The organism is Sphingobium sp. SG1 (assembly GCF_057063145.1).
The window spans coordinates 165,516-263,538 of sequence record NZ_JBVVOJ010000007.1; the positions used below are offsets into that span (position 1 = coordinate 165,516).

98 protein-coding genes, 4 tRNA genes, 2 pseudogenes and 1 riboswitch (1 of these 105 running past the window's edge) are annotated in these 98,023 nt (G+C 65.3%); of the genes and pseudogenes, 58 read left to right on the top strand and 46 right to left on the bottom strand.

All coding sequences use genetic code 11. The features are described 5' to 3' along the window. The 15 genes from AC0KVN_RS16685 to AC0KVN_RS16755 form a co-directional block, all read left to right on the top strand. Positions 1-1,163 carry the end of a TonB-dependent receptor gene (locus tag AC0KVN_RS16685; protein WP_278983572.1) on the top strand. 1,273 nt of this gene lie to the left of the window's left edge, so 1,163 of the gene's 2,436 nt are visible here — the last part of the coding sequence; its start codon lies off the left edge, out of view; its stop codon occupies positions 1,161-1,163. A gap of 22 nt (positions 1,164-1,185) precedes the next feature. Next, positions 1,186-2,595 carry an MFS transporter gene (locus AC0KVN_RS16690; protein ID WP_483656214.1) on the top strand — a complete coding sequence of 470 codons (1,410 nt, stop codon included), beginning with the start codon at positions 1,186-1,188 and terminating at the stop codon, positions 2,593-2,595. A 31-nt stretch (positions 2,596-2,626) separates the two neighbouring features. Continuing rightward, positions 2,627-3,565, top strand: coding sequence for a TauD/TfdA dioxygenase family protein (locus tag AC0KVN_RS16695; protein WP_010336953.1), 939 nt, complete (start codon positions 2,627-2,629; stop codon positions 3,563-3,565). Between the two features lie 92 nt (positions 3,566-3,657). Next, the gene (locus AC0KVN_RS16700) at positions 3,658-5,292 is read left to right on the top strand and encodes an arylsulfatase (RefSeq protein WP_483656215.1); all 1,635 of its coding nucleotides are present in this window, start codon (positions 3,658-3,660) and stop codon (positions 5,290-5,292) included. Positions 5,293-5,444: 152 nt separating this feature from the next. Further along, on the top strand, positions 5,445-6,230 hold the full coding sequence (gene lptB / locus AC0KVN_RS16705; protein WP_010336951.1) for an LPS export ABC transporter ATP-binding protein: 786 nt from the start codon (positions 5,445-5,447) through the stop codon (positions 6,228-6,230). A gap of 45 nt (positions 6,231-6,275) precedes the next feature. Further along, positions 6,276-7,793 carry an RNA polymerase factor sigma-54 gene (gene rpoN, locus AC0KVN_RS16710; protein WP_017501512.1) on the top strand — a complete coding sequence of 506 codons (1,518 nt, stop codon included), beginning with the start codon at positions 6,276-6,278 and terminating at the stop codon, positions 7,791-7,793. A gap of 207 nt (positions 7,794-8,000) precedes the next feature. Continuing rightward, on the top strand, positions 8,001-8,852 hold the full coding sequence (locus AC0KVN_RS16715; protein WP_435567644.1) for a D-amino-acid transaminase: 852 nt from the start codon (positions 8,001-8,003) through the stop codon (positions 8,850-8,852). A 220-nt stretch (positions 8,853-9,072) separates the two neighbouring features. Next, the gene (locus tag AC0KVN_RS16720) at positions 9,073-10,062 is read left to right on the top strand and encodes a MarR family transcriptional regulator (RefSeq protein WP_435567677.1); all 990 of its coding nucleotides are present in this window, start codon (positions 9,073-9,075) and stop codon (positions 10,060-10,062) included. A 68-nt stretch (positions 10,063-10,130) separates the two neighbouring features. Then, positions 10,131-10,206: transfer RNA gene (locus AC0KVN_RS16725), tRNA-Val, on the top strand. Positions 10,207-10,356: 150 nt separating this feature from the next. Beyond that, positions 10,357-10,536, top strand: coding sequence for a hypothetical protein (locus AC0KVN_RS16730; RefSeq protein ID WP_374549897.1), 180 nt, complete (start codon positions 10,357-10,359; stop codon positions 10,534-10,536). Positions 10,537-10,590: 54 nt separating this feature from the next. Beyond that, the gene (locus AC0KVN_RS16735) at positions 10,591-10,818 is read left to right on the top strand and encodes a zinc-finger domain-containing protein (RefSeq protein WP_007709509.1); all 228 of its coding nucleotides are present in this window, start codon (positions 10,591-10,593) and stop codon (positions 10,816-10,818) included. 54 nt (positions 10,819-10,872) lie between these two features. Beyond that, the gene (tldD, locus tag AC0KVN_RS16740; protein WP_435567643.1) at positions 10,873-12,315 is read left to right on the top strand and encodes a metalloprotease TldD; all 1,443 of its coding nucleotides are present in this window, start codon (positions 10,873-10,875) and stop codon (positions 12,313-12,315) included. Between the two features lie 87 nt (positions 12,316-12,402). After that, complete coding sequence (locus tag AC0KVN_RS16745; protein WP_435567642.1) at positions 12,403-12,978, top strand: DUF924 family protein; 576 nt, start codon at positions 12,403-12,405, stop codon at positions 12,976-12,978. 156 nt (positions 12,979-13,134) lie between these two features. Continuing rightward, positions 13,135-13,473 carry a P-II family nitrogen regulator gene (locus tag AC0KVN_RS16750; protein ID WP_004209785.1) on the top strand — a complete coding sequence of 113 codons (339 nt, stop codon included), beginning with the start codon at positions 13,135-13,137 and terminating at the stop codon, positions 13,471-13,473. Between the two features lie 13 nt (positions 13,474-13,486). Then, positions 13,487-14,833 (top strand): ammonium transporter, encoded by a 1,347-nt coding sequence (locus AC0KVN_RS16755; RefSeq protein WP_483656221.1) that lies wholly within the window; start codon positions 13,487-13,489, stop codon positions 14,831-14,833. 300 nt (positions 14,834-15,133) lie between these two features. Here the strand turns inward: AC0KVN_RS16755 and AC0KVN_RS16760 are convergent, their stop codons facing one another. Genes AC0KVN_RS16760 through crtY form a run of 4 tightly spaced genes read right to left on the bottom strand, consistent with a single transcriptional unit; the run spans position 15,134 to position 19,420 of the window. Beyond that, complete coding sequence (locus AC0KVN_RS16760) at positions 15,134-16,123, bottom strand: phytoene/squalene synthase family protein (RefSeq protein ID WP_435567641.1); 990 nt, start codon at positions 16,121-16,123, stop codon at positions 15,134-15,136. 54 nt (positions 16,124-16,177) lie between these two features. Continuing rightward, the gene (locus AC0KVN_RS16765) at positions 16,178-16,759 is read right to left on the bottom strand and encodes an LOG family protein (RefSeq protein ID WP_037507379.1); all 582 of its coding nucleotides are present in this window, start codon (positions 16,757-16,759) and stop codon (positions 16,178-16,180) included. A gap of 31 nt (positions 16,760-16,790) precedes the next feature. Next, positions 16,791-18,272: a phytoene desaturase gene (locus AC0KVN_RS16770; protein WP_010335595.1), complete on the bottom strand. Its 1,482-nt coding sequence runs from the start codon at positions 18,270-18,272 to the stop codon at positions 16,791-16,793. Further along, entirely contained in the window at positions 18,272-19,420 is a 1,149-nt protein-coding gene (gene crtY, locus AC0KVN_RS16775; protein ID WP_483656216.1) for a lycopene beta-cyclase CrtY, read from the bottom strand. The genes AC0KVN_RS16770 and crtY overlap by 1 nt, the downstream gene beginning before the upstream one ends. 622 nt (positions 19,421-20,042) lie before the next feature. Here crtY and AC0KVN_RS16780 point away from each other — a divergent pair. Both AC0KVN_RS16780 and dmeF read left to right on the top strand, forming a co-directional pair. Beyond that, a complete protein-coding gene (locus AC0KVN_RS16780; RefSeq protein ID WP_004209772.1) occupies positions 20,043-20,315 on the top strand; it encodes a metal/formaldehyde-sensitive transcriptional repressor in 273 nt (90 codons plus the stop codon). After that, positions 20,312-21,340, top strand: coding sequence for a CDF family Co(II)/Ni(II) efflux transporter DmeF (gene dmeF, locus AC0KVN_RS16785; RefSeq protein WP_435567639.1), 1,029 nt, complete (start codon positions 20,312-20,314; stop codon positions 21,338-21,340). The genes AC0KVN_RS16780 and dmeF overlap by 4 nt, the downstream gene beginning before the upstream one ends. Before the next feature lie 194 nt (positions 21,341-21,534). Here dmeF and AC0KVN_RS16790 read toward each other — a convergent pair whose 3' ends face one another. The 3 genes from AC0KVN_RS16790 to AC0KVN_RS16800 form a co-directional block, all read right to left on the bottom strand. Then, positions 21,535-21,963: a protein tyrosine phosphatase family protein gene (locus AC0KVN_RS16790; protein WP_010335591.1), complete on the bottom strand. Its 429-nt coding sequence runs from the start codon at positions 21,961-21,963 to the stop codon at positions 21,535-21,537. 133 nt (positions 21,964-22,096) lie between these two features. After that, a complete protein-coding gene (gene recQ / locus AC0KVN_RS16795; protein ID WP_037521909.1) occupies positions 22,097-23,869 on the bottom strand; it encodes a DNA helicase RecQ in 1,773 nt (590 codons plus the stop codon). Between the two features lie 198 nt (positions 23,870-24,067). Next, positions 24,068-24,388 (bottom strand): hypothetical protein, encoded by a 321-nt coding sequence (locus AC0KVN_RS16800; RefSeq protein WP_017502516.1) that lies wholly within the window; start codon positions 24,386-24,388, stop codon positions 24,068-24,070. Between the two features lie 38 nt (positions 24,389-24,426). Here AC0KVN_RS16800 and AC0KVN_RS16805 point away from each other — a divergent pair, with 38 nt between their 5' ends. After that, positions 24,427-25,551: a serine hydrolase domain-containing protein gene (locus AC0KVN_RS16805; protein WP_435567638.1), complete on the top strand. Its 1,125-nt coding sequence runs from the start codon at positions 24,427-24,429 to the stop codon at positions 25,549-25,551. Here the strand turns inward: AC0KVN_RS16805 and AC0KVN_RS16810 are convergent. The 6 genes from AC0KVN_RS16810 to AC0KVN_RS16835 form a co-directional block, all read right to left on the bottom strand. Beyond that, entirely contained in the window at positions 25,548-26,333 is a 786-nt protein-coding gene (locus AC0KVN_RS16810; RefSeq protein WP_435567637.1) for a PhzF family phenazine biosynthesis protein, read from the bottom strand. The genes AC0KVN_RS16805 and AC0KVN_RS16810 overlap by 4 nt on opposite strands. Before the next feature lie 79 nt (positions 26,334-26,412). After that, complete coding sequence (locus AC0KVN_RS16815) at positions 26,413-28,194, bottom strand: sodium:proton antiporter (protein ID WP_435567636.1); 1,782 nt, start codon at positions 28,192-28,194, stop codon at positions 26,413-26,415. Positions 28,195-28,456: 262 nt separating this feature from the next. Further along, complete coding sequence (gene aroC, locus AC0KVN_RS16820; RefSeq protein WP_435567635.1) at positions 28,457-29,530, bottom strand: chorismate synthase; 1,074 nt, start codon at positions 29,528-29,530, stop codon at positions 28,457-28,459. Positions 29,531-29,557: 27 nt separating this feature from the next. Next, complete coding sequence (fabI, locus tag AC0KVN_RS16825; RefSeq protein ID WP_435567634.1) at positions 29,558-30,364, bottom strand: enoyl-ACP reductase FabI; 807 nt, start codon at positions 30,362-30,364, stop codon at positions 29,558-29,560. After that, positions 30,361-31,284, bottom strand: a complete 924-nt coding sequence (locus AC0KVN_RS16830; RefSeq protein ID WP_004209756.1) for a YihY/virulence factor BrkB family protein — start codon at positions 31,282-31,284, stop codon at positions 30,361-30,363. Before AC0KVN_RS16830 ends, fabI begins: the two co-directional genes overlap by 4 nt. Before the next feature lie 56 nt (positions 31,285-31,340). Beyond that, positions 31,341-32,264 carry a DnaJ C-terminal domain-containing protein gene (locus tag AC0KVN_RS16835; protein WP_435567633.1) on the bottom strand — a complete coding sequence of 308 codons (924 nt, stop codon included), beginning with the start codon at positions 32,262-32,264 and terminating at the stop codon, positions 31,341-31,343. A 136-nt stretch (positions 32,265-32,400) separates the two neighbouring features. Between AC0KVN_RS16835 and pdxH the strand changes: the two genes are divergently transcribed. Next, positions 32,401-32,976, top strand: coding sequence for a pyridoxamine 5'-phosphate oxidase (gene pdxH, locus AC0KVN_RS16840; RefSeq protein ID WP_037521916.1), 576 nt, complete (start codon positions 32,401-32,403; stop codon positions 32,974-32,976). Positions 32,977-33,155: 179 nt separating this feature from the next. Continuing rightward, entirely contained in the window at positions 33,156-34,487 is a 1,332-nt protein-coding gene (locus tag AC0KVN_RS16845; protein ID WP_004209753.1) for a dicarboxylate/amino acid:cation symporter, read from the top strand. A gap of 65 nt (positions 34,488-34,552) precedes the next feature. On the opposite strand, the gene AC0KVN_RS16850 is transcribed toward AC0KVN_RS16845, so the two are convergent. Continuing rightward, positions 34,553-35,437 (bottom strand): bestrophin family protein, encoded by an 885-nt coding sequence (locus AC0KVN_RS16850; RefSeq protein ID WP_435567632.1) that lies wholly within the window; start codon positions 35,435-35,437, stop codon positions 34,553-34,555. A 137-nt stretch (positions 35,438-35,574) separates the two neighbouring features. Between AC0KVN_RS16850 and AC0KVN_RS16855 the strand changes: the two genes are divergently transcribed. Continuing rightward, entirely contained in the window at positions 35,575-36,903 is a 1,329-nt protein-coding gene (locus AC0KVN_RS16855) for a dicarboxylate/amino acid:cation symporter (protein WP_435567631.1), read from the top strand. On the opposite strand, the gene AC0KVN_RS16860 is transcribed toward AC0KVN_RS16855, so the two are convergent. Further along, a complete protein-coding gene (locus AC0KVN_RS16860) occupies positions 36,866-37,435 on the bottom strand; it encodes an NADPH-dependent FMN reductase (RefSeq protein ID WP_435567630.1) in 570 nt (189 codons plus the stop codon). The genes AC0KVN_RS16855 and AC0KVN_RS16860 overlap by 38 nt on opposite strands. Before the next feature lie 155 nt (positions 37,436-37,590). Between AC0KVN_RS16860 and AC0KVN_RS16865 the strand changes: the two genes are divergently transcribed. After that, positions 37,591-38,580: a family 43 glycosylhydrolase gene (locus AC0KVN_RS16865; protein ID WP_435567629.1), complete on the top strand. Its 990-nt coding sequence runs from the start codon at positions 37,591-37,593 to the stop codon at positions 38,578-38,580. Here AC0KVN_RS16865 and AC0KVN_RS16870 read toward each other — a convergent pair. Together AC0KVN_RS16870 and AC0KVN_RS16875 are read right to left on the bottom strand one after the other, a co-directional pair. Next, positions 38,557-38,739: a hypothetical protein gene (locus tag AC0KVN_RS16870; protein ID WP_004209747.1), complete on the bottom strand. Its 183-nt coding sequence runs from the start codon at positions 38,737-38,739 to the stop codon at positions 38,557-38,559. The genes AC0KVN_RS16865 and AC0KVN_RS16870 overlap by 24 nt on opposite strands. Before the next feature lie 5 nt (positions 38,740-38,744). Beyond that, a complete protein-coding gene (locus tag AC0KVN_RS16875) occupies positions 38,745-40,034 on the bottom strand; it encodes an adenylosuccinate synthase (protein WP_048936184.1) in 1,290 nt (429 codons plus the stop codon). Between the two features lie 229 nt (positions 40,035-40,263). Between AC0KVN_RS16875 and AC0KVN_RS16880 the strand changes: the two genes are divergently transcribed. Next, positions 40,264-41,124 carry an alpha/beta fold hydrolase gene (locus AC0KVN_RS16880; protein WP_435567628.1) on the top strand — a complete coding sequence of 287 codons (861 nt, stop codon included), beginning with the start codon at positions 40,264-40,266 and terminating at the stop codon, positions 41,122-41,124. Here AC0KVN_RS16880 and AC0KVN_RS16885 read toward each other — a convergent pair. The 3 genes from AC0KVN_RS16885 to AC0KVN_RS16895 all read right to left on the bottom strand — a co-directional run bounded on the left by AC0KVN_RS16885 (position 41,118) and on the right by AC0KVN_RS16895 (position 45,305). Next, complete coding sequence (locus AC0KVN_RS16885; protein WP_435567627.1) at positions 41,118-42,248, bottom strand: ATP phosphoribosyltransferase regulatory subunit; 1,131 nt, start codon at positions 42,246-42,248, stop codon at positions 41,118-41,120. The genes AC0KVN_RS16880 and AC0KVN_RS16885 overlap by 7 nt on opposite strands. A 177-nt stretch (positions 42,249-42,425) precedes the next feature. Further along, on the bottom strand, positions 42,426-44,006 hold the full coding sequence (gene serA / locus AC0KVN_RS16890; protein WP_010335574.1) for a phosphoglycerate dehydrogenase: 1,581 nt from the start codon (positions 44,004-44,006) through the stop codon (positions 42,426-42,428). Between the two features lie 138 nt (positions 44,007-44,144). After that, on the bottom strand, positions 44,145-45,305 hold the full coding sequence (locus AC0KVN_RS16895; protein ID WP_279729470.1) for a phosphoserine transaminase: 1,161 nt from the start codon (positions 45,303-45,305) through the stop codon (positions 44,145-44,147). A gap of 160 nt (positions 45,306-45,465) precedes the next feature. Between AC0KVN_RS16895 and AC0KVN_RS16900 the strand changes: the two genes are divergently transcribed. The 4 genes from AC0KVN_RS16900 to dapD all read left to right on the top strand — a co-directional run bounded on the left by AC0KVN_RS16900 (position 45,466) and on the right by dapD (position 48,726). After that, positions 45,466-46,164: an extensin family protein gene (locus tag AC0KVN_RS16900; protein ID WP_048936180.1), complete on the top strand. Its 699-nt coding sequence runs from the start codon at positions 45,466-45,468 to the stop codon at positions 46,162-46,164. Positions 46,165-46,275: 111 nt separating this feature from the next. Further along, positions 46,276-47,154 (top strand): LOG family protein, encoded by an 879-nt coding sequence (locus AC0KVN_RS16905; protein ID WP_010335571.1) that lies wholly within the window; start codon positions 46,276-46,278, stop codon positions 47,152-47,154. A 64-nt stretch (positions 47,155-47,218) separates the two neighbouring features. Continuing rightward, a complete protein-coding gene (locus AC0KVN_RS16910) occupies positions 47,219-47,890 on the top strand; it encodes a pyrimidine 5'-nucleotidase (RefSeq protein ID WP_313394739.1) in 672 nt (223 codons plus the stop codon). Further along, positions 47,887-48,726 carry a 2,3,4,5-tetrahydropyridine-2,6-dicarboxylate N-succinyltransferase gene (dapD, locus tag AC0KVN_RS16915; RefSeq protein ID WP_017502548.1) on the top strand — a complete coding sequence of 280 codons (840 nt, stop codon included), beginning with the start codon at positions 47,887-47,889 and terminating at the stop codon, positions 48,724-48,726. The genes AC0KVN_RS16910 and dapD overlap by 4 nt, the downstream gene beginning before the upstream one ends. 28 nt (positions 48,727-48,754) lie before the next feature. Here the strand turns inward: dapD and cobU are convergent, their stop codons facing one another. Genes cobU through AC0KVN_RS16955 form a run of 8 tightly spaced genes read right to left on the bottom strand, consistent with a single transcriptional unit; the run spans position 48,755 to position 55,838 of the window. Then, the gene (cobU, locus tag AC0KVN_RS16920) at positions 48,755-49,261 is read right to left on the bottom strand and encodes a bifunctional adenosylcobinamide kinase/adenosylcobinamide-phosphate guanylyltransferase (RefSeq protein ID WP_435567626.1); all 507 of its coding nucleotides are present in this window, start codon (positions 49,259-49,261) and stop codon (positions 48,755-48,757) included. Then, a complete protein-coding gene (gene cbiB / locus AC0KVN_RS16925; protein ID WP_313394742.1) occupies positions 49,258-50,211 on the bottom strand; it encodes an adenosylcobinamide-phosphate synthase CbiB in 954 nt (317 codons plus the stop codon). Before cbiB ends, cobU begins: the two co-directional genes overlap by 4 nt. Continuing rightward, complete coding sequence (gene cobD / locus AC0KVN_RS16930) at positions 50,204-51,187, bottom strand: threonine-phosphate decarboxylase CobD (protein WP_313394743.1); 984 nt, start codon at positions 51,185-51,187, stop codon at positions 50,204-50,206. The genes cbiB and cobD overlap by 8 nt, the downstream gene beginning before the upstream one ends. Then, on the bottom strand, positions 51,184-51,903 hold the full coding sequence (locus tag AC0KVN_RS16935; protein ID WP_435567625.1) for an adenosylcobinamide-GDP ribazoletransferase: 720 nt from the start codon (positions 51,901-51,903) through the stop codon (positions 51,184-51,186). Before AC0KVN_RS16935 ends, cobD begins: the two co-directional genes overlap by 4 nt. Next, positions 51,900-52,469 (bottom strand): histidine phosphatase family protein, encoded by a 570-nt coding sequence (locus tag AC0KVN_RS16940; RefSeq protein ID WP_435567624.1) that lies wholly within the window; start codon positions 52,467-52,469, stop codon positions 51,900-51,902. The genes AC0KVN_RS16935 and AC0KVN_RS16940 overlap by 4 nt, the downstream gene beginning before the upstream one ends. Then, positions 52,466-53,479, bottom strand: a complete 1,014-nt coding sequence (gene cobT / locus AC0KVN_RS16945) for a nicotinate-nucleotide--dimethylbenzimidazole phosphoribosyltransferase (protein ID WP_435567623.1) — start codon at positions 53,477-53,479, stop codon at positions 52,466-52,468. Before cobT ends, AC0KVN_RS16940 begins: the two co-directional genes overlap by 4 nt. Continuing rightward, the gene (locus AC0KVN_RS16950) at positions 53,476-53,883 is read right to left on the bottom strand and encodes a DUF1636 domain-containing protein (RefSeq protein WP_314715639.1); all 408 of its coding nucleotides are present in this window, start codon (positions 53,881-53,883) and stop codon (positions 53,476-53,478) included. The genes cobT and AC0KVN_RS16950 overlap by 4 nt, the downstream gene beginning before the upstream one ends. Continuing rightward, the gene (locus AC0KVN_RS16955; protein WP_435567622.1) at positions 53,883-55,838 is read right to left on the bottom strand and encodes a TonB-dependent receptor plug domain-containing protein; all 1,956 of its coding nucleotides are present in this window, start codon (positions 55,836-55,838) and stop codon (positions 53,883-53,885) included. The genes AC0KVN_RS16950 and AC0KVN_RS16955 overlap by 1 nt, the downstream gene beginning before the upstream one ends. 136 nt (positions 55,839-55,974) lie before the next feature. Further along, positions 55,975-56,167, bottom strand: a riboswitch (cobalamin riboswitch). A 66-nt stretch (positions 56,168-56,233) separates the two neighbouring features. Here AC0KVN_RS16955 and AC0KVN_RS16960 point away from each other — a divergent pair. Further along, a complete protein-coding gene (locus AC0KVN_RS16960; protein WP_435567621.1) occupies positions 56,234-57,094 on the top strand; it encodes an ABC transporter substrate-binding protein in 861 nt (286 codons plus the stop codon). A 13-nt stretch (positions 57,095-57,107) separates the two neighbouring features. Here AC0KVN_RS16960 and AC0KVN_RS16965 read toward each other — a convergent pair whose 3' ends face one another. Both AC0KVN_RS16965 and AC0KVN_RS16970 read right to left on the bottom strand, forming a co-directional pair. Continuing rightward, positions 57,108-57,506 (bottom strand): acyl-CoA thioesterase, encoded by a 399-nt coding sequence (locus AC0KVN_RS16965; RefSeq protein WP_004209723.1) that lies wholly within the window; start codon positions 57,504-57,506, stop codon positions 57,108-57,110. Beyond that, positions 57,506-59,578, bottom strand: a complete 2,073-nt coding sequence (locus AC0KVN_RS16970) for a S9 family peptidase (protein WP_435567620.1) — start codon at positions 59,576-59,578, stop codon at positions 57,506-57,508. The genes AC0KVN_RS16965 and AC0KVN_RS16970 overlap by 1 nt, the downstream gene beginning before the upstream one ends. Before the next feature lie 110 nt (positions 59,579-59,688). Between AC0KVN_RS16970 and AC0KVN_RS16975 the strand changes: the two genes are divergently transcribed. Next, positions 59,689-61,470 carry an aminopeptidase P family protein gene (locus AC0KVN_RS16975; protein ID WP_435567619.1) on the top strand — a complete coding sequence of 594 codons (1,782 nt, stop codon included), beginning with the start codon at positions 59,689-59,691 and terminating at the stop codon, positions 61,468-61,470. A 6-nt stretch (positions 61,471-61,476) separates the two neighbouring features. Here the strand turns inward: AC0KVN_RS16975 and AC0KVN_RS16980 are convergent, their stop codons facing one another. Then, a complete protein-coding gene (locus AC0KVN_RS16980) occupies positions 61,477-61,617 on the bottom strand; it encodes a hypothetical protein (protein WP_164522487.1) in 141 nt (46 codons plus the stop codon). Between the two features lie 115 nt (positions 61,618-61,732). Here AC0KVN_RS16980 and AC0KVN_RS16985 point away from each other — a divergent pair. Then, positions 61,733-61,807: transfer RNA gene (locus tag AC0KVN_RS16985), tRNA-Thr, on the top strand. Between the two features lie 24 nt (positions 61,808-61,831). On the opposite strand, the gene AC0KVN_RS16990 is transcribed toward AC0KVN_RS16985, so the two are convergent. Genes AC0KVN_RS16990 through AC0KVN_RS17000 form a run of 3 tightly spaced genes read right to left on the bottom strand, consistent with a single transcriptional unit; the run spans position 61,832 to position 64,418 of the window. After that, positions 61,832-62,056: a DUF1294 domain-containing protein gene (locus AC0KVN_RS16990; protein ID WP_435567618.1), complete on the bottom strand. Its 225-nt coding sequence runs from the start codon at positions 62,054-62,056 to the stop codon at positions 61,832-61,834. Between the two features lie 55 nt (positions 62,057-62,111). After that, complete coding sequence (locus AC0KVN_RS16995) at positions 62,112-64,148, bottom strand: TonB-dependent receptor (protein WP_435567617.1); 2,037 nt, start codon at positions 64,146-64,148, stop codon at positions 62,112-62,114. A gap of 36 nt (positions 64,149-64,184) precedes the next feature. Continuing rightward, complete coding sequence (locus AC0KVN_RS17000; RefSeq protein ID WP_139149968.1) at positions 64,185-64,418, bottom strand: hypothetical protein; 234 nt, start codon at positions 64,416-64,418, stop codon at positions 64,185-64,187. Positions 64,419-64,498: 80 nt separating this feature from the next. Between AC0KVN_RS17000 and AC0KVN_RS17005 the strand changes: the two genes are divergently transcribed. After that, positions 64,499-64,573 (top strand) — tRNA-Gly (locus tag AC0KVN_RS17005). 378 nt (positions 64,574-64,951) lie between these two features. Beyond that, positions 64,952-65,380 (top strand): sigma factor, encoded by a 429-nt coding sequence (locus AC0KVN_RS17010; protein WP_483656217.1) that lies wholly within the window; start codon positions 64,952-64,954, stop codon positions 65,378-65,380. Positions 65,381-65,383: 3 nt separating this feature from the next. Here the strand turns inward: AC0KVN_RS17010 and AC0KVN_RS17015 are convergent, their stop codons facing one another. The 3 genes from AC0KVN_RS17015 to AC0KVN_RS17025 all read right to left on the bottom strand — a co-directional run bounded on the left by AC0KVN_RS17015 (position 65,384) and on the right by AC0KVN_RS17025 (position 68,485). Next, the gene (locus AC0KVN_RS17015; protein WP_483656218.1) at positions 65,384-66,655 is read right to left on the bottom strand and encodes a tyrosine-type recombinase/integrase; all 1,272 of its coding nucleotides are present in this window, start codon (positions 66,653-66,655) and stop codon (positions 65,384-65,386) included. A 263-nt stretch (positions 66,656-66,918) separates the two neighbouring features. Next, positions 66,919-67,941: a nucleoside hydrolase gene (locus AC0KVN_RS17020; RefSeq protein ID WP_435566932.1), complete on the bottom strand. Its 1,023-nt coding sequence runs from the start codon at positions 67,939-67,941 to the stop codon at positions 66,919-66,921. Between the two features lie 94 nt (positions 67,942-68,035). Further along, positions 68,036-68,485, bottom strand: a complete 450-nt coding sequence (locus AC0KVN_RS17025; protein ID WP_435566931.1) for a DUF1003 domain-containing protein — start codon at positions 68,483-68,485, stop codon at positions 68,036-68,038. An 837-nt stretch (positions 68,486-69,322) separates the two neighbouring features. On the opposite strand from AC0KVN_RS17025, the gene AC0KVN_RS17030 reads away from it, so the two are divergent. Both AC0KVN_RS17030 and AC0KVN_RS17035 read left to right on the top strand, forming a co-directional pair. Continuing rightward, positions 69,323-69,862 carry a glycoside hydrolase family 108 protein gene (locus AC0KVN_RS17030; protein ID WP_435566930.1) on the top strand — a complete coding sequence of 180 codons (540 nt, stop codon included), beginning with the start codon at positions 69,323-69,325 and terminating at the stop codon, positions 69,860-69,862. 14 nt (positions 69,863-69,876) lie between these two features. Further along, complete coding sequence (locus tag AC0KVN_RS17035) at positions 69,877-70,158, top strand: 3TM-type holin (protein ID WP_017499646.1); 282 nt, start codon at positions 69,877-69,879, stop codon at positions 70,156-70,158. A 36-nt stretch (positions 70,159-70,194) separates the two neighbouring features. Here the strand turns inward: AC0KVN_RS17035 and AC0KVN_RS17040 are convergent, their stop codons facing one another. After that, the gene (locus tag AC0KVN_RS17040) at positions 70,195-70,644 is read right to left on the bottom strand and encodes a hypothetical protein (protein WP_483656222.1); all 450 of its coding nucleotides are present in this window, start codon (positions 70,642-70,644) and stop codon (positions 70,195-70,197) included. Between the two features lie 136 nt (positions 70,645-70,780). On the opposite strand from AC0KVN_RS17040, the gene AC0KVN_RS17045 reads away from it, so the two are divergent. Continuing rightward, positions 70,781-71,455, top strand: coding sequence for a spermine/spermidine synthase domain-containing protein (locus AC0KVN_RS17045; protein ID WP_037510794.1), 675 nt, complete (start codon positions 70,781-70,783; stop codon positions 71,453-71,455). Between the two features lie 554 nt (positions 71,456-72,009). Here AC0KVN_RS17045 and AC0KVN_RS17050 read toward each other — a convergent pair. Next, positions 72,010-72,561, bottom strand: coding sequence for a hypothetical protein (locus AC0KVN_RS17050; RefSeq protein ID WP_435566929.1), 552 nt, complete (start codon positions 72,559-72,561; stop codon positions 72,010-72,012). 347 nt (positions 72,562-72,908) lie between these two features. Between AC0KVN_RS17050 and rpsM the strand changes: the two genes are divergently transcribed. From rpsM to AC0KVN_RS17085, 7 genes are all read left to right on the top strand, one after another. After that, a complete protein-coding gene (gene rpsM, locus AC0KVN_RS17055; protein WP_004208751.1) occupies positions 72,909-73,277 on the top strand; it encodes a 30S ribosomal protein S13 in 369 nt (122 codons plus the stop codon). Between the two features lie 77 nt (positions 73,278-73,354). After that, positions 73,355-73,744 (top strand): 30S ribosomal protein S11, encoded by a 390-nt coding sequence (gene rpsK / locus AC0KVN_RS17060; protein WP_004208752.1) that lies wholly within the window; start codon positions 73,355-73,357, stop codon positions 73,742-73,744. Positions 73,745-73,869: 125 nt separating this feature from the next. Further along, positions 73,870-74,931: a DNA-directed RNA polymerase subunit alpha gene (locus AC0KVN_RS17065; protein ID WP_004208753.1), complete on the top strand. Its 1,062-nt coding sequence runs from the start codon at positions 73,870-73,872 to the stop codon at positions 74,929-74,931. Positions 74,932-75,137: 206 nt separating this feature from the next. Beyond that, on the top strand, positions 75,138-75,563 hold the full coding sequence (gene rplQ / locus AC0KVN_RS17070; RefSeq protein WP_004208754.1) for a 50S ribosomal protein L17: 426 nt from the start codon (positions 75,138-75,140) through the stop codon (positions 75,561-75,563). 101 nt (positions 75,564-75,664) lie between these two features. Beyond that, a complete protein-coding gene (locus tag AC0KVN_RS17075; protein WP_435566928.1) occupies positions 75,665-77,875 on the top strand; it encodes a prolyl oligopeptidase family serine peptidase in 2,211 nt (736 codons plus the stop codon). An 87-nt stretch (positions 77,876-77,962) separates the two neighbouring features. Then, the gene (locus tag AC0KVN_RS17080; RefSeq protein WP_483656219.1) at positions 77,963-78,559 is read left to right on the top strand and encodes a hypothetical protein; all 597 of its coding nucleotides are present in this window, start codon (positions 77,963-77,965) and stop codon (positions 78,557-78,559) included. Positions 78,560-78,678: 119 nt separating this feature from the next. Continuing rightward, a complete protein-coding gene (locus AC0KVN_RS17085; protein WP_435566926.1) occupies positions 78,679-79,272 on the top strand; it encodes an outer membrane protein in 594 nt (197 codons plus the stop codon). A gap of 71 nt (positions 79,273-79,343) precedes the next feature. On the opposite strand, the gene AC0KVN_RS17090 is transcribed toward AC0KVN_RS17085, so the two are convergent. Beyond that, positions 79,344-79,736, bottom strand: a complete 393-nt coding sequence (locus AC0KVN_RS17090; RefSeq protein WP_435566925.1) for a gamma-glutamylcyclotransferase family protein — start codon at positions 79,734-79,736, stop codon at positions 79,344-79,346. 346 nt (positions 79,737-80,082) lie between these two features. On the opposite strand from AC0KVN_RS17090, the gene AC0KVN_RS17095 reads away from it, so the two are divergent. After that, a complete protein-coding gene (locus AC0KVN_RS17095; protein ID WP_004208760.1) occupies positions 80,083-80,268 on the top strand; it encodes a PspC domain-containing protein in 186 nt (61 codons plus the stop codon). Between the two features lie 317 nt (positions 80,269-80,585). On the opposite strand, the gene AC0KVN_RS17100 is transcribed toward AC0KVN_RS17095, so the two are convergent. Then, on the bottom strand, positions 80,586-81,335 hold the full coding sequence (locus AC0KVN_RS17100) for a DUF72 domain-containing protein (RefSeq protein ID WP_435566924.1): 750 nt from the start codon (positions 81,333-81,335) through the stop codon (positions 80,586-80,588). A gap of 120 nt (positions 81,336-81,455) precedes the next feature. On the opposite strand from AC0KVN_RS17100, the gene AC0KVN_RS17105 reads away from it, so the two are divergent. Next, positions 81,456-81,692 carry a DUF2061 domain-containing protein gene (locus AC0KVN_RS17105; protein ID WP_017499658.1) on the top strand — a complete coding sequence of 79 codons (237 nt, stop codon included), beginning with the start codon at positions 81,456-81,458 and terminating at the stop codon, positions 81,690-81,692. 4 nt (positions 81,693-81,696) lie between these two features. On the opposite strand, the gene AC0KVN_RS17110 is transcribed toward AC0KVN_RS17105, so the two are convergent. After that, complete coding sequence (locus tag AC0KVN_RS17110; protein WP_435567103.1) at positions 81,697-82,371, bottom strand: peptidylprolyl isomerase; 675 nt, start codon at positions 82,369-82,371, stop codon at positions 81,697-81,699. Positions 82,372-82,643: 272 nt separating this feature from the next. On the opposite strand from AC0KVN_RS17110, the gene AC0KVN_RS17115 reads away from it, so the two are divergent. From AC0KVN_RS17115 to AC0KVN_RS17180, 14 genes and pseudogenes are all read left to right on the top strand, one after another. Next, on the top strand, positions 82,644-83,768 hold the full coding sequence (locus AC0KVN_RS17115; RefSeq protein WP_017499660.1) for an 8-amino-7-oxononanoate synthase: 1,125 nt from the start codon (positions 82,644-82,646) through the stop codon (positions 83,766-83,768). Next, positions 83,765-84,397 (top strand): dethiobiotin synthase, encoded by a 633-nt coding sequence (gene bioD, locus AC0KVN_RS17120; RefSeq protein ID WP_435566923.1) that lies wholly within the window; start codon positions 83,765-83,767, stop codon positions 84,395-84,397. The genes AC0KVN_RS17115 and bioD overlap by 4 nt, the downstream gene beginning before the upstream one ends. 107 nt (positions 84,398-84,504) lie before the next feature. Further along, a complete protein-coding gene (locus tag AC0KVN_RS17125; RefSeq protein WP_435566922.1) occupies positions 84,505-86,547 on the top strand; it encodes a M13 family metallopeptidase in 2,043 nt (680 codons plus the stop codon). A 205-nt stretch (positions 86,548-86,752) separates the two neighbouring features. Next, the gene (locus tag AC0KVN_RS17130) at positions 86,753-87,163 is read left to right on the top strand and encodes a DUF4168 domain-containing protein (protein WP_004208769.1); all 411 of its coding nucleotides are present in this window, start codon (positions 86,753-86,755) and stop codon (positions 87,161-87,163) included. 113 nt (positions 87,164-87,276) lie between these two features. Beyond that, complete coding sequence (locus tag AC0KVN_RS17135; RefSeq protein WP_483656220.1) at positions 87,277-89,109, top strand: cation:proton antiporter; 1,833 nt, start codon at positions 87,277-87,279, stop codon at positions 89,107-89,109. Beyond that, positions 89,106-89,729: an OmpA family protein gene (locus AC0KVN_RS17140; RefSeq protein ID WP_435566920.1), complete on the top strand. Its 624-nt coding sequence runs from the start codon at positions 89,106-89,108 to the stop codon at positions 89,727-89,729. Before AC0KVN_RS17135 ends, AC0KVN_RS17140 begins: the two co-directional genes overlap by 4 nt. Before the next feature lie 32 nt (positions 89,730-89,761). Continuing rightward, positions 89,762-91,051: an adenosylmethionine--8-amino-7-oxononanoate transaminase gene (locus tag AC0KVN_RS17145; protein ID WP_435566919.1), complete on the top strand. Its 1,290-nt coding sequence runs from the start codon at positions 89,762-89,764 to the stop codon at positions 91,049-91,051. Positions 91,052-91,108: 57 nt separating this feature from the next. After that, positions 91,109-91,327, top strand: coding sequence for a translation initiation factor IF-1 (gene infA / locus AC0KVN_RS17150; RefSeq protein WP_003049127.1), 219 nt, complete (start codon positions 91,109-91,111; stop codon positions 91,325-91,327). A 12-nt stretch (positions 91,328-91,339) separates the two neighbouring features. Beyond that, a complete protein-coding gene (locus AC0KVN_RS17155) occupies positions 91,340-91,927 on the top strand; it encodes a Maf family protein (RefSeq protein WP_435566918.1) in 588 nt (195 codons plus the stop codon). Between the two features lie 49 nt (positions 91,928-91,976). Then, a complete protein-coding gene (locus tag AC0KVN_RS17160; protein ID WP_435566917.1) occupies positions 91,977-92,966 on the top strand; it encodes a ribonuclease in 990 nt (329 codons plus the stop codon). Continuing rightward, positions 92,956-93,150: a DNA gyrase inhibitor YacG gene (locus tag AC0KVN_RS17165; protein ID WP_435566916.1), complete on the top strand. Its 195-nt coding sequence runs from the start codon at positions 92,956-92,958 to the stop codon at positions 93,148-93,150. The genes AC0KVN_RS17160 and AC0KVN_RS17165 overlap by 11 nt, the downstream gene beginning before the upstream one ends. 49 nt (positions 93,151-93,199) lie before the next feature. Continuing rightward, positions 93,200-93,275, top strand: a tRNA-Phe gene (locus AC0KVN_RS17170). Positions 93,276-93,441: 166 nt separating this feature from the next. Then, positions 93,442-93,807 carry an Arm DNA-binding domain-containing protein gene (locus AC0KVN_RS17175; RefSeq protein WP_435566915.1) on the top strand — a complete coding sequence of 122 codons (366 nt, stop codon included), beginning with the start codon at positions 93,442-93,444 and terminating at the stop codon, positions 93,805-93,807. 92 nt (positions 93,808-93,899) lie between these two features. After that, positions 93,900-94,100 (top strand): annotated as a pseudogene (locus tag AC0KVN_RS17180) (tyrosine-type recombinase/integrase); the annotation flags it as partial. Positions 94,101-94,236: 136 nt separating this feature from the next. Here AC0KVN_RS17180 and cydB read toward each other — a convergent pair. The 4 genes and pseudogenes from cydB to AC0KVN_RS17200 form a co-directional block, all read right to left on the bottom strand. Further along, a complete protein-coding gene (gene cydB / locus AC0KVN_RS17185) occupies positions 94,237-95,235 on the bottom strand; it encodes a cytochrome d ubiquinol oxidase subunit II (RefSeq protein WP_435566914.1) in 999 nt (332 codons plus the stop codon). Beyond that, a complete protein-coding gene (locus AC0KVN_RS17190) occupies positions 95,232-96,626 on the bottom strand; it encodes a cytochrome ubiquinol oxidase subunit I (protein WP_010336778.1) in 1,395 nt (464 codons plus the stop codon). The genes cydB and AC0KVN_RS17190 overlap by 4 nt, the downstream gene beginning before the upstream one ends. Positions 96,627-96,638: 12 nt before the next feature. Next, positions 96,639-97,424 (bottom strand): sulfite exporter TauE/SafE family protein, encoded by a 786-nt coding sequence (locus AC0KVN_RS17195; protein ID WP_010336779.1) that lies wholly within the window; start codon positions 97,422-97,424, stop codon positions 96,639-96,641. Positions 97,425-97,427: 3 nt separating this feature from the next. Next, a pseudogene (locus AC0KVN_RS17200) lies at positions 97,428-97,946 on the bottom strand (NAD(FAD)-dependent dehydrogenase); the annotation flags it as partial. Positions 97,947-98,023 lie beyond the last annotated feature (77 nt).

The window sequence follows — 98,023 nt, forward strand, 5'->3', positions numbered from 1 at the left end:
TTGACGCGCCGCTCTGGCTCTTCCCCAATGCCGATCCGGTGGTCAGCAATGCGGCGGTCAACGGCTTCGTCGCCCGCTCCAGCTCCAATCCGGAAACCAAGAGCGCCGCGCTGTTCGGCCAGGCCAGCTACGCCATCATCCCCGACAGCCTCTCGCTGACGCTCGGCCTGCGCTACACGCATGAAAAGAAGCAGGGCAGCTACAGCCAATGGTGGGCGGAGGGGAATGATCTTTCCAGCCTGACCGCGGCCCAGCGCACCGCCGCGATCGCGCTGCGCAACAGCCTCAACCCCGTCACCAGCTACTCGACCGGCTTCACCGACAACAGCCTCTCGGGCCTGGCCACCCTGTCCTACAAGGTGACGCCGGACGTGCTGGTCTATGCCACCTATTCGCGCGGCAACAAGTCGGGCGGCCTCAACCTCACCAACATCCCGGCCGGGGTCAGCCCCGATGTCGGCGGCGAGAAGGTCGACAATTACGAAGCCGGCGTGAAGAGCCAGTTCTGGGGCGGCAAGGCGACGCTCAACGCCGCCGCCTTCTGGACCAACATCTTCGACTATCAGACCGCGATCACCGAACAGATTGTCGGCACCAACAGCACCCGCAATTATATCACCAACATTCCCGAGGCGCGCGCCCGCGGCTTCGAGCTGGACGGTGCGCTGGCGCTCAGCCGCTATGTCAACCTCAACGCCTCGCTCGCTTATACCGACGCCTATTATGTCGACTTCAAGAACGGCCCGACCCCGGTCGAGGCGCTGAACCCGACCACCGGCGGCTCGGCCGTGACCGACCTGAGCGGCAAGCCGCTGTCGGGCGTCCCCGAATGGTCGTGGAGCGCGGGCGGCGACTTCGCCATTCCGCTCGGCACCACCAAATGGGGCGACGCGCAATTCTATGGCCGCGCCGACTATAGCTGGCGCTCCTCCTACTACACCGCCGTGTCGGACAGCCGCTACTCGCTGGTGCCCAGCTACGGCGTCGCCAATGCGCGTATCGGCGTGCGGCTGGACGATGGCCTGATCGACCTGTCGCTCTGGGCCAAGAACCTGTTCGACAAGGATTATGTCGACACGCTCTCGGTCGCGAACACCGGTCTCGTCACCGCCACCGTCGGCGACCCCCGCACCATCGGCGTCACCCTGCGCAGCAAATTCTGACCCCCAATACGGAGGCAAGATCATGGCTACCCTTCCCTACGCAGACTATCTGGATGACCGGAGCATCACCCGGCCGGAACCCGCCCGCGTCGGGGAGGGGGAGCCATCGCGCCTGCGCCTCACCGGCTTCGCCTCGATCGCGGTGCCGATCGCCGGCGCCGGCCTGCCGCTCGCCCTGTTCGTGCCCCAGCTTTACGCCACCCAGTTCGGCCTCTCGCTCGCGACCATCGGCTTCATCTTCCTGCTGGGCCGCATCTGGGATGTCAGCGCCGATCCGCTGGTCGGCGCACTCAGCGACCGCACCCGCAGCCGCTTCGGCCGGCGCCGCCCTTGGATCGCGGCCGGCGGCCTGTTGTTCGGCCTGTCCTCCGCCCTGCTCTTCTTCCCGCCCGCCGCGCTGGTGACGCCCGCCTATCTCGGCGCCGCCCTCTTCTTCTTCTATCTCGGCTGGTCGATGATCGAGATCCCGGCCTCCGCCTGGGCCGGCGAGTTGTCGCGCCATTATCATGGCCGCACCCGCGTCGTCAGCTATCAGGCACTGCTGCGCGCCATCGGCCTGCTCGCCGTGCTGGTGCTGCCGACCATCCTCGACCAGGTCGAGCCGGGCAATGGCACGCTGAAGCTGCAATTGGTCGGCGGCTTCATCATCGCCACCCTCATCCCCAGCCTCGCCCTCACCCTCCTTTCCGTGCCCGAACCGCCGGTGCCCGCCACCCCGCCGGTCCGCCAGAGCTTCTGGCGCGCCACCAGCGTCATCTTTTCCGATCGGCTGCTGCTGCGCGTCCTCGCCTCCGACGCGGTGGTCACCGCCGGCCAGTCGATCCGCGCCAGCCTGATCGTCTTCTTCGCCGTCTGGTATATGGGCCTGCCCGCCTGGGCGAGCGGCCTCTATCTGCTCCAGTTCATCTTCGGCGTCGCCGCCGCGCCGATCTGGCTGCGTATCGGCACCCGCATCGGCAAGCGCCAGGCGGCGATCAGCGGCGAAATCGCCCAGGCAGCGATCAATATCGGCCTGCTCTTCGTCTTCCCCGGCGGCCTGCCGCTGCTGCTGGCCCTCACCATCGCCCAGGGGCTGACCCAGGGCTCGGGCAATCTCATGCTGCGCGCCATGGTCGCCGATGTGGCCGATGCCCACCGGCTGCGCACCGGCCATGACCGCACCGGCCTCTTCTTCTCGGTCTTCGCCTTCTCGGCCAAGCTCGGCCCGGCGATCGGCATCGGCATCGCCCTGCCGCTCATCGCCTGGCTCGGCTTTGCCGCCGGCCCGCACAATGATCCCACCGCGCTCGAAGGATTGAAGACCGTCTTCGCCCTTGGCCCGGCCCTGGCCCACATCATCGCCACCCTCATCATCTGGCGCTTCCCGCTCGACGAAGCCGCCCATGCCGAAATCCGCCGCGCCCTCGACCAGCGCGACGCGATCCCCGCCTGACCGTCCACGCATAAATTCAAGGAGACCTGCCATGACCATCCTGACCCAGAGCTTCCTCAACGCCGCCGATGCCGACGGTCCGCTCGATGTCGTTCCCGTCGCCGGCCGTATCGGCGCGGAGATTCGCGGCGTCGCGCTGGGCGGCGACCTTGACGACGCCACCATCGCCGCGATCCGCGCCGCGCTCGTCCGCCACAAGGTGATCTTCTTCCGCGCCCAGCATCATCTCGACGATGCCGGCCAGGAAGCCTTTGCCGAACGGTTCGGCAAGCCCGTCGCCCACCCGACCGTCCCGGTCGTGCCCGGCTCCAAATATCTGCTGGAACTGGATTCGAAGGAAGGCCGCGCCGCATCGAGCTGGCACACCGACGTCACCTTCGTCCCTGCCTATCCCGAATCCTCGATCCTGCGCGCCATCGTCATCCCGCAGGCCGGCGGCGACACGCTCTGGGCCAATACGGCGGCCGCCTATGAGGAACTGCCCGAACCGCTGCGCCAGCTCGCCAACAGCCTGTGGGCGGTCCATTCCAACCTCTATGACTATGCCTCGGTCGTCACCAATGCGAATGAGGAAGCGGTGAAGCGCTATCGCGAAGTCTTCGCCTCGACCGTCTATGAAACCGAACATCCGCTGGTCCACGTCCATCCCGAAAGCGGCGAGCGCTCGCTGATCCTGGGCCATTTCTTCAAGCAGTTCGTCGGCCTCAGCCAGGCCGACAGCCAGCGCCTGTTCGCCACCTTCCAGGATGCCGTGACCCGGCCGGAAAACACCGTGCGCTGGCGCTGGCAGCCGGGCGACGTCGCCATCTGGGACAATCGCGCCACCCAGCATCGCGCCATCGCCGATTTCGGCACCCAGCATCGCCAGCTGCGTCGCGCCACCATCGCCGGCACCGTCCCCGTCTCGATCGACGGCCGCAACAGCCGCATCATCAAGAAGGAAGATGGCAAGATTGCCGAAGCCGCCTGAGCAGGGCTTGCTCACCCCCCCACCCTGTCCCTGACCTTCGGCACACTGGGCCGCGTTCCTTCCGGACGCGGCCCCTTTTCACGGAAGACCCCATGAAGCTCCGCACTGTCCTTGCCAGCCTGGCGCTGGCCACCGCCCTCACCACGCCCGCGGCGGCGCAGGAAAAGCGTCCCAATTTCCTGGTGATCGTCGCCGACGACCTGGGCTATTCCGATCTCGGCGCCTTTGGCAGCGAGATCTCCACACCCAATCTCGACAGGCTCGCTTTGTCGGGCGTGCGCCTGACCGGCTTCCACACCGCGCCGACCTGCTCGCCGACCCGGTCGATGCTGCTGTCGGGCACCGACAATCATCGCGCCGGCCTTGGCACCATGGCGGAAATGCAGGCCCCCAATCAGGTCGGTAAGCCCGGCCATGAAGGCTATCTGCGCACCGACATCGCCGCCCTGCCCGAAGTCCTGACCGCCGGCGGCTATCGCACCCTCTTTTCGGGCAAATGGCATCTGGGCCTCACGCCGCAGCAGGATCCCCATGCCCGCGGTTTCCAGCACAGCTTCGCGCTGCTGCAGGGGGCGGGCAATCATTATGGCACCGACATTTCGGCCACGCCCAAGCCCGGCTTCACCACATATCGCGAGGATGGCCGCACGCTCGAAAGCCTGCCCAGCGACTATTATTCCTCCGACGCCTTCGCCACCAAGCTGATCGACCAGATCAAGGCGACCAAGGACGACAAGCCCTTCTTCGCCTATCTCGCCTTCACCGCGCCGCACTGGCCGCTACAGGCCCCGGCCGAAACCATCGCCAAATATAAGGGCCGCTATGACGCGGGCTATGAAGCGCTGCGCGCCGAACGGCTCAAGAAGCAAATCGCCCTCGGCCTAGTCCCGGCCAGTGCCGCCCAGCACCCCCTTGAAAACAGCAAGCCCTGGGCACAGCTGACCCCGGACGAGAAGAAGACCGCGTCACGGACGATGGAAATCTATGCCGCGATGGTCGACCGGCTCGACCAGAATGTCGGCCGGGTGATCGATGCGCTCAAAGCCAGTGGCGAATATGATAATACCGTCATTCTCTTCCTTGCCGACAATGGCGCCGAGGGGATGGACCTGGTCCATGCCAGGAATGCCCGCTTCCGCGCCCGCGCCGAGGCCGCCGACAACAGCTATGACAATCTCGGCAAGGACAGCAGCTATATCAGCTATGGCCCCGGCTGGGCGCAGGCGGCAACCACCCCCTCCTGGCTCTACAAGGCGTTCGCGACCGAGGGTGGCACCCGCACCACCGCCTTCCTCTCCGGCCCAGCGGTCAAGAAGCCCGGCAGCATCGCCCATGACTATCTCAATGTGATGGACGTCGCCCCCACGCTGATCGACCTCGCCGGCATCGCCCCGCCCAAGGGGACGTTCCAGGGCCGCACCGTCCAGCCGATCCGCGGCACCAGCTGGGCGCCCTGGCTCGCCGGCACGGCGCCGACGGTGCATCCCGCCAGCGAGGCGATCGGCACCGAATTGTTCGGCTCGCGCGCATTGCGTCAGGGCGACTGGAAGATCACCGATGCCGGCGATGGCCAATGGCATCTGTTCAACATCGCCGCTGATCCGGGCGAAACCACGGACCTGTCCGCCCGCGAACCGACGCGCCGGGCGGCGCTGGAAAAGGCGTGGGACGCCTATGCCAGCGATGTCGGTGTCGTCCTGCCCAACCCGCGCATCATGGTGGAATGACCCGCGTATCAGGGGGATGGCACGCCCATCCCCCTCTTCTCCATCGCATTTTCCCCTTGCCCCGGCGGCGATCCCATGCACAAAGCTTGCCAATTGCCGCAGGCGGACCCATGTCCGCCGCACCCCGATTTGGCGGCACAAGGATTGAAGTGATGGACGATGTGACGATCCAGGACAGGGCCGCTTCGGCGCGACCGCTCGCTCCGCAGGAAGTGGGCGAGGGCCTGTCCGTCATCTCGATCGCGAAAAGCTATGACAAGCGCGTCGTCCTGTCCGACGTGTCGCTAACCGTGGGCAAGGGCGAGGTCGTCGGCCTGCTCGGCCCCAATGGCGCGGGCAAGACGACCTGCTTCTATTCGGTCATGGGCCTCGTCCGTCCCGATCAGGGCCGCATCATCCTCGACGGCCAGGATATTACCGGCCTGCCCATGTATCGCCGCGCGATCCTGGGCCTGGGCTATCTGCCGCAGGAAACCTCGATCTTCCGGGGCCTGACGGTCGAACAGAATATCGGCGCCGTGCTGGAAATGGCCGAACCCAACAAGGCCGCCCGTGCCGAGAAGCTGGAACAGCTGCTCGACGAATTCGGCCTGACCCGTTTGCGCGATTCCGCCGCCATGGCGCTGTCGGGCGGTGAACGGCGTCGCTGCGAAATCGCCCGTGCGCTGGCCGCCGATCCCTCGATCGTGCTGCTCGACGAACCCTTCGCCGGCATCGATCCGCTGTCGATCGCGGACATTCGCGACCTGGTGAAGCAGCTCAAGACGCGCGGCATCGGCGTCCTCATCACCGACCATAATGTGCGCGAGACGCTGGAAATCGTCGACCGCGCCTGCATCATCTACAGCGGCCAGGTGCTGTTCGCCGGCAGCCCGACCGAACTGGTCGCCCATCCCGATGTTCGCCGCCTCTATCTGGGCGAGAATTTCCAGCTCTGACATGATCGGCCGGCGCCCCCTCGCTGATGCAGGACGGCCCGGCTGATGGCGCTCGGGCCACGCCTCGACATCCGCCAGAGCCAGTCTCTGGTGATGACGCCGCAGCTCCAGCAGGCGATCAAGCTGCTGGCGCTGTCCAATCTGGAGATCGAGGCGTTCGTCGCGGGCGAACTGGAAAAGAACCCGCTGCTCGAACAGGGGGCCGCCGATGACGGCGGCCGGGAAGGCAGCGGCGTCGACCGTGAGGTGGAGGCGCCGACCCTGGCCGCCGAAACCGGTGCCAGCGACGATCTGATCGCCCAGGGGCTGGGCGGCGCCGACAGCCCGCTCGATGTGGATCATGGCGCGGAAACCTTCATCGACGATGGCCCGGCCGACCGCATGGCCGCGGGCAGCGGCTCAGGCTCGCTCGACATGCTCGGCGGCGGTAGCGGTTCGGGCGAAGCGGTCGATTTCGACAGTTTCGCCAATGCCGCGCCCAGCCTGCAGGAACATCTGATGGACCAGGCCCGCAGCACGCTGTCGGGCATGGACCTGCTGATCGCCACCCAGTTGATCGGCCAGATCAGCGAAGCGGGCTATCTGGAGGCCAATCTGCTCCAGACCGCCCATGGCCTGGGCGTGCCGCTCTTCACGGTCGAGGCGGTGCTCGAAGTTATCCACAGCTTCGATCCCACCGGCGTGGGTGCCCGCTCGCTCGCCGAATGCCTCGCCCTTCAGGCGAAGGAGGCGAACCGCTACGATCCCTGCATCCAGCGGCTGCTCGCCAATCTCGACCTGCTGGCCAAGGGCGCCCTGCCCCAGCTGCGCCGCATCTGCGGCGTGGATGAGGAGGATCTGGCCGACATGATCCGCGAACTGCGCGGCTATGATCCCAAGCCCGGCCTGCGCTTCGCCAGCGACAGCGCCACGCCGGTCACACCCGACCTGTTCGTCAGCCGCACCCGCGAGGGCTGGGGCATAGAGGTCAACAGCGCCACGCTGCCGCGCGTGCTGGTCAACCGCACCTATTATGTCGAACTGGCCGGCGGCCCGCAGGACAAGGCGAGCAAGGCCTGGCTGGCCGACTGCCTCGCCAGCGCCAACTGGCTGGTGAAGGCGCTCGACCAGCGGCAGAAGACGATCATCAAGGTCGCGAGCGAGATCGTCCGCCAGCAGGAGGATTTCTTCCGCAACGGCGTCGCTTATCTCAAGCCGCTGACGCTGCGCGCGGTCGCCGACGCGATCGAGATGCATGAATCGACCGTCAGCCGCGTCACTTCGAACAAATATCTCTCCTGCCCGCGCGGCCTCTACGAACTCAAATATTTCTTCACCAGCGGCGTCGCGGCGGCGGATGGCGACGGCGCCGTCTCGGCCGAGGCGGTCAAGAGCCATATCAAGGCGCTGATCGGCGCGGAGGAGGCCCATGCCATCCTCTCCGACGACACGCTGGTCGACCTGCTGCGCGCCAAGGGCATGGACATCGCCCGCCGCACCGTCGCCAAATATCGCGAATCCATGGGCATCGGCTCCTCGGTCCAGCGCCGCCGGCAAAAGGCGCTCAAGGGCAAGGCCGCCTGAGCCTGTCCTACAGCGACCCTTTCCCCTATCATCGGCGCTGCCATCCCCTGACTTTCCGATAGGATCAAGGCAGCGCAAGATAATGTCACAATGTGCGGGAAATATGCGAAGTTAAGCGAAGCAAATCCTATTTCGCTGCCTTGACCGCGGCCGCCGCGGCGGCAAAAGCGGCGGCGTAAATCACCAGATCAAGGATCGCCCGCCGCCATGTCCGTCGCCTATCTCAACGGCCAGTTTCTGCCGCTCGAAGACGTCCGCATCTCCCCGCTCGATCGCGGCTTCCTGTTCGCCGACGGCATTTATGAAGTGGCGGCCGTGATCGATGGCCGGCTGGTCGACAGCGCCAGCCATCTCGCCCGGCTGGAACGATCCTGCACCGAAATCGGCATCGCCCTGCCGCTGACCCTGGACGAGATCGAGGCGGCGCAGAAGGCGCTGGTCGCCCATAATGGCCTTGGCGAGGGCCTGGTCTATCTCCAGATCACCCGCGGCGCCGATGTCACCCGCGACTTCATCCCGCCGGCCGGCCTGCAGCCGACCCTGTTCATGTTCGTCCAGAACAAGACCTTCCTCGATGTGCCCGCCGCCAGGACCGGCGTCGCGGTCGCCACCATGGCCGACCTGCGTTGGGCGCGGCGTGACATCAAGAGCGTCGGCCTGCTCGCCCAGGCGATGGCCAAGATGGCGGCCAAGGAAGCCGGCGCGCAGGAAGCCTGGATGATCGAGGATGGCTTCATCACCGAAGGCGCCTCCTCCACCGCCTTCATCGTCACCGACGAAGGCATCGTCACCCGCCCCTACAGCCAGTCGGTGCTGGCCGGCTGCACCGGCGCGGCGCTCACCGCCCTTGCGGAAGAAAGCGGCATCGCCGTCATCCGCCGCCCCTTCACCCTCGCCGAAGCGCTCGCCGCGAAGGAAGCCTTCATGACCAGCGCCTCGACCTTCTGCCTTTCGATCGTCAAAATCGACGGCCAGCCGGTCGGTCACGGCACCCCCGGCCCGGTCGCGACCCGGCTGCGCGAACTCTATATCGACTTCGCCCGCCGCACCGCGGTCTGACCTGCGACGAAATGAGTCCATTTCGGATCGAATAGGCAGAACAGGGCGCCCGCATCAGCCGGCGCCCTTTTCGTTTCTGCATTCCCCCCGATATCGCGGGTGCGTGACGGCCATCACGACAGCCCCGTGCATTTGCGCCATTATGGAGTCAGCGCCGGCTGCGCCCGGTGGGCAAGCGGCTAAGCTGCGGAACATAACAGGCACGGGAGATTGCGTGGTGATGGCCGATCCCTTCTCGACCGATCATGATAGCCCCTATGCCGCGCCGGATGACCGGCGCGGGCTGCTGATCGTCGCTGATGGCGACTGGATCGACGATGCCGCCATGCTGGCCCATGCCGCCGGTCTCCGCCTGCTTGGCACCGTCCCGCTCGATCAGGCCGCCGCCCGACTCGACATGCAGGTCGGGTGCGACGTCGTCCTGCTGCTCTGCCGCCAGCCCGATCCGCTGCTCGAACGGCTGATCGTCCAGGTCGAGACGATCGCGATCCAGAACCGCATGGCAGTCGTCCTGCTCGCCGGGATCGAGACGCTCGACATGGCCTATGCCTGCATACGCAGCCCGCAGACACAGTTGCTGTGCAATCCCGACAATGGCGACATCGCCGCCGCCCTGCTCGCCGCCGCGCACAGCGACGCACTGCCGCATAATTTGCATGACGCCACTCATGAAAGCGACGGCAACCGGCTGCAGCGGCTGAGCGACGAAGTCAGCCGCCTCGCCCGCACGATCGAGGCCCTGACCGATCGGCCGCGCCCGGCGCTCAGCGCGTTCGACATGCCCGCGCGCATCGCCGACCGCCAGGGCGGCTATACCGCCATGCCGGCCATGGCCACGATCGGGGCGGCCACCAGGCCGGAAACCGACTCCGTCACCGCCGCGCAGGTCCGCGACATGCTCCGCGCCCGCCGGCTGCGCGCCGATTTCCTGCCGGGCGACCTGTTCGCCGATCCGGCCTGGGACATGATGCTCGATCTGCTCGCCGCCCGGCTGGAACAGGCCCATGTCTCGGTCTCCAGCCTCTGCATCGCCTCCGCCGTGCCGCCGACCACGGCGCTGCGCTGGATTCGGACATTGACGGACAAGGCCCTGGTCGAGCGCCGCGCCGATCCGCATGACGGCCGCCGCATCTTCATCGCGCTCGCCGACGACGCGGCTGACCAGTTGATCCGCTGGTTCGGCGCCAGCCATCGCTATCGCGCGCACTGATCTGCCCCATCGGATAAAGGCCGCTTGACCCGCGCCCAAAAAAATCTAGAAGCGCCCGCACCCCATGGGGGCGATTAGCTCAGTTGGTAGAGCGTCTCGTTTACACCGAGAATGTCGGCGGTTCGAGCCCGTCATCGCCCACCAGGTTCGCCGAATGAGAAGCCGTCCGGGGGACGGCTTCCGGCGAAACTCCCGAGCGACAGCGAAGGGCTTAGCCATCCAGGCAAAACCAGCCCCGATCCGCCCCCGTAACATTCATCCTGCAGCAAGCATGGTTCCGGCATCTTCCCGCCCATGCCGATCAGCTTCTTCCTTGGCGGCTCCGTCGCGCCGATATTGCTGATGCTGTCGCCCTTCGCGGTGATGGCGGTCGGCAATTGCGCCGACTGGCAAGCCAAGGCTCCAAGCGCAAGGATCGCGGCAAAGCCCCCCGCCGACGCCGGTTGCACCCGGCCCCGCTATCCGCTGATGTAATCGCGCGCTGCCAGATATTGCGGCGCCGCGTTACCGCTGCTAATTCCGCCTCCCATGATCCAGCCGCCCGAAATCATCCGAGTCACCAAGTCCCGCGTCTCCTGCGACGGTTCGGGTGACATTCCCGCCGCCCTTGGCCATCCGCGCGTCTTCCTGGAAATCGACGAGCATGGCTATGTCGATTGCGGCTATTGCGATCGCCGCTTCGTGCTGGCCGGCGGCGTCGCCGACAATGGGGAAATCGGCAGCAAGCCGGACATCGCTTCGGGCGCCAGCCTCTAAGGCTCTCTAAAATTTCCATTGGGCATCTGTCATGCCGCGCCTATATCGGGCGGCATGACCGATCTCGCTTCGCAATTCACTGATGCCCGCGGCCTGCTCTATCGTCCGGGCCTGCTCGATCCCGATGGCGCGCGCCGCCTGACCGCGCAGGCGCTTTCGGCCTGCGACGATGGCGAGCTGTACCTCCAATATCGCGCCAGCGAGAGCTTCGGCTTCGACGACGGCCGCCTCAAGACCGCCGATTATTCGACCGACGCCGGCTTCGGCCTGCGCGGCGTGTCGGGCGAGATGACCGGCTTTGCCCATGCCAACGACCTCAGCGAAGCGGCGATCGCCAAGGCGGCGCAGACGCTGACCCTGCTCGATCCGGCCAAGGGCCAGCCCGCCCCGCCGCCCCAGCGCACCAATCGCCACCTCTATACCGACGCCAATCCGCTGGAGCTGGTGCCCTTCGCCGAGAAGGTGACCCTGTGCGCCGCGATCGACGCTGCCGCCCGTGCCCGCGACCCGCGCGTCGCCCAGGTTTCGGTCAGCCTCGCCGGCAGTTGGTCGGTGATCGAGATTGTTCGCGCCGACGGTTTCACCGCCAGCGACATCCGCCCGCTCGTCCGCCTCAACGTCTCGGTCATCCTGGAAGAAAATGGACGGCGCGAAACCGGCGTGTTCGGCATTGGCGGCCGCTATCTCTACGATCAGGTGATTGACCCCAAGATTTGGAACCGCGCCATTGACGAGGCGCTGGCCCAGGCGCAGGTCAATCTCCGCTCGGTCGCCGCCCCCGCCGGCGAAATGACCGTGCTGCTCGGCCCCGGCTGGCCGGGCGTGCTGGTCCATGAAGCGATCGGCCATGGCCTGGAAGGCGACTTCAACCGCAAGGGCACCAGCGCCTTTTCCGGTCGCATCGGCCAGCGCGTCGCCGCGCCGGGCGTCACCGTGGTCGACGATGGCAGCATCCTCGATCGCCGCGGCTCGCTCTCGATCGATGATGAAGGCACCCCGACCCAGGAAAATATCCTGATCGAGGACGGCATCCTCAAGGGCTATATGCAGGATCGCCTCAACGCCCGGCTGATGGGCGTCGCGCCGACCGGCAATGGCCGCCGCGAATCCTATGCCCATGCGCCGATGCCGCGCATGACCAACACCTTCATCAAGGGTGGTCAGGACGATCCGGAAGAGCTGCTGTCGCGCGTCAAGTCGGGGATCTTCGCCAAGAGCTTCGGCGGCGGCCAGGTCGACATCGTCTCGGGCAAGTTCGTCTTTTCCTGCACCGAGGCCTATAAGGTCGAAAATGGCAAGATCGGCGATCCGATCAAGGGCGCGACCCTGATCGGCGACGGCCCGACCGCACTGACCAAGGTGATCGGCATCGGCAATGACTGGGCGCTCGACGAAGGCATCGGCATGTGCGGCAAGGGTGGGCAGAGCGTGCCGGCCGGCGTCGGCCAGCCGACCCTGCTGATGGATGGCCTGACCGTCGGCGGCACCGCCGCCTGACCCCATTCCTGCCATGGCGGCGCGGTCACCCGACCCGCCGCCGCCATGGGCCGAGGAACCGGGCGGCGATCAACACGTATTTTGCGTATGAACATGCTGACCGACAGCCATGACGCCGTGACCGCCGACTGGGCGGCGGCCTTGCTCGACTTCTGGTTCAACCAGGTGGGCGAGGAAGGCTGGTACAGCCATGATCCGGCACTGGACCAGCATTGCATCGATCGCTTCGCCGTCCTGTGGAGCGAGAAGCGGACGCTTCCGGCCGAAAGCTTCCTCGACCGCGCCGACGATGCGCTGGCCGCCGTGCTGCTGTTCGACCAGCTGCCCCGCAACATGTTCCGCGGCCAGGCCCAGGCCTTTGCTACCGACCCGATCGCCCGCGAGGTGGCGCGCGGCGCCATTGCACTGGGCTATGACATCCAGATCGGCGGGGCGGGCCGGCTCTTCTTCTACATGCCGTTCCAGCATAGCGAGGATCTGGCTGATCAGGAGCTGTCGCTCTCCCTGTTCGAAGGGGCCGGCGACACCCGGTCGCTCGATTTCGCCCGCCAGCATCATGCAACCATCGCGCGCTTCGGCCGTTTCCCCCATCGCAACGCTGCCCTGGGCCGCACCACCCTGCCCGTCGAAGCGGCAGCGGTCGCCGAAGGATCGCAGTGGTAGGCGGGAACATGCCTATTTTTTAGGCATGGCTGTGCATCTGCACATTTTTTCGGCGGCGCAACAATCTCCCCTAGTGGAAATCCCGCGTTAATGCGTCATTAGCAAATTGGCACGCCTCTTGCTGGTATGTCGCCGCACACCAAATAAGGGGGCGACATGAAACTTGTCATGGCTATCATCAAGCCGTTCAAGCTTGACGATGTCCGCGAGGCTCTTTCCTCGCTTGGCATCGCCGGTATGACGGTCAGCGAAGTGAAGGGCTTTGGTCGCCAGAAAGGCCAGACCGAAATCTATCGCGGCGCCGAATATTCCACCAACATGGTTCCCAAGATCAAGATCGAGGTGGTCTGCGACGACGACCTCGCGCCGCGCGTGGTGGAAGCGACGCAGGCCGCCGCCAATTCGGGCGCGATCGGCGATGGCAAGATCTTCGTCCTCGATGTCGGCCAGGCCGTGCGGATCCGCACCGGCGAGACCGGCGAAACCGCGCTGTAAGAAGGGGGGAATGATGACCTTTTCGAAGAAGATTTGCGGCGCGCTGGGGGCCACCGGCCTCTCGCTGTTCGCCGCGCTGCCCGCCTGGGCACAGGACGCGGCCGCGCCGGCCGCGACCGTGGAAAAGGGCGATACCGCCTGGATGATGACCTCCACCATCCTCGTCTTCCTGATGATCCTGCCCGGCCTCGCCCTGTTCTATGGCGGTCTTGCCCGCAGCAAGAACATGCTGTCGGTGATGACGCAGATCGGTGCCGCCGCCTGCCTCGCCATGCTGATCTGGGTCATGTACGGCTATTCGATGGCCTTCGGTCCCGATTACACCAGCGGCCTCTCCAACTTCGTCTCGACCTTCGACAAGGCGTTCCTGAAGGGCATCACGCCCGCTTCGCAGGCTGCGACCTTCACCGCCGGCGTCGAGATTCCGGAATATGTCTTCGTCTGCTTCCAGATGACCTTCGCCGCGATCACCGTAGCGCTGGTGCTGGGTTCGGTGGTCGAACGCATCAAATTCTCGGCCGTGATGGTGTTTGCCGCCATCTGGCTGACGATCGTCTATTTCCCGATCGCGCACATGGTCTGGGCTGCTTCGGGCTATTTCTTCAAGGCCGGCGCGCTCGATTTCGCGGGCGGCACCGTGGTCCACATCAACGCCGGCGTCTCGGCGCTGGTGGCCTGCCTCATCCTGGGCAAGCGCATCGGCTTCCCCAAGGAACCGATGGCCCCGCACAGCCTGACGCTGACCGTCGTCGGCACCGGCCTGCTGTGGGTCGGCTGGTTCGGCTTCAACGCCGGCTCGGCGCTCGAAGCCAATGGTTCGGCCGCCCTCGCGATGATCAACACCTTCGTCGCCACCGCATCGGGCGCTCTGTTCTGGATGCTGGCTGAGCGCGTCAACGGCCACAAGGCGTCGGCCCTGGGCTTCTGCTCGGGCGTCATCGCCGGTCTCGTCGCGGTCACCCCGGCCGCCGGCAACTCGGGCCCGTTCGGTGCGATCGTGCTGGGCGCCGTTGCCTCGATCATCTGCTTCTATGCCGTCACCGTGCTCAAGCCCAAGCTTGGCTATGACGACAGCCTGGACGCCTTCGGCATCCACGGCATCGGCGGCATGATCGGCGCCATCGGCACCGCCATCGTCTACTCGCCGGCCCTCGGCGGCCCTGGCGCGGCGGACTATGAAATCGGCGCCAAGCTGCTCGTCCAGATCGAAGCGGTCGTCGTGACCATCATCTGGGCCTCGATCGGCACCGCCATCGCCATCTTCATCGCCAAGGCCATCACCGGCCTGCGGGTCAGCCAGGAGGTCGAATATGAAGGCCTCGACCTCGGCGAGCATGGCGAGCGCGCCTACAATTACTGAGATTGGCAGGGCGGCCCATCCCACGGGCCAGGGCCGCCCGCCTCACCTTGTTCCTCCTGCGAACATGCCTTGGGGTCGGTGTGAAAACACCGGCCCTATTTTTATCCACAGGGCAGGCAGTCGGAATTGGGGGGCTGGCAGCGACCAGAAGCGGACATGTTCCCCCTCCCGCAGGCGGGAGGGGGTTAGGGGGTGGGCTGGGCATCGCGAAAGCCCACCCCGCTGCGACTAACGCGCTGCGCGCGCAAGTCTCGCTACCCCTCCCGCGTGCGGGAGGGGAATAGCGGAACCCACCCAAATTCAGGCAGTCGGCCGCGTCCACAACCCCACAGCCCGCGCTGCCCCTGCCGGCCAGCGCCGCCCCCGTCCTGGCACCTGCCGTCCCGCGCGGATCACCCAGCCCAGTTTCTCGCGCCCCGGCGTCACCACGCGATGGTCCCAGGCATGCTCGCCCCGCCGCGCCACTTCGCGCGCAATGTCGCCATAGATGCCCGCCGCCGCCAGCACTGCCCAGGCCGCCCGCGCCGGCAGCGCGCCGGTGCCATGGCGCGCGCTGTCCTCATAGGCCGCCGCCATGTCGGCCAGCCGCTGGCCCAATATCGCCAGCTTCGGCCGCAGCCAGGGTTTCATATGCTCGCCAGGCGGCATGTCCATTTCCACCAGCCATTCGACCGGCAGGTAGCAGCGATCGGCCAGTTCATCCTCGCTGATGTCGCGGGCGATATTGGCGAGCTGGAAGGCAATGCCCAGGTCACAGGCGCGGTCCAACGTCGCCTCATCCTCCGGGTCGACGCCCATCAGCACCGCCATCATGCAGCCCACGGCGCCCGCGACATGATAGCAATAGCGCAGCATGTCCGCCTCGCTGCGCGGCCGCCAGTCGCGCGCATCGAGCGCAAACCCCTCCAGCAGATCATGGGCATAGCGGTGCGGGATCGCGCATTCGCGCATGACGACGCCAAAGCCGTCAAAGGCCGGGTCGCCGGTCGGCTCGCCGCGCAGCGCTGCATCGGTCAGCACCCGCAGCGTCGACAGCCGCGCCTGCCCGTCGGCGACGCCCCGCATCGTCCCGCCATGGTCCTGCCCATCGGCGATATCGTCGCATTTGCGGCACCAGGCATAGAGCAGCCAGGCCCGCTCGCGCGTCACCCGGTCGAACAGCTTCGACGCCATGGCAAAGCTCTTCGAGCCCCGCGCAATGCTGTCGCGGGCATGGGTGACCAGGGCGGGGCGATTCCATTCTCCCGTCCCGCCTGCGGGAGGGGCCGAGAGAGGGCCTGTTAAGTCCATGAAGCGGACATGCCCTCCCCTAACCCCTCCCGCAAGCGGGAGGGGAATATTATTTCAGAGCCGTGCGGCCTTCATCGCGAAGATCGTCTCATGCGGCTGATAGGCGGCCATCTGGTCAAGCAGCCCTTCGATACTGTCATCATGGATCATGATGCCGGCATGCTGCGGCCGGATGAAGCCGGCTTCCACCATCTGCCGGTTGAAGCCGATCAGCTGGTCATAGAAGCCCGCGACATTGAGCAGGCCGACCGGCTTGTTGTGATAGCCCAGCTGCGCCCAGCTGATCGCTTCCCACAGCTCGTCCATCGTGCCGACGCCACCCGGAATCGTGACGAAGCCGTCCGACAGGTCGGTGAAGAGCTGCTTGCGCTGGTGCATGGTCTCCACCACGTGCAATTCGGTGCAGCCGCGATGCGCGACTTCGGCGCCGACCAGCGCCTCGGGGATCACACCGATCACCTCGCCGCCCGCTTCCAGCGCCGCATCCGCCACCGCGCCCATCAGGCCCAGCCGCCCGCCGCCATAGACGACGCCGATTCCGCGCTGTGCCAAAGTGCGGCCGACATGGCGTGCCGCGTCGATATAGGTGAGGTCGGCCGGCGTCGCCGAACCACAATAAACAGCCAGTCTTTTCATCATCTTCCAGTCCCGGAGCGCCGCGCGCTCCTCAAGCCATGTCCTGCAGCATCAGCGCCGCGGTCGCCTTGGCGCTGCCCACCACGCCGGGGATGCCCGCGCCGGGATGGGTGCCGGCCCCTACCAGATAAAGGTTGGGAATGACATCGTCGCGATTATGGGCGCGGAACCAGGCGCTCTGGGTCAACAGCGGCTCCAGGCTGAAGCCGCTGCCCAGATGGGCATTGAGGTCGCGGCCAAAGTCGCTCGGCGCATAATGGAACTGGGTCACGATGCGCGATCGTATGTCGGGGATCAGCCGATGCTGGATCTCGTCCAGGATGCGCTCGGCATAGGCCGGCGCGAAGCGATCCCAGTCGATCGGCAGCTTGCCCATGTGCGGCACCGGGGCGAGCGCATAGAAGGTCGAATAGCCCTCCGGCGCCATCGACGGATCGGTGACGGTCGGGTGATGCAGATAGAGCGAGAAATCCGCCGGCAGCACGCCATGGCTGTAGATATCGGTCAGCAGCCCCTCATAGCGCGGGCCGAACAGGATCATATGGTGGGGAATGCCCGGCCAGCTGCCCTTGATCCCGAAATGCAGCACGAACAGGCTGGGCGACCATTTCTTGTGCTGCAGCTTTTCCGCCTGCTTCTGCCCGCGCGGATGATGGCCCAGCAGGTCGCGATAGCTGTGCATCAGGTCGCCATTGCTGGCAATCGCATCCGCCTCCCCGCGCCAGCCCGACGCGGTGCGCACCGCCACCGCCCGGTCGCCATGGGTCTCGATCTCGACCACCGCGTCGCCCAGCCGCAGCACGCCGCCCAGCCGCTCGAAATGGGTCGCCATGCCCTGCACCAGCCGGTTGGTGCCGCCCTTGGCGAACCACACGCCGCCATCCTTCTCCAGCTTGTGGATCAGGGCATAGATGCCGCTGGTCGTCATCGGATTGCCGCCGACCAGCAGGCTGTGGAAGGACAGTGCCTGACGCAGCTTCTCGTCCTTCACATGGCTCGACACGATCGAATAGACCGATCGCCAGGCCTGATATTTGGCAAGGCTCGGCCCCGCCCGCACCATCGAGGCGAAGTCGAGGAAGGCGACCGAGCCGAGCTTGCGATAGCCCTCCTCATAGACGCCATCGGCATAATCCAGGAACCGCTCATAGCCCGCGACATCTTCCGGATTGAGCTTGGCGATCTGCGCGCGCAGCGCCACCTCGTCGTTGGAATAGTCGAAATTGGTGCCGTCGCGCCAGTTGAGCCGGTAGAAGGGCGACACCGGCACCAGGCTGACATCCTGTGCCATGTCGTTCCCCGACAGGCGCCACAATTCGGCGAGGCAGGCCGGATCGGTGATGACCGTCGGCCCGGCGTCGAAGGTGAAGCCGTCCTTCTCCCACATATAGGCGCGGCCACCGGGGCGGTCGCGCGCCTCGATCAGGGTGGTTGCCACCCCGGCCGACTGCAGACGGATGGCCAGCGCCAGGCCGCCAAAGCCCGCGCCAATGACAATCGCTTTCCGCTCCATCAGGCGGGTGGGTTCAGCAATGCGTGCATGGCATCCCTTATGCGCACCGGGGGACGCCCGCACAAGATGCGGATGCGATCGGCGATGGTCGATCGCCCGGCATAGAAGCGCTGGATCAGCCCCGGCCGCAACCGATAGAAGCGGGCAAAGATGCGCCAGCGCTGGTCCGGCGCCGCAGCGCCGAAGAGCATCCGGCCAAGCAGCCGATAATAAAGTCCCTTCTTCCAGTGCGCCGCAGCATAGGTCCGCGTCGCCGCCGGCAGGCCCTTCAGCGGCTGCTCCACCAGCCAGGTCGCGAATCGCACCGCATCGGGCAGCGAATAGCCGGTCATCGGCTGGAACAGGCCGGCCTTCACCCCGGCCCGCGCGACCGGGTCATCGGCCGGCCAGTAACGGTCGAAATCGCCGCCATGCACCACCGGCAGCACGCCGCTCTCGCTGTGGATAACTTCCTCCACCTGCCACCCCTGCGCCTGCGCATAGGCGGCGATCCGCTCCGCGATCCCTGCCGCGTCCAGCGCCGGCCCGTCGCTATAATAGGTATCCTCGACAAAGATCGTCCGGGCGTCGCGCGGCAGCAGATAGACGAAGCGATAGCCGTCGATCTGCGCCACCGTCGCATCCATGATCACCGGCTGCGCGATCCCGTGCGGCTGCGCCAGTCGCAGCGTCTGCCCGACGAATTTCTGCCAGCCACAGCGCAGCGCCGACAGGTCGCCTGCCCCCCCAGCATCGATCATCGCAGGCGCGCTGATCCGCCGCCCGTCCTCCAGCACCAGAAATTGCCGGCCGATCGTCGCCACCTGCGCGCCGGTCAGCAGGCGTTCGCCCAGCGCCGCCCACACATGCGCATCGAAACGGGGGGAGGCGATGCTGTTATAAGGCGTGCCGAGTTGCCGCCGATAGCCGGGAAAGCGCACTTCATGCCCCTGCGACCAGCGGCTGCTGACCAGCGGATCGACCAGCCAGCGGTCGCGCGCATCGACATCCCCGTCGAAGAAGGACCAGATATGATTGCCGCCGACATGATCGGCCTGCTCGATCAACAGGATGCGCGTACCCGGCCGCCGCTCGGCAAAGGCAAGCGCGATCAGCCCCCCGGCAAGGCCCCCGCCGATAATCGCAAGATCGCATTCCAGATCAGCCACTCCCCCCTGTTAGCTGCGCCGACGCCAAAGGCAAAGCGGGATGGGCAGGCTGGTGGTCCGGGATGGGTGGGAATAAGACATAGCCCCTCCCTTCCGGGAGGGGTTGGGGTGGGTTGCGAGCGTAGCGAGCTTCTGCCCTATCGACCGTAGACCGCCGCTACGCGGCGCCCCCACCCCCTTAACCCTCTCCCGTTTACGGGAGGGGGAACATGACAGCTTCTGGTCGTCAGTTGCCATCCCCGCGTCCGTCATGCCGGGCTGGACCCGGCATCCCGCTTTCTTACTCGGCCTTTCCCTGATCTACCCTGGGCGATGGACACCCGCTCCACTTTCCAGCCCTCGCCGCCAAGCCGCTGTCGCCCGACCGGCGCGGAAGTGTCGCTTTCCTGTCGCCTCGTTGTCCTCTCCCTGTCGCGTCGAAGGCGCGTCATCCTGCCCCGGTTGTCGCGCGCCTGTCGCTTCATTGGCGCGTGGCAGGCGCTTGGCCGGCGCATTGGCCCGAATTTACCCGCACGACACTGTGAACTTCGACTGTCGCGTCGATTCTCGGCTCCAACTGGCGCCCCCGCTCCATCCCCCCACGCCTTGCTCAACTTATCCACATAGTATAGGGGGGTATCCTATGCACATCATCGCGGATCGGGACAAATTACTGGCGCGGGTGCGCCGCATTGCGGGGCAGGTCAGCGCCGTCGAGCGCCAGCTGGCGGGCGATGCCGGCTGCTCGGAAACATTGCAGCTGGTCGCCTCGGTGCGCGGCGCGGTCGGCAGCCTGATGGAGGAGCTCATCGAGCAGCATATGCGCGAACATGTCGCCCGCCCCGGCCTGACCGACGAAGCGCGCACGGCCGCCACCGAAGAAATGCTGGCGCTGATCCGCCGCTACGGGAAATGACGATGCACGACGATCACGCCCATGGGCACCATCATCATGGCGCCGGCTGCAACCATGACCATGCGCATCATCCCGCCCCGACCGCCCCGCCGCCGACCGACAAGGATGGCGAGGAACGCCATTATTTCGACCATATCTATCTGAGCGCCGGGCATGACAAGAATGCCAGGCGCACCCTGTGGGTCGTCTGGCTGACCGCCGCGACCATGGTGGTGGAAATCGCCTTTGGCTGGATAACCGGGTCGATGGCACTGCTGGCCGACGGTTTCCACATGGCGACTCATGCCGGCGCGCTGGCCGTGGCCGCCGCCGCCTACAGCTATGCCAAACGCCATGCCCGCAACCCGCGCTACACCTTCGGCACCGGCAAGGTCGGCGACCTGTCCGGCTTCGCCTCCGCGCTGCTGCTGCTGCTCACCGCGCTGTTCATCGCGATCGAATCCGGCATGCGCCTGTTCGAGCCGGTAAAGGTCGCCTTTGGCGAGGCGACCCTGGTCGCGATCATCGGCCTGGTCATCAATCTGGTCAGCGCCCTGCTGCTCGGCCACGACCATAGCCATGATCATGGGCATAGCCACGCGCATGACGATCATGACCATGATCACGGCCACAAGAGCGGCCATGCCGACAACAACCTGCGCGCCGCCTATGTCCATGTGCTGACCGATGCGCTGACGTCGGTGCTGGCGATCGCCGCGCTACTGGCCGGCCGCTATCTCGGCTGGTGGTGGCTCGATCCGGCGGTCGGCCTGCTGGGTGCCGTGGTCATCGCCCGCTGGGCCTGGGGCCTGATGAAGGACACCGCCGCCATCTTGCTCGACACCGCCGAACCCGCGCTGATGGCCAGGGTGCGCGGTCTGGTCGAAGCGGAAGGCGCCACCATCCGCGACCTCCATGTCTGGCGCATCGGCCCGCACGCCCATGCCGCGATCATCAGCCTCGCCCCCGGCGCCGACGGCGCCCGTGTCCGCGAACGGGTGCGCAGCCTGCCGCGCATGGAACATGTCACCGTGGAGTGCGGCTGAGCGTCCGCTTGAGAAAGCCGGTTCCGGCCCGCTTCCCCGCCCTGTCCTACAGAGCCGCGCCCATGTTAGGCTGCGCCCGGCTCTTTCCCATCGTCCGGCGTCCCCATCCCCCTCGCAACATGATTTCCTACTTGCGTAAGGAAATGTCGAAATGTGCGGGAAACATGGGAAGTTAAGCGGACGAAATCCTATTTTCAGGCGGGCTTCAGCGCATCCATGATCTGGCGCACCGGGCCAAGATCATAGCCCGCAGCCGTCGCCTGCGCCGACAGCGCGTCGGCATCGTCGCCGGCCCGCGCGCGGGTCAGCGCCCACAACAGGGTGCTGCGCGTGCCAGACCGGCAATAGGCCAGTATCTTGCCCTCGCCCGCCTGCTCCATCGCGGCGGCCATGCCGTCGAGCTGCCAGGGGGCAAAGCCGCCATGGGCCACCGGCACGGCGGCATAGGCGACACCGGCGTCGATCGCCGCTGCCTCGACCGCGGCACCGTTGGTCTGGCCCGGCTCCTCGTCATCGGGGCGGTTGTTGATGATCATGGTCACGCCCAGCGCCTTGGCGGTCTCCACCTGATCGACGCTGATCTGGGGCGAGACATAAAGACGGTCGGTCAGCTGGCGGAACATGGGCAAATCTCCTTCGCCCCCGCCATGCGCCCGCCCGCCACAGGATTCAAGCGTCTGCACGCCCAACCGGCATCGATGCCCCTTCATCCGTTCGTTTCGAGCCTGTCGAGAAACGGGGCCACACGCTCATCCGCTACAGATAGGGCCGGATCGCCGCCAGGAAGGCATCGCCATAGGCATCCAGCTTCTTCTGCCCGACGCCGCTCACCATGCCCAGCTCATGGATGGTCGCCGGCCGTTGCTCGGCCATCTCGCGCAGCGTCGAATCATGGAAGATGACATAGGGCGGGACCCCGGCATCCTGCGCCAGTTCGCGGCGACAGGTGCGCAGCGCGTCGAACAGCGGATCGCCAACCGGATTGGCGTCGCTGCCATTGCGGGCGTTGCGCTTCTTCCGCTCGCGCCGCGGCGGCACCAGAATGCGCACTTCCTCCTCGCCGCGCAGGATCGGCCGGGCATTGGGGCCGAGCATCAGCCCGCCATGCTCGGTCGTCTCCAGCGCGTCCCGCACCAGCAGCGCGCGCGACACCGGCCGCAGCAGGGCCGTCTCGTCGCCATCGACGATCGCATAGACGGAGATCTTGTCATGCCCGCGCTCGCGAATCTTGTCGGTCACGGCGCCGCTCAGCACCGCCTCGATATGACCCGCGCCAAAGCTCTGGCCGGTACGATAGACGGCGGAGAGATATTTGCGCGCCGTCTCGGTCGCGTCGACACTGGCCGGCGGAGTCAGGCAATTGTCGCAATTGCCGCAGGTCGCCGGCGGATTCTCGCCAAAGTGCCGCAGCAGGATCGCCCGGCGGCAGGTCGCCGTCTCGACCAGCGCCCCCAGCGCCGCGATCCGCGCCCGCTCGCCCTGCTGGCGCGCCGGTTCCAGCTCCATGATGCGCTGGCGGGCACGGGCGAAATCCTCCGCCCCCCAGAAGAGATGGGCGACCGCCGGTTCGCCATCGCGGCCGGCGCGGCCCGATTCCTGATAATAGCCCTCGATCGACTTGGGCAGGCCGGCATGGGCGACGAAGCGCACGTCGGGCTTGTCGATCCCCATGCCGAAGGCGACGGTGGCGACCATCACCATATCCTCGCTGGCGATGAAGGCCGCCTGGTTGGCGGCGCGCTGGGCCGGGTCCATGCCGGCATGATAGGCGCGCACCGCCCGGCCACCGCGCCCCAGCGTCTCGGCCAGCTTCTCGGTCGCGGCGCGGGTCGGCGCATAGACCACGCCCGGCCCCGGATTGGCGGCGAGCAGGTCGGCCAACTGCCGGGTCAGCCCATCGCGCGGATGGACGGCATAGCGGATATTGGGCCGATCGAAGCCCGAGATGATCAGCCCATCCTCGGGAATGCCGAGCTGGACGAGGATATCCTTGCGGGTATGCGCGTCCGCCGTCGCCGTCAGCGCGAGGCGCGGAACATCGGGAAACTCATCCAGCAGCGGCCGCAGCAACCGATAGTCGGGGCGGAAATCATGCCCCCATTCGGACACGCAATGCGCTTCGTCGATCGCGAACAGGGCGACCTTCGCCGAGCGCAGCAGATTGCGGAACCCCTCGCCGCTCGCTCGTTCCGGCGCGACATAGAGCAGGTCCAGTTCGCCATTGCGCAGCCGGTCCTGCGTCTCGCGCCAGTCGGCATCGACGCTGGTCAGACTGGCGGCGCGGATGCCCACCGCGGTCGCGGCGCGCAGCTGGTCATGCATCAGCGCGATCAGTGGCGATACCACCACGCAGCAGCCATCGAGCGCCACGGCCGGCAACTGGTAGCAGAGCGACTTGCCCGCGCCGGTCGGCATGATCGCCAGGGTCGGCTGCCCCGCCATGACCCGGCCGACCACCTGTTCCTGCACCCCGCGGAACGTCGTGAAGCCGAAAATATCGTGGAGCAGCGTGGGAATGTCGCGAGGCATGGACCGGCCTTAGCGAGTCAGGGCCACAGGTGCCAGTAGCGCGGAGTGTCTGTTTGAGATGCGCCAGATGGCGCATTCCGGCACCAGCCCGCTCCCCCCACCCGGCCACCCATAGAATACTGCCGTTGGGTGGCCGGGTGGGGGAGCGGGCTGGTGCCGTATCAGAAATCGCTCTTTCGCGATTTCTCAAACACGCGCTTATCCTGCCGGATCGAGCAGACAGCCCCAGCCCGGCTTGAAGCGTGCGGTGCGCGACGCCAGCAGCGGGACATGCGCCTCGACCGCCCGCTCCTCCGGCTTGTCGGTCAGCCGGACCATCGCCATGCCCGGCTCCTTGTCGCCCTGGCAGCTGCCCATGGCGCGGCCCTCGACATAGCGGCAGGAACAGGTCAGCCGCGCGCCATAGGCCGATCCGAGCTGCGCGCGGGCGCGCAGGGTCGACCAGTTCCACGCCAGCGCGGCCAGCAGCGCGACGACGATCACCGCCGCGACGATCCACCATTTACCACGAACCGCCATGGTCCTTCTTCCCGCCTCCATGCTAAGGGCGCCGGCTTATGCAGATCGAGAAGCGAATCGTAAAGCGCCTTGCCATGGGTGCCGGACTGGTGACGCTCGTCCTGGCCGGCACGCTGGCGGGGCGCGCGGCCCATGCACCCGAGCCCGTCTATAGCGTCGATACCGAAGCGGTGGTCAGCGCCAGCGCGCTGCGCGGCGCGATCGATCCGCTGTTCGACGACAAGGCCATGGGCGAGACGCGCGCCCTGCTGGTCATGCGCGACGGCAAGGTGATTGCCGAACGCTATGCCCCCGGCATCACCCCCGACACGAAGTTGCTGTCCTGGTCGATGGCCAAGAGCGTGACCGCAGTGCTGGTCGGCCTGATGGTGTCGGACGGACGGCTTGCGCTCGATTCGCCGGTGCCGGTCGCGGCCTGGAGCCAACCGGGCGATCCGCGCGGCCGCATCACCCTGCGCCAGCTGCTGTCGATGACCTCGGGCCTCGACCATGCCGAGGATGGCGAGCCGATCACCGACGGCGACACCGTGCGCATGCTGTTCATGGACGGCGCGCAGGACATGGCGGCCTATGCCGAATCCAAGCCGCTGGCGCATGTTCCCGGCGAGACATTTTCCTACTCCACCGGCAGCACGATGATCCTGTCGGACCTGATGACCCGGATGCTGACCAACAGCCCCCATCCCGACGTCCGCCGCCGGGCGATGCAGATGTTCATCGACGGCCGGCTGAAGGCACCGGGCAAGCTGTCCAGCCTGACCCCGGAATATGACGCCAACGGCACGCTGATCGGCGGATCGATCATGCACATGACCGCGCGCGACTATGGCCGCTTCGGCGAATTGCTGCGCAACCATGGCCGCTCCCCCAACGGCCATCAGATCGTGCCGGAAAAATGGGTCGACTATATGCGCGCGCCCTCGCCCCGGAACGCGGCCTATGGCGCCCATCTCTGGCTCAACCGCGACAGCAGCGAGAGTGCGCTGATGCCCGGCCTCGCCTCGGCCAGCCTGTTCGGCTGCGTCGGCCATAATGGCCAATATATATTGGTCGCACCCGGCCAGCGGCTGACGATCGTGCGGATCGGCATGTCGCCCAAGAAGGAACAGCGCACCGCCGTGAAGGCGCAACTGGCCCGGCTGATCGGCCTCTTCCCCGGTTAAAGGGTGAATATGCCCTCGATCACCGTGCGACAGGCGCCGGTCATCACCACCCGGTCGCCCTCCAGCCGGCAGCCCAGCCGCCCGCCTCGCGCCGAAGCCTGATAGGCGCTGATCGCATCCTTGCCGAGCCGCTCTGCCCAATAGGGCGTCAGCAGGCCATGGGCCGATCCGGTCACCGGATCCTCGTCGATCCCGCCGCCCGGCACGAAGACGCGGCTGATGATGTCGCTGTCGTCGCCCGGCGCGGTCGCCATCAGCAGATTGTCGCCCAGCTTGCGCAGGATCGCGAAATCGGGCTCCAGCGCGCGGATCGCCGCAGCATCGCGATAGACGAAGATCGCATAGCCACCCTCGCGCCAGCGCGTTTCGACGATGTCGCCGCCCATCCCCGCCGCCAGCTCCGGCAGCGGCCTGGGCGCGCTGGTCCAGGCCGGCAGCGACAGTTCATAGCCCTCGCCCGCACGGGTCACGGTCAGCACCCCGGCATGGTGGGTGCGAAAACGGATGGCATCGCCCTCAATCAGCACATGCCCGCTCGCCAGCGTGGCATGGCCGCACAGCTTCACCTCGACCGCCGGGGTGAACCAGCGCAGCGCATAATCGGCCTCCGCATCGTCCGGCGTCGGCACGGTGAAGGCGGTTTCGGACAGGTTGTTTTCCGCCGCGATCGCCTGCAGCACCGCATCATCGAGCCAGGCATCGAGCGGCATCACCGCCGCCGGATTGCCGGTGAAGGGCGCGTCGGCAAAGGCATCGACCTGGGTGAAGCGAAGGCGGGTCATGGCGATACTCCTGATGGATCGCCGCCTTCATGCCGGGCCCGCATCCGTGCCGACAGGGCCGGATGCGGGCAATTGGTCCCTAGCCCAGAATCACCAGCGCCGCGCACACCGCGGTGCCGACGATCAGGTTGAGCGGCACGCCGATGCGCACGAAATCGGCGAAACGATAATCGCCGGCGGCATAGACAAGCGCATTGGTCTGATAACCGATCGGCGTCGCGAAACAGGCGGACGCCCCGATCATCAGCGCAATCACCAGCAGGCGCGGATCGGTGCCCAGTTGATGCGCCAGCGCGATGGTCAGCGGGGTCAGCAGCGCCGCGACCGCATTGTTGCTGAGAAGCTCGGACAGGATCAACGCCGCGAAATAGACGATGAAGACCAGGCTCCATTGCGGCGCGACCTGCATCAGCGGCGTGATCCAGCCCACCATCAGCGCGACGCTGCCCGCCTGTTCCAGCGCCAGGCCGACTGCCAGCATGGCAAAGATCAGGATCAGCACATCGCCGTCGATCGCCGCCCAGGCCTCCTCCGCATCGATGCAGCGGGTGACCAGGATCACGCCCACCGCGATGAAGGCGGCCAGGCCAATGCCGATCACGTCCAGCGCCGACAGGATCACCACCGCGGCCATCGCCAGGATCGCGATCCATGCTTTGCGCGGGCGGAAGGCGCGGGTGCGGCTGATGTCGACGCCGATCAGGTTGGGATTGTCTTTCAGCGAACGCATCGCGTCATCGCTGCCCGCCACCAGCAGCCGGTCGGCGCCGCGCACCCGCGTATCGGCCAGGTCCGGACCGGGCAGATGGCGGGCGCGATGGATGCCGATCAGACGGACGCGCAGGGCATGAAGGAAGGGAATGTCGATCAGCCGCTCCCCGATCGAGGGATGGCTGGGCGCGACCATCGCCTCGATCACCGTACCCTCTCGCGCCGAAGTCTCGGAATCGGCGGCAATGCCCAGTTCGAAATCGCCCGATTCGCGCAGCGTCATGATCGCCGTGCCATCGGCCCGGACGATCAGCCGGTCGCCGACATGCAGTTCCTCCTGCTCCAGGTCGTGGCGCCGTATCTCGCCGGCCCGCTTGAGCCCGATCAGGGTGACCGAGCGGCCAAGGACGGACAATTCGCCAATCTCCCGCCCGACCACCTCGCTGTCCGGCGTCACGACCAGTTCGGTCAGATATTCCTGCACATTGCCGCCATTCTCGCCCGCGATCGAGGGCGGGTCGCTGGGCAGCAGGAAACTGAGGCAGGCCAGGCCGATGACGCCGGCAATGGTGCCGGCGAGGCCATAGGGGGTGATATCGAAAATGCCGAAGGGCTGCATGCCCTGTTCGGCCGCGATGCCCGCGACGATCAGGTTGGTCGATGTGCCGATCAGGGTAACGCAGCCGCCCATCACCGCCACCGCATTCATCGGGATCAGCAGCTTCTTGACCGGATAGGCGGTCGCCTGCGCCAGCCGGAACATGATCGGGATCAGCAGCACGACGACCGGCGTGTTGTTGAGGAAGGCCGACAGCAGCACCGTGCCCACCGCAACCTCCACCAGCGCCAGCCGCGGATGCTTCTGCGCCCGGACCATGACCAGATCGGCGATGCGGTTGATCGTGCCGGTGCGAATGAGCGCCCCCGACAGCACGAACATCGCGCCCACGGTCAGCGGCGCGCTGTTCGAAAAGACGGAGAAGAGCGATTTCTCGTCGAGCAGGCCGAGCAGCGCGAAGGCACAGGCACCCAGCACGGAAACGACGGTCGGGGAATAGCGTTCGCGCACGAAGGCGACGAACATGCAGGCGAGAATGACCAGGCCGATTTCCGCGCGGTAGATGCCCAATAGCGCGGTGATGAAATGCATCTCGTCTTGCCCCCGTTTGATCGCGTGATCGCGTCTCTAACGGAGGTGAAACGAAATGGGCCAGCCATGGTTGCATGGCTGGCCCGTGTCGCGGCGTCAGGGGACGTTTTGACCGTCAATCCACGCATAGCGTGCTGACGCTCCCCAGGCTTACGCTCTGCCGCTCACCCTCCCGCGGGTGACCATGTCATCCTAGCGTAACATGGGTGAGTCGTCTCGCATCTTTTGCACATTCGGCGCGCGATTGGCGCGGTTCGGCGCGTCAGTCGGCCCCGCACTGGGCGCGGTGCAGCAGCTTCTGGTCGGCCAGCACCAGCGCCATCATCGCTTCGACCACCGGCACGCCGCGAATGCCGACGCACGGGTCATGACGCCCCTTGGTGATGATGTCCGACGCATCGCCTTCGCGGGTCACCGTCTCGACCGGAATCAGGATCGAACTGGTCGGCTTGAAGGCGATACGGACCTTGACCGGCTGGCCGGTCGAAATGCCCCCAGCGATGCCGCCGGCATGATTGGCCAGGAAGACCGGACCGTCGGCGCCGGGCCGCATCGGATCGGCATTCTGCTCACCGCGCAGCCGGGCGGCTGCGAAGCCGTCGCCGATTTCCACGCCCTTGACCGCGTTTATGCTCATCATCGCACTCGCCAGTTCGCTGTCGAGCTTGGCATAGAGCGGCGCGCCCCAGCCGGCGGGCACGCCACTGGCCATGCATTCGACCACTGCGCCGAGCGACGAGCCATCCTTGCGCGCGCCATCGACCAGCGCTTCCCAGCGCACCGCGGCTTCGGCGTCAGGGCAGAAGAAGGGATTCTGGCCGATCTGCGCCGCGTCGAAATTGCCATAGTCGATCGCGTCGCCGCCGATCTCGCTTACATAAGCGAAGATATCGACTTCCGGGATGACCAGCCGCGCCACCGCACCGGCCGCAACCCGGCTGGCGGTTTCGCGCGCCGAGGAGCGCCCACCGCCACGATAGTCGCGAAAGCCATATTTGGCGTCATAGGCATAGTCGGCATGGCCGGGGCGATAGGCCTTGGCGACTTCCGAATAATCCTTCGATCGCTGGTCGGTATTCTCGATCATCAGGCTGATCGGCGTGCCAGTGGTCCTGCCCTCGAACACGCCCGACAGGATACGCACCTCATCGGGCTCGCGCCGCTGGGTCGTGAACTTGGACGTGCCCGGCTTGCGCAGATCGAGCCAGGGCTGGATGTCCGCCTCGCTCAATGCCAGGCCCGGAGGGCAGCCATCGACCACCGCGCCGATCGCCGGACCATGGCTCTCGCCCCAGGTCGAGAAGCGGAAGACGCGACCGAATGTGTTGAAGCTCATATCCGTTCCAATCCGGTCGCGTCGTTCTTACTTGTCCAGCGCGATGTCGGGCGCGTCTTCGGCCTTCATGCCGATGACATTATAGCCCGCGTCGACATGGTGGATCTCACCCGTCACGCCCGAAGCGAGGTCCGACAGCAGGTAAAGGCCCGCACCGCCGACATCGTCGATCGTCACGTTGCGACGCAGCGGCGAGTTCAGCTCGTTCCACTTCATGATGTAGCGGAAATCGCCGATGCCGCTGGCCGCCAGCGTCTTGATCGGTCCGGCCGAGATCGCGTTGACGCGGATATTTTCCGGGCCCAGGTCCATCGCCAGATATTTGACGCTGGTTTCCAGCGCCGCCTTGGCCACGCCCATGACGTTGTAATGGGGGATGACCTTTTCCGCGCCATAATAGCTCAGCGTCAGCAGGCTGCCGCCTTCCTTCATCAGCGCGCGCGCGCGGGCCGCGACGGCGACGAAGCTGTAGACGGAGATGTTCATGGTCATCAGGAAATTATCGAGGCTGGTGTCGGCATAGAGGCCGCGCAGCTCATTCTTGTCGGAAAAGCCGATCGCATGGACCACGAAGTCCAGCTTGCCCCAGCGCGCCTCGATCTCGGCAAAGGCCTCGTCCAGCTTCGCCATGTCGGACACGTCGCAGTCGATCAGGAAGTCCGAGCCCAACTGTTCGGCCAGCGGCTTGACGCGCTTGGCCAGCGCCTCGCCCTGGTAGGAGAAGGCCAGTTCCGCGCCCTGCGCATGCAGTTGCTGCGAAATACCCCAAGCCAGCGACTTGTCGTTCGCCAGCCCCATGATGAGCCCGCGCTTTCCCGCCATCAAGCCTGTCATATCGTCGTTCCGTTCCCTTTGTCCTGCACGGTGCCGGCTGCTTCGTCTTCCGGAAATTCCGCCAGTGCCGCATTCAATTCGGCGCCAATTACCACGCCGAGCCCCACGAGAAAGAAAAAAATGAGGGTGATCATGACACCGGCCAGACTGCCATAGGTCCGGTCATAGCCGCCCAGCATCGACAATGTGACCGGCAATAGCAGGGTGACGGCATACCACCAGAGCGCGGTGGCGACGGCGCCGGGCCATTTGGGAAAGCGCTTGTCGCGGTAGAGCGACGGGGTCAGCGAGACATAGAGCGAGTGGAGCGCCACGCATAATATCGCCATCGGCACCAGCTTGGCCGAGGAAACCCAAGCGATCGCCTCGTCCGCAAAGGGCAGCAGCCGGTGGAGCAGCTGGTCCACCGCGGTAATCATCACCTGCATCGAAAAGGCGAACATCACCGCCAGCACGCTGACCAGCGTGATCCCGACCGACGCCAGCCGGTAACGCCAGAAGGGCTTGGTGCTCTTCGTCCCATAGGCGCGGCGCAATATGTCGCGGATCGTCTCGATCAGGCTGCCCACGGTCCAAAGCCCCACCAGACCGCCGAACCAGAGCAGATTGCCGGAACGCGCCTGCAACACATCGCTGATCGGCTGGCGCACGACATCGGCGACGCCGCGCGGCACGGTATAGAGAAAGGCATTCACCGCGGAGAGCCCGTCCGACGTGCGGCCGAAGACGCTGGCGACGGCGGCCGCGACGATGAAGAAGGGAAACAGCGTCATCAGCGAGAGATAGGCCAGGTTCCCCGCATGGATGAACCCGTCGCTATAGACGCCCACCATTACCCGCTTGGCGATCTCGAAGCTGCGCGATCCCGGCCGGACCCGATCGATCTGGCGATGGAATTTCTCCTGCGCCTGCGCCGCCATGTGGCGGCGCGACTCCGGACTATAGGGGGAAGGCAGCGGCACCCTTGCCGAACGTCCTAGACGCCCAGATGGGTCCGCACCGCGCGACCATCCTGCCAATCCTCAACCAGCTGGAGGATCACCGGATCATCGGCAGGCACGTCGATCAGCAAGGTCACAAGCTGGTCGCCGCGCTGGCCATCCTTGCCGGTAAAGCCCTTGCCGCGCAGGCGCAGCGTCTTGCCCGATGTGGTGCCGGCCGGCACGCCCAGCATCACCGGGCCATCGACGGTCGGCACCTTCACCTTGCCGCCCTTCACCGCCTCGTTGATGGTGATCGGCAAATCGAGCAGCACATTGTCGCCATCGCGCTTGAAGAAGGGATGCGACTTCACCTCGATGGTGACGATCGCGTCGCCCGCACCGCCCGCGCCCGCCTGCCCCTTGCCGGTCAGGCGCATCTGCGTGCCGGTTTCGACCCCGGCGGGCAGCTTCAGGTCGATCGTCTTGCCATCCTGCAGGGTGATGCGCTGCGGCGCCAGCGTCGCGGCGTCGACGAACTGCACCGCCAGCCGATAGGCGACATTGGCCCCCTTGGCCGGCGGCGCGCCGCGACCAAAGCCGCCAAAGCCGCCGCCTCCCCCGGCGCGACGACCCGCGCCGCCGAACAGGCCTTCGAAAATATCGCCGAAATCGGCGCCGCCCTCGTTGAACTCGAACCCGCCGGGACGGCCACGCCCGCCGCCACCGCCACCACCGAAGCCGAACGGCGCGGTCGGATTGCCGTCAGCATCGATCTCACCCCGGTCGAAGCGCGCGCGCTTGTCTTTGTCCGACAGCAGATCATAGGCGTTGGTCACGGCCGAGAATTTCTCCGCCGCCTTGGGATTGTCCTGATTCTTGTCGGGGTGATATTGCTTGGCCAGCTTGCGATAGGCGGACTTGATCTCCGCTTCACTCGCGCTGCGCGCCACACCCAGAGTGGAATAGGGATCCGCCATCTATCATCCTGTTATGCTGAAACCGGTATCTGCCGCATCACGGCCATATCGCCCCTATGTGGCCGAAGGCCGGGCATCGTTCAAGCTGCGGCGCATCCGTATCGACAGTGCGGTGCCGGGAATCTAAGGCAGGGGCATGACCGATCCCTTCGCCCTTTTCGACGAGTGGTATGCGCAGGCGCGCGAGACCGAACTCAATGACAGCAACGCCATGGCGCTGGCCACGGCCGATGCACAGGGCCGCCCGTCGGTCCGCATGGTGCTGCTCAAGGGCCATGGCCCCGACGGCTTCATCTTCTATACCAATTTCGAAGGGCGCAAGGCGGGCGACCTGCTCGCCAATCCGCATGCCGCCCTGCTGTTCCACTGGAAGTCGGTGCGCCGCCAGATCCGGATCGAGGGCAGCGTCGGCCCGGTCGACGACGCTACCGCCGACGCCTATTTCGCCACTCGCAGCCGCGATAGCCAGCTGGGCGCCTGGGCCTCCGACCAGTCCCGCCCCCTGCCCTCGCGCGCCGTCTTCATGGATCGCTATGAAGAAGTGCGCGCCCGGTTCGAAGGCGGCCCGGTGCCGCGCCCACCCCACTGGTCGGGCTTCCGCCTGACCCCGGAACGGATCGAGTTCTGGCAGGATCGCGAGCATCGCCTGCATGAACGGCGCGTCTTCACGCGCCAGGAAAATGGCTGGAACGAGGGGCTTCTCTACCCCTGAGCGAGCACCATGCCATTGTCCTGCCGTAAAACAGGGCGCGGAATATGGTGGCTCATTCGTCTATCCCCGCACAGTCCAAGCCTGCCCGATTGCGGGCTGGCCGGGCGCCTGTTAGGTGTCACCACCCAGCAGAACAGAATGAATGCGCGGGCGGACCGCTCGCTGGCTAGAGGAATATAATGCGAAATCGACTGACGGCCTACATCCTGACAGGCATGGTCCTGGGCGTGATCGTGGGCTTCGTGGCCAATCTCTGGGTCGGCGGGGATGAAGCGCTGGCCAAGGATGTGGCGGGCTATTTTCACCTTCTGGCCGACATCTTCCTTCATCTGATCAAGATGATCATCGCGCCTTTGGTCTTTTCCACGCTGGTCGCGGGCATCGCCCATATGGGCGACAGCGCGGCGCTGGGGCGGATCGGCGGGCGCGCGCTCGCCTGGTTCATCATCGCCAGCCTGATCTCGCTGACCTTGGGCCTGATCTTCGTCAATTTCTTCGAGCCGGGCGCCGGCCTCAACCTCGTCCGGTCGGGCGCGGATGCAGGCGTCAACACCGAAGCGCTCAATTTCCGCGACTTCATCCTGCACGTCTTCCCGACGTCGATGATCGGCGCGATGGCGGACAACCAGATCCTGCAGATCGTCGTCTTCTCGCTGTTCGTCGGCGTGGCGTTGACCGCCATCGGCGAAAAGGGCAAGCCGATCATCACCGTGATCGAGGCGCTGGTGGAGCTGATGCTGCAGGTCACCGGCTATGTCATGCGGGTCGCGCCGCTCGCCGTGTTCGGCGCCCTCGCCTCGTCGGTGACGGTGCAGGGCCTGGGCGTGCTCAAAACCTACGGCGCGCTGGTCGGCGAATTCTACATCGCCCTCATCTGCCTGTGGGTGCTGCTGTTCGGCGCGGGTGCGATTTTCCTGGGCAAGCGGATGTTCAAGCTGATCCGCTATGTCCGCGAACCGATCCTGATCGCCTTCTCGACCGCCTCGTCGGAAGCCGCCTATCCCAAGATGCTGGAACAGCTCGACCGGTTCGGCGTGCCGCGCCGCATCTACAGCTTCGTGCTGCCGCTGGGCTACAGCTTCAACCTCGACGGCTCGATGATGTATGCGACCTTTGCGACCATCTTCATCGCCCAGGCCTATGGCATCGACCTGCCGATCGCGACACAGATCACGATCCTGCTCGTCCTGATGGTCACCAGCAAGGGCATCGCCGCCGTGCCGCGCGCCTCGCTGGTCGTGGTCGCCGCCACGCTCGGCCAGTTCGACCTGCCGGTCGAAGGCGTCGCCTTCATCCTGGCGGTCGACCATTTCATGGACATGGGCCGCACTGCCACCAACGTGCTGGGCAATGCCATCGCCACTTCGGTCATCACCAAGTGGGAAGGCATGCTGGAAGTGGAGGAGCCGGTCGACGTGCCCCATCCCAAGGCGCCGGCCCATACCCCGTCCCATGGCCGGGCGGGGCTGGAACTGGCCTCCGACATGGTCGACGAAGACCGCAAGGGCTAAGGCCCGCGCTTCAATGCCAAAGAAAAAGCCCCGCCTGCATCATGCCGGCGGGGCTTTTTGTTACCTTACCACAGGACACCACGCACCGGCGTGACAGGATCTGGCGCCGGATCGCCGATCGACTGGAGCAGGTCGATCTCGATCGTCCGGCACATCGCGGTCAGCGGCACGTCATGCACGCTGTCGGCAAAGGGATCGGTCAGATCATCGCCGATCCGTAGCACCGCCATGAACATCAGCCCCGCCACCGTCGAACCTAGCGGCGTGGCGAAACCCAGCGTCTCGACCAGCCCGATCGGCAGCAGGATGCAAAAGAGATGGGTGAAGACCACCGGCAGCAACCGATATTGGAAGGGCAGCGGCGTGTTCTTCAGCCGCTCCATCCCGCCCTGGGCATTGGCGATGTCGACCAGCACCTTCTCCATCTGGGTCTGCTGGATGGTATCGATCCAGCCTTCCCGCCGCGCCATGTCGATCCGCCGGCCGGTGCTATCGAGCAGGCCATTGGCCGGATTGGTGCGCGCCAGCGCCTTGCCCTTGTCCTCCTCGCGCAGGAATTTGGTCACATCCTCGCCGATCGTCTGGCGCCGCAACTGGCAGCGCAGCGCATTCACATAGGCAATCTGGCGCTTGACGATCTCGCGCTTGAGGTCGCGGGCCTCCGGATCGGGCAGGAAATTGCGCGCAGACCGCGCCAGGCTGCGCGAGGCGTTGATCATCGCCCCCCACAATGTGCGCCCTTCCCACCAGCGTTGGTAACTGCTGTTCGACCGGAAGCCCAGGAACAGGGCGAGGGCCGAACCGAAGATGGTGAGCGGCAGCGATGGGGCCTTGAACGGCAACAGATAATAAGCGGCCGTGACCGCACAGTCCCACACGAACAGCGCGGTCAGCGGTTTCCACACTTCCGATGCGATCCGGCGCATGCTGGGGACGGCATCAACGATCATGCAAGACTCCTTCTGGTGAACCGGCCCAACGCCCGAGCATGCGGCTATGCTCCGTCGATGCCCTAACGAAACGAAATATTGCCGGCCGCGCAACCCGCTTCCGCATGGCTCGTTGGTCGGGAGGAAGAGGAGAGGCCATGAGTGATCCGGGCACAGAGGAACAGGTGGGCCGACGCGCGGCCTTCTCGCTGCAATGGCAGATGCTGGCCGGCTTCCTGATCGGCCTCACCGCTGGGCTGATCGCCTATGCCGTAACCCCCGGCGCGCCCTGGATCGATGCGGTCACCCGCTATCTCACCGGTCCGATCGGGCAGGTCTTTCTGCGCCTGCTGTTCATGCTCGTGATCCCGCTGCTGGTCTCCGCGCTGATCGTCGGCATTGCCGAAATGGGCGAGATGCGTTCGCTGCGCCGGGTGGGCCTTCGCACCCTCATCTATACGCTGATCGTGTCCGGTGTCGCCGTCGTCATCAGCCTGGCGCTGGTCAACCTGCTGCAACCGGGCGGGGGCGTCGATCCGGCACAGGCGCGCGCGCTGCTGGCCGATGCGGGACAGGGGGCGCAGGCGATCCTCGATCGCGGCGCCGACACGCCCACCGGCATGCAGGCGCTGATCGCGATCGTCCCCGACAATGTGATCGCGGCGATGGCCGACAATGACATATTGGCGGTGATGGTCTTCGCCCTCTTCTTCGGCATTGGGCTGGTGCTGGTGCAGACGAAGGAAACGAAGCTGTTGCTCGACGCGATGGAGGGTCTGTTCGCGGTGACGATGCGCCTCATATCGATCGTCATCCGCCTGGCGCCGATCGCCATCGCCTGCTTCATGTTCAACCTCGCCGCCCAGTTCGGCTGGGACTTGCTGCTGCGCCTGTCCGCCTATGTCGGGGTCGTGCTGCTGGCGCTCGCGATCCAGATGTTCGGCATCTATTCGCTGCTGATCGGCCTGCTGGCGCGCCGGTCGCCGCTGCGCTTCTTCGCCGCCGTGCAGGAAGCGAGCGTCATGGCCTTCGCCACCGCCTCCTCCAATGCCACCCTGCCGACCGCCATCCGCGTTGCGGAAGAGAATCTGCACCTGCCGCGCCGCATCGCCCGCTTCGTCCTGACCATCGGCGCCACTGCCAACCAGAATGGCACGGCGATGTTCGAGGGGATCACCGTCCTGTTCCTCGCCCAATTCTTCCATGTCGACCTCAGCCTTGGTCAGCAATTGATGGTGATGCTGGTCTGCATATTGGGCGGGGTCGGCACGGCAGGCGTGCCCGCCGGGTCGCTGCCGGTGGTGGCGATGATCCTGGCGATGGTCGGCATCCCGCCCGAGGGGATCGGGCTGGTGCTGGGCGTCGACCGGCTGCTCGACATGTGCCGCACCGCGCTCAACGTCACCGGCGACCTGGTGGCGGCAACGGTGATATCGGCGCGCGAGGAAATCAGCGCTGCGCCTTCGCCGCCTGCGCCCACCAGATGAGCGTGTCGGCGAACCCGGCAAAGCCCCGATCCAGCGCCGCACCGCCTTCGCCCTGGGGCTGGGCCTGCTCGTCCAGCGCCTGCTGGATCTGGCCGACGCTCAGCCGCTCGGGCATTACCGCCATGCCCATGGCGGACAGCGTCACCGTCCAGTCGGCATGGCTGTTGACCCCAGCGAAGCGGCCCATTGAATAGCTCGCGATCGCGGCCGGCCGGCGGTCGAACTCCTTGAGATAATGGTCGACCAGATTCTTGAGGCCCGGCTGCATGCCGCGATTATATTCGCCCGCAACGAACACGAAGGCATCGGCAGCGGACAGGCGCTCGGCAAGGTGCGCCATGGCGGCGGGCGCCTCGCCGGCGGGATAGTCGCTATAGCGCAGGTCGAGCATCGGCAGGCCCACGGCCTTGGCATCGACCAGTTCCGCCCTGTGCCCCAGCCCTTCAAAGCTGCGGATCAGATAATCCGCCAGCCGTATGCCGAGCCGGCCGCGCCGATAGGAACCGTAGAGGACGAGGATATCGAGTGCCATGCGGAGCCTCCTGCCTTGATGTCGAAAGACTTGTCGCATCCTGTCCCGATCGGGTCCAGCCGGCCTTCCAATCTTTCAATATTTCACGATGCGAAATTGCATTTCACATGACGGAACGCCATCATCACATCAATGACCGACACGGGAGGATGCGGATGAAGAGGATGGCGTTGCTGGCCTGCATGGGCCTGCTGATGGCCAATGGCGATGTCGCGCCGGGCAAGCCGATCAGCCCGCGCTTTGCCGGCGATCCCTCGCCGCACTGGTTCGACGACCGCTGGTATCTCTACGCCACCGACGACGCCTCCAATTCCGGCCGCTACTGGGACAGCACGAGCTGGCGCCTCTACAGCTCGACCGACATGAAGAGCTGGAAAGACGATGGTGCTTTCCTCGACGTCACCACCTTCAAATGGGCACGGCCCGATGCCAAGGCCTGGGCCCCCGAAGTCGCCCAACGCAACGGACGCTATTATTTCTATGCGCCGATCGGCGGCGACCGGATCGGCGTTGCGGTGGCCGACCGCCCCCAGGGGCCTTATCGCGACGCGCGCGGCGACGCGTTGATCGACAAGGCGCGAGACGCCAATGCCGGTGCCGAACCGATCGACCCCGCCGTCTTCATCGACACGGACGGACAGGCCTATCTCTATTTCGGCACCCGCGTGCCCAAGGTGGTGCGGCTGAAGCCCGACATGATCCATGTCGACGGTCCGATCATGGATGTCGCCGTCACCGGACTGCCGGCCAGCGACCCCAAGAAGAAATATGGCGAGGCGCCCTATCTCCACGCCCACAAGGGCCGCTATTATTTCAGCTTCTCGACCGGCTGGCCCGGCCAGATCATCTACGGCACTGCCGCCTCGCCGCTCGGCCCCTTCGCCTATGGCGGGGTGATCCTCGATTATCTGCCGATCTCGACCAATCATCAGGCGATCGTGGAGCGGGGCGGCAAGAGCTGGCTCTTCTATCATGACAAGCTGTTGCCCGGTGGCGGCGATCACCGGCGCTCGATCACCATCGCGCCGCTGACCTATGCCAAGGACGGGGTCATCCTGCCGGTCGAGCGCCACGCCCGGAATGAGGAAAGGCCGGACGTTTCCGCCCGGCCTTCTCATCTCTCAGCGCAGCTTGGCGATCGATAGACCGTCCTGCTTGGCGCGGGTCTTCACCGATTCCTCGCTGCGGGTCAGCGCCTTGGCGATCGCCTTCAGCGCCATGCCCTTCTTGGCGAGCGTGTGCAGCTTCTGGACCTCATCCTGGGTCCAGGGCTGCTTGTGCCGCTCGAAACGTTCGCCGGCCATGCCCCTTAATCCGCGAAGGGATCGCGGACGAGGATGGTGTCGTCGCGTTCCGGGCTGGTCGACACGAGCGTGACCGGGCAACCGATCAGTTCCTCGATGCGGCGGATATATTTGATCGCCTGTGCCGGAAGCTCCGCCCAGCTGCGCGCGCCGGCGGTGGTTTCGCTCCAGCCGGCAATGCTTTCATAGATCGGCTCGGCCTTGGCCTGGTCCTGCGCATGGGCGGGCAGATAGTCGAAGCTCTGGTCGCCGATCTTGTAGCCGACGCAGATCTTCAGCTCTTCAAAGCCGTCGAGCACGTCCAGCTTGGTCAGCGCAATGCCGGTCACGCCCGAAACCGCGACCGACTGGCGCACCAGCACCGCGTCGAACCAGCCACAGCGGCGCTTGCGACCAGTGACGGTGCCGAATTCATGGCCACGCTCGCCCAGGCGTTGGCCCACGTCATTTTCCTGCTCGGTCGGGAACGGGCCGGACCCGACGCGGGTGGTATAGGCTTTGACGATGCCCAGCACGAAGCCGGCGCCATTGGGGCCAAGACCGGTGCCGCTCGCCGCCGTGCCCGCCACCGTGTTGGACGAGGTGACGAAGGGATAGGTGCCATGGTCGATGTCGAGCAAAGTGCCCTGCGCGCCTTCGAACAGGATACGCTTGCCTTCCGACTTCGCCTTGTTGAGCGTCAGCCAGACGGGCTTGACGAAGGGCAGGATGAAGGCGGCGATCTCGGTCAGGTCGGCCATCAGTTGGGCGCGATCGATCGGTGCTTCACCAAAGCCAGCGCGCAGCGCGTCATGATGCGCGGTCAGCCGGTCGATCTGCAGGTCGAGATCGTCGAGATGGGCGAGGTCGCAGACGCGGATGGCGCGGCGGCCGACCTTGTCCTCATAGGCCGGGCCGATGCCGCGACGGGTGGTGCCGATCTTGCCGGCGCCCGACGCATCCTCGCGCAGGCCATCGAGGTCGCGGTGGAAGGGCAGGATCAACGGGCAGGTCTCGGCGATCTGCAGGTTTGCCGGGGTGATCTCGACGCCCTGGCCCTTCAGCTTGGCGACCTCGTCACGGAAGTGCCAGGGGTCCAGCACCACACCATTGCCGATCACCGACAGCGTGCCACGCACGATGCCCGACGGCAGCAGCGAGAGCTTGTAGACCTTCTCGCCGACGACCAGCGTGTGGCCGGCATTATGGCCGCCCTGGAAACGGGCGACGACATCGGCGCGCTCCGACAGCCAGTCGACGATCTTGCCCTTGCCTTCGTCACCCCATTGGGCGCCGATCACGGTAACATTTGCCATGGATACACTCCTCCGCCCGCCGCGCGGACCGGCCATGCCCTTCGACGGGACTCGGCATGCCGGTGGAATAGGATGGGCGGGGTACGCCCTGTGCGGGGCGCGCGTTAGCCGGGCGGGACCAATGCGTCAAGGTTGGAGGCACATTACACTTTGATACCAGGTGCCGACTTTACGGCAGGATGCGCCCTCGCGATCATGGCGGCGCAGGGGGCAGCGAAGGACGATCCATATGCGCAGACGGCTGATTCCCATCCTGATTCTCTCCCTGCTCGCGGGCACGCCGATGGCCGCCCAGGGCCAGACGGCCGCCGCGGCGCCGCAGGCCATGACCTATGGCCATGATCCATTGCAGGCGATCGATTTCTGGCCGGGCAAGAGCGCCAAGGCACCGCTGGTCATATTCGTCCATGGCGGCGGCTGGAAGCGCGGCAGCAAGGACAATGCCACCGGCGCGGCCAAGGCGCCCCATTATACCGGCCTTGGCTATGCCTTCGCATCGATCAATTACCGGCTGGTGCCCGATGCGACGGTCGAGAGCCAAGCGCAGGACGTCGCCGATGCCGTCGCCCGTCTGCGCAGCCAGGCGGCGACACTGGGGGTCGATCCCAACCGCATCATCCTGATGGGCCATAGCGCCGGCGCGCATCTGGTCGCGCTGGTCGGCACCGACATGCGCTATTTCGCCAAGGCCGGGCTGAAGCCCGATGCCGTGCGCGGCATCATCGCACTGGATGGCGCGGCTTATGACGTGCCAACGCAGATGGCGCAGGGCGGCCGATTCATGGCGAAAACCTATGAACAGGCGTTCGGCACCGATCCGGCGCGGCAGAAGGCGCTATCGCCCACCTTGCAGGCGGCAAAGCCCAACGCCCCCGATTTCCTGCTGCTCCATGTCGATCGGATCGACGGCACCGCCCAGTCCAATGCGCTCGCCGCCGCGCTGCGCAAAGCGGGAACCCCGGTAGAGATCCATGCGCTGCCCGGACGCGGGCTGCGCGGCCATATGCAGATCAACCGCGAGATGGGCGATGCCGACTATGCCGGCACCGGCATCGTGGACGCCTGGCTGCGCCGGCTGTTCGGTCAATAAGCGCGGGGTTCGACGCCATCCAGCCAGTGCGAACAGCGCTGGGCCGCGCCATCTTCGCCGTTAGCCAGGGCCGCAACCGTGTGCCAGCCCTCGGCCCGCAGCGCGGCCGCGCGCACGGCATCATGGCCGACCGGCAGGAACAGGCGCCTGGGCCGCTCGTCGCCAAAGCCCGCGTCGATCAGCGGATCGGGATAGAGCGAAAAGCCCATGGCGGGCTCATCCGTTTCGCCAGCACGAGCAATGGCATAGCTGCCGCCACGGCCGACCTCACCGATGAAGCCCTCGGCAAAGATGGAGAAGCCGAACCAGTTCTGGAATTCGAAACCGTGCCGTTCGGTCGGGTCGAGGGTCAGGGTGATGTCCCAGCCGATCGGCTTGGCGATCGCGCGCAGGCCCGCGATGCGGCTGTCGATGGCGCCACCCAGGCTGGCGCTGAACGCCTCCAGCCGTTCCATCGCGGCGTGGAACGGGCCAGTCGCCTCGATCAGCGGCAGATAGGCGGCGGCGGCCGGGCTGATCGCCACCAGCGCGCCGGCATCCTTGGCGTCCAGTTCGGCGCGCACGGCTTCCAGTTCCTCTGCCCCCAGCGGCAACGGACCAGCAGCCAGCGCGTCGATCAGGTCGGGCAAGGTGAAATCGATGGTGATGCCGGTGACGCCGGCGGCAGTCAGCGCCTCGATCGCGATGTTGACGATCTCGACCGCGGCGGCGGCGCTGTCGCTGCCGATCAGTTCGGCGCCCAGCTGCATCTTCTCGCGCTCGGGGCGCAGCTGGCTCGCCTTCTGGCGGATCACCGGCCCGGCATAGGACAGGCGCAACGGACGCGGCGCGCTGCGCAGGCGGGTGGCGGCGATGCGACCGACCTGCGCGGTCATGTCGGGGCGGAAGGCCAAAGTGCGCTGCGACACCGGGTCGACGGCACGGACCAGATCCTGCGCGCGCATCGACTTGAGCCGCTGGGTCAGTGTGTCCTCGAACTCCGCCAGCGGCGGCATGACCCGCTCATAGCCATGGGTCGCGACCGTATCGAGCACGCGGCGCGCCAGGCGCGCGGAAGCTTCGGCCTGCGGCGGCAGGCGATCGGATAGCCCCTCCGGGAGCAGGCTTGGCGGGATCATGGTCATGAGACAGGCCCTTTAGCGGAATTTTGGGGTTAGGCCATCCCCTACCCCCGTTCGGTTCGAGCTTGTCGAGAACTGTTCTCGACGACGCTTCTCGACAAGCTCGAAGCCTGTCCTGAGCGCCTGCCTTGCAGGCAGTCGAAGGGCTGCTCGAACCGAACGGCAGATATTTAGGTCAGCTTAGGCAAAGCGCAGCAGCTTCACCTGCTTCACGCCGGCGAGGTTGCAGATCGCCCAGCGCAGCGGTTCGGTGACGGTGCCGTCCACCGACAGCAGCAGCACGGCTTCACCGCCCTGGTTGCGACGGCCCAGGTGGAAGGTGCCGATATTGACGTCCGACTCGCCCAGCTTCGAGCCCAGGCGACCGATGAAGCCCGGCGCATCCTGGTTGACGATGTAGAGCATGTGGCCGTCGAGATCGGCTTCGACCTTGATGCCGAACAGCTCGACCAGACGCGGCTGGGCATGGCCGAACAGCGTGCCGGCCACCGACTTGTCGCCTGCTTCGGTCGAAACGGTGACGCGCACCAGCGTCTGATAGTCGCCCTCGCGGTCATGGCGCACTTCACGCACGTCCAGGCCACGCTCCTTCGCCAGGAAGGGCGCGTTGACCATGTTCACCGTGTCCGAATAGACGCGCATCAGGCCGGCCAGCACCGCGGCGGTGATCGGCTTCTGGTTCAGCTCGGCGGCATGGCCCTCGACCTCGACCGCAACGCCGGTGATGGCATCGCCTTCCAGCTGGCCGATCAGGCTGCCCAGCTTTTCCGCCAGCGCCATATAGGGCTTGAGCTTAGGCGCTTCCTCGGCCGACAGGCTGGGGACGTTCAGCGCATTGGTGATGCCGCCGTCGAGCAGATAGTCGCTGAGCTGTTCAGCGACCTGCAGCGCGACATTGACCTGCGCTTCGTCGGTCGATGCGCCCAGATGCGGGGTGCAGATGAAGTTCGGCGTGCCGAACAGCGGCGATTCCTTGGCCGGCTCGGTCTGGAACACGTCGAGCGCGGCGCCCGCGACATGGCCCGAATCCAGCGCGTCCTTCAGCGCCGCTTCGTCGATCAGGCCGCCACGGGCACAGTTGACGATGCGCACGCCCTTCTTGGTCTTGGCCAGATTTTCCTTCGACAGGATGTTGCGGGTCTGGTCGGTCAGCGGCGTGTGCAGCGTGATGAAGTCGGCCTTCGCCAGCAGCGTGTCGAGATCGGCCTTTTCCACGCCCATTTCCACGGCGCGCTCGGGCGTCAGGAAGGGATCGAAGGCAACGACCTTCATCTTGAGGCCGAGCGCGCGGCTGGCGACGATCGACCCGATATTGCCGGCACCGATCAGGCCCAGCGTCTTGCCGGTCACTTCCACGCCCATGAAGCCGTTCTTGGGCCACAGGCCCTGCTGCGTCTGGGCATTGGCTTCGGGGATCTGGCGGGCTAGCGCGAACATCAGTGCGATGGCATGTTCGGCGGTGGTGATCGAGTTGCCGAACGGCGTGTTCATCACGATCACGCCCTGGGCCGATGCGGCCGGGATATCGACATTGTCGACGCCGATACCGGCGCGGCCGATGACCTTGAGGTTGGTCGCGGCGTCGAGAATCGCCTTGGTGACCTTGGTCGAGCTGCGGATGGCCAGGCCATCATAAGCGCCGATCATCGCGGCCAGTTCTTCCGGGGTCTGCCCGGTGATGACGTCAACCTCGACACCACGCTCGCGGAAGATCGCGGCGGCGCGGGGGTCCATCTTGTCGGAAATGAGAACCTTGGGCATGGGAATATCCTTCTGGAATATCTGTAACCGTTCGGGCTGAGCGAAGTCGAAGCCCTCCACTGAGCGAAGCGAAGTGGCCTCCCTATCGGTCGGCCGAGCCCTTCGACTTCGCTCAGGGCGATCGGAATTTAAATGAAGTTAGGCAGCCTTGGTCTGAGCGTAGGCCCAGTCGAGCCACGGGCCGAGCGCCTCGATATCGGCGGTCTCGACGGTCGCGCCGCACCAGATGCGCAGGCCTGCCGGGGCGTCGCGATAGCCCGCCACGTCATAGGCGGCGCCTTCCTTCTCGAGCAGGCCAGCGAAGGCCTTGATGAAGGCTTCGTCGGCGCCCTCGACGGTCAGGCAAACGCTGGTGGTCGAGCGCGAGGCTTCGTCGACGGCGAGATGGCCGAGCCAGTCGCGTTCGGCGACGATCTTGCCCAGCGCCGCCGCATTGGCGTTGCTGCGCGCGATCAGGCCCTGGAGGCCGCCCAGCGACTTGCCCCATTCCAGCGCAAAGATCGCGTCCTCGACAGCCAGCATCGAAGGGGTGTTGATGGTTTCGCCCTTGAACACGCCTTCAGCCAGCTTGCCCTTGGCCATCAGGCGGAACACCTTGGGCAGCGGCCAGGCGGGGGTGTGGTTTTCCAGACGCTCGACGGCACGGGGGCCCAGGATCAGCACGCCATGGCCGCCCTCGCCGCCCAGCACCTTCTGCCAGGAGAAGGTGGCGACGTCGATCTTGGTCCAGTCGATCTCATAGGCGAAGACCGCGCTGGTGGCGTCGGCGAAGGTCAGGCCCTCGCGGTCGGCCGGGATCCAGTCGGCATTGGGCACGCGCACGCCCGACGTGGTGCCGTTCCAGGTGAACAGCACATCGTTCGAGAAGTCGACGGTGGAAAGGTCGGGCAACTGGCCATAGTCGGCACGGATCACGGTCGGGTCGAGCTTCAGCTGCTTGGCGGCGTCCGTCACCCAGCCTTCGCCGAAGCTTTCCCAGGCCAGCGTCGTCACCGGGCGGGCGCCCAGCATCGTCCACATCGCCATTTCGAAGGCGCCGGTGTCGCTACCCGGCACGATGCCGATGCGGTGGGTGTCGGGCAGGTTCAGCAACTCGCGCATCAGGTCGATGCTGTAGGCGAGGCGGGTCTTGCCGATCTTGGCGCGGTGCGAACGGCCGAGCGACTCAGTGGCCAGCTTGGCGGCATCCCAGCCCGGAGGCTTGGCGCAGGGACCGGAAGAGAAAAAGGGGCGAGCCGGACGGGTTGCGGGCTTTGCGGCAGGCGCAATGGTGGCGTCAACGGCAGTCAGATCAGTCATGTAATGCGTCTCCTTACAGAGAGCACGCGCGGCGTTGGGACCGCGTGGCCCGTCGGCCGCCCTAAAGATTTCGGAAAAAGAGTCAAGCCGCAGCAAAATGCGACGAAATGACAGCGCCGTTAACCCATCAGCCCGGAAAGCCGTGGTAAATGCGGGATTGATGGTAGAGCGGGCGACGAAAAATTCGGTATGGCGCAGCGCGGCCCTGGCCGCGACGATGGCGAGCATGCTGGCCGCCTGCAGCGGCGACCTGGTGCCCAAAGGTCGAGTCGCGCGTGCATCCAAGCCGGTGAAGAGCGCGCGCCCGGCCACCCCGCCCGCGCCGCCGCCACTCGAAACCCGGCAATGTTTCGCCAAGCTGCAATCCCAGTCGGTCGCCTTCACCCCTCTGCCCGATCAGAATTTCGGCGGCGGATGCAGCGCGATCGGCAGCGTCAAGCTGCTCGACATCGGTGTGCCGACCTCGGGTCTGGGGGCCATGACCTGCAACCTTGCCGCCAATTTCGCCGCCTGGTCGCGCTATGCCGTGCAGCCCGCCGCCCGGCTGATCCTGGGCGCGGAGATCGAGAAGATCGAGACATTCGGCACCTATAATTGCCGGCCGATCGCGGGCAGCGGCAAGCTCAGCGAACATGCCCACAGCAATGCAATCGACGTGTCCGCCTTCGTGCTGAGCGACGGGCGGCGGATCAGCGTCGAGAAGGACTGGAATGGTGACAAGCGCACCCGCCAGTTTCTGGAAGTGGTCCATGCCAGCGCCTGCAAGCGGTTCAACACGGTGCTGTCGCCCGACTATAACGCCGCCCATCATGACCATTTCCATTTCGACATGGGCGGCCGCGGCGGCTTTTGCCGTTAAGCGGTAATCAGAAACGCGGCGGTTTCTGCCGCTGAGCGGAAATAGCCAACTTGGCGGATTTCCCCGCTAACGGTCTTGGCATTGTCACCTGCCGCGCCTAGCTTGTTGGGAATGACCAAGAAAGAAATTGAAGAACGCAAATTCCGCCCCGCACGCCAGGAAGCGGACGACGCCAGGAAGGCGATCGAAACCCCCCAGACCAGCAGCGCCGCCTACAAGCTCGCCTTCCAGGACAATGAGTTCCTGCTGCGCGAGGATCTGCGCCCTGTGCGCTTCCAGCTCGAATTGCTCAAGCCCCAGTTGCTGATGGACGAGGCGCGGATCGAATCCACCTTCGTCTTCTACGGCTCCGCCCGCATTCCCGAACCCGATCAGGTCCAGGCGCGGATCGACGCCGCCACCACCCCGCAGCAAAAGAAGATCGCGGAAAATCTGGGCAAGAAGGCCCGCTATTATGAGGAAGCGCGCAAGCTGGCGCGGATCGCGGCGCAATATCCGGTGAACGCCGCGGGTTGCCGCCACTTCGTCGTCTGCTCGGGCGGCGGTCCCTCGATCATGGAAGCGGCCAATCGCGGCGCGGTCGATGTCGGCCAGACGACGATCGGCATGAACATCGTGCTGCCGCATGAACAGGCGCCCAATCTGTTCGTCACGCCGGAACTGAGCTTCCAGTTCCACTATTTCGCGCTGCGCAAGATGCATTTCCTGCTGCGCGCCCGCGCGCTCGCCGTCTTCCCTGGCGGCTTCGGCACGTTCGACGAGATGTTCGAACTGCTCACCCTGATCCAGACCGGCAAGATGAAGCCGATCCCGATCCTGCTGTTCGGCAAGGATTTCTGGAACAAGGTGGTGGATTTCGAGGCGCTGGCGGACGAGGGCGTGATTTCGCACAATGACCTCAACCTGCTGACCTGGGTCGAGACGGCCGAGGACGCCTGGGCCGCGGTGCAGGACTTCTATCACGACAGCGAAGCGCCCGGCTGCGGCTGATGCGGCCGATCCATGGGGCCTTTGCGCCCTTGCCCTAATCCCCGGCGGGGATTAGGGCGCGGCCATGCGCGCGGACCTGGCCCATGTCGACACCTGGATCTTCGATCTGGACAATACGCTCTATCCGGCGAAGGCGGACCTGTTCGCGCTGATCGACGTGAAGATGGGCGAATATATCCAGGGCCTGCTGGGCTGCGACCCGGCCGAGGCGCGGATCGTCCAGAAACGCTATTTCATGGAGCATGGCACGACCCTGTCGGGGCTGATGCACCATCATGGCATCGAGCCGCGCGAATTTCTCGACTATGTCCATGACATCTCGATGGAGCGGCTGGCGGTCGACACTGCCCTCAACGCCCATATCGCCGCCCTGCCCGGCCGCCGGCTGATCTTCACCAATGGCGATGCCACCTATGCCGGCCGCGTGCTCGACAGACTGGGCCTGACCGGCGCGTTCGAGCTGATCCACGACATCCACGCCTGCCGCTATGTGCCCAAGCCCGATCCGTCGGGCTATGCCGAGCTGTGCAGCGTCCACGCCGTCGACCCGACCCGCGCTGCCTTTTTCGAGGACATGGCCCGTAATCTGAAGCCCGCCAAGGCGATCGGCATGACCACCATCTGGGTCAATAACGGATCGGAAGCGGGCAATCACGACCATCATCCCGATTTCATCGATTATGAAACCGACCATCTGACGCCGTTCCTGGCGGATATTTTTGGGGAAAGACCATGAGCCAAGATCTGATCGCGATCATCGACGCCGCCTGGGAGGACCGGGCCAACATCAACCTGTCGACCCAGGGCGACGTCCGCCAGGCAGTCGACAAGGCGCTGGCCTTGCTCGACAAGGGCGAACTGCGCGTCGCCGAACCGACCGAAGCCGGCTGGCAGGTCAACCAGTGGGCGAAGAAGGCCGTGCTGCTTTCCTTCCGCCTCAACGACAATGTCATGATCGATAATGGTCCGGGCGCCGGTCACTGGTGGGACAAGGTGCCCAGCAAGTTCGCTGGCTGGGACGAGGCCGCCTTCCGCGCCGCCGGATTCCGCGCCGTGCCGGGCAGCTTCGCCCGCGCCGGCAGCCATATCGCCAAGAATGTCATCCTGATGCCCAGCTTCGTCAACATCGGCGCCTTCGTCGATGAAGGCACGATGGTCGACACCTGGGTGACGGTCGGCAGCTGCGCCCAGATCGGCAAGAATGTCCATCTGTCGGGCGGCGTCGGCATTGGCGGCGTGCTCGAACCGCTGCAGGCCGATCCGGTCATCATCGAGGATGACTGCTTCATCGGCGCCCGTTCGGAAGTGGTCGAGGGCGTGCGCATCGGCAAGGGCTCGGTGCTGTCGATGGGCGTATTCATCGGCCAGTCGACCAAGATCATCGACCGCGCCACCGGCGAAGTGTTCATGGGCGAAGTGCCGCCCTACTCGGTCGTCGTCCCCGGCTCGCTGCCCGGCAAGCCGCTGCCCGACGGCACGCCCGGCCCCAGCCTCTATTGCGCCGTGATCGTCAAGCGCGTCGACGCGCAGACCCGGTCGAAGACCGGCATCAACGAACTGCTGCGCGACTAATCGAGCGAGGGGGCGGTCCGCCGCCCCTTCACCCCTTGAGCGCGAGCGGCAGGCCCGCCGCAACAAACACAACTTGATCCGCCACCGCCGCGACCCGCTGGTTCAACGTGCCGGCCAGATCGCGAAAGCGCCGCGCCAGCGCATTGTCGGGCACGATACCCAGCCCCACTTCATTGGCGACCAGGATGATCGCCCCGTCATGGGCCAGGATCGCGGCACAGAGCGCGTCGGCCGCCGCCTCCCCATCCCGATCCGCCAGCAGCAGGTTGCTGGCCCACAAGGTCAGGCAGTCGACCAGCACGGTCTTGCCCCGCGCCGCCGCGATCGCGCCCGGCAGGTCGATCGGCGCCTCCACTGTTTTCCATTCCGGCCCGCGATCGGCCCGATGCCGGGCGATCCGGTCGGCCATTTCCGCGTCCCAAATCTCGGCCGTGGCGATGAAGACGTGCGCGCCGGGCAGCGCTTCCGCCGCTGCCTGGGCATGGCGGCTCTTGCCCGATCGCGCGCCGCCCAGCACCAGCAGACTGCTTCTCATATCATGTCTCCAGCAAACAGTGCCTGCAGCCCGGCCACCAGCCAGAGCAGCAGGCAGGCCTGAACATAGATGGCCAGCGCCCAGCGCAGGTCGAGCGGATCGGCATCACTCCGCCCGCTGCCGATCCAGGGCTTGTCGTGGCGCACGCCATCATAGCGGATCGGCCCGGCCAGCCGCAGGTCGAGCGCGCCGGCCATCGCCGCTTCGGGCCAGCCGGCATTGGGCGAGGCATGGTTGCGCGCGTCGCGCCACATCACCCGCCAGCCGCCCCCGCCCGCCAGGCAGAGCAGGCAACCGGCCAGCCGCGCCGGGATCAGGTTCATGAGGTCATCGGTGCGCGCCGCCGCCCAGCCGAACGGCCCCCAGGGGGCTTCGCGATGGCCGATCATGCTGTCGGCCGTGTTCACCGCCTTATAGGCCCAGACGCCCGGCAGCCCCAGCAGCAGCAACCAGAAGAAGGGCGCAACGACACCATCGCAGAAGCTCTCCGCCAGACTCTCGATCGCGGCGCGGGTCACGCCGCTTTCATCGAGCGATTGCGTATCGCGGCCGACGATCATGCCAACCGCCTCCCGCGCCGCCGACAGATCATCGGCCGCCAGCGCGCGATGGACCGCGCGGACATGGCTATAGAGGCTGCGCAGCGCCAGCGCCGGATAGGCCAGCAGGCCGATCAGCATCCAGCTCCACGGCTGCGGCGACCAGAGGCGGAGCAGATATTGGACCAGCCATCCGCCACCGCCCGCCACCGACAGCAAAAGCAACAACGTTGCAATCCCGCCCATTTTCCGGGCGAGAGCGCTACGCGCCGGATCATTCCAGCGCGCGGCACAATGATCGATGAGCTGCGCAAAGCTGCCGACCGGATGGCCGACCCGGCGATAGAGCGCGGCCGGCCAGCCGACCACCGCATCCAGCGCGAGCGCCAGCAACGCAACCGGATCAGCCATGGCGCAGCGCCCGTTCCAGTCGGGCCAGGCCCATCGCGTCGGCCGGCAGGCCGATGCGCAGCCAATGCGGCTGACTATCGAAGGGCCGGGTCAAAATCGCCTGCCCTGCCAGCCGCTCGAACAGGGCCGTGGCATGGGGCGTTTCGATCAGGCGGAAGAGCGGGCTTTGGCCGATCGGTTGATAACCGTGGCCCAGCAGCAGCGCGTCGAGCGCCTGCGCCTCCCGCTGGAGCTGATCGCGCATCGCTTCTATCCAAGCTCTATCACGATAGGCTGCCGTGCCGATGGCAATGGCGGCGGCCGACACCGGCCAGGCACCCAGCCGCTCCCGCACCCGCGCGATGATCGCGCGCGGCGCCACCAGAAAACCGAGGCGCAGGCCGGCAAGCCCGAAAAACTTGCCGAAGGAGCGCAACAGCATGAGGCGGCGATCGTCGGCCACGAAGGGCGCCAGGCTGATGCCCGGATGGCCATCGGCAAAGGCCTCGTCCACCACCAGCCAGCCATCCGGCCCGCGCCGGTCGAGCAGGGGCAGCAGATCGGCCACGCCATGGATGCGCCCGTCGGGATTATTGGGATTGGCGAGGATCAGCGTCTGCCCGTCCGCCTCGTCCAGATGGTCGAGATCGACCGGCGCCGCGCCGGACACCATCGCGCCATGGGTGCGATAGGCCGGGCTGGCATGGCGGACCGAACCGTCGAGCAATGTGCCAACGAGGCGCAGGCCAATCTCCGTCCCCGGCAGCGCGCAGACATGATCGGCCGCGACGCCGAAATGATCGGCCGCCGCCTGTTCGAGCGCGCGCAGCCCCTGCTCGTCGGGCAAGGCGCGCCAGTCGATCGCCTGCTCGGCAGCGCCGGGCCAGGCATGGGGATTGATGCCTGTGGATAAGTCGAGCCAGCTTTCCGGCGCACCGCCAAAATGCGCGCTCGCCGCCGCGACACCACCGCCATGCCATGTCCAGCGCGTCGTCATGCCGTGCCGCCCGCGATCAGGACGACGAAAAGCAGCCCGCTTTCAACCAGTTCGATACCCGCGCCATGGCCATCGCCGGAAATGCCGCCCAGCTTGCGCTTCAGCCACAGGCCCCAGACCAGCATCAACAGCGGCGCCGCGAGCAGGGCCGGCAGCCACCAGGCGGCGATTATCAACAGACTTATCCACAGGGAGATGTGGATCGTTTTGACAGCATCGGCAAAGCGCGCGCCCAGCCCGGCGTGCAGGGGCGGCAGCATGCGCGCCCACAGCAGCGGCCCGATCCGCGCGGCAAAGGGAATGAGCAGCAGCGGCAGCATCATGCCCCGCTCGACCAGCGCATGGAGCAACAGTAGCTTGGCGATCAGTTGCAGGCCGATCGCCACCACGCCGAAACTGCCGACATGCGGGTCGGCCAGCACCGCCTGCAGCCGGTCGCGCCCCTTATGTACCGCGCCGCAGGCGTCGGCGATGTCTCCCAAGCCGTCGAGATGCAGCGCCCCGGTCACGCCGACCCAGCAGAGCAGCCCGGCCAGCGCCCCGATCCAGGGATCGATGCGAACGCCAAGATTGACAGCGAACATGACAGATAGACCGACAATCGCGCCGACCGCCGGAAACCATCGGATCGACCGTGCGAAGTCTGTCTCGTTCGCTGTCACCTTCGGCATCGGCAGGCGGGTCAGAAACTGGATGGCAAGGACCAGCCCCTTCATGGGCGCAGGCCCGTGATGCGGGCGAGCGGCGGTTCGCCGGTCCAGCGTTCCAGCGACAGCAAGGCGGCATAGGGCAGGCCGAAGCTCCAGCTCTGCTGCACGCTGAACCCGCACAGATGGGCCAGCGCCGCGCGCATCGCCCCGCCATGGGTCAGCACCAATGTGGGGACGCGCGGCAGATCCTCGACCGCATCGGCGATCCGTCCCAGCAATGCCGTCCATCCCTCGCTGCCCGGCGGCGCGAAGCCATCGGGATCCTGCCAGAAACGGGCGAGCCCCTCGGGATCGACATCGGCCGGGGCCAGACCATCCCAGATGCCGAAATCCAGTTCCCGCCAGCGCGGATCGACCCATACCGGCAAGCCGGCGCGCTCGCCGATCGCGGTCGCCGCCTGCCGGGCGCGCTGCAGGTCGGACGTCACGATCATCTCGATCTCCAGCCCCTCCGCCTGCGCCAGGCAGGCATCGATGCCCGCGCGCGTCGGCACGCTGTCGGTCCGCCCCAGCAACAGGCCGGGCGTCTCGGGCGCGCCATGCCGCAGCAGGTGGAGCGGCATGCCCATCATGTCGCGATCGACACCGCCGCCTCGGCAAAGGTCGCCATGCCGCTATGCGCGGCTACGGCCGCACGGACGATATTAGCCGCAACCGCCGCGCCGCTGCCTTCGCCCAATCGCATGTCGAGGCGCAGCAGCGGTTCAAGGCTCATTTTTTCCAGCAGCAGGCCATGGCCAGGCTCGGCCGAGCAATGACCGGCCAGGCAATGGTCGGCAAAGGCCGGCACCTGCGCCACCAGCGGCGCGATCGCGGCGCAACTGATGAAACCATCGAGCAGCACCGGCACGCCCAGCTGGCGGGCGCGCAGCACCGCGCCGGCAATCGCCGCCAGTTCGCGTCCGCCCAGCCGGCGCAGCGTTTCAAAGGCGCTGTCCGGCGCATCGGCATGGAAGGCGAGCGCGCGATCGATCGTCGCGATCTTGCGCGCGATCCCCTCGCCATCGACGCCCGTGCCGGGACCAACCCAGTCACTGACCTTTCCGCCGAAGCTGCGGGCGCTCAGCGCGGCGGCGGCGGTCGAATTGCCGATCCCCATTTCGCCCACGACCAGCAGGTCCAGATCCTCTTCGGCCGCCGCCGCGCCGATCGACAGCGCAGTCAGGCACTCCTCCTCGGTCATGGCCGGGGCGATGGTGAAGTCCGCCGTTGGCCGGTCCAGATCGATCGATCGCACCGCCAGTTCCAGCCCGGCCACACCGGCCAGCGCGTTAATCGCCGCGCCGCCGGCGGCGAAATTGGCGACCATCTGCGCGGTCACGGCGGCGGGATAGGCGCTGACGCCATGGACGGTGAAGCCATGATTGCCGGCAAAGATCGCGGCACGCGCCCGCTTCAGGCGCGGCACCGCGCGCCCCTGCCAGCTTGCCATGAAGATCGCAACATCCTCCAGCCGGCCGAGCGCGCCGAGCGGCTTGGTCAGTTCCGCCTGCCGCGCGCGTGCAGCCGCGCTCGCCAGTTCCTCGGCCGGCGGCAGATTGGCCAGGGCATTTTCGAAATCGGTGATCGAGGCGAAGCTCATTCGACGACAAATCCTTCCGGCGGGGTACGGGTGATGAAATGGCCCTTCACGCCTTCGGGCCATTCGCGAAAGGCGACGCGGCCATGCTCGCTGGCGGCATAGGCAATGGCATAATCGAGGATCGCGCGCGCCGCATCGGCATCCGGTGTGAACCGCCCCATTACATAGCCGACCTTGCCCGGCGCGCGCAGATGGACGGTGCAATGATCCTGGCAGGCGAACAGGCAGGGCATGTCCTGCACCGCGACGGCGGCATAGCGCGGGTCGGAGGCCTGCACCGTGCGCAGCGCCTCCGCCAGCCGTGCCCCGCCACGCACGCCCTCCGCATCCTCCCGCATCGTCGCCGAATGACGGCAGGTATTACAGGTGACAATGGCGGGGCCGGGTTCGACGGGGCGCAGCATCAGAAACGCCCCCGGAAGCCGGCATAGATGCTGCGGCCGAGCGTGCCATAGCGATAGGCCGTCATATAGTTCTCGTCGAAGAGATTTTCGACGCGGGCGAACAGGCGCAACGCCGGGGTGAACGCATATTCGGCGCGCAGGTCGACCAGCGTATAATCGTCCAGCCGCGTCGTGTTGGCCGCATTGTCATAGCTGTGGCCGGACCAGCGCAGCGCCGCGCCGGTGGTAAGGCCGAAGGGCCAGGCATAGCTGATCGAACCATTGGCGCTGTTACGCGGCCGGCGCGGCAGCCAATTGCCTTCGTTCGCGGTCCCTTCCGAACGATCCTCCGCCACGGTCCAGCTATAATTGCCGTCGATGATCAGCCCCTTGACCGGCTCGATCGCCACCTGCGCCTCTATGCCATGCGCCTTGGCGCGCGCGACATTGAGATAATAGCCATAGCGGCGGGTGGTGGTGCCGGGCGTGAAGCAGAGCGGATCGGTCGAGCTGGAGGAACAGCTATTATAGATGATCTGGTCGGTCGTGGTCCGATCAAACCAGGTCGCACCCAGTCGCAGTTTCTCGCCAAAGAAACGCTGCTCCGCGCCCGCTTCCCAGCCATGGGCGCGTTCGGGATCGAGCGCCTGATTCCCATATTCGGAAAAGAGCTGATAGAGGGTCGGCGCCTTGAACCCCTCGCCATAGCTGGCGCGCAGCACCGTCCCGGTCGGCAGCGCCCAGACGCCACCAGCGGAAAAAAGGGTCCGACCGCCATAGCGGTTATGATCGTCATAGCGCAGCCCGCCGGTCAGGGTCAGGCCCGTAATCGGCTGGGCATTGAGCTGGCCATAGACGCTGGTGATCTCCGCCTTGCCGCGGGCCGGATCGGGAATCGGCACCGAAAGCGACGCCGAAGGTGACACGCTGCGGAAGCGGCTATTCTCATTCTCCACCCCGAACAGCGCGGTCCAGCCATCGGCGATCGCGAAGCTGCCCTGATATTCCAGCCGCTGGTTGCGCCCCGCCGCGTCGAACGTCTGCTTGCGCGGGTTGCGCGGATCATAATTGTCGCGATCGGTGTCGGTATAGCCATAGCCGAAACGGTTGCGGAACCGGCCGTCGAGCAGTGCGACGTTAAGGCCGGCATAGCCGACAAATTCGCGATTGGTGCCATAGGCGGGGCTGTCCGCGCTGGTCGCGTCGAAATCGACCCGCCCATCGGAATAATAGCCGCGCAGATCGGCGCTGATTCCGTCCGCCAGAGCCACCTCGACCCGGCCGGTGACGCTGCGGTTGGTATAGCCGTCCTTTTCCTTGCCACCAAAAGCCGGGCTGATCGCCGAAATGCCGTCGGTGGTGAAGCTCTGGCCGCCGATCCGCCAGTTGACCGGGCCGGTCTTCCCACCCAATGCCGCGCGGGCACTGACCGTGTCACGCGACCCCGCCTCTATGTCGAAACTGCCCTCCAGCGGCTGTTCGGGCATGGCGGTGACGACATTGACGACGCCACCGATCGCCTGACTGCCCCACAGGGTCGACTGGGGACCGCGCAGCACTTCTATGCGCGAGGCGTCGCCGACCAACAGATTGGCGAAATTATAGCCGCCGCCGGCCGAGGACGGATCGTTGAGCTTGACGCCATCGATCACCACCACGGTCTGGTCGGATTCCGCGCCGCGGATGCGCAGCGACGTCGCCGTGCCATAGCCGCCATTGCGCGAGATGCTGACACCCGGCGTGCGCAGCAGCAATTCGGTGACGCCCAGATCCTGCGCGCGGTCGATCGCTGCCTTGTCGAGCACGGTGACGGAGGCCGACACCTGATCCACCGGCGTGGCGAGGCGGGTCGCCGTGACGAGGATCGAGGATGCCCCGGCATCGGCGGCGGCATCGGGCGGTGGTGCCTGCTGCGCCTCTTCGGCGAAAGCGGTGGTGGAGAGAAGGAAAGAACAGAAAGTCAGATATTTGAACACATAAGCCCCCGGACGAGGGACCGCATCCCAGGGACGATATCGGTGCCCGGCCGGGCGCGACATGGTCCCCGCAATTTGCGGTCCACCTGTCGCCACGCGGGTTCACCCCCGTCCGCTCGGCACACCCTGTCCGCGCGAAGGACGACCACGACGGGCAGGTCTCCTGGCTCGCGGGTCATCGCTGATTCGTGCCGCCTTCTCAGAACCTTGCAGTCCCAATGGCATGTGGCACAAAAGCTCGCCGCTCACAGTTGCAGGGGCAGCCGGGGTCTTGAACCCCATTCCCTTTTCATCCCCGTTGCCAGGGAACCTGTCGCAGTCCGGGCGATAGGCGAGCCCGACTGGAGCGTCAATCTTCCTTGCCTGGCGGAGCGCGCCGGCTAAGGGAGGTGGCCATGCGGATATTTGCGCCCATCGGCCCCGGCAAGGGGATGATCGCCCTGGTGATCGCCCTGATCGGCGGTGCCACATTATGGGCGGCCACCGCTCGCCAGCCTGCCAGTGCAGGCAAGCGTCCGCAACGGATCGTGTCGCTCAACCTGTGCGCCGACCAGTTGCTGGTCGCGCTGGCCGATCGCGACCAGATTGCCGGCCTGACCCATAATGCCGCCGATCGGCAGATGTCGGCGGTGGCTGCCGTAACGAAGGGTCTGCCCATCCTCGACGGATCGGCCGAACAGATTTTGGCGACCAATCCCGATCTGGTGATCGGCATGCCGGCGCGGCGCAATCCGGCGATCGCGATCCTCAAGGCCCAGCATTATCCCGCCGTCGATCTGAAAAGCGCGGACAGCTATGCCGATATCGTCGCGTCGATCCGCACGGTGGCGCAGGCGATCGGCCATGCCGACCGCGGCGAAGCGATGATCGCGCGGATGGACCGGGAACTCGCCGCCCTGCCCCGCGCGCCGAAGCCCAAAGTCGCGGCCTATTATCAGCGGCGCGGCTACATGACCGGCACCGGCACGCTGGTCGACGACCTGATGACGCGGGCCGGCCTGCGCAACCTGGCCGCCGACCTTGGCAAGCCGGCGATCGCGCAGGTCAGCTTGGAGGAGATGGTCGCCGCCCAGCCCGACTATCTGATCGTCGAGAGCGCCACCGACCGGATCACCGACCAGGGCACCGAAATGCTGCATCATCCGGTGCTGCGCGACATAGCGCGCATCAGCCTGCCCCAGGCCTGGACCGTGTGCGGCGGGCCCGCCTATGTGCAGGCAGCCCGTGCTTTGTCACAGGCCGTCGGCGCTCGCTAAGTCCGACCGGGTTTCAGCCCTCTATGAAATTCGCTGCGACTTCGGCCGGCACCCGCATCAGCCGGCCGCTTTCCTTGTCGATCATCGCCCAGGTGGATTTGGCCGACACCTTCACCTTGCCGTCCGGCCCGGTGAACTCGATCAGCCGGTCGAACCGCGCGCCGCGCGGTCCTTCCGGAATCCAGGTGCGGCCCGACACGACATCGCCCTCGGTCACGTTGCCGCGATAATCGACCTCATGCCGGGTCACGACCCAGATATAGGCGTCGACATGGGCCGGATCGGCATCGGTCATCCAATGTTCGACCGACAATTGCTCCATCCACTGCACCCACACCGCATTGTTCACATGGCCCAGCACATCGATATGCTCGGGCCGCGCGGTGAATTGCTTGGTGAAGCTCGACGCCATCAGCCTTCCACTCCCAGCTGCCACAGGATGAACGCAAATTCCTCGGCGGTCTCGTGCAGGCTCTCGAACCGGCCCGACTTGCCGCCATGCCCCGCGCCCATATTGGTCTTGAGCAGCAGGATATTGCTGTCCGTCTTGGTCGCGCGCAGCTTCGCGACCCACTTCGCCGGCTCCCAATAGGTGACGCGCGGATCGTTGAGACCAGCGGTCACCATCAGCGGCGGATAATCCTGGGCGGTGACATGGGTGTAGGGATCATAGGACTGGATGGTGCGGAACGCGGCCTCATCCTCGATCGGATTGCCCCATTCGGGCCATTCGCCCGGCGTCAGCGGCAGCGTTTCGTCCAGCATGGTGTTGAGCACGTCGACGAACGGCACATGCGCCACCACCGCGCCCCACAGGTCGGGGTCGGAGTTGATGACCGCGCCCATCAGCTCGCCGCCGGCCGATCCGCCCGAAATGCTGATCCTGCCCTTGGCCGAATAGCCAAGATCGATCAGCCCCTTCGCGACATCGACGAAATCGGTGAAGGTGTTGGTGCGCTTGTCCAGCTTGCCGTCTAGGTACCATTGCTGGCCCATGTCGTCGCCGCCGCGAATATGGGCGATGGCAAAGGCAAAGCCGCGATCCAGCAGCGACAGGCGGCTGGTCGAAAAGCCCGGCTCCATTGCCAGACCATAGGCGCCATAGCCATAAAGGTGCAGCGGCGCGCTGCCGTCGCGGGGGAAGTCGGCGGGATAGACGATCGACACCGGAATCTGCGTGCCGTCGCGCGCCGGGATCATCAGCCGCTCGGTGGCATAAAGGCTGGCGTCATAGCCCGAGGGAATTTCCTGGACCTTGAGTATCTCCAGCTCACCCGTTGCCAGATGATAATCATAGATGGTGTCGGGCGTGACCATCGATTCATAGCCGATGCGCAGCTTCGTCACCTCATATTCGGGATTGTCGTCGAGACTCGCCGAATAGCTGGCTTCCGGGAACGGAATGCGCTTTGCCGCATGGGTCGCATAATCGCGCAGTTCGATCTGGTCGAGCCCGTCCTGCCGTCCTTCGGTGACGTAGAAGGTCTTGAACAGGGTGAAATCAGTCAGGTAGAAATGGGCATCGGCGCCGATCACTTCGTCCCACTGGTCGGGCGCGTCGAGCGATGCCTTCACCAGCCGGAAATTGGGGTGGGTGTCGTTGGTCTTGATGTAGAGCGTGCCCTCATGCTCATCGACATCATATTCGCGGCCGGCCTTGCGCGCGGAGACGAGCAGCGGCGTCGCGGTCGGATTGTCGGCCGGGATCAGCCAGGCTTCGCTGGTGACATGGTCGCCGGTCGCGATGACGATCCATTTTTCCGATGAGGTGAGGCCGATCGAGACGCGGAAGCCCTCATCATCCTCATGGAACAGCTCGACGTCGCTCGCGACATCCTGACCCAGCCAGTGCAGCCGCGCATTGTCGGTCCGCCAATTCTCGTTGGCCAGGCCATAGAGCAGCCCCTTTGAATCGCTGGTCCACACCAGCGACGACAATGTGTCGGGAATGACTTCGGGCAGGATTTCACCCGAAAACAGATCCTTGATCCGCGCCTCGAACCGTTCGGAGCCATTGGTGTCGATCGCATAGGCCAGATAGCGGCCGTCGGGGCTGACCGACATGGCGCCCAGACGAAAATAATCATGGCCCTGCGCCAGCGCCGGTTCGTCCAGGATCAGCTGGTCGTCACCGCCTGCTGCGGGCTTGCGATACCATTTGCGATATTGCGCGCCGGTCTCGAACGCGCGCCAGTAAATATAGTCGCCATCCTTTTGCGGGACCGACTGGTCATCTTCCTTGATGCGCCCCTTCATCTCGTGGAACAGCGTGTCGAGCAGGGGCTTGTGCGGCGCCATCGCGCCCTCGAACCAGGCGTTTTCGGCCTCCAGATAGGCCAGCACATCCTTGTCCTTGACGTCGGGATAGCCGGGGTCGCGCAGCCATGCGTAAGGATCGTCCACCGTGATGCCATGATGCGCGAAACTGTGCGGGCGGCGTTCGGCGATCGGCGGGGACAGGGGCGGCTGCATTTGATCGGTCATTAACTATCCATGGTCCAGACGGGGGCTGCGCTGGAATAAGCGCGCCGGCCCCTCTATGTTGTCGGCATTATGGCCAACGCAAGAGGCCGGAATGATCCAAGGGAAGTTCGATGTCCAGTTATGAAGATCGCCTGAAGGCCCTGCGCGCCCAGCTGGTACGCCAGAAGCTCGATGGTTTCGTGGTCCCCCTGACCGACGAGCATATGAGCGAATATGTCGGCGCCTATGCCCAGCGGCTCGCCTGGCTGACCGGTTTCCAGGGTTCGGCCGGCAGCGCCGTGGTCCTGCCGGAGGAGGCCGCGATCTTCGTCGACGGCCGCTACACGCTGCAGGTGCGCGAGCAGGTGGATGGCGCCCATTGGCAATATGAAAGCGTGCCGCAGACCTCGATCGCCGCCTGGTTGAAGGACCATGCGATCGAAGGCGCGCGCATCGGCTATGATTCCTGGCTGCACACCCGCGCCTGGGTGAAGCAGGCCACCGAAGCGCTGGCCCAGAAGGGCGCGGAGCTGGTGGCGGTCGATACCAATCCGGTCGACGCCGTCTGGCCCGATCGCCCGGCGCCCAGCGACGCCAAGCTGGTGGTCCATGCGGATCGCTATGCCGGCAAGAATGCGGCCGAGAAGCGCGCCGACATCGCCGACTGGCTGGTGTCGAAGAAGGCGGACGCCGCCGTCCTCTCCGCGCTCGATTCGATCGCCTGGGCCTTCAACATCCGCGGCAAGGATGTCGAGCGCACCCCGGTCGCGCTGGCCTATGCCATCGTCCATGCCGATGCGACCGCCGACCTCTATATTGCGCCGGAGAAGATGGACGAGGCGGTTGCCAAGCATCTGGGCAATGCCGTGCGCATCCATGACCGCGCCGCCTTTGCCGATGCGCTTGCCGACCTCAAGGGCAAGACCGTCGTCGCCGACCCAGAGCGGGCCGTCGCCGCCATCTTCGAGGCGCTCGACGCCGGCGGCGCCCAGATACTCAGCCTGCGCGACCCCGCCGTGCTGCCCAAGGCGATCAAGAACGACACCGAGATTGCCGGCCACAAGGCAGCGCAGGCGCGCGATGGCGCCGCCTTGAGCCGTTTCCTCCACTGGATCGCGGTGGAAGCGCCCAAGGGCGGCCTGACCGAACTCTCCGCCTCGGACCGGCTGGAGGCGTTCCGCAAGGATACCGGGCTGCTGGAGGATCTGTCCTTCGACACGATCAGCGGCGCCGGTCCCAATGGCGCGGTCGTCCATTATCGCGTCGAGGAAAAGACCAACCGCCCGATCGAGACCGGCAGCTTCTATCTGGTCGATTCGGGCGGCCAATATCGTGACGGCACCACCGACGTCACCCGCACCATCGCCATTGGCAGCCCTAGCGAAGAGATGAAGCAGCGCTTCACTCTGGTGCTGAAGGGCCATATCGCGCTGGCCCGCGCGGTCTTCCCGGTCGGCACGCGCGGCGGCCAGCTCGACGTGCTGGCACGCCAGTATCTCTGGGCGCAGGGTCTGGATTATGCCCATGGCACCGGCCATGGCGTTGGCAGCTTCCTGTCGGTGCATGAAGGGCCGCAACGGATCGCGACCTTCGGCGGCGGCGACGAGCCGCTGGTGGCGGGCATGATCCTCTCGAACGAGCCGGGCTATTACAAGACCGGCGAATATGGCATCCGCATCGAGAATCTGGTGCTGGTCGAGGAACGGGCGATCGCCGACGGCGAAAAGCCGATGCTGGGCTTCGAGACCCTGACCTTCGCGCCGATCGACCGCAACGCCATCGCCACCGACCTGCTGGATGCCGGTGAGCGCGCCTGGGTCGACGCCTATCATGCGCAGGTGCTGGCCGTGGTCGGCCCGCAGCTCGAAGGCGAGGCGCTGGCCTGGCTCCAGACGGCCTGCGCGCCGCTCTGACCCGAATCAGTCCTTGGACGATTCCGGCGCGGGGGTGGGCTCAGCCCCTTCCCGCGCCACATCGCGGCTCTGGGCCTTGCGCCGCCGCAGATTGTCGCGCAGCGCCTGCGCCAGCCTTGCTTTCTTTTCGTCCTGGGTCTCGCTCATGACGAAGCGCATAAGCAAAATGCATTATCTGCCGCAACCCGCCTTGACAGGAGGCAATGGGGCGGCCATAGGCGCGACCTCCGAAGCGCACGGCGCGACGGAGACGAAATAGAGTGCTGCCGTAGCTCAGTGGTAGAGCGCATCCTTGGTAAGGCTGAGGTCGCGAGTTCAATCCTCGCCGGCAGCACCATTTCTCCCCCCGACAGATGAAAAATCAGATCATCGCCCATCCGGCGAGGACCAGCCCCTGCGCCGCGGCGATCAGCCATAGCCACCGGACGAAAGGCTGTTTGCGCGTCTTGTGACGAAAGAGGTGGCAGGCGGCAAATGCACCCGGCGTCCCGCCTGCAAGCGCCCAGAGCAGCAAGGTCCGCTCGCGGATTCGCGCCATTCCCCGCACGGCCCGGCGCTTGTCGAACCCGAACAGCATGAAGGCCATCAGGTTCGCCAGCAGCAACCAGGCGAAGGCGAGGAACTGCGCGGCGGGAATCGGCTCAACCGCGCACGGTGACGCCGATCCAGAGCGTCCTGGGTGTCCCCAGGTCGATCGATCCGCCGGCATTGCGGGTGACGATATCCTCGTCGAACAAATTTTCCCCGCGCGCGACCAGGCTGATGCCATGGCCGATCGGCAGCCGAGCGATGGCGTCGAGCGTCAGCGCATCGGGCAGCACGTCGCTCTGCAGGTCATCCTCATATTGCTTGCCCACATAGCGCAGCGTAGCCGACAGTTCCGGCCCGGCCCTGGGCGCCCAGGCCAGCGTCGCGCTGGCGGAATGACGCGGCACCTGCGCCGGGGCGAAGCCATCGAACGCCATGCCCGGCGCATCGACCTTGCTGCGGCTATAGGCATAGGAAGCGAGCAGCGAGAAATCGGCCGGCAGTTGCGCGCTGGCGGTCAGTTCCACGCCCTTGGCCACGATCGCGTTCACATTCTGCCGCTGGCGGGTGTTGGCGATGCTGGTGAGGGTGACATTGGCAATCGCATCGTCGAGCCGGTTATAGAAGAGCGTGGCGGACAGTTGCACGCCCGATGCCGGGGTCAGGTCGATGCCGCCCTCCACACCTTTCAGCTTCTCGGGCTTCAAGGCCGCATTGGCCTGGGTGGTGATCGGGAAGACGACGAAGGGACGATAGAGCTCATTCAGCGTGGGCAGGCGGAAGCCGCTATAGGCCGCCCCGCGCAGCGCCACCGCATCGCTGACATGATAGAGCGCGCCGGCCCGGCCGGAAAATGCCCAGTCCGAGCGATTGGCGTAGCTGCTATCTTGCGTCACCGTCCCAGCCGCACTGACCGCCTTGTAGAAGCCGTTGCGGATCGACCAGCGATCCGCCCGCACCCCGCCGGTCAGGACAAGCTTGCCGCCAAAGACATCGGGGCTCCAGTCATCCTCGGCAAAGATGCCGGACGTGATCTGGTCGCCACCGGCATGGCGGCGCGATGTCAGCGGGTTGGTGGCGAGGCCGGCATTATAGGCATCCTCAAACATGTCGCCGGTGGCAAAGCGCGTATCCACGCCGATGCGCAGCACATGATCCTCGCCGACCGGCGGGCGCAGCTCGATCTTGCCGCCGATCCCGGTCGAGGGGGTGTTGCGCTGGTCGAGCGACTTGCGGAAGCTGGTGGAGGAGATGACGATGTTCGAGAAATTGCGCGCCTGGAGATAGGCGAGCGCATCGACCTGCCAGCGGCCGCGGCTGATATAGCGGATGCTGGCGTCCTGGCCCTGGCTCATGCTGTCGGCACCGGCAAAGCGCAGCGTGCGATTGTCCTGGAACAGGGTACCGCGAAACTGGATTTCCGAGGTCGCGTCGATCGGCGCGACGGCGCGAAGATTGGTCGACCAGCTGTCATAGACGGCGGGCACGGTGGCGGCGACGCGCTGGTCCTTCGGCGTGGTCTGGAAACCATCGCCCCGATCCCAGCGACCGGATAGCGACACGTAACCGCTGCCCAGATCCGGCGCGATGCTGGCCGACAGCTCGGTCGCATCCCTGCTGCCGTAGAAGGCGCTGGCGCCGAAGTGTGGCATCTGATCGCGGGTGGCGCTGGCCAGTTCGATCGTGCCGGCAACCGCGCCGGCGCCGAACGCGCCACTGCCCCCGCCGCGCGTCACCCGGACCAGTGCCAGCCGGTCGGGCACCAAAGCCGAAAAGGGGATATAGCCGAAAAAGGGATCGGCCACCGGCACGCCGTCGAGCAGCACCAGCGTCCGGCTCGACGCATTGCCGCCCAGCGCGCGCAGCGTGGCGCCCTGGTTCGACGGATTGGACGCGCGACTGTCAGATCGGCGGAACTGCTGGAAACCCGCGACATCGGCCAGCACGCTCTCGATCCGCCCCGACGCCGCATCCTCAAGCCGATCCCGGTCGATCACCACAGAGCCATAGGCCGGCGTACCGGGTGGCAGGGCGAGGCCCGTGCCCGTCACCACGATCGACGCGGCCTCATCCGCCGTCACATCGGGCGCCTGGGCAGCGGCGACGCCGGGCAGCGCGCACAGCATCAACGGCAGCGGCAGGATTTTCATGAAGCGCGTCCCCTTGGTCCGATTTTGCATCGGGGACTAGGAAGTCGCGCCCGCCACTGTCAAGCCGCGACCACCGGCAGCGCTGCCATCACCAATATCGCGCAGATACATGCACACCATGGCCAAAGGCGGCATGATTCGACGATTCGCCATGGGCCGATCCGCAGCCGCGTTCGCCCCGGCGCCACCCGCCAATTTAATCACACCGCCAAAACCCCCGGAAAACGGGGGATTTTTTCCTTTTTCAAAAAGTTTTTCATTTTTCTGCAATTCAGCCCTTGCCGACTTTGGAAACCACTGCTAGTTCGCCGCCACCCGCCGAGAGGGACACACTCTCCCGGCCGCCAAGAGCGGGCGTAGCTCAGGGGTAGAGCACAACCTTGCCAAGGTTGGGGTCGAGGGTTCGAATCCCTTCGCCCGCTCCAGAATTCTTCAATAAAATCAAAGAATTCTGGCCCGCCGGGGCCGATCGAAACCGCTTATTTTTTCTTCTGAAATCGCAAAGTAAGCGCATCGTAAGCATGTTTGGGGTAAGGCTCCGCTGTGCTTTTTCCATCACAGTTTACCAGCCTCTTGATCGCACCGGATGCCTTGCGCGATCGATTACACGTCGCCATCATCGTGACGTGAGGAAATCCGAAGACTGCCTCGCAATCATACCTACCAGGCATAATTTACGTCGGTCCACGAAGGATGGACGGCGGCCAAGAGATGACAGTGGCATGTCGAACCTCGGCACAGCGTAGAGGAAAGCAAACAGTTGGGCGGCTGCCCGATGGCAATTGCTGTCACCTGGATTCGACTTGTGCCCTCAAGCCTCTTTCCCGTGCCATCGTCCGCCAAAGTCCGTATCCTCTGGATGCCAAAACAGTCCCGCCTATGGGACGCCGACATCCGACGCCGTTCCTCCACCAGCCGAAAGCCTTGCGCAAACGTTCCAAACCGAGCGAATTGGGCTGATGCGCCATCTGGGCAAACGTCCCGGATGGGATGCCGCGCCTGATCTTGTCCAAGAAGTCTTCGTGCGCGCCGCAAGCAGCGAGCAGACGGGACGGCTCATAAATCCTGCCGCGTTCGTCAGGCCAATCGCCCGCAATTTGCTGATCGATCGAGCCCGAAAGATAGGACGTGACGATGTCGTATCAATCCTGCCCCCACCATTGGCCTCTTCTCATGATTATCGTCACCGGCGCCAACCGCTCATACCCCGGCCGTCACGCATGTCAGGCTAACTTTCAGTGACGGCGTGCGACGCCATCACTCTCGGTTACGATATTGTGCAAATGCGCGGACCACGCGTTCATAGCCGCGACCTTCTCATCTAGATATTCGTACAGGTTGTAGATCGCCCTTATCCCCGACACCTCACCACTTTGGTGATGGTTTATCGCGCGCTCCGTCACTTCTATGGGGAAGCCGAGCGCTTGCAGATTGGTCGTTCCCGTCCTTCGAAGGTCATGGAGCCGCCAAGGACTTATTGTCACCTCGTGCCGGTCTTCACCCAATGCGACAGCCGAGGCATCGGCAGCATCCTGCATGTAGGATAGTACCGCTCGATCCAGCGCCGTCTTCATGTCCGAGAAGTTTGATACCGGAGTCTTCCCTGTGGATGAAGGGAGCACCAGGCCACGCTTTTTCCAGCCGATTGTGTCGAGTTCAGCAAACGCCAAGGGGCTCAAAGGTACTAAATGATCCTGGCCGTTCTTCGCGCGAAAACCGTCAATTCGCCACAAGAGCCGATCGCGGTCCAATTCGCTCCAGGGCAGCGCTGCAACTTCACTCCGGCGCTGGAGTGTAATCATGAGCAACCGAACGAGCGCGCCACGCGGATCTTCAAGCTCATAACTTGCGTGCCAGATCGCTCTCAGTTCCGCAGGTGTCAGCACCCGTTTACGAGCCTTTACACCGGAAGGAGGATCAACCTTCTCCATTGGCGAACGAGCGATGTCATCTCGCTTGTCAGCCCATTTGAATAGCGCGCTCAAGACGGCCCATGTCGTCCGTTGGATGCCTGGACGGTGCCGCAACCTGTCGAGAACCTGATAGATATGCTCTGCGCCGATATCTGGAATTGGCTTATCGCCCAGTACCGGAACGGCGTGCATCTCGAGTACCCGCTTCGCTTGCTTCCATGATTTGCCCCATTCCGGCTCGAGATATCCTTCGGCAAAAGTTTCGACATAAGCGGCGAACCCTTTAGTCTCGCGAATGCGGTTGCGCTCTTTCTGCTCGGCGATCGGATCGACACCTTGCGACACCAGTATCGAGAGCCGCTCAGCTTCCTCTCTAGCCTTGGCTGGCGTCCACGGTGCACCATAGCGACCGATCGTCCAGCGCTTCGTCTTGGTGCCTCGCCCCCCGAGCCGATACTGAAAGATGAACACCTTCCCACCGGCCGGCGTCACCTTGAGCCCAAAGCCGCTCAGATTTTCATCCCAAAGGAATTGATCTCGCTCGGACCTTTCAAGCGCGTCGATCGTCCGCTTGCCCAATTTCGCTTGTGCCATAGCAATCACCTCTAGCAATCACGCAGCAATCACCATACAGAAAAGTCGGGAAAACGGAAGGTAAGGCTAGAGTAGAAAAAACCTCGGAAAATAGCCATTCTAGAGAGTTTTTGAGAAGTTTGGAAAACTCTGGAAAAGCCATAGCATCACACTGGGGTTGTGGGGGGTCGGAGGTTCGAATCCTCTCGTCCCGACCAAAATTCTCCGAACATCGCCATAATCCATGATTTTCGCCGCTTCGGCGGAGGGCCTGCCCCTGCGTGTCAAACGCTGCCGGCGCGGATCTTGGCAAACATGTCCGCAAAGGTCAGCCGGCTATCGATCCGGGTGAAGATGCGCATCGGTCGGCCGGCTGGATGTGCAACATAGCCCGCCTGATCGTTGATCCGCGGCGTCGGCCGGATCAGATAATCGCTCGACGCCGCATCGGGATCGAAGGAGGATTGCAGCGCGGTCAGCGTGACCAGCGGACTGTCCCCCAATATATAGGTTTCGCCGAGCGGCGCATCGATCCGCCTGATTGCCCGCTCCAACTGATCCAGCAGATAACGGCCGAGCCGCCCCGCCCCTGCCAGTTCCCGGTCGAGTTCGGCATGACTGATCATCAGCGTGCGATAGACGTTGCGCGGCACCTGCCAGATCTCGACTGCCGAATCGTTGAACAATGCCTGCGCGGCGGCCAGATCGATGGTCAGATTATATTCCTTGCTTGCCCGGACATGGACGGTGGGATCGACATCCCCATGTTCCGGCCCGCCGATCCAGACCAGGATGATCCGCCGTGCGATCTCCGGCCGCAGGCGCACCGCCTCGGCCAGGTCGGTCAGGCCAGCCCCCGCAACATAGAAGAGGGGCACTTTGCTATCGGTCCGTTGCGCTTCGGCGATGATCGCGGTCACCGCCGGGGTGGCCGATGGCGGCGTGCCGGGCGCCGGCGCGGCATTGCGCCCCGCCAGCACCGGCGGTCGATGCGGCAGCCGCATGCAATCCATCATGTGGCGGACGCATTGCACGGCGTTGTCGGCTTGCCGGTCCGACCCGTCGAGGAAATCCCTGGGATGAATATGCGATCCGATGACCAGCGGGATCTGCACCGAAGGCGACAACAGATGATGCGCCAGTTGAAACAGGCCATCGGGATCGCCGGAAAAATCATTGTCGATGATCACCCGGCTGCGGACCCGCGCGGTCAGGGCATGAGCCGGCCCGGTCAGTGATGCCTGGCCGGCCAGCCCCACAAGCCCCGCCAGCCATGTTCGCCGATCGATGATAAGCCTGTTCTGCACGACCTGACCCTCCCCATGTCGCCCCATTGGACATGCGACCACATTGCGGGACCATGACCCACAATGTCAAACAAGACCCGGAAATGCCGGAAGATCAGCCCGCCGCCTCTGCCGTATCCTCCCTCTCGCCCGCCATCGCCAGCAGCAGGTCGATCTTGTCGTGCAGGCTGGCAATCTGCGCCTCCGACCGCAGGTTGGTCTCATAGTCGAGCCGCGCCTCCAGCCGGTCCTTCGCCGCCTGGCGATTCTGGCTCATCATGATGATCGGCGCCTGCAGCGCGGCCAGCATCGACAGCATCAGGTTGAGGAAGATGAAGGGAAAGGGATCAAAGGCGTGGCGCGCCAGCACCAGCGTGTTCAGCAGCGCCCAGGCGACCAGGAACAGGCTGAAACCGATGATGAAGCGCCAGGAACCGCCGATCGCCGCGACCCGGTCGGCCAGTCGCTCGCCATAGGTCTGGCCGTCATCGAACAGGCGGTTGAGATCAGGGGCCTGGGGCCCGCGGCGCAGGGAGCCGACGAGAAAACGGATGGCTGCATTCATGGATCACCTCGTGCGACCGCGCCTTCGGGGCGGGCGGGTGATCCGAACCTGTCAGTTCGCCCCCATGCCCGAACGCGCGGTCTTTCGACTATGGTCGTTGTCGGACATGATTTCCTCGAAAGGATGGGCGGAATATTCCGGTTGGAACAGGGTCGCCGCTAGACCCCGCGCCGCGCCGGATCAATCCACGCAATTATGAAATCTTGGTCATGTTGGGGTGGCTTGCGGACCGTGGGCCTACCCTCTCCCGTTCACGGGAGAGGGAGGGGCCCGCGCCAAAGGCGTGGGAGGGTGAGGGCCTTCTGAAACAAGCCGCCCTCATCCAACTTCGCCTAACCGGCTTTGCCGGCAAGGCTTGGTATCCTTCTCCCGCCAACGGGAGAAGGAATGAGCACTTCCGCTCGCTTCGCGCCAGGCAGCTTTCCGCCCGGAAGCGGACCAAGCGCTATCCGGGCAGCGCCATGCCGGCCCCGCCCCGACACCCCCTTTCCTACGCCCCCTCTCCCTGCTCTACACTTGGTGCGTGAGTGAATGCGCCCGCGCCAATCGACCGGCGCGTGCCGCGTGCAAGAAAGGCGCGTGGGTGTCGCGTCCGGGGCGCGTGCCGCGCGCGGCGTTGACGCGGCACGATGGCCCAGCCCCTGTTGGACGGGACGCGTTCCAGCGCATGACCGACGCGCAGCAGAGGCGTTGCCGACGCGTTTCAGGCGCAAACGACCCCAGAAGCCCGTTTACACTGTGAACTTCGACAGACGCGCCCATGCCATTCGACCCTGTCCTACAGATAACCATATGGGATAAATGATTCGCCATCCACGAACCATGGAAGGGCCAATCATGAACATCGACACATTGCTGGACGAACTGATCGCGCGGGAGGGTGGCTATGTCGATCATCCGGCCGATCGCGGCGGGCCGACCAATATGGGCATCACGCTGGGCGTCGCGCGGGCGAACGGCTTTGCCGGCGACATGCGTCGCCTGCCACCCGCCACCGCGCGCACCATCTACCGCCAGCTTTACTGGGATGGGCCGGGCTATGCCGCTGTCGCGCAGCAGAGCATGGCGCTCGCCGCCGAACTGTTCGACACCGCCGTCAACATGGGGCCGGGCGTCGCCAGCACCTTTCTCCAGCGAGCGCTCAACGCCCTCAACCGCAACCAGCGCGACTATCCCGACCTCAGGGCCGATGGCGCGATCGGCGCCCGCACGCTCGCCGCGCTGCGCGCCTTCCGCACCCTGCGCGGCGCAGCCGGCGACACCGTTCTGATCAAGGCGATCGAGGCCTTGCAGGGCGAACGCTATCTGGCGCTGGCCGAAAGCCGCCCGGCCAACGAGGCCTTTCTCTATGGCAGGCTCGCCAACCGCATCGGCTGAAGGGAGACGCGATCATGTTGAAGACCGACGACATTCCTCTCCCCACCGAGCCGACGGACCTGTGGACCCAGCGGTCGCGGCCGGCCTTTCTCTACGTCATCTATGCGCTGCTGCTCTGGTCGATCCCGATGGGGCTGATCTCGGGCTGGCAGCCGGAGGTGGCGGGCGCGATCATCGCGGGCATGCGCGCCTATCTCGACGCCCTGCCAGAGCCACTCTACGCCCTCTTCGGCACCGCCTATCTCGGCTATACGGCAGCCCATGCCTGGGGCAAGGCGAGGGGCACGGAGCGCTGACAGGAACGGGCGGGGCGCCTGCGCGCCCTGCCCCACTCAATTATTGACGTAGAAGTCGCGCAGTGCCCGCGCATCATGCAGGGCATTGTGCGGCACCCGGCTGTTGGCCGCCGCGCTGAAGCCCGCCGCATTGATCAGTTCCAGCCGCAGCCCATAGTCGACCGCCGCCATCTGCCCCGGCCCGGTGGTCAGCAGCGCGCAGAAATGGGCCAGATCCTCGGGCCAGTCGGCGATGACCACCGGATCGGAATCGCCATCCAGATAGGCGGCGATATGGTCGGCCGCCTCGATCCGGCTGAGTTCATGGTCCAGCCCCGGCGGCACATGGCGCAGATAGGGGATGACATGGCGCTCGACCCAGGGTTCGATCACATCGGGCAGTGGCAGCGACGCATAGAAATCATCGTCGCCATGTTCGGGCACCAGCGCCACGCTGATCAGCGCGCCGCCAAAGCCGTTGAATTCGGTATCGAGAAAATAACGCATGATGGGGGTGCCGATAGACCCCTGCGCCGCCGCTGGCCAGCCCATAGGCGGCGAACCGTCCGATGGGCCGCCATTGCGCAGCGGCGCGCGACCTGTCATGCGGCCGCTTTCCCCGCCCTGTTTGAGGACCATTGCCATGACACCGCGCGAATTGCTGGGCACCGCCGCCGTTCCGGGCGGGCAGGAACTGCGTCTCTATCGCCGCGGCGGCGACTTCATGATCGTGCTCGACCGCAACGAGCTGATGAGCAGCCGGATGAGCGGGTCGGAAAAGGCGCTGGCGCTGATGACGCTGGAGCGACTGGGCAAGCGCGCCGGCCTCCATATGCTGATCGGCGGCTATGGCATGGGCTTCACCCTGCGCGCCGCGCTCGCGGAAATGGACACCAAGGCACAGATCACGCTGGCCGAACTGGTGCCCGAGATCATCGAATGGGCGCGCGGTCCGATGGTCGATCTGGCCGCCGGCTGCCTGGACGATCCGCGCGTGCGGCTGGTGATGGACGATGTCGCGCATGTGATCGCCGCCGGCCATGGCAGCTATGACGCGATCCTGCTGGATGTCGACAATGGCCCGGACGGCCTGACCGCCGACGCCAATGACCGGCTCTATACCAATGCCGGCCTCTCCAGCGCGATGCGCGCGCTCAAGCCCGGCGGCATATTGGCGATCTGGTCGGCGGGATCGGACGCCGCCTTCACCCGGCGGTTGCAGAATGCGGGCTTCGCGGTCGAGGAAGTCGCGGTCAAGGCGCGCGACAATGGCAAAGGCCCCCGCCACGTCATCTGGTTCGCAACCCGCCGGCGTTGAGGGGCCGTTTTAGAAAGCCGGTTCCAGCCCACTCCCCCGCCCAACCGCCCGATCCAGTGTCATCCTGTCGGGTGGTTGGGCGGGGGAGTGGGCCGGCACCGTACCGAGAGATCGCCCTTTCGCGATGCCTCAAAAAAAAGCGCAACACCCCGGACATGAGAGGGGCCGCCGGGACGCAATGCCCGACGGCCCATCATGTGCATGGTCAGCGGCCGGAAACCGCCCAGAAGGAAGACAAGTTCGCGCTAAAACCCCTGGCGGAGACGGCCTGTATGTCGGCGCTCTTGGTCTCTACACCATGAAGGGTTTGTACCGACGCTCCGGCGTCGTCAGCGGCGCATTTTCCGAATGGACTTGACCGACCCCATTGCTGAACCATGAGACATCGGATCACCTCCTTTCGCTAATTAAGCCCGCGTGACCGGCTTTGAGCTACCCCTCGATCGGCCACGAGACGGACTGTGAATCAGACGGATTGCAGGATCAAGACTTGTAATATTCTTTTTTGGAATCATACTTGAACGTCCGCGCCGAAACGGCGGGACCGCTGATTTTCAGCCCCGACACTCCTCGATAACGCGCGACATTTCGGCCCAGGCCGGCACGATCAGCGTCTCCTGCCCCTGCACCTCGACCGCAAAACGGCCCCGGCTATAGGCAAGCTGGTCCAGCACCGCGTCGCTCGCGCCGCGCACGGCAGTCAGCTGCGGCACCTGCGTCCCCGCCATCACCGCCGGCCAGCTGCTCGCGCCATAGCTTGTCCGCACCGTGATCGCCCCCTGCCCGCCGCCGGCCCTGCCGAGGCTGATCCGCCGCGTCGCCCGGTCGCAGCGCAGCGTCAAACGCGGGGCAGAAGCCGACTCGCCAAACAGTGCGACCGGCCCGGCCGGATCGGCGCGATAGGTCCAGTTGCCCGGCGTTGCGGGCCGATATTGCCACTCGACTGCCGCAGGCGGGGCCGGCTCGGCCGGCGGCACCGGCGCAGGCCGGGGTGCTGGCGCGGGGCGCGGTGCCGGCGCGGAAGGCGGCGCGACGCAGCCTGCAACCAACAGGGTCAGCGGCGCTGCAAGGGCCGGGGCGGACACAAGAAATCGGGTCAGACGCATCGCGCTTCCATGCCCGAGCCGGCCGGAGCGCTCAACCCGAAAAGGGGCAAGGCGACGGTAGAGGCGGATAGCCGACCGCGGCCATCGCCCCTTGCCCACATGCGCAACCGCTCCGTTCATCGCACGAAGAGCCTCAAAAAAGCGCCGGATATTGACAGTTTTGGGGCGAATCGATAAAGGCCGCCGTTCCCTACACGCGTAACAGCGGCAGTGCTTCCTGCACTGGCCGTCTTTTTTGCGTCTTGGGAAGCAACATCATGGCCTGTTTTTCCTTGCCAGGAAAGAGGCCCGAACGCTTTGAGATGGGGCGGCGCCAACTGCCCCGTGGAGCAGGAGATTTAAGTACCATGGCACGTATTGCGGGTGTTAACATCCCGACCAACAAGCGCGTAATCATCGCGCTCACCTACATCCACGGCATCGGTCGCAAGACCGCCGTTGACCTCGCCGACAAGCTGGGCATCGACCATGCGCGCCGCGTTCAGGACCTGTCGGACGCCGAAGTCCTGCAGATCCGCGAAGCCATCGACGCCGACCTGACCGTCGAAGGCGATCTGCGTCGCGAAACCGCGATGAACATCAAGCGCCTGATGGATCTGGCCTGCTATCGCGGCCTGCGTCATCGCAAGGGCCTGCCGGTCCGCGGTCAGCGCACGCACACCAATGCGCGCACCCGCAAGGGCAAGGCGAAGCCGATCGCCGGCAAGAAGAAGTAATCGTCGAGGGTCATGTCCTCTGGACCGACCCTCCGGTGACTTCTGCTTTTGAACGATTTTTGTAGGATTAGAGCAAAATGGCACGCGAACCCCAGCGCATTAAGCGCCGCGAACGCAAGAACATCTCGGCCGGCGTCGCGCACGTCAACGCCAGCTTCAACAACACCATGGTGACCATCACCGACGCCCAGGGCAACGCGATCTCGTGGTCCTCGGCTGGCATGATGGGCTTCAAGGGCAGCCGCAAGTCGACCCCGTACGCCGCTCAGGTGTGCGCCGAAGACGCCGGCCGCAAGGCCGCCGAACATGGCGTCCGCACCCTCGAAGTCGAAGTCAAGGGCCCCGGTTCGGGCCGTGAATCGGCTCTGCGCGCACTGCAGGCCGTCGGCTTCCACATCACCTCGATCCGCGACGTCACGCCGATCCCGCACAATGGTGTGCGTCCGTCGAAGCGCCGCCGCGTCTAATTAAGCTTCGCTAGAGGCTTGAAGGCGGGCGGCGGACGCGTCGCCCGCTTACCCGTTTGCATCGGCCGGAACGTCCTGATGGGTCCAGGATCTACCCGTTACGGCCACATCCCCAGGGGAAGTACATGACTGTCAACATGAAGAACTGGCAGGAATTGAAGAAGCCCAACGCCCTCGAGATCAAGCCGACCGGCGACGGCAAGCGCAAGGCGACCTTCGTTGCCGAACCGCTTGAGCGCGGTTTCGGCCTGACGCTCGGCAACGCGCTGCGCCGGGTTCTTCTCTCCTCGCTCCAGGGCGCGGCGGTCACCTCGATCAAGATCGAGAATGTCCTGCACGAATTCTCGTCGCTCGCCGGCGTGCGTGAGGACGTCACCGACATCGTCCTGAACATCAAGCAGGTCGCGCTGAAGATGGAAGGCGAAGGCCCCAAGCGTCTGCAGCTGTCCGCCACCGGCCCGGCCGTGGTGAAGGCAGGCGACATTGCCGTCGTCGGCGACATCGAAGTGATGAACCCCGATCTGGTGATCTGTCACCTCGATCAGGGCGCGACGCTGAACATGGAACTGACGGCTGACATCGGCAAGGGCTATGTCCCCGCCGTCGCCAACCGCCCGGCAGACGCACCGATCGGCCTGATCCCGGTCGACGCGCTCTACTCGCCGGTCCGCCAGGTCGCCTACAAGGTGGATAACACCCGCGTCGGCCAGGAACTGGACTATGACAAGCTGTCGCTGACGCTGGAAACCGACGGCACCGTGACGCCGGAAGATGCGATTGCCTATGCAGCCCGCATCCTGCAGGACCAGCTCCAGCTGTTCGTCCACTTCGAGGACGCGCTGCCCGCCGCTGCCCCGGCTGCCGGCCATGCCGCTGCCGCTGCTTCGGAAGGCGAAAGCGACACCAACCAGATCAACCGCTATCTGCTCAAGAAGGTGGACGAACTGGAACTGTCGGTCCGCTCGGCCAACTGCCTCAAGAACGACAACATCATCTATATCGGCGATCTGGTCCAGAAGACCGAAGCCGAGATGCTGCGCACCCCGAATTTCGGCCGCAAGTCGCTGAACGAAATCAAGGAAGTGCTGTCGTCCATGGGCCTGCGCCTGGGCATGGACATCCCTGGCTGGCCGCCGGAAAATATCGAGGAAATGGCCAAGAAGCTCGAACAGGAGCTGCTGGGCTAAGTCGGAGCGAGCCGCGCAGCGCAGCAGCGCGGCGGTTCGCAACGCGAACGCGAACGACCGGCCAGCGACGCGCAGCGTCGTCTGACGTCACGGGATTTACTCCCGTGACGGTCGCCGGACGGTCAATGGGGTATTAGGCGGTCCCCATGAAAACCGCCTGGTCTGGGGTACCTCATCCGGCCCCTTAACGAACGAAGGAATGAGACATGCGTCATAAAGTTGGTCATCGTAAGCTTCAGCGCAGCACCGGTCATCGTACCGCCCTGCTTCGCAACCTGGCTGCCTCGCTCATCAAGCATGAGCAGATCCTGACCACCACGCCGAAGGCGAAGGAACTGCGTCCCTACGTCGAGAAGCTGATCACCCTCGCCAAGAAGGGTGGCCTGTCCAACCGTCGTCTGGCCGACGCCCGCCTGAAGGACGATGCGCAGCTGACCAAGCTGTTCGAAGTCCTGGCCGAGCGTTACAAGGATCGCAACGGTGGCTACACCCGCGTGATCAAGGCCGGTTTCCGCGCTTCGGACGCGGCGCCGATCGCCATCATCGAGCTGGTCGACCGTGACGTCGATGCCAAGGGCCAGGACTCCGGTCCGGTCAACACCGTCGACGAAGACGAATTCGAAGCCGCCTGATCGCGGTTCCGCCGGTAACGGTGGATAGACGATAGTCGAACAGGCCGCGGCTTCATCCGAAGCCGCGGCCTGTTTTCTTTCAAGGATATAGGGTCGAGAGGATGCGCGCGCTTCGCCGCCTGATCTGGCCACTGCCGGCCCTGCTGGCAGTGATCGCCGCCGCGCCGGCCTCTGCTGTGGCTGCCGCCGCCTCGGGCGATGCCACCCCCGCCGCGATCGACGCGACGCCGCCGGACAACGGCCTCCATTACCCGCTCACCCGCCGTCAGGATCTGGTCGAGGATCATTTCGGCTTGAAGGTGACCGATCCTTATCGCTGGCTGGAAAATGACGTCCGCACCGATCCCGCCGTGCGCGACTGGGTCGGCCGCGAGAATGACCTGACCCGCCGTTATATTGACGACCTGCCCGGCCGCGACGCGCTCAAGACGCGGATGCAGGCGCTCTTTGCCCATGGCCGCTTCACCGTGCCGCGCAAGGCCGGCACCCGCTATTTCTACGGCTATAACAAGGGGCTGCAGAACCAGACGCCGCTCTACGTCCGCGAAGGGCTGGCCGGTGAACAAAGGCTGCTGCTCGATCCCAATCGCTGGGCCAGGGACGGCGCGAGCGCACTCGCCGAATGGACGCCCTCGCCCGACGGCCGCTTCCTCGCCTATGGCGTGCAGGACGCCGGCAGCGACTGGCGCACCCTGCGCGTGCTCGACGTCGACAGCGGCAAGATCCTCGACGACAAGGTCGAATGGGTCAAATTCTCGCAGACCGCCTGGGACGGCCGGGGCGAGGGCTTCTTCTATTCCCGCTATGCCGCGCCGGTCGACGGCGAAGCCTATCAGTCGACCAACAGCGACCAGCAGCTTTATTATCATCGCATCGGCACGCCCCAGACGCAAGACCAGCTCATCTATGCGACGCCTGATCGCCCCAGCCTCAGCCACATCGCCCAGGTGACGAGCGATGGCCGCTGGCTGATCGTCAGCAGCTTTGCCGGCATGGATCCGCGCCGCGAGCTGCATGTCGCCGCGCTCGACGGTGGCCCCGTCAAGCTGCGGACGCTGGTCAAGGGCCTCGCCAATGACTGGCGCCTGATCGGCAGCCGCGGATCGACCCTCTATTTCGTCACCGACCGCAAGGCCGCCCATATGCGGCTGGTGACGCTCGACGCCCTGCGGCCGGGGCGCAGCGAAAAGCCGCTGGTGGCCGAACGCGCCGATACGCTGGCCGGCGGATCGCTGGTCGGCAACCGCTTCATCCTCGCTTACATGACCCAATCGGAAACCGTCGCCGAACTGGTCGAGCTGGACGGGCGCAAGGTCGGCGACGTGCCGCTGCCGGGCATGGGTACCGCCGCCGGCTTTGGCGGGCGCGATGGCGACCCGGAGACCTTCTTCTCCTTCTCCGGCTTCGTGACGCCGGCCAGCATCTATCGCTTCGACACGGCGAGCCAGCAGACCCAGCTCTTCGCCCAGCCCGACCTGCCCTTCAATCCCGCCGATTATGGCGTCGAGCAGGTCAGCTACCCCTCGAAGGACGGTACGCTGATCCCGATGACGATCCTGCGCAAGAAAGTGCTGGCCGACCATGCACAGGCGGTCCCGACCATCCTCTATGGCTATGGCGGCTTCAACATCGCGCTGACGCCCGGCTATTCGGCGACCCGCATGGCCTGGCTGGAACAGGGCGGCGCCTATGCCATCGCCAATCTGCGCGGCGGCGGCGAGTTCGGCAAGGCCTGGCACGACGCCGGGCGCGGCGCCAACAAGCAGAATGTGTTCGACGATTTCATCGCCGCCGCCGAATATCTCAAGGCGCAGGGCTATACCCCCAAGGATGGCCTGGCGATCGAGGGCCGTTCCAATGGCGGCCTTCTGGTCGGCGCGGTGGTAAATCAGCGGCCCGACCTGTTCGCCGCCGCCCTGCCCGCGGTCGGGGTCATGGACATGCTGCGCTTCGATCGCTTCACCGCCGGCCGCTATTGGGTCGACGATTATGGATCGCCCGACAATGAACGCGACTTCCCCCTGCTCTATGGCTATTCGCCCTATCACAACATCTTGAGCGGCAAGGATTATCCGGCGATCCTGGTGACCACGGCGGACACCGACGACCGGGTCGTGCCGGCCCACAGCTTCAAATATGCCGCCGCGCTGCAGGCCGCGTCGATCGGCGACAAGCCGCATCTGCTGCGGGTGGAGAATCGTGCGGGCCATGGCGCTGGCAAGCCGATCGACAAGCTGATCGAGGAATATGCCGACAGCTATGCCTTTGCCGCCCATTTCACCGGGCTCGACATCCGACGCAAGCCGGACTGAGCCCATTCAGCCTCTGGACAGCCCGACGCGGCTATGGCTCTGTCCATCGCAGGAGACAGGCAGATGATCGGGAACAGGACGCGGTGGATGACGGGTGCGCTGGTCGGCGCAGGGCTGCTGTTGGGCAGCGTCACCCCGGCACAGGCCCGGCCCCGCTATGACGATCGCTACTGGCATCACCGCCATGATCGCGGCAATGGCTTCGGCTTTGGCGACGCGGTCGGCATTGCCGCGCTGCTCGGCGCCGCCGTGGTGGTCGCCAATTCCGTGTCCAAGGACCGCAAGGACGCACGCGGCGCCGATACCGATAACCGTCCCTATGCCGACAATGACGCCCCGCCCCCGAGCGGCGGCACCGATTATGGTGCGGATGCCCGCGACGCGGGACCGCCTGCGCGCGCGGATGATTTTTCCGACGTCGCCGCCGCCAACCAGAGCAATGACCAGCTGACCGACGCCTGCGCGCTGGCCGCGCGAAACGAGGCGCAGGGCCAGGCCGGCTATGCCGAAATCCGCCACATCGACGAGCCGCGCGCGACCGCCGACGGCTATAATATCGATGGCGAGGTCGAAACCCGCGCCAGCTATCGCGCCACCGAAGGCACCACCCGCCGCTTCACCTGCGCGATGAAGGACGGCCGCGTGGCAGAGGTCTATCTCAGCCGCGACGTGGCGATGCACTGACGCATAGCCACCGGATTGTCTCGCCTAGCGAGACAGTCTGGTGCGCCGCCGCCGGCTTATCATGCCCGCCCATTTCCTTATTTCGAGCCCATCTCGAACAAATGGGAAAAGGGATAGACATGATGAGAAACATGATCGGCACCGCGGCAGCCATCGGCCTTGCCCTCGCCTGCGGCACCGCCCATGCCGAAAGCTTCCAGGGCCCCTATGTCGGCGTCCAGGCTGGCTGGAACCGCGACAGCATCGGCAGCGCCAACAGCGATGTCGGCCGCCTCGACCTGCATGAATCGCGCGACGCCTTCTTCGGTGGCGGATTTGCCGGTTATGATCATCAGCTTACCGACAAGATCGTGGTCGGCGTGGAGGCCGGTTTCGACATCGCAGCCGATGATGCATCGCGCGTCGGCGGATCGCTGATCGATCCCAATTACAGCTTCGATATCGGCGCGCGCGCCGGCTATGTCGTCGGCGGCAACACCCTGCTCTATGTCCGGGGCAGCTACGAGAGTATGCGCGCCCGTATCGCGCTGAGTGATGCCAATGGCACCCTGTCGGGCCATGACAGTTTCGACGGCTGGGGCGTGGGTGCTGGCATCGAGCGTTTCGTCGCCGACAAGGTCACCGCGCGTATCGAATATCGATATAGTGACCTTGGTGACGGCGGCAAGTTCGACCGGCACCAGACCCTGGCCGGCCTCGCCTATCATTTCTGATCGTCAGCCGGGACGGGCAGGCGCAAGGTAGCCCTGCCCGTCCAGAGGCCAGAGCCATCCATTCCAGCGGATCAGCGCGCCGCCAGATAATCGCCGCTCGCGATCACCCGATGTCCGGTAACGGACAGCGCGTACAGATAGACCCAGGCCGTGACCGGGCCATCGGGCGTTTCCACTAGACAGCGTTCGCGCCGATATTCATGGGGCAGGGGATCGTCGGGCGTGCATTCCTCATAGGCGTCGAGCCGCGCCACCAGCGCCTCCGCTTCGGGCAGCGCGAACAGGTCGCCATGCACGCGCCCCGCCTCCCCCGGCACGAAACCGGGATAATCCGCCACCTGATAGAGTTTCCCGCCGATCCAGCCGGCCCCGATCCACTCGGCGCGATCGGCAAGCCAATGCGCCATCGGCCCGTCAAAGCCCGGTCGCAGCGTGCCATAAACGAAAAGCAACGGCCTATTCATTACCAACCTGCAACTTTCACCGATTGACGGCAAATTTTTCCAACCATCGGATTTTTTCGCATTACGGAAAAATAAGCCTCTGAGGAAAACCCACGGATTTCCGCCAAAAATCAAAACTGGCACGCCGCCTGCAATATCGTCTGGCATCAAGGCCGGACGGTCCGGCCAGGAAATATCTAGGGAGTGAGTATCATGTCCATCGCCAAGTTCCAGAGCGTCGCCCTTGCCTTTGTCGGCGCTGTCATCTTCGCCAGCCTGTTCGTCGGCGCGGCGGTTCCGGTTGCCCCGATCGCCTGATCGGGCAACCGCCCCTTTCCCATCACAGATATTATTGAAGGCCAGATCCATGAACAACAGTTTCACCCTCGACCGCCGCAACGCGAAGATCATGGGCGTGTGCGCCGGCATCGCCAACCGCACCGGGCTGGATGTCACGCTGATCCGCGTCGCCCTGGTGCTGCTGACCCTGTGCGCCCTGGGCCCGATCGGCGTCGTGGCCTATCTGCTCGCCGGCTGGCTGGCCGAGGGTTGATCCCTCGCCGCCACCGGAAGGCAGGGTTTCCGGATACAAAAGCGCCGCCCCGGCATATGCCCTGGGCGGCCTTTTTATGCCCCGCATCGACGGGACAAGGATGAGCGCGATCTGCGCTTAAGCGTACAGCACCGAGTAGAAGGTCAGCATCTGGACACTGACTGCAACCACCAGCGCAGTCGCCTGAAAGGCCTGACGCATATTGGACTCCATCATTGGAACGACATCCCGGATCGGGATGCAGCGCCATATGATGATTTCACATCATTGTAACAATCGCAAAGCCTGACATGCCAATTGCATCAAACGCAATTATGTCACAGCTGTTGCTCCAGAGCCATGATGGTCGCGCGCGCCGCCGCCGGGTTCCGGACCTTGGCGCCGCCAATGTAGAAGAGATAGGCGTCGCCCTGCGCCGCTTGCGCCTTTGCCCGATCGGCCCAGCCGGCGATGTCCGCCCTGCCATAGCCGGTCTCCTCGCCCTCCCGGCTGCGCATCAGCCGGCTGTAGGAAAAACCGACATCATGGCCGATGATTGCCGGATAATCGTCATGGTCGGCCAGCACCACCGCCACGCCCGCGTCGCGTGCCAGAGCCAGGAAGGCCGGATCATCGAAGCTTTCGTGCCGCACCTCCAGCGCATGGCGCAGCGCCACGCCATCGACGCTGGCCGGCAACAATTGCAGGAAGGCGCCGAAATCATCGGGGTCAAACTTCTTGGTCGGCATGAACTGCCACAGGATCGGCCCCAGCCGGTCGCCCAGTTCGACAATCCCCTGCTGGACGAATTTCTGGATCGACTCGCCCGCCTCCGCCAGCACGCGGCGATTGGTGCAGAATCGCGACGCCTTGACCGCGAACTGGAAGCCGTCGGGCACCGCCTGCGCCCAACCGGCAAAGGTCGCCGGCTTCTGGCTGCTATAATAGGTGGCGTTGATCTCCGTCGCGGTCAGTTGCACGCCGACATAGGCCAGTTCATCCTTCTGGCGCATGCCGGCGGGATAGAAGCTGCCGCGCCAGGGCTCATAGACCCATCCGCCGATGCCGACCCTGATCCGTCCCGTCATGAAGATCCTCCCTGCGCCATATTGATCGCCCGGAACGATCAGAGCCAGCGGGAAAAGCCATTGGCGATTATTGCGAACAATTCTTAATTATCGGACAACAGTTTTCAAAGGGGCTCCGCCATGTCGCTCGATCTCATCAAGACCGCCACCTATTTGTCGATCCACCTGACCGTGGGCTTCACCGTCGCCTATCTGATGACCGGATCGGTCGCGCTGGCCGGCGGCATCGCGCTGGTTGAGCCGATGGTCAATGCGGTCGCCTTCTTCTTCCACGAACAGGCCTGGAAGCGCTTCACCGCCCGGCCGCCACGCAATGCCGGACGCGACTGGATGCGCGGTCAGGCGGCGATCGCCTGATCCCTCACTTCTTCGGGCGCGGCTTGGCGCGCGGGATCAGCCAGGGCTTCACCTTGCCGGTCGGCCGCGCCTTTCCGTCCAGCCGTCGCACATGCCGGATGGTGATCGGCTTGACGATCATCTGCCCGCGCATCGGCCCGGTGCCACAACAGGTCGGCACCGCCAGGATGCGACGCACCACGTCCATGCCGGCCACCACATGGCCAAAGGCAGCATAGCCGATCGAACTGCCCTGTGCGTCCATCCTCGGCGTCGGGCCCACCGTGATGAAGAAATTGCCCGATGCAGAATTGGGCCGGTCGGGCCGGGCCATCGACAATGTCGCGTCGAGATGCCTGATCCCGGTCTGGCTGGTCGGCTCATGCCGGACCGGCGGCAAGGCCCGGCGCAGGTCGGTATCGATCCCGCCCTGGATCAGCCCATATCTGGGATCGCTCTTGCGCCGCGCCGCCCGGTAGAAAACCGTGCCGTCGAGCCGCTGGTCATCGGCATAGGCCAGGAAATTGGCGCTGGTCAGCGGCGCCCGGCGCTGGTCGAGCGCCACGATGATGGTCCCGACCGACGTATCAATCGCCACCCGCGTATAGCCGGGGGTCGGCCGATTGGCAGGCTGGGCATGGGCCAGACCGGGTAACAGGGCGAACAGGAAAACGGCAAGACGGCAGGCAACGGAACGCATCGACACGGGAACACTCGTCGGGAAGAGAGGATGCCGAGGCTATCGACCGCGCAGCGCGGACGCAACCAAGCAACAGGGCGCCTGCCCTTTGCCGATATGCCGCTTATGCTGTCCTACAGCATGTCACCGCCCTATATTGCCCGGCCTCGGCGATCGAACAGCTTTGTAACGAAATTTCCCACATTTGAATGAAGATGACAAAATGTGCGGGAAATGTGCGAAGTTAAGCGCTTGCTTGCCCGGCTCGGGGTGGGGGCCTATAGCCCGCGGCCATGAGCAGCGAACCCTTCCGCACGCAACTCGCAGCGCTTGAATCGCGGGGGCGCCTGCGCCACCTGATCCCCCGCGCCGGGCGTGATTTTGCCTCCAACGACTATCTTGGCCTCGCGTCCGATCCGATGATCGGCCAGGCCGTTGCCGATGCCGTCGCGCGCGGCGTGCCGGTCGGCTCGGGCGGCTCGCGCCTGCTGCGCGGCAATGCGCCCGAACATGAAGGGCTGGAGGCCAAGGCCGCGGAATTTTTCCGCACCCAGGCATCGCTGTTCCTGGCCAACGGCTTTCTCGCCAACATGGCGCTGTTCGCGACCCTGCCACAGCGCGGCGACCTGATCGTCGCGGACGAACTGATCCATGCCAGCGTCCATGACGGCATCCGCCTGTCGAAAGCGACTGCGGTCTTTGCCCGTCACAATGACCTGCAGAGCTTCGCCGACCTCATCACCGCCTTCCGCGCCGAAGGGGGCAAGGGCCGGATCTGGATTGCGGTCGAGACACTCTATTCGATGGACGGCGACATGGCGCCGCTCGGCGATCTCGCCAAGCTCGCCGCTACCCATGATGCGATGCTGCTGCTGGACGAAGCCCATGGCACCGGCGTCTTCGGCCCCGGCGGGCGTGGGCTTTCGGCCGGCCTCGACGGGCTGCACAATGTCATCACCCTCCACACCTGCGGCAAGGCGATGGGCGTGGAGGGCGCGCTGATCTGCGGCCCGCGCATCCATATCGACTATCTCATCAACCGCGCCCGCCCCTTCATCTTCTCGACCGCACCTTCGCCGCTGATGGCGGTCGCTGCTTCCGCCGCGATCGACCGGATCGAGACCGCCGACAATCGCCGCGACCGGCTGGCCACATTGCGCCAAGATGCCGTGGAAGCGATCTGCGCGCCGCTCGGCCTGCCCCGTCCGCGCAGCCAGATCATCCCGCTGATCCTGGGCGAGGATGCGCGCACCATGGCCGCCGCCGCCGCCTTGCAGGAGGCCGGCTTCGATGTGCGCGGCATCCGCCCGCCGACCGTGCCCGCCGGCACCAGCCGGCTGCGCATCTCGCTCTCGCTCAATGTCGGGCGCGCCGACGTGATTGCGCTCGGCGACGTGCTGCGCCGGGTCGCCCGATGACCCGCCTGATCGTCACCGGCACCGATACCGACATTGGCAAGACCGTCTTCGCCGCCGGCCTCGCCGCAGCGCTGGGCGCCTATTATTGGAAGCCGATCCAGGCCGGCGTCGATCCGCAGGGCGACAAGGAACGGGTTGCCACCCTGTCCGGCCTGCCGCCCGAACGCATCCTGCCCGAAGCCTATCGCCTCGCCACGCCCGCCTCGCCGCATCTTGCCGCGCGGATCGATGGCGTCGACATCTCGCTCGATCGCCTGGCCCTGCCCAGGGTCGACGGGCCGCTGGTGGTGGAAGGGGCCGGCGGCGTGCTGGTGCCGGTCAGCGAAAGCCTGCTGATGGCGGACCTGTTCGCCTATTGGGGCCAGCCCGCAATCCTGTGCGCTCGCACCGGCCTTGGCACGATCAACCACAGCCTGCTCAGCATAGAGGCGCTGCGCGCGCGCGGTGTCCATGTCGTTGGCATCGCCTTCATCGGGGATGCGCATGAGGAGAATGAGCGGATCATCCCGCACATCGCCGGCGTCCCCAGCCTGGGGCGCCTGCCGCTGCTCGATCCGCTCGAGCGGGATAGTCTGGCGGCCGCCTTCAGGGCGCACATACACCTTCCCGATAATTTCAACAGCCGATAATTTTCGACCAACGACATGGACATGCCGCTTTGACGGGCGTTGAACTGCCCGCCAGAACGGACCAGTTGAACGAAGTCCGATTTCGACGAAGCAAGGGAATAGCCTTCATGAAGTTCCTCCTGATGGGCGCTGCCGCCACCGGCCTCGCGCTCGCCGCGACCGTGGCCTATGCCGACCAGCCCGCCACCACGACCGCCACTGCCCCGGCCGCCAAGCCGACCTATGGCACTTACGGCTTCGACACCGCCGGCATGGATGCCTCGGTCAAGCCCGGCGACGATTTCTATGAATATGCCAACGGCACCTGGCTGAAGAACACGCCGATCCCGGCGGACAAGTCCAACTATGGCGCCTTCACCGTGCTGGATGAACTGTCGCAGAAGCGCACCCGCGAGATATTGGACGGCGCCAAGACCGATCCCAACAGCAAGATCGGCGTCGCCTATGCGACCTATCTGGATTCGGCCGCGGTTGAGGCGAAGGGCCTTGCCCCGATCAAACCCTGGCTCGCCGAAATCGGCGCGGTCAAGGATCTGAAGGCCTATGCCGCCCTGTCCGGCAAGGCGGCGCGCGCCGGCGTGCGCGGCCCGTTCCGCTTCTATGTCGGTCAGGACGACAAGGATCCCGAAACCTACATCCTCTCGATGATGCAGGGTGGCCTGGGCCTGCCCGACCGCGACTATTATCTCGACCAGGGCGAGAAGATGGCGGCGGTCCGCACCGCCTATGTCGCCCATCTCGAACAGATGCTGACCCTGCTGGGCGAACCCAATGCCAAGGCGCGCGCCGCCGCGCTGATGGCGTTCGAGACCGAGATCGCCAAGGTCCACTGGACCCAGGTCGACAGCCGCGACGCGGACAAGACCTATAACAAGATGACCCTCGCCGCGCTGCAGAAGGCCGCGCCCGGTTTCGACTTCGCCGCCTATTTCGGCGCCGTTGGCCTCAAGCCCACCGACCTGCTGGTCGCCCAGCCCTCCGCCGTCACCGGCGAAGCCGCGCTGATCGCCAAGGCGCCGATCGGCGTGCTGAAGGACAGCCTGCTGCTGCGCAGCGTCCACAGCTATGCCGATTATCTGCCCGACAACATCGCCAGCGCCGATTTCGCCTTTTTCGGCACTACCCTGTCGGGCACGCCCGAGCGCGAGGAACGCTGGAAGCGCGGCGTCACCTTCCTCAAGGAATCGCTGGGTGAGGAAGTCGGCAAGGTATATGTCGCCAAATATTTCCCGCCCGAAACCAAGGCGGCGATGGACCAGCTGGTCAAGAATGTCCTGTCGGCCATGGGTCGCCGCATCGATGGCCTGCCGTGGATGAGCGACGAGGCCAAGGCCCGCGCCCACAAGAAACTGGCCGCCTTCACGCCCAAGATCGGCTATCCCGATCGCTGGCGCGACTATAGCGGCCTGACCATCAAATCGGGCGACCTGTTCGGCAATGCGATGCGGTCGAACCAGTTCGACTTCGACTATAATATCGGCAAGCTGGGCAAGCCCATCTATCGCTGGGAATGGGGCATGACCCCGATGGAGATCAACGCCTATGCCAATTTCGGCATGGTCGAGATCGTCTTCCCGGCCGCCATCCTGCAACCGCCCTTCTTTGACCCGAATGCTGATCCGGCGGTCAATTATGGCGGCATCGGCGCGGTGATCGGCCATGAACTCAGCCATCATTTCGACGACCAGGGCGCGAAATATGACGAGACCGGCAAGCTCAACCAGTGGTGGACCGATCAGGACGTCGCCAATTTCACGGCGCTGACCGCCAAGCTCGGCGCTCAATATGACGCCTATGAGCCCTTCCCCGGCGCGCATGTGAAGGGCGCCTTCACCATGGGCGAGAATATCGGCGATCTGGGCGGCCTGGCCGTCGCGCTCGACGCCTATCATGCCTCGCTGGGCGGCAAGGCCGCGCCGGTGATCGACGGCATGACCGGCGACCAGCGCTTCTTCCTGGGCTGGGCACAGGTGTGGCGCCGCAATTATCGCGAGGCCAATCTGCGCCAGCGTCTGGTCACCGATCCGCATGCGCCGTCGCAATATCGCGCCGACATCGTGCGCAATTTCGACGCCTGGTATGATGCGTTCAAGCCAGCGCCGGGTGGCAAGATCTATCTCGACCCCAAGGATCGGGTGAAGATCTGGTAAGCAGAATCGGAGAAGGGCCGCTCATCGGGCGGCCCTTTTTCGTTGCGGCATGGAAATGAGGTCCGCGACCGATCGTTTCCCCTTCGCGGCAGGCTGACGGGAACTTTTCCGCCATCTTTCTAATGCCACGCTTCATCCTGTCCGGACTTTTCCCCCGCCTGCTTTGTCCACAGCTTTGGGCGGTAGCAAAGCCAAGGAGAAGCACATGACGGGTCTCAACCTTTCGAACATCATCAAGACCGGTGTCGCGTCCGTCGCGCTGCTGGCGGCCTATTCCGTGTCGGCGCAGACGCCTGCCGCCCCGGCCGCGTCGGCCCCTGCCGCCGGCGCCAGCAACTTCAGCGACGCCGACATCAAGCAGTTCGCGGCCGCCGCCGTGGAAGTGACCAAGATCCAGTCGGACAATGCAATCGCGGCCGCCGAAAAGCAGCCCAAGATGCTGGCTGCGCTGCAGTCGAAGGGCATTCCGCCCGAAAAGTTCAACGCCATCGGCCAGGCTGCGGCCGCCGATCCGGCCCTGCAGCAGCGGATCCAGGCCGCCGCGGGCACGCCGGCACCGGCTGCGCCCGCCAGCCCGGCGACCCCGGCTGATCCGGCAACCCCGCCGCAGCAATAAGCATATTTGCCACGGGAATGGCGGGTTCTCCCTTGCCCGCCATTCCCGTTCTGCGATCCGGTTCCCCAGATCGTTGAAAATAAAGGGGGTGACCATGGCGGCTTCGCCTGTCTATGGTCCCGGCCATGCATGAACAGGCCCTTGTAATCGCGCTGATCGGCATATTGGGCATCGGCGCCCAATGGATTGCCTGGCGCACCGGCTGGCCCGCCATCGCCCTGATGCTCGCCGCCGGCGTCATCGGTGGCCCGGTGACCGGCCTTATCGATCCCAAACTCACTTTTGGCGAACTGCTCGAACCCATGGTGTCGGTGGCGGTCGCCCTGATCCTGTTCGAAGGCGGTCTCAGTCTCAATTTCCGCGAATTGCGCAAGACCGACGGCGCCGTCACCCGGCTGGTGGTGCTGGGCGCTCCGATCGGATGGATATTGGGCGCGCTCGCCCTTTATTATGTCGCGGGCCTCGTCTGGCCGGTGGCGATCCTGTTCGCGGGCATTCTCGTGGTGACCGGGCCGACCGTGGTGCTGCCGCTGCTGCGCCAGTCCAACGTCGCCGCCCGGCCGCGCGCGATCCTCAAATGGGAAGCGATCGTCAACGATCCGGTCGGCGCGCTGCTCGGCCTTGCCACCTATGAATATCTGCGCCGGTCGAGTGAGGGCAGCACGCTGGCAGCGGTCATCCTGTCGCTGGTCGCCGCCGCCATCATCGCCGGCCTGATCGGCTGGCTTGCCGCCCGCGCGATCGGCTGGGCGTTTCAGCGCGGCCATGTGCCGGAATATCTGAAAGCGCCGATCCTGCTGGTCGCGGTGATCGGCGTCTTCGTTCTCTCCAACCTCATCCAGGCGGAAACCGGCCTCGTCACCGTGACGGTGATGGGCGTGGCGCTCGCCAACATGAAGTTCGATTCCCTGCGCGACATCCAGCCGTTCAAGGAAAATGTCACCGTCCTGCTGATCTCGGGCGTGTTCGTGATCCTGTCGGCCTCGCTCGACCTTGATGTGCTGCGCCAGTTCGAATGGCGCTTCCTGGCCTATCTGCTGGTGCTGCTGTTCGTCGTCCGTCCCGCGACGGTGCTGCTCAGCCTCGCCTTCTCGCCGGTGCCCTGGAACGAGCGACTGCTGGTCGCCTGGATCGCGCCGCGCGGCATCGTCGCGGTCGCCATTTCCGGCCTGTTTGCGCTGCGTCTCGATCGGCTGGGCTATGGCGATGGCGCGATCCTCGTCACCCTGTCCTTCTCGATCGTGGTCGCGACCATCCTGTTCCATGGCTTCTCGATCAAGCCGCTCGCCCGGCTGCTCAAGGTCACCGGCGCGCAGGACAAGGGCCTGCTGCTGGTCGGCGCCACACCCTTCAGCCTCAGCCTTGCCGCCCAGCTGCGCCAGTTGGAGGTGCCGGTGATGATCGCCGACAATAGCTGGCAGCGTCTGGCCCCCGCCCGGCATGGCGGCATCCCGACCTATCATGGCGAGATATTGGCGGAGGCGACCGAGGAACGGCTGGACCTGACCCAGTTCCAGGTGCTCGCCGCCACGTCGGAGAATGAGGCCTATAATGCGCTCGTCTGCAACGAGTTTGCGCCTGAAGTCGGCCGCGACAATGTCTATCAGCTGGGCGACGCCAGCGACGATCATGATCCGCGCGCGCTGCCGGAATCGCTGCGTGGCCGCGCGCTGTTCGATTCAGGCCTCGGCGTCGAGGAAATCATGATCCGCGAGGATGCCGGCTGGACCTTCCGCAAGACGCGGATCAGCGACCAGTTCGATTTCGAGGCGGCCAAGGCCGACCTGCCGGCCGATGCCGACATGCTGCTGCTGCTCCGCAAGAATGGCACGATGCGCTTCTTCACCCATGCGTCGCGACCGACGCCACAGCCGGGTGACACGATCCTGTCTTATGTGCCGCCCGCATCAAAGACCCGCAAGAAACCGGAAGGAGAGGAGGAATGAGGAGGCTCGCCCCCGCGCTGGCCCTGTGCGTCATGCTGGCTGCCTGTGATCGGCCCGCAGGCAATGCTGTCGATAACGGAGCCAACGCGGCCAACGTCGCCGACAATGAGATAGCCGCGAACGAGGCGGATAATGCCGCCGAGCCGGTTCGTTCGATCCTGCGCCCCGAAGTGGCCGAACCCGAAGTGCCGAAGATCGAACCGCTCGACGCCACCGTCGCCTTTGGCACGTCCGGGCTGAAGCTGGACGACGCCGCCCGCGCCGCGCTCGATACGCTGGTCGAAACCCCGGCGATCAAGACCGGCGGGGCGATCACGCTGCGCGGCCATAGCGACAGCAAGGGCAATGATGGCGACAATCGCGTAGCCTCCCGCATCCGGGCCGAGGCGGTCGAGGCCTATCTGGTCGAAAAGGGCATCGCCAAGGATCGCATCAGCCTGATCGCGCTGGGCGAAACGCGGCCGATCGCGCCCAATGCGAAGGAGGATGGCAGCGACGATCCCGAAGGTCGGGCGAAGAATCGCCGGGTCGACATCCATGTCGCGGTGCCCACGGTCGTGGTGCCGACGGCAGCCGTGCTACCCAGCATCTCGCCGGTGGATCGCAAGGACAAGCCATAGCCTTGGCCGCCAATCGGGCGTAGGGGACGCCGATGACCTCTCCTGTCTGGCACCCCTTCACCCAGCACGGCCTCAACGAGCCTATTCCCCATATCATCCGGGCAGAGGGCGCGATCCTGCATCTGGCCGATGGCAGCAGTCTGATCGATGGCATTTCCAGTTGGTGGGTGACGACCCATGGCCATTGCCATCCGCGCATCGCCGCGGCCATCGCGCGCCAGGCCGGGCAGCTCGATCAGCTGATCTTCGCGGGCTATACCCATGAACCGGCCGAGGCAGTGGCGCGCGGCCTGGTCGATCTCATGCCACAGACGCCGGGCCGCGCCCCGCTGGCCCATGTCTTCTTTTCCGACAGCGGGTCTACCGCAGTGGAAGTCGCGCTCAAGATGGCGCTCGGCTACTGGCATAATCGCGCGCTCGACGGGCTGGGCGAAGCGCGCAGCCGCATCCTGGTGCTGGAACATAGCTATCATGGCGATACGATCGGGGCGATGTCGATCGGTGAGCGCGGTGTCTATAATGCCGCCTGGACGCCTCTGCTGTTCGATGTCGGCACCATCCCCTTCCCGCATCCCGGTCGCGAGCAGGAGACGCTTGCCGCGCTGGAGGCTACCTGCGCGGCGCGTCCAGCCGCCTTCATCGTCGAGCCGCTGATCCTGGGAGCCGGGGGGATGCTGATCTATCCGCCCCATGTGCTGCGGGCGATGGCCGATATCTGCGCGCGCCACGACGTGCTGTTCATTGCCGATGAAGTGATGACCGGCTGGGGCCGCACCGGCACCTTGTTCGCCTGCGAACAGGCGGGCGTGGTGCCCGACATCATGGCGGTGGCCAAGGGGATTACCGGCGGCGCCATCCCGCTTGCCGCGACGCTGGCGACCCCGCGCATCTTCGAGGCGCATCGCTCGACCGACCGGGCGCGACTCTTCTACCATTCGTCCAGCTACACCGCGAACGCGATCGCCTGTGCTGCTGCCGCTGAAAATCTCGCCATCTGGGCCGAAGAGGATGTGCGCGGACGGATTGCTGCGCTGGCGCAGGGCATCACCGATCGGCTGGCCTTGCTGGCCGGCCACCCCGCCTTCGCCAACCCGCGCCAGATCGGCACGATCATGGCGATCGACCTCGTCGCGGCCGACGCTGGCTACCTCTCCGACCTCGCGCCGCGCCTGCGTGTCTTCTTCCTGGAACGCGGCCTCTTGCTAAGGCCGCTCGGCAACACCATCTACCTCATGCCGCCCTATTGCATCGATACGCAGCAGCTCGATGCCGTCTTCGCGGCCCTCGTCGCAGCCGGTGATTATTTCGGTTCTGCGTCCTGACTTCCATTTTCCACGTTTTGGCGCTATGGCGGCGCGATTTTTCGATTCTGGGATATTATGGCCAAAGAAGAACTGCTTGAAATGCGCGGACAGGTTGTGGAGCTTCTCCCCAACGCCATGTTCCGCGTGCGCCTTGAGAATGATCATGAAATTCTCGGCCACACCGCTGGCAAGATGCGCAAGAACCGCATCCGTGTGCTGGTCGGTGACGAAGTGCTGGTCGAACTGACCCCCTACGACCTGACCAAGGGTCGGATCACTTACCGCTTCAAATAAGCCGCATTTTCGATGCGACTCATTCTAGCTTCGGCTTCCCCCAGACGGCGTGACCTTCTGGGGCAGATTGGCGTGCTTCCTGATGCCGTCGATCCTGCGGACATTGACGAAACGCCGCGCAAGGCCGAATTGCCGGCCGCCTATGCTGCGCGTGTCGCCGCCGAAAAGGGCGCGCTGGTCGCTGCCCGTCATCCCGGCGCGCTGATCCTGTCGGGCGATACCGTGGTGGCCGCCGGCCGCCGCATTCTGCCCAAGGCGGAAAGCGCGGCGGAGGTCCGCGCCTGTCTCGACCTGCTGTCGGGGCGCCGGCATCGCGTCTACAGCGCCATCACCCTGATCGATGCTGCGGGCGTGGCACGGCATCGCCTGTCGACCAGCATCGTCATCTTCAAGCGGCTGGAGCGCAGCGAGATCGACCGCTATATTGCCAGCGGCGAAGGGCTGGGCAAGGCGGGCGGCTACGCCATTCAGGGGCGTGCAGCGGGCCTCATCCGCAGCATCCAGGGCAGCCATAGCGCGATCATGGGCCTGCCGCTTTACGAAACCCGCACGCTGCTTGAGGCAGCGGGCTATCCACTGGACCGTCGGGATTTCGAGTGAAATGGTACATTTCACGGCTCGGAAATCACGACAAGTAGGTAACTGAACGATGGCCGAATGGCTTTATGAAGAAGGCATTGGCGAGGCCCGTGCCGCGCTGATCGAAAAAGGGCGCATCGTCGAGGCGCTGATCGAGCGCGAGGGCGAGGTTGCCCGTGCAGGTGCCATCCTTCAGGGCCGTCTGGTCCAGACCATCATTCCGCGCAAGCGGGGCGTCGTGCGCCTGATCTCGGGCGAGGAAGTGCTGATCGAGCCGATCCCGCCCAAGGTGGCCGAGGGCGCCAATGTGCTGGTCGAGATCTTCCGCGAGGCGATCGCCGAGGAAGGCCGGGGCAAGCGCGCCAAGGGCCGCATCGCCCCGGCCGGTTCCAAGGTGCATCCTGGTCCCAGCCTGCTGCAGCGGCTGCGCGCCACCGATGTCGCCATCCGCCCCTGTCCCGCGCATGAGGAGGACAGGCTCGAAGCCCTTGGCTGGAGCGATCTGATGGAGGAAGCGGTGACCGGCGAAGTCGGTGCCGAGGATGCGGCGCTGCGCATCTTCCTGACCCCCGCGATGATCCTGATCGACATCGACGGCAGCCTGCCGCCGGCACAGCTCGGCCCCAAGGGCGCGAAGCTGTCGGCCCAGGCAATCCGCCGCATGGGGCTCGCCGGCTCGATCGGCATCGACCTGCCGACCATGAACAACAAGGACGAGCGCATCGTCGCGGCTGCGCAGATCGACAAATATCTGCCGCTGCCGTTCGAGCGGACGGCGGTCAACGGCTTCGGCTTCGTCCAGATCATCCGCCGCCGCGAGCGCGCCAATCTGATGGAACTGCTGCGCGAGGATCCGGTGTTGACCGCCGCGCTGGCGCTGCTGCGCCGTGCCGAACGGCATGGCACCGGCGGCGCGGCGACGATTACCGCCGCGCCGGCGATCATCGACCTGCTGCACAAGCGTGCCGACTGGATCGAACAGCTCGCCCGCCGTCGCGGTGGCGAGGTGACGCTGCGCGCCGATTCCGCGCTGTCGCTGGCGGCCGGTCATGTCGCCTAAGGCCGGCGCCTGCCCGGTCTGCGGCCAGCCGGCACAGCCGGAAACCCGCCCCTTCTGCGGCAAGGGATGCCGCGATCGCGACCTGCTGCAATGGCTGGGCGAGGGCTATCGCGTGCCCGGCATGCCGGGCGACGAAGCCCTGCAAAAAAATGATAATTATGGGCTGGACAGCGAGCTGGATTGACGCCTATAGGCACGCCTCCATCCGGCGGCCACCTCCGCCGAGACCCGATGCCCGGGTAGCTCAGTTGGTAGAGCATGCGATTGAAAATCGCAGTGTCGGCGGTTCGAATCCGTCCCCGGGCACCATTTGTTCCCCTCAGAACATCTCGGAAATGCCCAAGCCGCCTCTCAGAAATGGCGGATTTCTGCGACCTTTTGAGCCTTTTGCTCTCAGGGCATCTAGTTGCATCTCGCAACCTTTTCTGGCCGAAACTGGTAGCTATTCTCGCGGGTACCCTGAAGGAGATACCCCATGCTGAGCGCCATGGCCGTGAGCAATGCGAAGCCCATCCACCGTCCCTATAAATTATCGGACGGCCGGGGCCTGTATCTGATGGTGATGCCCAATGGGGCGCGCTACTGGCGATTCTATTACACCTTCCTCAAGAAGCAGAAGACGCTGTCGGTCGGGGTGTATCCCGATGTCTCGCTCGCACTGGCGCGAGAAAGGCGGGAAGAGCTGAGACGCATTCTTGCGTCAGGCGAAGACCCTTCCAGCCGGCGGAAGGCAGATGCCGCCCAGGCGCGGCTGCTTGAAACCGGAACGTTCGATCAGCTTGCCGATGAGTATGTCGCGCGGCTGACCGTCTGCTCATGGGGATCAAAAATCGCCCCTTGAACGGCCAGTTTGGGTCGACGGCAGGAAGGCGGCAATGCGCCCATCCAAGCCGCTCAATTGGAAAAGTATCGCGCCTACGAGCGGCCAGTCCGGTTACAGGAGTAGGTTTGATGCGAAGCGAGTATGGTACCCATTCGCTCCGGCGAACGAAGGCATCGATCATCTACAGGGCGACCGGCAATCTACGGGCTGTCCAGATCCTGCTTGGCCACAGCAAGATCGAAAATACGGTGCGCTATCTTGGGATCGACGAAGAAGACGCGCTCGCCCTCGCTGAAAATATCGAAATTTGAGTGTTGGCTCCTTGCCTATGGCGAGGGGCCATTTAGCGTAGCCACCAGCGGAGCAGTCCTCCCACAAGCGCCAGCGCGGAAACGCTCGCAGCCCAGATGCCGACGAACCAACCGAGACGGCTCAGCAACAGGCGCATCAGTGATATCCTTCCGTGCCAACCTTGCCGCGAAAGACCCAGTAGGACCAAGCCGTGTATGCCAGGATCACGGGCACCATGATCGAGGCTCCGACCAGCATGAACACCTGACTGCGGACGGGCGCTGCCGCTTCCCAGATCGTAACCCGCGCCGGGACGACGTCGGGCCAGATCGAGACGCCGAGCCCGACCAGGCACAGTCCGAACAGGGCCAGCGCCCAGAAAAACGGCTGTGCGTCGCGCTTCAACCGCAGACTCCGGTAGAAGAGGAATATCGCTATAAGCGTAGCAAGCGGCACCTGCGCTGTCGCGACCACGCCCGGGAAGCTCAGCCAGCGCTGATAGTATTGCGTCTCGAGCCGCAGAGTGGCGAGGCTGATGATGCCGATCATGATGAGCAGACCAATCCCGAGCCGCCCGGCATAAGTCACCGCCTGCCGCTGCAGGCCGCCTTCGGTCTTCCAGTTGAGCCAGCAAGTCCCGAGCAGGGCATAGCCGACGAGCAGGCCGACGCCCGTCAGCAGGCTGAACGGCGACAGCCATTCCCACCAGCCACCGGCATAGCTGCGCCCCCGGACCGTGATGCCCTGCAGCAGCGCGCCCAGCGCAATGCCTTGCGCGAAGGTGGCGATGACCGACCCCGTCGTGAACGCCTTGTCCCAGAAGGCCCGATGTGCCGGATCGCGCCAGCGGAACTCGAATGCCACGCCGCGGAATACAAGCCCAAGCAGCATCGCGATCATCGGCGCGTACAACGCAGGAAGGATGATGGCATAGGCCAGGGGAAATGCCGCGAACAGGCCGCCGACGCCCATTACCAGCCAGGTTTCGTTGCCGTCCCAGACCGGCGCGATGCTGTTCATCGCGGTGTCGCGGTCCTGCCCAACCTTGAAGAACGGAAACAGGATGCCGATGCCAAGATCGAAGCCGTCCATCACGACATAAGCGATGATCGCAAAGCCGATGATGCAGGCCCAGATGACAGTGAGGTCGATCATGCCGAAGCTCCCTCGATGATAGCCGGCGCCGGGGTGATCCCCGCGCTGCGGATGGGCGCATCGCCCAGCGGGGTTTCATGCGCCTCGGGTGGCTTCTTCATCAGGTGAAGCAGGTACCAGATACCCATGCCGAACACGGTGAAATAGACGATAACGAATGCCAGCAGCGACGAGGCCACCGCCGAGGCATCGAGCGGCGAAGCGCTCTGCGTGGTCCTGAGCAGCCCATAGACCGTGAAAGGTTGCCGCCCGACTTCCGTCACGATCCAGCCGGACAGCACCGCAATCAGTCCCGACGGCCCCATCAGCACGGCGAAGCGATGCAGCAGCGGCCAGTCATAAAGCGCCTTGCGCCAGCGTGCGATGAGGCTCAGGGCGCCGATCCCGAGCATCGCGAACCCGATGCCGACCATCGCCCGGAACGCCCAGAAGACGATGCCGACGGGCGGACGATCAGCCTGCGGCACCGTATCGAGACCCTTCAGGGGCGCATCGGGGTCGTGCTTCAGGATGAGCGAGGATGCCTTGGGTATCTCGATGGCATAATCCACCCGCTGGTTCGCGCTGTCGGGAATGCCGAACAGGATCAAGGGCGCGCCATGCGGATGGCTCTGGAAATGCCCTTCCATCGCCATGACCTTCACCGGCTGATGTTCGAGCGTGTTGAGGCCATGCATGTCGCCCGCGAAAATCTGGATGGGCGCGACGATCGCGGCCATCCACATGGCCATGGAGAACATCTTGCGCGCGCCGGGATTGCTGCGGTCCTTAAGAAGATGCCAGGCACCCACCGCGCCGACGATAAACGCGGTCGTCAGATAGGCGGCAAGGACTGTGTGAAAGAGCCGATAGGGGAAGCTGGGATTGAAGATGATTGTCAGCCAGCTTGGCCCCGGGAGGAACTGGCCGTTGGCGCCGACCTCATAGCCAACGGGCGTTTGCATCCAGCTGTTGACCGACAGGATCCAGAATGCGGAAATAAAAGTCCCCAGCGCGACTGCAAGCGTCGCGACGAAGTGCAGCTTGCGCCCAACCTTGTTGATCCCGAACAACATGACCCCGAGGAATCCGGCTTCTAAGAAGAAGGCGGTCAGCACCTCATAGGCCATCAGCGGGCCTATAACCGGGCCGGCCTTGTCGGAGAAGATCGACCAGTTGGTGCCGAACTGATAGGACATGACGATACCCGAGACGACACCCATCGCGAACACGACGGCGAATATTTTCAACCAGTAGCGGAACAGATTGGCATAGACGCCCTTGCCGGTCTTCAGCCACAGAGCTTCGAGCACGGCCAGATAGCTTGCCAGCCCGATGGAAAAGGCCGGGAAGAGGAAGTGAAAGCTCACCGTGAAGGCGAATTGCGCCCTTGCGAGAATGATGGCGTCCATGAATATCCCCGTTCAGCTGGCGAACTCGGACCAGCTCTTGAATAGCATGTAGATGGCAACGACGAGCACGAAGACTGCGAAGAGGCTGTTCAACCGGCCCTTTTCGTTGGCCAGCACCTGCGATGCACGGGTGCCGATGACGCTCCCCACAATGCCGCCCACGATGAACACGCCGGCCAGACCCCAAAGGACGTAGCCCGAAAGCGCATAGTTGAGCGCTGTCGTCAGGCCGAAGGCCGCGACCGCAACGAGCGAGGTGCCGATCGCGCGCAGGATGGGCATGTGGGTCGAGGCAATCAGGCCCGGCACGATAAGGAAACCGCCGCCGATACCGAAAAAGCCGGAAAAGGCGCCGGTGCCGAGGCCATAGCCGACGACCTTGCCGACATTTTCCCGATTGCACTGTGCGCCCTCGACGCCCTGGTCGCCGCGACCGCGAAACATCAGGACTGCCACAACGATCATCAGGATCGCGAACAGGAACAGCAGCTTGTGCCCATCGATGCTCTTGCCGAGCGTCGAGCCGCCAAGCGCTCCGACGACGCCGGCAGCGGCATAGATCCCCCCGCATCGCCAGTTCACTGTGCGGGCATGGGCATGGTTCCAGAGGCCGGCGAGCGCATTGGCCGCGACGGCCAGTGCGCTGGTGCCGATCGCCTCATGCGGATTGCGTATCCCCACGAGATAAAGCAGCAATGGCACGGCGAGGATTGACCCGCCGCCCCCGACAAGCCCGAGGACAAAGCCCACAAGTGCGCCCGACAGGCCGCCGAGGGCGTATTGAAGCGGCTCAAGCATGGCTCATTGCGCCGCCTCGATCGCGTGCGGTGCGACCATCCATTCCCGGCCCTTGAGCATGCCGTGCCAGTAAATTGGCGGCAGGATCGTATCCTTGAGGAGCCAGGAGAGGCGCGAGGGCCTCGTTCCATCGATCAGCCAGTTGGGAAAGCTGGGCAGCAATTTCCCGCCATAGCCGAACTCGGCAAGGACGATCTTGCCCGCCTCGACCGTCAGCGGACAGGAGCCATAACCGTCATAGTCGGCGACCGGCGGCTTGCCCTCGAGCGCGGCAAGAACATTGACCGCGACGACCGGCGCCTGCTTGCGCGCCGCGGCGGCAGTCTTGGCGTTCGAGGCGGAGCAGGCGTCGCCCAATGCAAAGACATTGGGATAGCGCACATGCTGAAGCGTTGCCTCGTTGACTTCGATGAAGCCGGAAACTGCCGCGAGGGGGCTGGTGCGCACGAAATCGGGCGCCACCTGGGGCGGCACGACGTGAATCATGTCGAAGCGCTCCTCGACGCGCCGCGTGTCTTCGCCAAGGCGATCAAGGCGATCGCGCGTGATCTGCATGTGTCGCGGAAGGTAATCCGCAAGGCGATCCGGGCGCCGGAAGG

Bases quoted from the DNA above. Each gene is read 5' to 3' on its own strand.
- AC0KVN_RS16690 (WP_483656214.1), top strand. From the start codon at position 1,186: ATGGCTACCCTTCCCTACGCAGACTATCTGGATGACCGGAGCATCACC.
- AC0KVN_RS16695 (WP_010336953.1), top strand. From the start codon at position 2,627: ATGACCATCCTGACCCAGAGCTTCCTCAACGCCGCCGATGCCGACGGT.
- AC0KVN_RS16700 (WP_483656215.1), top strand. From the start codon at position 3,658: ATGAAGCTCCGCACTGTCCTTGCCAGCCTGGCGCTGGCCACCGCCCTC.
- lptB (WP_010336951.1), top strand. From the start codon at position 5,445: ATGGACGATGTGACGATCCAGGACAGGGCCGCTTCGGCGCGACCGCTC.
- rpoN (WP_017501512.1), top strand. From the start codon at position 6,276: ATGGCGCTCGGGCCACGCCTCGACATCCGCCAGAGCCAGTCTCTGGTG.
- AC0KVN_RS16715 (WP_435567644.1), top strand. From the start codon at position 8,001: ATGTCCGTCGCCTATCTCAACGGCCAGTTTCTGCCGCTCGAAGACGTC.
- AC0KVN_RS16720 (WP_435567677.1), top strand. From the start codon at position 9,073: ATGGCCGATCCCTTCTCGACCGATCATGATAGCCCCTATGCCGCGCCG.
- AC0KVN_RS16730 (WP_374549897.1), top strand. From the start codon at position 10,357: ATGCCGATCAGCTTCTTCCTTGGCGGCTCCGTCGCGCCGATATTGCTG.
- AC0KVN_RS16735 (WP_007709509.1), top strand. From the start codon at position 10,591: ATGATCCAGCCGCCCGAAATCATCCGAGTCACCAAGTCCCGCGTCTCC.
- tldD (WP_435567643.1), top strand. From the start codon at position 10,873: ATGACCGATCTCGCTTCGCAATTCACTGATGCCCGCGGCCTGCTCTAT.
- AC0KVN_RS16745 (WP_435567642.1), top strand. From the start codon at position 12,403: ATGAACATGCTGACCGACAGCCATGACGCCGTGACCGCCGACTGGGCG.
- AC0KVN_RS16750 (WP_004209785.1), top strand. From the start codon at position 13,135: ATGAAACTTGTCATGGCTATCATCAAGCCGTTCAAGCTTGACGATGTC.
- AC0KVN_RS16755 (WP_483656221.1), top strand. From the start codon at position 13,487: ATGACCTTTTCGAAGAAGATTTGCGGCGCGCTGGGGGCCACCGGCCTC.
- AC0KVN_RS16760 (WP_435567641.1), bottom strand. From the start codon at position 16,123: ATGGACTTAACAGGCCCTCTCTCGGCCCCTCCCGCAGGCGGGACGGGA.
- AC0KVN_RS16765 (WP_037507379.1), bottom strand. From the start codon at position 16,759: ATGAAAAGACTGGCTGTTTATTGTGGTTCGGCGACGCCGGCCGACCTC.
- AC0KVN_RS16770 (WP_010335595.1), bottom strand. From the start codon at position 18,272: ATGGAGCGGAAAGCGATTGTCATTGGCGCGGGCTTTGGCGGCCTGGCG.
- AC0KVN_RS16780 (WP_004209772.1), top strand. From the start codon at position 20,043: ATGCACATCATCGCGGATCGGGACAAATTACTGGCGCGGGTGCGCCGC.
- dmeF (WP_435567639.1), top strand. From the start codon at position 20,312: ATGACGATGCACGACGATCACGCCCATGGGCACCATCATCATGGCGCC.
- AC0KVN_RS16790 (WP_010335591.1), bottom strand. From the start codon at position 21,963: ATGTTCCGCCAGCTGACCGACCGTCTTTATGTCTCGCCCCAGATCAGC.
- recQ (WP_037521909.1), bottom strand. From the start codon at position 23,869: ATGCCTCGCGACATTCCCACGCTGCTCCACGATATTTTCGGCTTCACG.
- AC0KVN_RS16800 (WP_017502516.1), bottom strand. From the start codon at position 24,388: ATGGCGGTTCGTGGTAAATGGTGGATCGTCGCGGCGGTGATCGTCGTC.
- AC0KVN_RS16805 (WP_435567638.1), top strand. From the start codon at position 24,427: ATGCAGATCGAGAAGCGAATCGTAAAGCGCCTTGCCATGGGTGCCGGA.
- AC0KVN_RS16810 (WP_435567637.1), bottom strand. From the start codon at position 26,333: ATGACCCGCCTTCGCTTCACCCAGGTCGATGCCTTTGCCGACGCGCCC.
- AC0KVN_RS16815 (WP_435567636.1), bottom strand. From the start codon at position 28,194: ATGCATTTCATCACCGCGCTATTGGGCATCTACCGCGCGGAAATCGGC.
- aroC (WP_435567635.1), bottom strand. From the start codon at position 29,530: ATGAGCTTCAACACATTCGGTCGCGTCTTCCGCTTCTCGACCTGGGGC.
- fabI (WP_435567634.1), bottom strand. From the start codon at position 30,364: ATGACAGGCTTGATGGCGGGAAAGCGCGGGCTCATCATGGGGCTGGCG.
- AC0KVN_RS16830 (WP_004209756.1), bottom strand. From the start codon at position 31,284: ATGGCGGCGCAGGCGCAGGAGAAATTCCATCGCCAGATCGATCGGGTC.
- AC0KVN_RS16835 (WP_435567633.1), bottom strand. From the start codon at position 32,264: ATGGCGGATCCCTATTCCACTCTGGGTGTGGCGCGCAGCGCGAGTGAA.
- pdxH (WP_037521916.1), top strand. From the start codon at position 32,401: ATGACCGATCCCTTCGCCCTTTTCGACGAGTGGTATGCGCAGGCGCGC.
- AC0KVN_RS16845 (WP_004209753.1), top strand. From the start codon at position 33,156: ATGCGAAATCGACTGACGGCCTACATCCTGACAGGCATGGTCCTGGGC.
- AC0KVN_RS16850 (WP_435567632.1), bottom strand. From the start codon at position 35,437: ATGATCGTTGATGCCGTCCCCAGCATGCGCCGGATCGCATCGGAAGTG.
- AC0KVN_RS16855 (WP_435567631.1), top strand. From the start codon at position 35,575: ATGAGTGATCCGGGCACAGAGGAACAGGTGGGCCGACGCGCGGCCTTC.
- AC0KVN_RS16860 (WP_435567630.1), bottom strand. From the start codon at position 37,435: ATGGCACTCGATATCCTCGTCCTCTACGGTTCCTATCGGCGCGGCCGG.
- AC0KVN_RS16865 (WP_435567629.1), top strand. From the start codon at position 37,591: ATGAAGAGGATGGCGTTGCTGGCCTGCATGGGCCTGCTGATGGCCAAT.
- AC0KVN_RS16870 (WP_004209747.1), bottom strand. From the start codon at position 38,739: ATGGCCGGCGAACGTTTCGAGCGGCACAAGCAGCCCTGGACCCAGGAT.
- AC0KVN_RS16875 (WP_048936184.1), bottom strand. From the start codon at position 40,034: ATGGCAAATGTTACCGTGATCGGCGCCCAATGGGGTGACGAAGGCAAG.
- AC0KVN_RS16880 (WP_435567628.1), top strand. From the start codon at position 40,264: ATGCGCAGACGGCTGATTCCCATCCTGATTCTCTCCCTGCTCGCGGGC.
- AC0KVN_RS16885 (WP_435567627.1), bottom strand. From the start codon at position 42,248: ATGACCATGATCCCGCCAAGCCTGCTCCCGGAGGGGCTATCCGATCGC.
- serA (WP_010335574.1), bottom strand. From the start codon at position 44,006: ATGCCCAAGGTTCTCATTTCCGACAAGATGGACCCCCGCGCCGCCGCG.
- AC0KVN_RS16895 (WP_279729470.1), bottom strand. From the start codon at position 45,305: ATGACTGATCTGACTGCCGTTGACGCCACCATTGCGCCTGCCGCAAAG.
- AC0KVN_RS16900 (WP_048936180.1), top strand. From the start codon at position 45,466: ATGGTAGAGCGGGCGACGAAAAATTCGGTATGGCGCAGCGCGGCCCTG.
- AC0KVN_RS16905 (WP_010335571.1), top strand. From the start codon at position 46,276: ATGACCAAGAAAGAAATTGAAGAACGCAAATTCCGCCCCGCACGCCAG.
- AC0KVN_RS16910 (WP_313394739.1), top strand. From the start codon at position 47,219: ATGCGCGCGGACCTGGCCCATGTCGACACCTGGATCTTCGATCTGGAC.
- dapD (WP_017502548.1), top strand. From the start codon at position 47,887: ATGAGCCAAGATCTGATCGCGATCATCGACGCCGCCTGGGAGGACCGG.
- cobU (WP_435567626.1), bottom strand. From the start codon at position 49,261: ATGAGAAGCAGTCTGCTGGTGCTGGGCGGCGCGCGATCGGGCAAGAGC.
- cbiB (WP_313394742.1), bottom strand. From the start codon at position 50,211: ATGGCTGATCCGGTTGCGTTGCTGGCGCTCGCGCTGGATGCGGTGGTC.
- cobD (WP_313394743.1), bottom strand. From the start codon at position 51,187: ATGACGACGCGCTGGACATGGCATGGCGGTGGTGTCGCGGCGGCGAGC.
- AC0KVN_RS16935 (WP_435567625.1), bottom strand. From the start codon at position 51,903: ATGAAGGGGCTGGTCCTTGCCATCCAGTTTCTGACCCGCCTGCCGATG.
- AC0KVN_RS16940 (WP_435567624.1), bottom strand. From the start codon at position 52,469: ATGATGGGCATGCCGCTCCACCTGCTGCGGCATGGCGCGCCCGAGACG.
- cobT (WP_435567623.1), bottom strand. From the start codon at position 53,479: ATGAGCTTCGCCTCGATCACCGATTTCGAAAATGCCCTGGCCAATCTG.
- AC0KVN_RS16950 (WP_314715639.1), bottom strand. From the start codon at position 53,883: ATGCTGCGCCCCGTCGAACCCGGCCCCGCCATTGTCACCTGTAATACC.
- AC0KVN_RS16960 (WP_435567621.1), top strand. From the start codon at position 56,234: ATGCGGATATTTGCGCCCATCGGCCCCGGCAAGGGGATGATCGCCCTG.
- AC0KVN_RS16965 (WP_004209723.1), bottom strand. From the start codon at position 57,506: ATGGCGTCGAGCTTCACCAAGCAATTCACCGCGCGGCCCGAGCATATC.
- AC0KVN_RS16970 (WP_435567620.1), bottom strand. From the start codon at position 59,578: ATGACCGATCAAATGCAGCCGCCCCTGTCCCCGCCGATCGCCGAACGC.
- AC0KVN_RS16975 (WP_435567619.1), top strand. From the start codon at position 59,689: ATGTCCAGTTATGAAGATCGCCTGAAGGCCCTGCGCGCCCAGCTGGTA.
- AC0KVN_RS16980 (WP_164522487.1), bottom strand. From the start codon at position 61,617: ATGAGCGAGACCCAGGACGAAAAGAAAGCAAGGCTGGCGCAGGCGCTG.
- AC0KVN_RS16990 (WP_435567618.1), bottom strand. From the start codon at position 62,056: ATGGCCTTCATGCTGTTCGGGTTCGACAAGCGCCGGGCCGTGCGGGGA.
- AC0KVN_RS16995 (WP_435567617.1), bottom strand. From the start codon at position 64,148: ATGAAAATCCTGCCGCTGCCGTTGATGCTGTGCGCGCTGCCCGGCGTC.
- AC0KVN_RS17015 (WP_483656218.1), bottom strand. From the start codon at position 66,655: ATGGCACAAGCGAAATTGGGCAAGCGGACGATCGACGCGCTTGAAAGG.
- AC0KVN_RS17025 (WP_435566931.1), bottom strand. From the start codon at position 68,485: ATGAATGCAGCCATCCGTTTTCTCGTCGGCTCCCTGCGCCGCGGGCCC.
- AC0KVN_RS17030 (WP_435566930.1), top strand. From the start codon at position 69,323: ATGAACATCGACACATTGCTGGACGAACTGATCGCGCGGGAGGGTGGC.
- AC0KVN_RS17035 (WP_017499646.1), top strand. From the start codon at position 69,877: ATGTTGAAGACCGACGACATTCCTCTCCCCACCGAGCCGACGGACCTG.
- AC0KVN_RS17040 (WP_483656222.1), bottom strand. From the start codon at position 70,644: ATGCGTTATTTTCTCGATACCGAATTCAACGGCTTTGGCGGCGCGCTG.
- AC0KVN_RS17045 (WP_037510794.1), top strand. From the start codon at position 70,781: ATGACACCGCGCGAATTGCTGGGCACCGCCGCCGTTCCGGGCGGGCAG.
- AC0KVN_RS17050 (WP_435566929.1), bottom strand. From the start codon at position 72,561: ATGCGTCTGACCCGATTTCTTGTGTCCGCCCCGGCCCTTGCAGCGCCG.
- rpsM (WP_004208751.1), top strand. From the start codon at position 72,909: ATGGCACGTATTGCGGGTGTTAACATCCCGACCAACAAGCGCGTAATC.
- rpsK (WP_004208752.1), top strand. From the start codon at position 73,355: ATGGCACGCGAACCCCAGCGCATTAAGCGCCGCGAACGCAAGAACATC.
- AC0KVN_RS17065 (WP_004208753.1), top strand. From the start codon at position 73,870: ATGACTGTCAACATGAAGAACTGGCAGGAATTGAAGAAGCCCAACGCC.
- rplQ (WP_004208754.1), top strand. From the start codon at position 75,138: ATGCGTCATAAAGTTGGTCATCGTAAGCTTCAGCGCAGCACCGGTCAT.
- AC0KVN_RS17075 (WP_435566928.1), top strand. From the start codon at position 75,665: ATGCGCGCGCTTCGCCGCCTGATCTGGCCACTGCCGGCCCTGCTGGCA.
- AC0KVN_RS17080 (WP_483656219.1), top strand. From the start codon at position 77,963: ATGACGGGTGCGCTGGTCGGCGCAGGGCTGCTGTTGGGCAGCGTCACC.
- AC0KVN_RS17085 (WP_435566926.1), top strand. From the start codon at position 78,679: ATGATGAGAAACATGATCGGCACCGCGGCAGCCATCGGCCTTGCCCTC.
- AC0KVN_RS17090 (WP_435566925.1), bottom strand. From the start codon at position 79,736: ATGAATAGGCCGTTGCTTTTCGTTTATGGCACGCTGCGACCGGGCTTT.
- AC0KVN_RS17095 (WP_004208760.1), top strand. From the start codon at position 80,083: ATGAACAACAGTTTCACCCTCGACCGCCGCAACGCGAAGATCATGGGC.
- AC0KVN_RS17100 (WP_435566924.1), bottom strand. From the start codon at position 81,335: ATGACGGGACGGATCAGGGTCGGCATCGGCGGATGGGTCTATGAGCCC.
- AC0KVN_RS17105 (WP_017499658.1), top strand. From the start codon at position 81,456: ATGTCGCTCGATCTCATCAAGACCGCCACCTATTTGTCGATCCACCTG.
- AC0KVN_RS17110 (WP_435567103.1), bottom strand. From the start codon at position 82,371: ATGCGTTCCGTTGCCTGCCGTCTTGCCGTTTTCCTGTTCGCCCTGTTA.
- AC0KVN_RS17115 (WP_017499660.1), top strand. From the start codon at position 82,644: ATGAGCAGCGAACCCTTCCGCACGCAACTCGCAGCGCTTGAATCGCGG.
- bioD (WP_435566923.1), top strand. From the start codon at position 83,765: ATGACCCGCCTGATCGTCACCGGCACCGATACCGACATTGGCAAGACC.
- AC0KVN_RS17125 (WP_435566922.1), top strand. From the start codon at position 84,505: ATGAAGTTCCTCCTGATGGGCGCTGCCGCCACCGGCCTCGCGCTCGCC.
- AC0KVN_RS17130 (WP_004208769.1), top strand. From the start codon at position 86,753: ATGACGGGTCTCAACCTTTCGAACATCATCAAGACCGGTGTCGCGTCC.
- AC0KVN_RS17135 (WP_483656220.1), top strand. From the start codon at position 87,277: ATGGTCCCGGCCATGCATGAACAGGCCCTTGTAATCGCGCTGATCGGC.
- AC0KVN_RS17140 (WP_435566920.1), top strand. From the start codon at position 89,106: ATGAGGAGGCTCGCCCCCGCGCTGGCCCTGTGCGTCATGCTGGCTGCC.
- AC0KVN_RS17145 (WP_435566919.1), top strand. From the start codon at position 89,762: ATGACCTCTCCTGTCTGGCACCCCTTCACCCAGCACGGCCTCAACGAG.
- infA (WP_003049127.1), top strand. From the start codon at position 91,109: ATGGCCAAAGAAGAACTGCTTGAAATGCGCGGACAGGTTGTGGAGCTT.
- AC0KVN_RS17155 (WP_435566918.1), top strand. From the start codon at position 91,340: ATGCGACTCATTCTAGCTTCGGCTTCCCCCAGACGGCGTGACCTTCTG.
- AC0KVN_RS17160 (WP_435566917.1), top strand. From the start codon at position 91,977: ATGGCCGAATGGCTTTATGAAGAAGGCATTGGCGAGGCCCGTGCCGCG.
- AC0KVN_RS17165 (WP_435566916.1), top strand. From the start codon at position 92,956: ATGTCGCCTAAGGCCGGCGCCTGCCCGGTCTGCGGCCAGCCGGCACAG.
- AC0KVN_RS17175 (WP_435566915.1), top strand. From the start codon at position 93,442: ATGCTGAGCGCCATGGCCGTGAGCAATGCGAAGCCCATCCACCGTCCC.
- cydB (WP_435566914.1), bottom strand. From the start codon at position 95,235: ATGATCGACCTCACTGTCATCTGGGCCTGCATCATCGGCTTTGCGATC.
- AC0KVN_RS17190 (WP_010336778.1), bottom strand. From the start codon at position 96,626: ATGGACGCCATCATTCTCGCAAGGGCGCAATTCGCCTTCACGGTGAGC.
- AC0KVN_RS17195 (WP_010336779.1), bottom strand. From the start codon at position 97,424: ATGCTTGAGCCGCTTCAATACGCCCTCGGCGGCCTGTCGGGCGCACTT.